The sequence below is a fragment of the Ensifer sesbaniae genome (assembly GCF_013283665.1).
Classification (GTDB): domain Bacteria; phylum Pseudomonadota; class Alphaproteobacteria; order Rhizobiales; family Rhizobiaceae; genus Ensifer; species Ensifer sesbaniae.
The window spans coordinates 2,456,140-2,567,717 of sequence record NZ_JABEKU010000001.1 but is presented as its reverse complement, the minus strand read 5'-3'; the positions used below and the strand labels follow the sequence as shown (position 1 = coordinate 2,567,717).

The 111,578-nt window shown below is 63.7% G+C and carries 106 protein-coding genes, 2 tRNA genes and 5 pseudogenes (1 of these 113 running past the window's edge); 62 read left to right on the top strand and 51 right to left on the bottom strand.

Translation table 11 applies throughout. The features are described 5' to 3' along the window. Positions 1-1,665: 1,665 nt before the first annotated feature. Both BHMPCIPO_RS12520 and BHMPCIPO_RS12515 read left to right on the top strand, forming a co-directional pair. Positions 1,666-1,860 (top strand): annotated as a pseudogene (locus tag BHMPCIPO_RS12520) (plasmid partitioning protein RepA); the annotation flags it as partial. Further along, entirely contained in the window at positions 1,857-2,132 is a 276-nt protein-coding gene (locus tag BHMPCIPO_RS12515; protein ID WP_173517051.1) for a hypothetical protein, read from the top strand. The pseudogene BHMPCIPO_RS12520 and the gene BHMPCIPO_RS12515, both read left to right, overlap by 4 nt. Before the next feature lie 171 nt (positions 2,133-2,303). Here the strand turns inward: BHMPCIPO_RS12515 and BHMPCIPO_RS12510 are convergent, their stop codons facing one another. Further along, positions 2,304-4,130: an autotransporter outer membrane beta-barrel domain-containing protein gene (locus tag BHMPCIPO_RS12510; protein WP_173517050.1), complete on the bottom strand. Its 1,827-nt coding sequence runs from the start codon at positions 4,128-4,130 to the stop codon at positions 2,304-2,306. Positions 4,131-4,385: 255 nt separating this feature from the next. Between BHMPCIPO_RS12510 and BHMPCIPO_RS12505 the strand changes: the two genes are divergently transcribed. The 4 genes from BHMPCIPO_RS12505 to BHMPCIPO_RS12490 all read left to right on the top strand — a co-directional run bounded on the left by BHMPCIPO_RS12505 (position 4,386) and on the right by BHMPCIPO_RS12490 (position 8,278). After that, positions 4,386-5,381, top strand: coding sequence for a threo-3-hydroxy-L-aspartate ammonia-lyase (locus BHMPCIPO_RS12505; protein WP_173517049.1), 996 nt, complete (start codon positions 4,386-4,388; stop codon positions 5,379-5,381). Between the two features lie 457 nt (positions 5,382-5,838). Further along, positions 5,839-6,501 carry a peroxiredoxin gene (locus BHMPCIPO_RS12500; protein WP_173517048.1) on the top strand — a complete coding sequence of 221 codons (663 nt, stop codon included), beginning with the start codon at positions 5,839-5,841 and terminating at the stop codon, positions 6,499-6,501. Positions 6,502-6,923: 422 nt separating this feature from the next. Further along, a complete protein-coding gene (locus tag BHMPCIPO_RS12495) occupies positions 6,924-7,973 on the top strand; it encodes an MBL fold metallo-hydrolase (protein WP_173517047.1) in 1,050 nt (349 codons plus the stop codon). An 89-nt stretch (positions 7,974-8,062) separates the two neighbouring features. Further along, the gene (locus BHMPCIPO_RS12490) at positions 8,063-8,278 is read left to right on the top strand and encodes a hypothetical protein (RefSeq protein WP_173517046.1); all 216 of its coding nucleotides are present in this window, start codon (positions 8,063-8,065) and stop codon (positions 8,276-8,278) included. A gap of 190 nt (positions 8,279-8,468) precedes the next feature. On the opposite strand, the gene BHMPCIPO_RS12485 is transcribed toward BHMPCIPO_RS12490, so the two are convergent. Both BHMPCIPO_RS12485 and BHMPCIPO_RS12480 read right to left on the bottom strand, forming a co-directional pair. Continuing rightward, positions 8,469-10,001, bottom strand: coding sequence for an arylsulfatase B (locus BHMPCIPO_RS12485; RefSeq protein ID WP_173517045.1), 1,533 nt, complete (start codon positions 9,999-10,001; stop codon positions 8,469-8,471). Positions 10,002-10,598: 597 nt separating this feature from the next. After that, positions 10,599-11,201, bottom strand: a complete 603-nt coding sequence (locus BHMPCIPO_RS12480) for a class I SAM-dependent methyltransferase (protein WP_173517044.1) — start codon at positions 11,199-11,201, stop codon at positions 10,599-10,601. Positions 11,202-11,691: 490 nt separating this feature from the next. Here BHMPCIPO_RS12480 and BHMPCIPO_RS12475 point away from each other — a divergent pair, with 490 nt between their 5' ends. After that, the gene (locus BHMPCIPO_RS12475; protein ID WP_173517043.1) at positions 11,692-12,921 is read left to right on the top strand and encodes an aminotransferase-like domain-containing protein; all 1,230 of its coding nucleotides are present in this window, start codon (positions 11,692-11,694) and stop codon (positions 12,919-12,921) included. A gap of 265 nt (positions 12,922-13,186) precedes the next feature. Continuing rightward, entirely contained in the window at positions 13,187-13,747 is a 561-nt protein-coding gene (gene recX / locus BHMPCIPO_RS12470) for a recombination regulator RecX (protein ID WP_282439031.1), read from the top strand. Positions 13,748-13,768: 21 nt separating this feature from the next. Here the strand turns inward: recX and BHMPCIPO_RS12465 are convergent, their stop codons facing one another. After that, positions 13,769-14,236 (bottom strand): group III truncated hemoglobin, encoded by a 468-nt coding sequence (locus BHMPCIPO_RS12465; RefSeq protein ID WP_173517041.1) that lies wholly within the window; start codon positions 14,234-14,236, stop codon positions 13,769-13,771. A 124-nt stretch (positions 14,237-14,360) separates the two neighbouring features. After that, complete coding sequence (locus BHMPCIPO_RS12460) at positions 14,361-14,870, bottom strand: NUDIX hydrolase (protein WP_173517040.1); 510 nt, start codon at positions 14,868-14,870, stop codon at positions 14,361-14,363. Between the two features lie 280 nt (positions 14,871-15,150). On the opposite strand from BHMPCIPO_RS12460, the gene BHMPCIPO_RS12455 reads away from it, so the two are divergent. Both BHMPCIPO_RS12455 and BHMPCIPO_RS12450 read left to right on the top strand, forming a co-directional pair. Continuing rightward, entirely contained in the window at positions 15,151-16,818 is a 1,668-nt protein-coding gene (locus tag BHMPCIPO_RS12455) for an arylsulfatase (RefSeq protein WP_173517039.1), read from the top strand. Between the two features lie 114 nt (positions 16,819-16,932). Continuing rightward, positions 16,933-17,364 (top strand): GNAT family N-acetyltransferase, encoded by a 432-nt coding sequence (locus tag BHMPCIPO_RS12450; protein WP_173517038.1) that lies wholly within the window; start codon positions 16,933-16,935, stop codon positions 17,362-17,364. Positions 17,365-17,402: 38 nt separating this feature from the next. Here BHMPCIPO_RS12450 and BHMPCIPO_RS12445 read toward each other — a convergent pair whose 3' ends face one another. The 5 genes from BHMPCIPO_RS12445 to BHMPCIPO_RS12425 form a co-directional block, all read right to left on the bottom strand. Further along, positions 17,403-17,744, bottom strand: a complete 342-nt coding sequence (locus BHMPCIPO_RS12445) for a DUF6616 family protein (protein WP_173517037.1) — start codon at positions 17,742-17,744, stop codon at positions 17,403-17,405. A gap of 358 nt (positions 17,745-18,102) precedes the next feature. Then, on the bottom strand, positions 18,103-18,894 hold the full coding sequence (locus tag BHMPCIPO_RS12440; RefSeq protein ID WP_173517036.1) for a DUF1194 domain-containing protein: 792 nt from the start codon (positions 18,892-18,894) through the stop codon (positions 18,103-18,105). Between the two features lie 83 nt (positions 18,895-18,977). Then, positions 18,978-19,796, bottom strand: coding sequence for an arginase family protein (locus BHMPCIPO_RS12435; RefSeq protein WP_173517035.1), 819 nt, complete (start codon positions 19,794-19,796; stop codon positions 18,978-18,980). Positions 19,797-19,928: 132 nt separating this feature from the next. Then, a complete protein-coding gene (locus BHMPCIPO_RS12430; RefSeq protein WP_173517034.1) occupies positions 19,929-20,813 on the bottom strand; it encodes an NAD(P)/FAD-dependent oxidoreductase in 885 nt (294 codons plus the stop codon). A 170-nt stretch (positions 20,814-20,983) separates the two neighbouring features. Next, a complete protein-coding gene (locus tag BHMPCIPO_RS12425; protein ID WP_065775396.1) occupies positions 20,984-21,418 on the bottom strand; it encodes an RrF2 family transcriptional regulator in 435 nt (144 codons plus the stop codon). 216 nt (positions 21,419-21,634) lie between these two features. On the opposite strand from BHMPCIPO_RS12425, the gene BHMPCIPO_RS12420 reads away from it, so the two are divergent. The 3 genes from BHMPCIPO_RS12420 to BHMPCIPO_RS12410 all read left to right on the top strand — a co-directional run bounded on the left by BHMPCIPO_RS12420 (position 21,635) and on the right by BHMPCIPO_RS12410 (position 24,616). Then, entirely contained in the window at positions 21,635-22,285 is a 651-nt protein-coding gene (locus BHMPCIPO_RS12420; RefSeq protein WP_173517033.1) for a LysE family translocator, read from the top strand. A gap of 192 nt (positions 22,286-22,477) precedes the next feature. Continuing rightward, complete coding sequence (locus tag BHMPCIPO_RS12415) at positions 22,478-23,881, top strand: DUF1254 domain-containing protein (RefSeq protein WP_173517032.1); 1,404 nt, start codon at positions 22,478-22,480, stop codon at positions 23,879-23,881. A gap of 39 nt (positions 23,882-23,920) precedes the next feature. Beyond that, the gene (locus tag BHMPCIPO_RS12410) at positions 23,921-24,616 is read left to right on the top strand and encodes an SOS response-associated peptidase (protein ID WP_173517031.1); all 696 of its coding nucleotides are present in this window, start codon (positions 23,921-23,923) and stop codon (positions 24,614-24,616) included. Between the two features lie 10 nt (positions 24,617-24,626). Here BHMPCIPO_RS12410 and BHMPCIPO_RS12405 read toward each other — a convergent pair whose 3' ends face one another. From BHMPCIPO_RS12405 to BHMPCIPO_RS12395, 3 genes are all read right to left on the bottom strand, one after another. Next, positions 24,627-25,013: a response regulator gene (locus BHMPCIPO_RS12405; RefSeq protein ID WP_173517030.1), complete on the bottom strand. Its 387-nt coding sequence runs from the start codon at positions 25,011-25,013 to the stop codon at positions 24,627-24,629. Positions 25,014-25,041: 28 nt separating this feature from the next. Further along, complete coding sequence (locus tag BHMPCIPO_RS12400; RefSeq protein ID WP_173517029.1) at positions 25,042-26,025, bottom strand: sensor histidine kinase; 984 nt, start codon at positions 26,023-26,025, stop codon at positions 25,042-25,044. 282 nt (positions 26,026-26,307) lie between these two features. After that, positions 26,308-27,231, bottom strand: coding sequence for a bifunctional helix-turn-helix transcriptional regulator/GNAT family N-acetyltransferase (locus BHMPCIPO_RS12395; RefSeq protein WP_173517028.1), 924 nt, complete (start codon positions 27,229-27,231; stop codon positions 26,308-26,310). Positions 27,232-27,429: 198 nt separating this feature from the next. Between BHMPCIPO_RS12395 and BHMPCIPO_RS12390 the strand changes: the two genes are divergently transcribed. Next, positions 27,430-29,163, top strand: a complete 1,734-nt coding sequence (locus tag BHMPCIPO_RS12390; protein WP_173517027.1) for an adenylate/guanylate cyclase domain-containing protein — start codon at positions 27,430-27,432, stop codon at positions 29,161-29,163. 34 nt (positions 29,164-29,197) lie between these two features. Here the strand turns inward: BHMPCIPO_RS12390 and BHMPCIPO_RS12385 are convergent, their stop codons facing one another. Beyond that, entirely contained in the window at positions 29,198-29,719 is a 522-nt protein-coding gene (locus BHMPCIPO_RS12385) for a DUF6428 family protein (RefSeq protein WP_173517026.1), read from the bottom strand. Between the two features lie 42 nt (positions 29,720-29,761). Between BHMPCIPO_RS12385 and BHMPCIPO_RS12380 the strand changes: the two genes are divergently transcribed. The 3 genes from BHMPCIPO_RS12380 (at position 29,762) to arsB (ending at position 31,795) form a co-directional block, all read left to right on the top strand. Further along, positions 29,762-30,112, top strand: a complete 351-nt coding sequence (locus BHMPCIPO_RS12380) for an ArsR/SmtB family transcription factor (RefSeq protein WP_173517025.1) — start codon at positions 29,762-29,764, stop codon at positions 30,110-30,112. Between the two features lie 103 nt (positions 30,113-30,215). Further along, a complete protein-coding gene (locus BHMPCIPO_RS12375; protein ID WP_173517024.1) occupies positions 30,216-30,737 on the top strand; it encodes an arsenate reductase ArsC in 522 nt (173 codons plus the stop codon). Beyond that, positions 30,737-31,795 carry an ACR3 family arsenite efflux transporter gene (gene arsB / locus BHMPCIPO_RS12370; RefSeq protein ID WP_173517023.1) on the top strand — a complete coding sequence of 353 codons (1,059 nt, stop codon included), beginning with the start codon at positions 30,737-30,739 and terminating at the stop codon, positions 31,793-31,795. The genes BHMPCIPO_RS12375 and arsB overlap by 1 nt, the downstream gene beginning before the upstream one ends. Positions 31,796-31,813: 18 nt before the next feature. Here arsB and BHMPCIPO_RS12365 read toward each other — a convergent pair whose 3' ends face one another. Beyond that, positions 31,814-32,722: a LysR family transcriptional regulator gene (locus tag BHMPCIPO_RS12365; RefSeq protein WP_173517022.1), complete on the bottom strand. Its 909-nt coding sequence runs from the start codon at positions 32,720-32,722 to the stop codon at positions 31,814-31,816. Positions 32,723-33,032: 310 nt separating this feature from the next. Here BHMPCIPO_RS12365 and BHMPCIPO_RS12360 point away from each other — a divergent pair, with 310 nt between their 5' ends. The 11 genes from BHMPCIPO_RS12360 (at position 33,033) to BHMPCIPO_RS12310 (ending at position 44,334) form a co-directional block, all read left to right on the top strand. Beyond that, the gene (locus tag BHMPCIPO_RS12360) at positions 33,033-34,493 is read left to right on the top strand and encodes an MFS transporter (protein WP_173517021.1); all 1,461 of its coding nucleotides are present in this window, start codon (positions 33,033-33,035) and stop codon (positions 34,491-34,493) included. A gap of 519 nt (positions 34,494-35,012) precedes the next feature. Then, the gene (napE, locus tag BHMPCIPO_RS12355) at positions 35,013-35,201 is read left to right on the top strand and encodes a periplasmic nitrate reductase, NapE protein (RefSeq protein WP_173517020.1); all 189 of its coding nucleotides are present in this window, start codon (positions 35,013-35,015) and stop codon (positions 35,199-35,201) included. Between the two features lie 8 nt (positions 35,202-35,209). Next, a complete protein-coding gene (gene napF, locus BHMPCIPO_RS12350; RefSeq protein WP_173517019.1) occupies positions 35,210-35,710 on the top strand; it encodes a ferredoxin-type protein NapF in 501 nt (166 codons plus the stop codon). After that, positions 35,703-35,987, top strand: coding sequence for a chaperone NapD (locus tag BHMPCIPO_RS12345; RefSeq protein ID WP_173517018.1), 285 nt, complete (start codon positions 35,703-35,705; stop codon positions 35,985-35,987). The genes napF and BHMPCIPO_RS12345 overlap by 8 nt, the downstream gene beginning before the upstream one ends. Beyond that, the gene (gene napA, locus BHMPCIPO_RS12340; protein WP_173517017.1) at positions 35,984-38,491 is read left to right on the top strand and encodes a periplasmic nitrate reductase subunit alpha; all 2,508 of its coding nucleotides are present in this window, start codon (positions 35,984-35,986) and stop codon (positions 38,489-38,491) included. Before BHMPCIPO_RS12345 ends, napA begins: the two co-directional genes overlap by 4 nt. A gap of 110 nt (positions 38,492-38,601) precedes the next feature. Next, positions 38,602-39,057 carry a nitrate reductase cytochrome c-type subunit gene (locus tag BHMPCIPO_RS12335; protein WP_173517016.1) on the top strand — a complete coding sequence of 152 codons (456 nt, stop codon included), beginning with the start codon at positions 38,602-38,604 and terminating at the stop codon, positions 39,055-39,057. Between the two features lie 4 nt (positions 39,058-39,061). Beyond that, positions 39,062-39,751: a NapC/NirT family cytochrome c gene (locus BHMPCIPO_RS12330; protein ID WP_173517015.1), complete on the top strand. Its 690-nt coding sequence runs from the start codon at positions 39,062-39,064 to the stop codon at positions 39,749-39,751. Positions 39,752-40,215: 464 nt separating this feature from the next. Then, a complete protein-coding gene (locus tag BHMPCIPO_RS12325; protein WP_173517014.1) occupies positions 40,216-40,638 on the top strand; it encodes a YciI family protein in 423 nt (140 codons plus the stop codon). A 231-nt stretch (positions 40,639-40,869) separates the two neighbouring features. Then, the gene (locus BHMPCIPO_RS12320) at positions 40,870-41,718 is read left to right on the top strand and encodes a hypothetical protein (RefSeq protein WP_173517013.1); all 849 of its coding nucleotides are present in this window, start codon (positions 40,870-40,872) and stop codon (positions 41,716-41,718) included. A 160-nt stretch (positions 41,719-41,878) separates the two neighbouring features. Next, the gene (locus BHMPCIPO_RS12315) at positions 41,879-43,315 is read left to right on the top strand and encodes a DUF1254 domain-containing protein (protein WP_173517012.1); all 1,437 of its coding nucleotides are present in this window, start codon (positions 41,879-41,881) and stop codon (positions 43,313-43,315) included. A 251-nt stretch (positions 43,316-43,566) separates the two neighbouring features. After that, a complete protein-coding gene (locus BHMPCIPO_RS12310) occupies positions 43,567-44,334 on the top strand; it encodes an adenylate/guanylate cyclase domain-containing protein (protein WP_173517011.1) in 768 nt (255 codons plus the stop codon). A gap of 56 nt (positions 44,335-44,390) precedes the next feature. On the opposite strand, the gene BHMPCIPO_RS12305 is transcribed toward BHMPCIPO_RS12310, so the two are convergent. Then, a complete protein-coding gene (locus BHMPCIPO_RS12305; RefSeq protein WP_173517010.1) occupies positions 44,391-44,792 on the bottom strand; it encodes a GFA family protein in 402 nt (133 codons plus the stop codon). Between the two features lie 280 nt (positions 44,793-45,072). Between BHMPCIPO_RS12305 and BHMPCIPO_RS12300 the strand changes: the two genes are divergently transcribed. Together BHMPCIPO_RS12300 and BHMPCIPO_RS12295 are read left to right on the top strand one after the other, a co-directional pair. Beyond that, positions 45,073-46,599: a sensor histidine kinase gene (locus BHMPCIPO_RS12300; protein ID WP_246304303.1), complete on the top strand. Its 1,527-nt coding sequence runs from the start codon at positions 45,073-45,075 to the stop codon at positions 46,597-46,599. A gap of 318 nt (positions 46,600-46,917) precedes the next feature. Then, a complete protein-coding gene (locus tag BHMPCIPO_RS12295) occupies positions 46,918-48,108 on the top strand; it encodes a TCR/Tet family MFS transporter (RefSeq protein WP_173517008.1) in 1,191 nt (396 codons plus the stop codon). A gap of 80 nt (positions 48,109-48,188) precedes the next feature. Here BHMPCIPO_RS12295 and BHMPCIPO_RS12290 read toward each other — a convergent pair whose 3' ends face one another. The 6 genes from BHMPCIPO_RS12290 to BHMPCIPO_RS12265 form a co-directional block, all read right to left on the bottom strand. Continuing rightward, positions 48,189-48,635 carry a GNAT family N-acetyltransferase gene (locus BHMPCIPO_RS12290; RefSeq protein WP_173517007.1) on the bottom strand — a complete coding sequence of 149 codons (447 nt, stop codon included), beginning with the start codon at positions 48,633-48,635 and terminating at the stop codon, positions 48,189-48,191. 496 nt (positions 48,636-49,131) lie between these two features. Beyond that, positions 49,132-49,812 (bottom strand): RES family NAD+ phosphorylase, encoded by a 681-nt coding sequence (locus tag BHMPCIPO_RS12285; protein ID WP_312033024.1) that lies wholly within the window; start codon positions 49,810-49,812, stop codon positions 49,132-49,134. A 5-nt stretch (positions 49,813-49,817) separates the two neighbouring features. Next, positions 49,818-50,222: an antitoxin Xre-like helix-turn-helix domain-containing protein gene (locus tag BHMPCIPO_RS32855; RefSeq protein ID WP_173517005.1), complete on the bottom strand. Its 405-nt coding sequence runs from the start codon at positions 50,220-50,222 to the stop codon at positions 49,818-49,820. Positions 50,223-50,466: 244 nt separating this feature from the next. After that, positions 50,467-52,224, bottom strand: a complete 1,758-nt coding sequence (locus BHMPCIPO_RS12275) for an adenylate/guanylate cyclase domain-containing protein (protein WP_173517004.1) — start codon at positions 52,222-52,224, stop codon at positions 50,467-50,469. Between the two features lie 248 nt (positions 52,225-52,472). Beyond that, on the bottom strand, positions 52,473-53,522 hold the full coding sequence (locus tag BHMPCIPO_RS12270) for an aldo/keto reductase (RefSeq protein ID WP_173517003.1): 1,050 nt from the start codon (positions 53,520-53,522) through the stop codon (positions 52,473-52,475). A gap of 642 nt (positions 53,523-54,164) precedes the next feature. Continuing rightward, a complete protein-coding gene (locus tag BHMPCIPO_RS12265) occupies positions 54,165-54,845 on the bottom strand; it encodes a glutathione S-transferase family protein (protein WP_173517002.1) in 681 nt (226 codons plus the stop codon). A 359-nt stretch (positions 54,846-55,204) separates the two neighbouring features. Here BHMPCIPO_RS12265 and BHMPCIPO_RS12260 point away from each other — a divergent pair, with 359 nt between their 5' ends. Continuing rightward, a complete protein-coding gene (locus BHMPCIPO_RS12260; RefSeq protein WP_173517001.1) occupies positions 55,205-57,163 on the top strand; it encodes an elongation factor G in 1,959 nt (652 codons plus the stop codon). Between the two features lie 212 nt (positions 57,164-57,375). Here BHMPCIPO_RS12260 and BHMPCIPO_RS12255 read toward each other — a convergent pair whose 3' ends face one another. The 8 genes and pseudogenes from BHMPCIPO_RS12255 to BHMPCIPO_RS12220 all read right to left on the bottom strand — a co-directional run bounded on the left by BHMPCIPO_RS12255 (position 57,376) and on the right by BHMPCIPO_RS12220 (position 65,941). Then, positions 57,376-58,986, bottom strand: coding sequence for a calcium-binding protein (locus BHMPCIPO_RS12255; protein ID WP_173517000.1), 1,611 nt, complete (start codon positions 58,984-58,986; stop codon positions 57,376-57,378). A gap of 440 nt (positions 58,987-59,426) precedes the next feature. Then, a pseudogene (locus tag BHMPCIPO_RS32850) lies at positions 59,427-59,573 on the bottom strand (DUF2277 family protein); the annotation flags it as partial. 68 nt (positions 59,574-59,641) lie between these two features. Beyond that, positions 59,642-59,976 (bottom strand): annotated as a pseudogene (locus BHMPCIPO_RS12245) (GYD domain-containing protein). 145 nt (positions 59,977-60,121) lie between these two features. Continuing rightward, complete coding sequence (locus BHMPCIPO_RS12240) at positions 60,122-60,439, bottom strand: hypothetical protein (RefSeq protein WP_246304301.1); 318 nt, start codon at positions 60,437-60,439, stop codon at positions 60,122-60,124. Positions 60,440-60,926: 487 nt separating this feature from the next. Next, complete coding sequence (locus BHMPCIPO_RS12235; RefSeq protein ID WP_173516998.1) at positions 60,927-61,952, bottom strand: IS110 family RNA-guided transposase; 1,026 nt, start codon at positions 61,950-61,952, stop codon at positions 60,927-60,929. Positions 61,953-62,074: 122 nt separating this feature from the next. Continuing rightward, on the bottom strand, positions 62,075-63,070 hold the full coding sequence (locus tag BHMPCIPO_RS12230) for a HupE/UreJ family protein (protein WP_173516997.1): 996 nt from the start codon (positions 63,068-63,070) through the stop codon (positions 62,075-62,077). Continuing rightward, positions 63,067-63,918, bottom strand: a complete 852-nt coding sequence (locus BHMPCIPO_RS12225; RefSeq protein ID WP_173516996.1) for a peptidylprolyl isomerase — start codon at positions 63,916-63,918, stop codon at positions 63,067-63,069. The genes BHMPCIPO_RS12230 and BHMPCIPO_RS12225 overlap by 4 nt, the downstream gene beginning before the upstream one ends. 82 nt (positions 63,919-64,000) lie before the next feature. Beyond that, positions 64,001-65,941 carry a DUF3604 domain-containing protein gene (locus tag BHMPCIPO_RS12220; protein ID WP_173516995.1) on the bottom strand — a complete coding sequence of 647 codons (1,941 nt, stop codon included), beginning with the start codon at positions 65,939-65,941 and terminating at the stop codon, positions 64,001-64,003. 100 nt (positions 65,942-66,041) lie between these two features. Between BHMPCIPO_RS12220 and BHMPCIPO_RS33450 the strand changes: the two genes are divergently transcribed. Further along, complete coding sequence (locus BHMPCIPO_RS33450) at positions 66,042-66,164, top strand: hypothetical protein (RefSeq protein ID WP_282439069.1); 123 nt, start codon at positions 66,042-66,044, stop codon at positions 66,162-66,164. Here BHMPCIPO_RS33450 and BHMPCIPO_RS12215 read toward each other — a convergent pair. From BHMPCIPO_RS12215 to BHMPCIPO_RS12205, 3 genes and pseudogenes are all read right to left on the bottom strand, one after another. Next, positions 66,151-66,381 (bottom strand): hypothetical protein, encoded by a 231-nt coding sequence (locus BHMPCIPO_RS12215; RefSeq protein WP_173514881.1) that lies wholly within the window; start codon positions 66,379-66,381, stop codon positions 66,151-66,153. The two genes, BHMPCIPO_RS33450 and BHMPCIPO_RS12215, sit on opposite strands and share 14 nt — an antisense overlap. After that, positions 66,355-66,473 (bottom strand): annotated as a pseudogene (locus BHMPCIPO_RS12210) (aldo/keto reductase); the annotation flags it as partial. The gene BHMPCIPO_RS12215 and the pseudogene BHMPCIPO_RS12210, both read right to left, overlap by 27 nt. A gap of 64 nt (positions 66,474-66,537) precedes the next feature. Further along, complete coding sequence (locus BHMPCIPO_RS12205; RefSeq protein WP_173516994.1) at positions 66,538-66,915, bottom strand: hypothetical protein; 378 nt, start codon at positions 66,913-66,915, stop codon at positions 66,538-66,540. Positions 66,916-67,142: 227 nt separating this feature from the next. On the opposite strand from BHMPCIPO_RS12205, the gene BHMPCIPO_RS12200 reads away from it, so the two are divergent. The 4 genes from BHMPCIPO_RS12200 to BHMPCIPO_RS12185 all read left to right on the top strand — a co-directional run bounded on the left by BHMPCIPO_RS12200 (position 67,143) and on the right by BHMPCIPO_RS12185 (position 72,641). After that, positions 67,143-67,781 carry a glutathione S-transferase family protein gene (locus tag BHMPCIPO_RS12200; protein ID WP_173516993.1) on the top strand — a complete coding sequence of 213 codons (639 nt, stop codon included), beginning with the start codon at positions 67,143-67,145 and terminating at the stop codon, positions 67,779-67,781. 261 nt (positions 67,782-68,042) lie between these two features. After that, complete coding sequence (locus tag BHMPCIPO_RS12195) at positions 68,043-69,515, top strand: nucleobase:cation symporter-2 family protein (RefSeq protein ID WP_376741638.1); 1,473 nt, start codon at positions 68,043-68,045, stop codon at positions 69,513-69,515. 345 nt (positions 69,516-69,860) lie between these two features. Continuing rightward, positions 69,861-70,466 carry a deaminase gene (locus BHMPCIPO_RS12190; RefSeq protein WP_173516991.1) on the top strand — a complete coding sequence of 202 codons (606 nt, stop codon included), beginning with the start codon at positions 69,861-69,863 and terminating at the stop codon, positions 70,464-70,466. A 270-nt stretch (positions 70,467-70,736) separates the two neighbouring features. Continuing rightward, positions 70,737-72,641, top strand: a complete 1,905-nt coding sequence (locus tag BHMPCIPO_RS12185) for an adenylate/guanylate cyclase domain-containing protein (RefSeq protein WP_173516990.1) — start codon at positions 70,737-70,739, stop codon at positions 72,639-72,641. Positions 72,642-72,740: 99 nt separating this feature from the next. Here BHMPCIPO_RS12185 and BHMPCIPO_RS12180 read toward each other — a convergent pair whose 3' ends face one another. Continuing rightward, entirely contained in the window at positions 72,741-73,391 is a 651-nt protein-coding gene (locus tag BHMPCIPO_RS12180) for a pyridoxamine 5'-phosphate oxidase family protein (protein ID WP_173516989.1), read from the bottom strand. A 311-nt stretch (positions 73,392-73,702) separates the two neighbouring features. Further along, positions 73,703-74,293 (bottom strand): TetR/AcrR family transcriptional regulator, encoded by a 591-nt coding sequence (locus tag BHMPCIPO_RS12175; protein WP_173516988.1) that lies wholly within the window; start codon positions 74,291-74,293, stop codon positions 73,703-73,705. A gap of 170 nt (positions 74,294-74,463) precedes the next feature. On the opposite strand from BHMPCIPO_RS12175, the gene BHMPCIPO_RS12170 reads away from it, so the two are divergent. Beyond that, positions 74,464-74,886, top strand: a complete 423-nt coding sequence (locus tag BHMPCIPO_RS12170; RefSeq protein ID WP_173516987.1) for a RidA family protein — start codon at positions 74,464-74,466, stop codon at positions 74,884-74,886. Positions 74,887-75,185: 299 nt separating this feature from the next. On the opposite strand, the gene BHMPCIPO_RS12165 is transcribed toward BHMPCIPO_RS12170, so the two are convergent. The 3 genes from BHMPCIPO_RS12165 to BHMPCIPO_RS12155 all read right to left on the bottom strand — a co-directional run bounded on the left by BHMPCIPO_RS12165 (position 75,186) and on the right by BHMPCIPO_RS12155 (position 76,878). Then, complete coding sequence (locus BHMPCIPO_RS12165) at positions 75,186-76,043, bottom strand: sigma-70 family RNA polymerase sigma factor (RefSeq protein WP_173516986.1); 858 nt, start codon at positions 76,041-76,043, stop codon at positions 75,186-75,188. Next, positions 76,043-76,510, bottom strand: coding sequence for a carboxymuconolactone decarboxylase family protein (locus tag BHMPCIPO_RS12160; RefSeq protein ID WP_173516985.1), 468 nt, complete (start codon positions 76,508-76,510; stop codon positions 76,043-76,045). Before BHMPCIPO_RS12160 ends, BHMPCIPO_RS12165 begins: the two co-directional genes overlap by 1 nt. Positions 76,511-76,614: 104 nt before the next feature. Continuing rightward, positions 76,615-76,878 (bottom strand): hypothetical protein, encoded by a 264-nt coding sequence (locus BHMPCIPO_RS12155; protein WP_173516984.1) that lies wholly within the window; start codon positions 76,876-76,878, stop codon positions 76,615-76,617. 174 nt (positions 76,879-77,052) lie between these two features. Here BHMPCIPO_RS12155 and BHMPCIPO_RS12150 point away from each other — a divergent pair, with 174 nt between their 5' ends. The 7 genes from BHMPCIPO_RS12150 (at position 77,053) to ftsZ (ending at position 83,895) form a co-directional block, all read left to right on the top strand. Further along, complete coding sequence (locus BHMPCIPO_RS12150) at positions 77,053-78,033, top strand: ABC transporter substrate-binding protein (protein ID WP_173516983.1); 981 nt, start codon at positions 77,053-77,055, stop codon at positions 78,031-78,033. Positions 78,034-78,111: 78 nt separating this feature from the next. Then, a complete protein-coding gene (locus BHMPCIPO_RS12145; RefSeq protein WP_173518157.1) occupies positions 78,112-79,818 on the top strand; it encodes an ABC transporter permease in 1,707 nt (568 codons plus the stop codon). Further along, positions 79,806-80,861 (top strand): ABC transporter ATP-binding protein, encoded by a 1,056-nt coding sequence (locus tag BHMPCIPO_RS12140; protein WP_173516982.1) that lies wholly within the window; start codon positions 79,806-79,808, stop codon positions 80,859-80,861. Before BHMPCIPO_RS12145 ends, BHMPCIPO_RS12140 begins: the two co-directional genes overlap by 13 nt. A 103-nt stretch (positions 80,862-80,964) precedes the next feature. Continuing rightward, on the top strand, positions 80,965-81,216 hold the full coding sequence (locus tag BHMPCIPO_RS12135; protein ID WP_173516981.1) for a hypothetical protein: 252 nt from the start codon (positions 80,965-80,967) through the stop codon (positions 81,214-81,216). A gap of 192 nt (positions 81,217-81,408) precedes the next feature. Beyond that, a complete protein-coding gene (locus BHMPCIPO_RS12130) occupies positions 81,409-81,597 on the top strand; it encodes a hypothetical protein (protein WP_173516980.1) in 189 nt (62 codons plus the stop codon). 191 nt (positions 81,598-81,788) lie between these two features. Further along, positions 81,789-82,397, top strand: a complete 609-nt coding sequence (locus BHMPCIPO_RS12125) for a glutathione S-transferase family protein (RefSeq protein WP_173516979.1) — start codon at positions 81,789-81,791, stop codon at positions 82,395-82,397. Positions 82,398-82,860: 463 nt separating this feature from the next. Next, the gene (gene ftsZ / locus BHMPCIPO_RS12120; RefSeq protein WP_173516978.1) at positions 82,861-83,895 is read left to right on the top strand and encodes a cell division protein FtsZ; all 1,035 of its coding nucleotides are present in this window, start codon (positions 82,861-82,863) and stop codon (positions 83,893-83,895) included. A gap of 388 nt (positions 83,896-84,283) precedes the next feature. Here the strand turns inward: ftsZ and BHMPCIPO_RS12115 are convergent, their stop codons facing one another. From BHMPCIPO_RS12115 to BHMPCIPO_RS12095, 5 genes are all read right to left on the bottom strand, one after another. Then, positions 84,284-85,321, bottom strand: a complete 1,038-nt coding sequence (locus tag BHMPCIPO_RS12115) for a hypothetical protein (protein WP_173516977.1) — start codon at positions 85,319-85,321, stop codon at positions 84,284-84,286. Between the two features lie 61 nt (positions 85,322-85,382). Further along, positions 85,383-85,817, bottom strand: coding sequence for a hypothetical protein (locus BHMPCIPO_RS12110; RefSeq protein WP_173516976.1), 435 nt, complete (start codon positions 85,815-85,817; stop codon positions 85,383-85,385). Between the two features lie 171 nt (positions 85,818-85,988). Beyond that, the gene (locus tag BHMPCIPO_RS12105; RefSeq protein WP_173516975.1) at positions 85,989-86,930 is read right to left on the bottom strand and encodes a mechanosensitive ion channel family protein; all 942 of its coding nucleotides are present in this window, start codon (positions 86,928-86,930) and stop codon (positions 85,989-85,991) included. Positions 86,931-86,968: 38 nt separating this feature from the next. After that, the gene (locus BHMPCIPO_RS12100) at positions 86,969-88,255 is read right to left on the bottom strand and encodes a hypothetical protein (RefSeq protein ID WP_173516974.1); all 1,287 of its coding nucleotides are present in this window, start codon (positions 88,253-88,255) and stop codon (positions 86,969-86,971) included. A 173-nt stretch (positions 88,256-88,428) separates the two neighbouring features. Further along, on the bottom strand, positions 88,429-89,202 hold the full coding sequence (locus BHMPCIPO_RS12095) for an SDR family oxidoreductase (RefSeq protein WP_173516973.1): 774 nt from the start codon (positions 89,200-89,202) through the stop codon (positions 88,429-88,431). Between the two features lie 278 nt (positions 89,203-89,480). On the opposite strand from BHMPCIPO_RS12095, the gene BHMPCIPO_RS12090 reads away from it, so the two are divergent. Both BHMPCIPO_RS12090 and BHMPCIPO_RS12085 read left to right on the top strand, forming a co-directional pair. Then, on the top strand, positions 89,481-90,383 hold the full coding sequence (locus BHMPCIPO_RS12090) for a LysR family transcriptional regulator (protein WP_173516972.1): 903 nt from the start codon (positions 89,481-89,483) through the stop codon (positions 90,381-90,383). Positions 90,384-90,627: 244 nt separating this feature from the next. Then, on the top strand, positions 90,628-91,440 hold the full coding sequence (locus BHMPCIPO_RS12085; RefSeq protein ID WP_210266441.1) for a transporter: 813 nt from the start codon (positions 90,628-90,630) through the stop codon (positions 91,438-91,440). A 76-nt stretch (positions 91,441-91,516) separates the two neighbouring features. Here the strand turns inward: BHMPCIPO_RS12085 and BHMPCIPO_RS12080 are convergent, their stop codons facing one another. After that, positions 91,517-92,224 carry an SDR family oxidoreductase gene (locus tag BHMPCIPO_RS12080; RefSeq protein ID WP_173516971.1) on the bottom strand — a complete coding sequence of 236 codons (708 nt, stop codon included), beginning with the start codon at positions 92,222-92,224 and terminating at the stop codon, positions 91,517-91,519. 125 nt (positions 92,225-92,349) lie between these two features. Between BHMPCIPO_RS12080 and gcvA the strand changes: the two genes are divergently transcribed. The 5 genes from gcvA (at position 92,350) to greA (ending at position 97,537) form a co-directional block, all read left to right on the top strand. After that, positions 92,350-93,258, top strand: coding sequence for a transcriptional regulator GcvA (gene gcvA, locus BHMPCIPO_RS12075; protein ID WP_173516970.1), 909 nt, complete (start codon positions 92,350-92,352; stop codon positions 93,256-93,258). Positions 93,259-93,499: 241 nt separating this feature from the next. After that, positions 93,500-94,735, top strand: coding sequence for an HlyD family secretion protein (locus BHMPCIPO_RS12070; protein ID WP_173516969.1), 1,236 nt, complete (start codon positions 93,500-93,502; stop codon positions 94,733-94,735). Then, positions 94,717-96,711, top strand: coding sequence for a glycosyltransferase (locus BHMPCIPO_RS12065; RefSeq protein WP_173518155.1), 1,995 nt, complete (start codon positions 94,717-94,719; stop codon positions 96,709-96,711). Before BHMPCIPO_RS12070 ends, BHMPCIPO_RS12065 begins: the two co-directional genes overlap by 19 nt. Before the next feature lie 33 nt (positions 96,712-96,744). Further along, complete coding sequence (locus tag BHMPCIPO_RS12060) at positions 96,745-96,903, top strand: hypothetical protein (protein ID WP_173516968.1); 159 nt, start codon at positions 96,745-96,747, stop codon at positions 96,901-96,903. Positions 96,904-97,054: 151 nt separating this feature from the next. Beyond that, positions 97,055-97,537, top strand: a complete 483-nt coding sequence (greA, locus tag BHMPCIPO_RS12055; RefSeq protein ID WP_173516967.1) for a transcription elongation factor GreA — start codon at positions 97,055-97,057, stop codon at positions 97,535-97,537. A 25-nt stretch (positions 97,538-97,562) separates the two neighbouring features. On the opposite strand, the gene BHMPCIPO_RS12050 is transcribed toward greA, so the two are convergent. Next, positions 97,563-98,051, bottom strand: coding sequence for a MarR family winged helix-turn-helix transcriptional regulator (locus BHMPCIPO_RS12050; RefSeq protein WP_173516966.1), 489 nt, complete (start codon positions 98,049-98,051; stop codon positions 97,563-97,565). 155 nt (positions 98,052-98,206) lie between these two features. Between BHMPCIPO_RS12050 and BHMPCIPO_RS12045 the strand changes: the two genes are divergently transcribed. The 5 genes and pseudogenes from BHMPCIPO_RS12045 to BHMPCIPO_RS32845 form a co-directional block, all read left to right on the top strand. Continuing rightward, complete coding sequence (locus BHMPCIPO_RS12045; RefSeq protein WP_173516965.1) at positions 98,207-98,602, top strand: Ohr family peroxiredoxin; 396 nt, start codon at positions 98,207-98,209, stop codon at positions 98,600-98,602. 236 nt (positions 98,603-98,838) lie between these two features. Continuing rightward, positions 98,839-99,294 carry a (2Fe-2S)-binding protein gene (locus BHMPCIPO_RS12040; RefSeq protein WP_173516964.1) on the top strand — a complete coding sequence of 152 codons (456 nt, stop codon included), beginning with the start codon at positions 98,839-98,841 and terminating at the stop codon, positions 99,292-99,294. Between the two features lie 4 nt (positions 99,295-99,298). After that, entirely contained in the window at positions 99,299-101,452 is a 2,154-nt protein-coding gene (locus BHMPCIPO_RS12035; protein WP_173516963.1) for a xanthine dehydrogenase family protein molybdopterin-binding subunit, read from the top strand. A 2-nt stretch (positions 101,453-101,454) separates the two neighbouring features. After that, positions 101,455-102,096: an Isoquinoline 1-oxidoreductase subunit gene (locus tag BHMPCIPO_RS12030; RefSeq protein ID WP_210266439.1), complete on the top strand. Its 642-nt coding sequence runs from the start codon at positions 101,455-101,457 to the stop codon at positions 102,094-102,096. Between the two features lie 59 nt (positions 102,097-102,155). After that, positions 102,156-102,332: pseudogene (locus tag BHMPCIPO_RS32845) on the top strand (4-hydroxy-tetrahydrodipicolinate synthase); the annotation flags it as partial. A 31-nt stretch (positions 102,333-102,363) separates the two neighbouring features. Here the strand turns inward: BHMPCIPO_RS32845 and BHMPCIPO_RS12025 are convergent. After that, the gene (locus BHMPCIPO_RS12025) at positions 102,364-103,815 is read right to left on the bottom strand and encodes a CYTH and CHAD domain-containing protein (RefSeq protein WP_246304300.1); all 1,452 of its coding nucleotides are present in this window, start codon (positions 103,813-103,815) and stop codon (positions 102,364-102,366) included. Positions 103,816-104,187: 372 nt separating this feature from the next. Here BHMPCIPO_RS12025 and BHMPCIPO_RS12020 point away from each other — a divergent pair, with 372 nt between their 5' ends. The 3 genes from BHMPCIPO_RS12020 to BHMPCIPO_RS12010 all read left to right on the top strand — a co-directional run bounded on the left by BHMPCIPO_RS12020 (position 104,188) and on the right by BHMPCIPO_RS12010 (position 107,187). Further along, positions 104,188-105,294, top strand: coding sequence for an endonuclease/exonuclease/phosphatase family protein (locus BHMPCIPO_RS12020; RefSeq protein WP_173516961.1), 1,107 nt, complete (start codon positions 104,188-104,190; stop codon positions 105,292-105,294). 2 nt (positions 105,295-105,296) lie between these two features. Next, positions 105,297-106,037 (top strand): NUDIX hydrolase, encoded by a 741-nt coding sequence (locus BHMPCIPO_RS12015; protein WP_173516960.1) that lies wholly within the window; start codon positions 105,297-105,299, stop codon positions 106,035-106,037. A gap of 232 nt (positions 106,038-106,269) precedes the next feature. Next, on the top strand, positions 106,270-107,187 hold the full coding sequence (locus BHMPCIPO_RS12010) for a PhzF family protein (RefSeq protein WP_173516959.1): 918 nt from the start codon (positions 106,270-106,272) through the stop codon (positions 107,185-107,187). A 78-nt stretch (positions 107,188-107,265) separates the two neighbouring features. Here BHMPCIPO_RS12010 and BHMPCIPO_RS12005 read toward each other — a convergent pair. Next, a tRNA-Lys gene (locus BHMPCIPO_RS12005) sits at positions 107,266-107,341 on the bottom strand. 377 nt (positions 107,342-107,718) lie between these two features. On the opposite strand from BHMPCIPO_RS12005, the gene BHMPCIPO_RS12000 reads away from it, so the two are divergent. Continuing rightward, positions 107,719-107,794 (top strand) — tRNA-Lys (locus BHMPCIPO_RS12000). Positions 107,795-107,842: 48 nt separating this feature from the next. Here the strand turns inward: BHMPCIPO_RS12000 and BHMPCIPO_RS11995 are convergent. After that, positions 107,843-108,100 (bottom strand): hypothetical protein, encoded by a 258-nt coding sequence (locus BHMPCIPO_RS11995; RefSeq protein ID WP_210266438.1) that lies wholly within the window; start codon positions 108,098-108,100, stop codon positions 107,843-107,845. Between the two features lie 623 nt (positions 108,101-108,723). Between BHMPCIPO_RS11995 and BHMPCIPO_RS11990 the strand changes: the two genes are divergently transcribed. Beyond that, the gene (locus BHMPCIPO_RS11990; protein ID WP_173516957.1) at positions 108,724-108,984 is read left to right on the top strand and encodes a DUF1127 domain-containing protein; all 261 of its coding nucleotides are present in this window, start codon (positions 108,724-108,726) and stop codon (positions 108,982-108,984) included. An 8-nt stretch (positions 108,985-108,992) separates the two neighbouring features. On the opposite strand, the gene BHMPCIPO_RS11985 is transcribed toward BHMPCIPO_RS11990, so the two are convergent. The 3 genes from BHMPCIPO_RS11985 to BHMPCIPO_RS11975 form a co-directional block, all read right to left on the bottom strand. Beyond that, the gene (locus tag BHMPCIPO_RS11985) at positions 108,993-109,241 is read right to left on the bottom strand and encodes a hypothetical protein (RefSeq protein WP_173516956.1); all 249 of its coding nucleotides are present in this window, start codon (positions 109,239-109,241) and stop codon (positions 108,993-108,995) included. A 329-nt stretch (positions 109,242-109,570) separates the two neighbouring features. Beyond that, on the bottom strand, positions 109,571-109,822 hold the full coding sequence (locus tag BHMPCIPO_RS11980; RefSeq protein ID WP_173516955.1) for a dynamin: 252 nt from the start codon (positions 109,820-109,822) through the stop codon (positions 109,571-109,573). Positions 109,823-110,103: 281 nt separating this feature from the next. Continuing rightward, positions 110,104-111,081, bottom strand: a complete 978-nt coding sequence (locus BHMPCIPO_RS11975; RefSeq protein WP_173518153.1) for a glycosyltransferase family 2 protein — start codon at positions 111,079-111,081, stop codon at positions 110,104-110,106. A 269-nt stretch (positions 111,082-111,350) separates the two neighbouring features. On the opposite strand from BHMPCIPO_RS11975, the gene BHMPCIPO_RS11970 reads away from it, so the two are divergent. Then, positions 111,351-111,578, top strand: the start of a protein-coding gene (locus BHMPCIPO_RS11970) for an FkbM family methyltransferase (RefSeq protein WP_173516954.1). It continues 480 nt past the right edge of the window; the window shows 228 of its 708 coding nt (coding positions 1-228); it begins with the start codon at positions 111,351-111,353; its stop codon lies off the right edge, out of view.

The window sequence follows — 111,578 nt, the reverse complement described above, 5'->3', positions numbered from 1 at the left end:
CCGGCTCCGCAGCCAGGTTGTTCTTCCGCGCGAGCTTCTACTTCGCCTATCTGAGAAGCACCGCGGGTGGCGGGCCGCCGCCCATCGCCGATGGTGCGGATCAGTTTTTGCCGGTAGCCGAACATTCTCTGACTTAATCGTACTGAGCACGAAGCCATTCGCAAGCCAGTTCGTGATCACGGAGCGCGAATACATGCCTATCGCGCTCCTGAGATCCGATACAGTTGTGACCTTGCCTTCTATCCCCACAAGGACAAAGCGGCAAACCTCAAGCGCGCTTGCTCCTCGGCAATTCCCTTACAGGATCGGATGTCTATGAACGAAGTGGTCGGCCGATGTCAGCACACAGTCGCGAAGGCAACGCCATATCGAAGAGGAATTCCCAACTGGCGCGGTGACCGCCGGCAGTCTCGGGGCGGTTTCGTCCCTTCCGTTGATGATATTCGTCATCACGATCAACATTCGAAACTGTGGCACTCCGGAAACGTTGATCTGCGTTGCCGAACCTCCCCTTTCAAGGACGTTAATACAGGCCGTTGCGCCGAAGGAAATCGGAAATTCAATCGAGGTCCCCTCGCCCCAAGCTTAACGATGCCGCCATGGTTGGATTGAGACCTTGAGATCCGATCTATCGCCAACAAATGCTCAGACTTCGTTCCGCGAGCTAAAGCGCGTAACGTCTACTCAGACGTGTCACTCTCGGTTGGTGGTTGCAATCATTTCCTTGGAGGACAATTGTTCGTTTTGACGAAACGAGACTAATCACGGTCCGCCACAACCAAATACTGCAATCAAGCGAGTGCGGTCTTCGCCTCGCCGAGTTACCGCTTCGAACCGCTACGTGGCTGGATACAGGCGAGTTGTTCCCGCAAAGAATGTCTTAAAATTACCAAATATTGCCGACATAAGCTAACATATTGATATAATGTAATAAACTGCAATTATTGTCAGCTGACAACGGCGCAGCATCCGATGGCCGAGGGCTAGGCATTGGCGCCCTGCACTCGGAGAGATGATCGCTCCCCCAGGACTACCGTCGATCTTCTTGCCCGATGGCGGCCGGCAAGGCCAGATCCATCTGGAATAGCGGTCACGGTGATGGAAATAGCCGGTTCCTCGCTGGCGGTCCAAACTCCGCCGCTTCGGGTCGCGGCACGTGCCGGACGCGATTTCGGCTAAAAGGATTGCATGTTAGTAGACGTCGTGTTGTTCGCCAAGCCTACAGCAGGCGATTTACCAGGACGATTCCCTTCGGGGTTTCGTTCTCTGCGTCGCCGCGCACATGTGGCCCCGAACCTGAGGGGCAACGCACGGGAATCTCGGCGAATGCGGAAGTTATCAATGCGTCGTACACTGGCGAACCGCACCAACCGCATGAGATGGGGAGCTGGTTCGAAAAGCAGTGCCAACCCCAATGGCTCTCGATGATCGGGAGCGGGGCGGAACCGGAAGGCGAAGGGGCTCCAGCGATAGCTGGCACGATCGGTGACAGCGAGAAAACTGGTCGGGAAGCCTCGTCGGACTGACCCGACCGTTTGCCTGATTTTTACCTGCCATCGACCAAAGCCACGAAAGTTCTTGAAAGCGGCAAGGAATTTGAGATTGCCGCTGCTCATCGACAGCGGGCGTCGTTTTCCCCACCTATGGCGGTCCAATGAGCGCGACGGCGAAGATCTCCTGCTGAACTCGGTCATCAAGTCGACCGCGGTTGCGGTTGCGCTCACCTGGAAGAAAAACCTCTATGAGGTGCAGCGGGCGCGCTTATCCGCACCAAAGACCTATGACCGCGCCATTGAATCGATCAATGCGGCCAATGCCGAACTGGAAAGGCTTTTCTGGAAGGCACGGGCGAAAGAATGAGCTGCCAGGAGGGCCTCAGCCAGAATGAAATTCGCAGCGGTGACAGCTATGCCCGTTTCGCCGGTGTTCACGATGCGCCTTCCGGTGAACGGCAGGTAGCAGCTTTGTCCGTTGACGCGACGGAGCTCGTTTCGCCCGGCCTGGAGCTCGGGCAGGTGAGCCATGGGAAATCCGGCTCGAAACTCGCGTTCAATAAGTCGTGCCTAGCGGCTTCGCCAATGGCTTTCTTGCCAACCTTTGGGGAGGAGGCATTGAAAACCGCGGTACGTTGAGATCTGTTCGCGGTATCAAGGTGTTGATCTTGGCCTGTCGGGCCGCTTAAACCTTCATAGGCGCTGAAGCCACATCGGCCTTTCGGAGATCGGAGCAATATTTATGAGCCGCCAACTTTCGCAAATCGCCGATGTGCAAAACAAATCGGCAGAAACTTCTGAATCAGGACACTAGAAACTCCAGGAAACATGCAGTTTGCCTTCCCAGACATCGAGATCATTTTGGCCGAAGCTCAGGTAACCGCCCGTCGCTTCGATCTGAAGGTTGTCGTTCACCAGCATTCTGAAGCCCGAGCGCAGTGAGAACGACCATGGCGAGGGCGTTACTTCCGTGAGGTCGCCGGTCAGGATCTTGCCGTCGTTGGGCCGCTCGAACTGGTATTCGGCGCCGAGCTCGGTGAAGACCAGAAACGGCTGCCCGTCCGGCAGGCGGAAGGTACGGCTGACCTCGGTCGAGAGATCGAGGATGCCGTAGTTGAAGCTGTCGCCGGGCAGGGAAACGCTGACCGGTGTGTTGAGGATGCTGCCCGAGAGATCGTAGGCGTCGCTGTCGATATGGGACCAGCTGACGGACACCTTGGGGCGGATGAGATAGGCATCGACCTTGTATTGGCCGTGCAGCGAGATTTCGCCGGCAAGGCGTTCCGAATCCTGTTGGCCGCTCAGCACGCTGAGGTCGATATCATTGTTGTAGCGCCCATAGGTCAGCGATCCGTCGATCGCCCAGTGTTTCGACAGGCGATAGGCCGCATAGGGGCCGAAGCTGAAACCGTCGGTATCGATGCCCAAAGTGCCATCGAACGCATCGGTCGAACTGTCCTCGAGGGAAACGGTCATGCCGACGACAAGATCGCTGGTGATCCGGCGATCGAGGCCCATCGTCAACGAGCGGGCGAGCGTATCGCTGTCGCGCTCGTAACGTTCGTCGGAGATGTCGGCGAACTGGATATCCGACCAGAAGTTCCAAAGGGAGGGTTGCGGGAGATCGCGGCCGGGCGTCAACGGCACCTGGTTGGATCGGTCGGCGCTTTGGGCCGCGGCCTCCTCGGCGGCGAGATCCCGGCAGATCGGCAGGTCGCGCTGCTGCTGCTTGGAATCGATCGACCGCGGATCGATGCAGGTGTCCGGCGTCCTGGCGGCGACCACGCGCCCGCCCCTGACCGCGGTCGGCGTGCGCGGCTTGAACCCCGGAAAGACCGGCTGAGGTCCGACATCCGGTCGGCCATCGGGTCGGTCGAAATTCGGGAAGACCGGCTGCGGTCCGACATCCGGGCGACCATCGGGGAGGTTGAAATCCGGAAAGACCGGCTGGGGTCCGACATCCGGGCGGCCATCGGGGAGGTTGAAATCCGGGAAGACCGGCTGGGGTCCGACATCCGGGCGGCCATCGGGGAGGTTGAAATCCGGGAAGACCGGCTGCGGTCCGACATCCGGGCGACCATCGGGGAGGTTGAAATCCGGAAAGACCGGCTGGGGTCCGACATCCGGTCGGCCGTCGGGCAGGTTGAAATCCGGGAAGACCGGTTGCGGGCCGACGTCCGGCCGGCCGTCGGGCCAGTCGAAACCTGGGAAGACCGGTTGGGGGCCGACATCCGGTCGGCCGTCCGGCCAGTCGATGTTCGGAAGAATACCGCTGCGCATCTGGTTCTGCGTGTCGAGCAGACAGGGCTTTCCGCTCGACAGGTCATAGAGCTTGTGGGTTCCACCATTGCCGCTTGAAACAACCGGCGAAAGCGAGAGATGGAGGCCGCGTCTGCTCTTGTTCCAGGTGTCGACGGTCTGATTGCCCTGTGCCGCCTCGAGGCCGAAAGAGCCGGCACTCGTTCCCGAAATCCAGACGGAGCCGGTGCCCCCCTTCGTGTTGCCGAGATAGGCGAGGCCACCGCGGGAACTGCAATTGGCCGCCAGTGCCTTGGCTGGCATCGCCAGGCCGCAGAGGCCGGTGAGCAGCCCGACATAGGCCGTAAGCGACAGTGCTCGTCGGCAATGAACATCCATCCTACGCTTGCTCCCCCAAGCTTGCGTCTACCCCGCCAATACGAGGCATGGTCATTTGCGCCAGGCCGATTTCGGCCGGCGCGGCGTCCCCGGTGTCCCACAGAGAAGGCGATCTTTCGAGTCGCAACAACTCCAGTTTGCACATTCCATGAAGGCCGGTGACGATGCTACCTTCAAATTTCAGTGGAAGCTGTCGGATCGGCGCCGGTCGTTTACGATGGCGCCAAAACCGCAGGGCGAGCACCGGAGGGCTACATGGCGACTTCAGCAGCAGGCGAAACGTTACGCATTCCGACCTTCGAGGACGTTCAGAGAGCGCGCAGCCGCATCGCCGGCGTGGCGCATCGGACGCCGGTGCTGACCTCGCGCACGGCCGATGCCGCGACCGGGGCGCGGCTTTTCTTCAAGGCGGAGAATTTCCAGCGCGTCGGCGCCTTCAAATTCCGCGGCGCCTATAATGCGATCGCTGCCTTGCAGGAAAGCGGCCAGAAGCGGGGCGTCGTCGCCTTCTCCTCCGGCAACCATGCGCAGGCGATCGCCTATGCCGCACGGCTGCAGGGTGTGGCCGCGACGATCGTGATGCCGAAGGACGCGCCCGAAATGAAGGTGGCAGCGACCCGCGGCTATGGCGCCGATGTCGTGTTCTACGACCGCTATACCGAGGACCGATCGGCGATCAGCGCGAAGCTGGCGGCCGAGCGCGGCGCCGTCCTCATCCCGCCCTTCGACCATCCCGACGTCATCGCCGGGCAGGGCACGGCGGTCCTGGAACTGATCGAGGAGGTCGGCGAACTCGACTTGATCGTGACGCCGCTCGGCGGCGGTGGCCTGCTGGCGGGCTCGGCGCTCAGCGCCCGGGAACGTTCGCCCGGCGCGGTCGTCATCGGTGTCGAGCCGGAGGCCGGCAATGACGGCCAGCAGTCGCTCAGGAAGGGCGAGATCGTTCGTATCCCGGTGCCGAAATCGATCGCCGACGGGGCGCTGACCAACCATGTCGGCGAGCACAATTTCCCGATCCTCAGGCGCGAGGTCCGCGAGATCGCCACGGTGAGCGACGCCCAGCTCGTCGAGACCATGCGTTTCTTTGCCGAACGCATGAAGATCATCGTCGAACCGACCGGGTGCCTGGCGGCTGCGGCCGTGCTGCAGGGCGTGCTTCCCTCGGCCGGGCAAAGGGTCGGCGTCGTCATCAGCGGCGGCAATGTCGGTCTCGCCACCTTCTGCGCACTGTTCAGCGACATTCGAGACTAGAAAACCGGGCGAAGCTAGAAAGCCGGGCGAATCTAGAAAACTCGGACGCTCGCCGATCCCGAACAGGCGGCTTTGAAAAAGGGGAATCGCATGACTGGCTCGAAGCCCGGATGGCAATGTCGAGCGCGGCCCGCCGTTGCTGCGGCGATGCCTTCTGCTTGTTCGACAAGGCCGCTTGCGACGCCCGTCTTTCCGGTTGCCTTAAGCGGCAAAAGTGGCACACTGGGCATCGCGCTTAGGCGCCGTGCTTCCCCGTGCAAACCAGGGCTGCTGTAATGATATGATTTTCTAAAGGAATTTCTCCTCCGGGCGGTCGTCGCCGGAGTGTAAACAATGGAAGAAAACGGAAGGATTACAGCGGCCTTCTGGCGCCTTGCCGGGCTCGGCGCTGTCAAGAAAATAGAGTGCTTCCATCGCGCCCGGGCGGGCGCAGCGCTCACACACATTGGAGGGTATCGTGACGCTTGCAATCAATGACCTCGCACCGGACTTCGAGGTCGAAACGACCGATGGCACGATCCGGTTTCACGACTGGATCGGCGATTCCTGGGCGGTCCTGTTCTCGCATCCGAAGGATTACACGCCCGTCTGCACCACCGAGCTTGGCTACATGGCGCGCATCAAGCCCGAATTCGACCGGCGCGGCGTCAAGATCATCGGCCTCTCCGTCGACCCGCTCGACCGGCACGCCGGCTGGGCGGCCGATATCGAGGAAACGCAGGGCTATGCGCCGAACTTCCCGATGATCGCCGATGTCGACTACACCGTCTCGAAGCTCTACGGCATGCTGCCGGCGCCGGTCTCCGGCGATCCGACGCTGCGCACGCCCGCCGACAACCAGACGGTGCGCAACGTCTTCGTCATCGGCCCGGACAAGAAGATCAAGCTGATCCTCGTCTATCCGATGACCACCGGCCGCAATTTCGACGAGGTGCTGCGCGTCATCGACTCGCTGCAGCTCACCGCCAAGCACAAGGTGGCGACGCCGGTGAACTGGAAGCAGGGCGACGACGTCATCATCGCCGGTTCGGTCAGCGACGAGGATGCCCGCAAGGTCTACCCGGAGGGCTGGCGCGCGCCGAAGCCCTATATCCGCATCGTGCCGCAGCCGAAGGGCTGAGGCGCAACAACGGCAAGGGGGTGAGGGGGAATGCCCCCTCATCGCACGGTGAGGCGCTCCACATTTGCACGGTGACGAGCCCCTCATCCGCCTGCCGGCACCTTCTCCCCGCCAGCGGGGAGAAGGGACATGCTGCACCGCTCGCCCTCCTCAATGCCTTGGGGTTCTGGTTGGCGGCCGCGGTGCAAGCCTGGTGCATCCTTTCTCTTCGCAAACGGAGAGACAGAAAAACTCGAGCGTGCGGCACCGTCCCTTCGCCCCGCCTGCGGGGAGAAGGTGCCGGCAGGCGGATGAGGGGCAATACCTCACCGCGCGGATGAGGGGCAATACCTCACCGCGCGGATGAGGGGCAATACCTCACCGCGCGGATGAGGGGCGGGCCGCCATTTGTTGCATGACGCCTCGATGCAAGGGAGTCGCCGATGATCTTCCGCCAGTTGTTCGACAGCGTATCCGGCACCTATACCTACCTGATCGCCAGCCGCCAGGGCGGCGAGGCGCTGATCATCGACCCGGTCCTGGAAAAGGTCGAGCGCTACCTGCAGCTCGTCCGCGAGCTCGACCTCAAGCTGGTCAAGGCGGTCGACACCCATCTCCATGCCGATCACATCACCGGTCTCGGGGCACTGCGCGACCAGACGCACTGCATCACCGTCATGGGTGAACAGACCGCGGCCGACGTCGTTTCCATGCGGGTGACGGAGGGCGACCGGGTGTCGATCGAGGGATTGAGCCTCGACGTGCTCTATACGCCCGGCCATACCGACGACTCCTATTCCTTCCTGATGGGCGGCGACATGGGCCGGCGGGTCTTTACCGGCGACACGCTGCTGATCCGCGGCACCGGCCGCACGGATTTCCAGAACGGCGACCCGCGGCAGCAATATGACTCGCTCTTCAACAAGCTGCTGAAGCTGCCCGACGAGACGTTCGTCTACCCGGCGCACGACTACAAGGGCGATACGGTCTCGACCATCGGCGAGGAGAAGCGCTTCAACCCGCGGCTTCGGGTGAGATCCGTCGACGAATATGTCGAGCTGATGAACAATCTCAAGCTGCCGAATCCGAAGATGATGGACGTGGCGGTGCCGGCCAACGTCCATATCGGCCTGCACCAGGACGAGATCGCGCGGCGGGGCTGGGCGCTTTCGGCAAAGGAAGCGCTGGCGCTTTGCGGCCGGGCGAAGGTTGCGCTCGTCGACCTGCGCGAAAAGGCCGAGCGGGAAAAGCACGGGGTCATTCCCGGCTCGCTGCACGCGCCCTATCCGGACCTCGAGCAGAACATCGCCGCCGGCGGCGTGCTGCACGAACTGGCGGCGGCGACCGGCAAGCGCATCGTCTTCTACTGCGCCTTCGGCGAGCGCTCCGCCATGGCCGTTGAGGCTGCCCAGGCGGCCGGCCTCACCACCGCCTGCCATATCGAGGGCGGCATTGCCGCCTGGAAGAAGGCGGATGGGCCGGTGACGCATTGATGCCGACGCATTGACGTCGGCCCCGCGCGCACCATCTCCATCCCGAAGCGTTGCGGTGATCGAAACGCGCAAGGAACAGGTTTGGGGCCATGCACAAGTTCGCTGTCAGCGTCGTCAGGGAATTCGAGGCCGATAGCGCCGAGGAGGCGGCCTTGCTGATGTATCAGTGTCTCACCCGCGAGCCGGCGCCGCTGTCCTATTCCGTCATCGATGAAGCAAAGAACGCGGTGAGCCTGATGCTCGACCGGGAAAAGGCGGACGAATTCGCCAGCATCGATCACACGGCAGACCCCGGCAACTGGTAGGCATTGGCGACCAGCATTTCCTTGCGATCTCGCCCGGGTGCACGGCCTACAGAAGCCCGTGGACAGGGCGCGCACCACGGCGCCGTGCGTCGTATCAGACGGCGCAAAGGTCGGCTCCAGCGCATTGAGTTGCTGCATGTTTTTGGCCATTGACCGGCTACGATCAAGGGAAACCTGCAGTGGCCGCAGGTCAGTCACCGAGGCTGAAGAGCGTCGAGGGATCGGCGGCCACCGGCGGTGCCTGGAAGGTCAGCCGCACCGCGTCCAGGATGAGGAGAGGCGGTGCCATTTCGCCGGCAAGCCGGCTGATCCAGTCCTGCAGATCGCGTGTCTTGTCTGCGTTACCAGCGGCAAGATCGTTCGTTTCGGACGGATCGGCGGAAAGGTCGAAGAGTTCCAGTTTCGGCGGCAGAGATGCCTTCCAGACGAGTTTCCAATTGTCCTTGCGCACGGCACCTGCCAGTGGGTCGACATTGTAGACCATGTCCCGGCGCGGCGACGGCTTTCCTTCCCTCAAGGCGGGCCAGAGGTTGATGCCGTCGAGCGGCTTGGCCTTGCCAAGCGGCGCGCCGGCGATTGCCGCGAGCGTCGGGTACATGTCGACGACATGGACCATGCCCTGGACCGTGCCCGGCTTGATCCGCTCCGGCCAATTGGCAAGGGCCGCGACCCGTGTGCCGCCCTCGTAGAGCGAGCCCTTGCCGTCACGATAGGGGCCGTTGCTGGCCGGCAAACCGCCGCTGATCTTGGAATCCCCGGCAAAGAGCGAACTCTTCACGCCGCCATTGTCGCTGTGGAAGACGATCAGCGTGTTGTCGCGCATGCCGCGTTTCACCAGCGCCGCGACCACCTTGCCGACACCATCGTCGAGCACGGAGATCATCGCCGCGTAGGCCCTACGGTTCTCGTCGGCGATGTGCTTGTAACGGTCGAGATAATCCTCCGGCGCCTGGAATGGCGTGTGCGGGGCGGTGAATGCGAGGTAGAGGAACAGGGGAGCAGCGGGATCGTGCCGTTCGACGACCCGCACCGCCTCGTCGCCGATGAGGCTGTTGTCGAAGCCGGTTTCCTCGAGCGGCGTGTTGTCCCGGTACCAGTCCTTCACGCCATGCGAGGAATGCTTGAAATGGTCGATCTCCCCGACCAGCGCGCCGTAGAAGCTGTCGAAGCCGCGCTGTCTCGGCCAGTATTCCGTCTTGGCATGGCCGAGATGCCATTTGCCGACGAGAGCGGTCTTGTAGCCGGTATCCTTCAATGCCTGCGGCAGCAGATACTCATCGAGCGCAAGTCCATAGGAGCCGGCGGCGGGAATGACGCCGGTCTGCAAGCCGTAGCGCAGGGGATAGCGGCCGGTCATGAAGGCGGCGCGCGACGGCGTGCACATGGGCTGGGTGTAGAACTCCTCGAACCGGGCGCCGGTCTCGGCCAGCCTGTCGAGGTTGGGCGTCTTGATGTCGGAACCGTGGAAGCCGACGTCGGCCCAGCCGAGATCGTCGGCGATGATGTAGACGATATGCGGCGGCGTCGTGCCATTGGCGAAGGCCTGGCCAGGGGCGGAGAGGGCGGCAAGACTCGCCGGCAGTCCCGTGGCCACGGCGATCGCCGCGCCGCTCAGCAACGCCTCGCGCCGCGTCAAGCCCTTGTCGGTCCTGTCGGCATTGGTCGCCGAGGCGGGCTTGCAGGCAGCCGCAGGATCGGCTTGCCCGGCATGGGACGAAGGCATGTGCACCCCCTTGGAAATCGGCCCCTCATCGAGGTGGGCTTCATTTATTCTGTATTGCTAATATCTACACCTCCCGGTAGCGGCGTCAATTGGTGTTGCCGTGGGAAGCAGGCTCGGCCCCGGCACAGAAGGAAGGTGACAGGCATGAAGCGCCGATCGATCCCGCCGGTGCGGCCCTGCGTGCGTCGGGACCAGGGACGGCAGGAAAGTCAGGGCGCCATGATGCGCGAGCGAGGCCGGGCCGAGATGTCGCCAGAAGGTTGTGCCTGTGCGGACGGCGGTTCATTTATTGTGCATTGCCAAAGGAAATATGCTGCAATGCAGGAATATCCCTGAATATTTCCGGGTCTGTCGAAGTATAGATTCGGGGTCCGCCTTACAATTTGCCTGAATCTGTGCTCTCATAGGTTTAGCTGGAAGGAGGAAATGCCGTGTTCTCATTCCTTGAGCACTTCGCACTTTTCGACGCCCTGATCGTTGCTGCGATCTGCACCTTGCTGATCCTGAGTTACTTCAGCCGCGAGGCTTGACGCAAAGCGGATCGAGACTTGTTGCCCGCCCTTCGGGATCGGGCAGTATCGCTCGAACGCGCCGACCTCAGCCCGCGCGGATCGCAGACACATACAGCCAGCGGGTCGGCTCGCCGTCATAGCCGCCGCCATCCGCCTCGCGGATACCAACCTCCGACCAGTCAGCTTGCTCGAAACGGGCGCGCAGCCATGCCGCTGACGGATAGTTGAAATAGCGGCCGAAGCGGTCGCGGCCCTCGGCTTCACCGGCCTTGAAGCTGGCATGGAGAACGCCGCGCGGGCGCAGAGCGTGGCGGAGGCGGGCGAGCACATCGCCGAGTTCCGCGCGCGGCACATGCAAGAGCGACGCTTCGGCCCAGATGCCGTCGAAGCGATCTCGCCAGTCGATCTCCTGAAACCTGACGACGTCGACCTTGCGGCCGATCCGGGCTTCGGCCTCACGCGCCAGCTCCGCCGAGCCGTCACAGGCGGTGACGTCGAGACCTCCTTGCAGCAGCGCCAGGCTGTCGTGGCCACCGCCGCAGCCGAGATCGAGAACGGCGGCGCCGGGTGCGAGCTTGCGCATGAAGGCATCGAGCCGCGCCGCCGGCGGCCGGCGTTCCCGCCCCGCATAGGTGGCGGCGTTGTCGCGGTAGAAGATAAGGGTGTCGTCGATATCGGGTTTTGTCATGGATGCTCTTTAGCTCTCGTCGCGGGAAGGAGTGAAGCGGACTGTTTTCTCCTGCCGAAGTCCGCGATTGCGGAGAGACTAGATCCTTTCACTGTTTCATGGAAACAGTGAAAGGATCTAACCTTTTGAAATTACGCAATTCCGGACGGAAAACCGTTTCACACTTTTCCTGGAATTGCTCTAGTCGAAGATGACGGCGTCTTGGGAAAAAATGTCAGCACGACAGCGGCGCTCCGTTCCCGCGGGCGGCAAGAGCGTAACGCGAGTGGCTTGCATTGCCCGGGGCTGCGTGGCATTCGGCTTGGGCTGACGCGACGTCAGGTCCTGGACGCTAGGTGCAAAGAGCCCGAAAAGTCCGAAAAACGCACGGAATTAGGTCAATAATATTGACATAAATTAGCCGTCGTGGTCCTGTCGCTTCGCCGTCTGCAATGACGCGGGAGGAAGCGGAGAACCGCTTTCCGCACCATAATCTCTGAGGAAACAACCCATGCTGGATTGGGAACACATATTCGCGACGCGCTCGAGCCGGATGCGCGCCTCGGAAATCCGCGAACTGTTGAAGCTGCTCGACCGTCCGGACATCATCTCGTTCGCCGGCGGCATTCCCGATCCGGCGCTGTTTCCGGATGCGGAATTCAAGGACGCCTATGCGGAGATCTTCGCAGGCCCGGCCGTCGGTGCGGCGCTGCAATATTCGGTCAGCGAGGGCTACAAGCCGCTGCGCGAATGGCTCGCCAAGCAGATGGCTGATCTCGGCATTCCCGCCGGTGTCGACAACATCTTCATCACCTCCGGTTCGCAGCAGGGCCTCGATTATCTCGGCAAGCTGTTCCTGTCGCCGAAGGACACCGCACTCGTCACCTGGCCGACCTATCTCGGCGCCCTGCAGGCCTTCAACGCCTATGAGCCGACCTATGACCAGCTGAACCCCAACGGCAACCGTACCCCGGAAGCCTACCGCCAGGCGGCGGGCGAGGCGGGCGGCCGTGTCAAGTTCGCCTATCTCTCGGCCGATTTCGCCAATCCGACCGGCGAGACCGTCGACCGGGCCGGCCGTGAGCGCGTGCTGGCGCTGGCCGAAGAGCTCGACATCGCGGTCATCGAAGACGCGGCCTACCAGTCGCTGCGTTATGACGGCGAGCCGGTTCCGCCGATCCTGGCGCTCGAAATCGCCAAGAAGGGCGATATCAACAACACCCGCACGATCTATTGCGGTTCGTTCTCGAAAACGCTGGCCCCGGGCCTTCGCGTCGGCTGGGTCGTCGCCTCGGACAAGGTGATCCGCAAGCTGGTGCTGATGAAGCAGGCGGCGGATCTTCATTCCTCGACGATCAACCAGATGGCGATCTGCACGGTTGCCGAGCGCGGCTTCGACCAGCAGGTGGCCAAGATCCACCGGGTCTACAAGCAGCGCCGCAACGCCATGCTGGCGGCGCTCGAGAAGTACATGCCCGAGGGTGTTTCCTGGACGAAGCCGGAAGGCGGCATGTTCGTCTGGGTCACGCTGCCGAAGGGCATGGACGGCGCCGCGCTGCTGGCGAAATCGATCGAGACCGCCAAGGTCGCCTTCGTTCCCGGCCGCGCCTTCTTTGCCGACGGCTCGGGCGAAAACACGCTGCGCGTCTCCTTCTCCTGCGCCAACGACCAGATGATCGACGAGGGCATCCGCCGTCTCGGCGACCTGATCCGCGGCGAAGCGGCGGCTCTGGCGGCTTAAGGCTCATAGGGTTCTTGTCTCTGAAAAACGCGTCCGTTCCGGCGGGCGCGTTTTTCTTTTGGCCGGTGCAGCGCGCACAGGGAGAAGACCTCGAAACACTTTGATTTGCTGCATGTCTTCGTCCTTAAATCGAGGTCGATTTCAGGAGACATGCAGTAGGCATTTGCGTTGCCCGCGAGAGTCAGATCATGTCGCAGGCCGACGCGACGATGATCCGCCCGGATCGGAGTTGCCTTGTGGTTTCACTTCGAGGGGTAGGGCAGGCTTGGACCTCAACGACGAGACGGACGTAAGCGATCAGCCGACGCCGCGCATGTATGCCTGGGCGCGCAATTCGGCTGCCTATCGGCTCGCCCGCCAGATGCATACGGAAAAGCAGCTTTTCGACGCAATTGCGCGCAAGGCGCGGGAGAAGTTCGAGGATATCAGCGTCAACCAGGTGGAACTGCTGGCGGCGGCGGCCGTGACCTTCGCCTATGACAATGGCGCGCTAAACGATCAGGCCTATGCCGAGGTCAAGACCCGCTCGGCCATGCGCGGCGGCAAGTCGAAGCGGGCGATCGCGCAGACACTGGCGCAGAAAGGCATTGCCAAGGACGATGTCGCGGCGGCCATCGAGGAGGCCGACGACCTCTATGCCGCCGTCGTCCTTGCCCGCAAACGCGCCTTCGGTCCGTTCCGCAAGAGGGCGCTCGACGAGAAACGCTCGGCAAAGGAGCTTTCCGCCTTTGCGCGCGGCGGCTTCAGTTTCGAGATCGGCAGGCGCGTCTTCGCGATGTCGTTCGAGGAGGCGGAGGAAATCCTGATTGCAGGCCGCTTGCTCTGACGAGCGTGCAACGCCCGTTCTTCACCCGCGTTTCAGCGCGGGGTCGTCGAGGGCGGGGTTGTAGAAGAGCGAGAGCGTCAGGCTTCGGGCGATGCGCTCGGCCGTTGCCATGAACCAGGCCTTGGCCTCCTGGTTCGGGGCGATGTCATCGAGCGTCGCGGAGAAAAGCGCCAGCCATTTCGGGAAGAGATCCGGCGTCATGTTGGCGACGCCGACATGGGCCTGCACCGGCTTGCCGCCATAGGCGCCGTTGCGGAAGGCGACGGCCGACCAGAAGCGCTTCATCTTTTGCATGTGCTCCGGCCAGCGCCCGGAAAGCCTGGCATCGAAGACCGGGCCAAGTTCGGGATGGGCCAGCACGCGCGCATAGAAGGTCTCGACCAGATGGCCGATGAAGGTCTCGTCGATGCCGATCGCCTTCATCTCGGCTTCCGCGCGCTCGGCGATCGCCGCGACATGGGCGGCGCGGCCCTGCAGTTCGTCGTTCATCTCATGCCCTCGGCTTTTGCCGGTCTCATATAGTCGATGCCGACGCCGGCGCCAAAGGCGGAAGCGCCGATTGCGGCAATCTGTCGTCGACGGCGGGCGAGCGCTTGCGGCCTGGACGGCATGTTCAGCGCGGCACGAATTCGACCAGCAGAGATTTCAGCTCGATCTCGCGGACACGGCGCGCGGCCTCGTCCGGGCTGACCCAGTCGAGAATGCGCTCGCCGCGCTCCTTGAAGTCATCGGCGACTTCATTGACCTCGATCTGAAAGATATCGACCACGCAGGGCACGACGTCGCCGTCGTCGAGCGATTTGAGATAGGTGTAGCTGCCGACCGGCTTCTTCCTGACCTTGCCGCGCACGCCCGCTTCCTGCCAGGCCTCGATCGCGGCGGCTTCATACGGCTTCTTGCGCTTCATCGGCCAACCCTTGGGAATGACCCAGCGACCGCTCTCGCGCGAGGTGACCACCAGGATCTGGATGTCACGGCTTTCCTTCACGCGGCGGAAGCACAGGGCGGCGATCTGCTGGCGAAACGACCCGGAGAAAAGCTTCTCGGGCGATCTCGCGAGTTGCTGCAAGATCGTTCCGGCCTTGCCGGTCTTTTGCCCGCTGTCCTTCCTGGTCGGCTTCATGCGTTCCTTTTCTGTCGCGCGCCTTTCCCGGGCGCCTGCGATTGGCGGCGCGATACTAACGGCAACCGCCTGTTACGCGGAAGCGGAGGCCGATGGCAACCGGTAGGTCGGGCGCACTTCATCCACCGAATAGTTGCGCCCGCGACACGGGTAACGCCGTGCGCCAGACGTGCCTCTTCGTAACCGTTACGTACTTGTCCCGTCCTCATTGAGGCGCATCATCCCGCTCAACCGAAAATCGCAGCACTTCACCCCATCGACTTAAGCCAAGGAGAAAGCGATGAGCGCGCATGACGGTAAGGCCAGTTCCGCGACGGCCGAGAATGGTTGCGGGGTAACGGATGTCAGTCGCCGCGACCTGCTCTTGAGCGGAACCATCTTCGCGGCAGCCTCGCTGGTCGCATCTGGCGCTTCGGTGAGCCCGGCAAAGGCACAGCAATCCTCTTCTTCGAGCGGCAAGCCGCCGAACATTCTGGTGATCTTCGGCGACGATATCGGCATTCCGCAGATCAGCGCCTATACGATGGGGCTGATGGGCTATCGCACGCCCAATATCGACCGGATCGCCGCGGAAGGCGCGATCTTCACCGACAGCTACGGTCAGCAGAGCTGCACTGCGGGCCGCGCCTCCTTCATCCTCGGCCAGGAGCCGTTCCGCACCGGGCTGCTGACGATCGGCATGCCGGGCGATCCGCACGGCATCCAGGACTGGATGCCGACGATCGCCGATGTCTTGAAGACCAAGGGCTATTCCACCGGCCAGTTCGGCAAGAACCACCTCGGCGACCGCGACGAGCACCTACCGACCGCGCACGGTTTCGACGAGTTCTTCGGTAACCTCTACCATCTCAATGCCGAGGAGGAGCCGGAGGGTTATTTCTATCCGAAGGATGCGGAGTTCAGGAAGAAGTTTGGTCCCCGCGGCGTGATCAAGTCGAGCGCCGACGGCAAGATCGAGGACACCGGCGCGCTCAACACCAAGCGCATGGAAACCGTCGACGAGGAATTCCTGACGGCCGCCAAGGACTTCATCGACCGGCAGGTGAAGGCCGACAAGCCGTTCTTCTGCTGGTTCAACTCGACGCGCATGCACATCTTCACCCATCTGAAGAAAGAGTCGCTCGGCAAGACCGGCAAGGGCATCCATGCGGACGGCATGGTGGAGCATGACGGCCATGTCGGCCAACTGCTGCAGCAACTCGACGATCTCGGCATCGCCGAAAACACCATCGTGCTCTACACGACCGACAACGGCGCCGAGCTGGCGCTGTGGCCGGATGGCGCCATGACGATGTTCCACGGCGAAAAGGGTACGACCTGGGAAGGCGGCTTCCGCATTCCGATGATGGTGCGCTGGCCGGGCGTGGTGAAGCCGGGCACGCAGATCAACGACCCGGTAACGCTGATGGACTGGATGCCGACCTTTGCGGCCGCTGCCGGCATCGCCGACGTCAAGGAAGAGATGAAGGCAGGCTTCAAGGGCACGTCGAAGACCTTCAAGGTGCATCTCGACGGCTACGACCTGACGCCATTGCTGAAAGGCGAGGCGAAGGAGCCGCCGCGGGAGTCGGTTTATTATTTCGACCAGGGCGGCAACTTGAACGCCATCCGGTGGAACGACTGGAAACTGAGCTTTGCGGTCAACAGCGAGGGCAACATCGCAACGGCGACGCGCGAGGTGCCAAGTTGGGCAAACATTACCAATCTGAGGATGGATCCGTACGAACGGGGCAGCAAGGAGGGCGGCGGAGCAATGGAGTTCATCGGCCGGAACATGTGGCTGCTCGTGCCGATCCAGGCCAAGATCAAGGAGTTTTTCTCCGACTTCGGGCAGTATCCCTACCAAGCCGGCAGCACGCTGAATGCCAGCGGCATCAACTACGGCCTGCTGGCGCAGCAGGCAGCGATGAAGCGGCTGAATGATCTGGAAAGATTGGCGCCGAGATAAGGCGCAGATGCCCCCGCCGCCGGCATGGGCTGGCGGCGGGCCCGCTTCTCCCCGAGGTGGTTGCCTGGCGCAGCGCGTCGTACTAGCTTCTCGCGAAACTGGGGTAGCTGGGCCATGCGAATTCGACCTGCGGTCAAGGACGACCATCCGGCGCTCTGTGCGATCGACAGTGTTGTTGCCGACGATCCGAAGCGCAGCGACGACATCGCCAACTGGATCGAGGCGGGGTGCTGCCACCTGGTCGAAATCGATGGCGCGATTGCGGCCTATGGCGTGCTGACGTACCAGTTCTTTGGCCACGGCTTCATCGAGATCGTGATGGTCGGTTCTGTCTATCGCCGCCGCGGTCTTGGCGCCGCGTTGATTGCCTATTTCCAATCGATATGCGCCGGCTCGAAACTCTTCAGTTCGACGAACATGTCGAACCGCCCCATGCAGGAGCTCTTCATCAGGGCCGGTTTCCAGCCAAGCGGCTATATCGACAACCTCGCCGAGAACGATCCGGAGATCGTCTTCTACAGCCGCCTCAAGCCGATCGAGGCTTGAGGAGACCGGCCGCGACCGCGCGGGGAAACGGTTGAGCCCTATGCGGCTTCGCCGAGCTGCGTGAGGTGGCCGGCCAAATCGGTGCCTTTGCCGCCGGCGTTGATCGTGTCGAAATACTCGTGCCAGCCCGATTGCGCGATGCCGGAAACGAGGGCTTCCAGTGCGGTGGCATCCGGGCAGCGCCACACGGCGAAGAAGGTCTGCGAGGCCGCATGCAGCTTGGACTGGTCGACCTTGCCGAAGGTGATCAGCTCCACGCCGAGCGCGGTCAGCGCGGGCATGGCGGAACCGATCGCGGTGAAGAACTGCTGGCGCCCCTGTCGGGAAAGGGCGAGCCACGCCGGTTTGGCGCTGTAGAGTTCGGTCAGGTAATGCGGCATGGTCTGCTTTCGTATCTGTTTGTCAGTCTGAAGTCGCGAAGTTGCGGACGGTGAACCGTTTCATGCTGCTGGAATTTCAGAGTCAACACGCCGTTTCCTGTTGGCTGTGGATGGAGATCCCGGTCTTTGGCTGGAGCGGCATGCCTGCAACTGTGCTGATCGCACCACGGCGGTGCCTGCCTTGGCTGTGGCTCCTTACCCACCGTCATGCTCGGGCTTGACCCGAGCATCCAGAACTGTGGTCTGAATGTTTCGCCCGGGTGCGCATGGATCCTCGGGTCAAGCCCGAGGATGACGGGTGGGGGATGTGGCGGTCGTGTGAACGCACGAAGGAAGCTGTAGGACAACAGCATCGTGTTTATCGCCCGATCATCCGCTCCTGCATTTCCTCGCCGATGAAGCAATTGTAGTCCTTGCCGTACTGGGCCTGCCGCACCATGGCCGGCGACAGGCGGCTTACCTCCTGGCCAGAGATCTCGATGATGAGCTTGCGCAGGATGGCTTTGGCGAACTCGCCCGTGTTCGACACTTTCACCAGAAAGGCGCCGTCGCCGCCGATGACGCATTCACGGTAATAGGCGTCGAGGTCGGGGATCGAGGCGGTATCCGGCTGCGACTTCAGCATGATCGGCAGGCCATCGATGACGATGCCGCGGGCGACGGTGGAGTTGCGGGCGACCGGCGCCGGGACGCCTGAATTGTTCGGCCCGTCGCCGGAAATATCGATGACACGGCGGCTGCCCTGGAAGGAGCTGACATCGAACAGCCGCCGCGTGAAGGCCAGCGTGTTGGAGATCGAGGTGAAGGCGATCCGCCGGATCGGCTGCCGGCGAAGTGCTTCGGCAAATTGCGCCGCCGTCGCCCGTCCGTCGATCAGCGTCCAGGGCGTGACCTGCACCGCTGCGCCGCCCCATTCGACATAGGTGACGGCGATGCGGCCAAGAGGGCCGTTCTCGATCGCCCGGATCAATTCGGGCTCCCGGAAGGCGGCGACATAGCCCTGCCGCTGCACCTGCTGCTCATCGAGTTCCATCGAATAGGAAACGTCGACGGCCAGCACCAGTTCGAGATCGACGCGAAGCGGCGGCTCGGCGGAGGCGCTGCCGCCGAGCAGGCAGATACAGGCGAAAAGAGCCGATCGCAGTTTCATCGCGGCAGAGACCCGAGCGCAAACAGGGGGACCATGCTACGCCCAAAGCGGCCATTGGCAATGTGAAGCGTCGGCTGCCCGCGTCAGCGGCCAAGCTTTTCCAGAAGCGGTTCCAGGGCCTCGATCAGCGATTCGGGCGACACCGGCTCGCCGCCCTCCGACCAGGCGTTCTGGAACTCGGCGATTTCCAGCCCGACCACTTGGCTCCTCGCAAGGACCGCGCAGGCTGCGCGCAGATCGTCGAGCGACAAGCCGTCGTCATGCTGGTAGTCGGTCGGGACGATGCCGGGGTTCAGCACGTCGCAGTCGAGGTGGATATAGACGGGCCTGCCGTCGACGGCCTCGGCCAGCCTTTGCGCAAGGTCGGCGCCGGCGCGGATATGCGGAATGCCCTTCGCCGCGATGAGGTCGGCTTCAAAGGGATCGAGGTCGCGCTGCCCGACCAGAACGACTTTGCCGATCGAGAGTCCGTCGCCAAGGCCGGATTTCCAGAGGCCGCAAGGCCCCGAAAGCGCGAGCCCGCCGAGATAGCCGGTGCTGCTGGTATCAGGCGTGTTCAGGTCGCCATGCGCGTCGAACCAGACGACGACCGCATCCTCGTGGTATCTGGCGACGGCGGGCAGCGTTGCCAGCGAGACCGCGCAACGGCTCGTTGCCGCCAGCGAGACCGATCCTTCGGCGTAGATCGCATCGAAGCGATCCAGCATGCGGCGGAGCGCCGGCATCGCGGCTTCGAGCTCGACCGTCCAGTGGCCGTTCAGCGCCGGCTCCGGCTCTCCGATCACGACGGCATCGAGACCGAGCCTTCGGGCGAGATGGGAGGCGATGGATTTTGCGCCCGGAATCCCGAGGTCATTGTGGTCGCCGGCGCGACCCTGGAAGCAGGTGAGGGCTATTGGCATCGATCACTCCAACTCACGTTCGGACGGAACGATGGAGAGCACAGGGGCCGCTGATTTGACAAGGCCGGAGGCCGAACGGCGCCGTTCGGTCTTTCCCTCGTGCCGCTACACGGCCGCCCCTGTGCCGGCTCTTTATCCGAACACCAGCGAGCGGTGCAGTTGCGCGCCGGCCCAGGCGCCGTCGCCGACGGCGAGCGAGACGGAGTGGGGGACGCGCGCGGCGTCGCCGCAGGCATAGGCGCCGGGGATGGTGGTTTCCTTCGCGGCCGTGGCCCGGATCTGCAGCCCCATCGGTGTTTCCTCGATCTCGCAGCCGAGCCGTTCGGCGATGTCGCTTGCGGGCGTGGTGCGGGTGGCGACGAAAAGGCCCGAGAAGGGCAGGCGGCGGCCATCGGTCAGCACCACGTCGGCATGGCCTTCGAGCCTCGCGACCGCGGTTTCGTCGATGGCGACGCCGCGTTTGACGAGGTCGGCGCGCGCCTCGGCGTCAAGTGTAATGGCGCCATTGGTGAAGAAGGTGACCTTGCCCCATTCGGGAATGAGCTGCGCCTGGTGGATCGACATGGGGCTTGCCGCAATGACGGCGATCTCGCCCTCGTCCAGCTCGTAGCCGTGGCAATAGGGGCAATGGAAGGCGCTCCTGCCCCAGCGCTCGGCGAGCCCCTCGATCTCGGGCAGGCCGTCCTTGACGCCGGTCGCGAAGAGCAGGCGCCGGCCTTCATGGGAAACGCCATCGCTGGTGGTGACGACGAAGGCGTCCTGCTTGCCCGTGGCTTTCTCGGCGCGGCCATCGATCCAGGTGAGCGTCGGGTACTTGGAAAGCTGCGCCCGCGCGGATGCGGCGATCTCGCCGGGGTCAATGCCGTCCTGGCCGAGGAAGCCGTGGGAGTGGCTGGCGAAACGGTTGCGCCGAATGCCCTCGTCGATGATCAACACGCGCCGGCGGGCGCGCAGGAGCTGGAGGGCGGCGGCCATGCCGGCATAGCTGCCGCCGATGATGATGACGTCCTGTTGCATGGGTCTTCCTTTCGGTTGGGCGCAGGTCGGCCCACCGGCTCTCTGGAACCAGTGTGTCGACCCGAGCTTGGGCAATGGAATTCCGGCCGGAAAACCGCACTCTACGCGGTTTTCCGGGATGGGCGGATCTATCGGGATCGATCACGTCACGACGGATCGATCGGCTGCTTTCATTGCGATCGAAGCCGGTGCCGCCGGGCAAAATCCTCGGCGAGGTCGGCAAGCGTCACATGGGCGAAGCGGTCGAGCAGCAGCGCCTCGGCCTCGGCAAAGGCGGTGTCGAGGGCGGCGTTGACCGCCTGTTCGACCAGGCATTCCGGCATTTCCTGCCGGTTGCCGATGGCAAAGATCGCGGGCTCGCCGAGCGTCTCGTGCAGTTGCCGGAGCGTCACGGTCTTGAGGTCGGCGGTGATCGCCCAGCCGCCGGCATGGCCGCGGGCGGAGGAAACGATGCCGGCATCCCTGAGGAAGCCCATGGTGCGGCGGACGACGACCGGATTGGTGCGCATGCACATGGCAAGCTCGTCCGAGGTCAGCGGCTCGCCGCGCTCGGCCATGTGCAGGAGCGCGTGAAGAACGGAGGAAAGGCGGCTGTCTTTTTTCATGTAACTTCAATTATTACGAATCGTCGCGCGATGCAAGGGCGGTGTGGGAAGCGGGCCAGATGCGCGCCGAAGACGATCTGCGGTTCCGGAGTCAAGGAGCGTCTGGTTTGCGCGGTGGAATTGGGCGGAGCAGGGCCCGGTATCCCGCAGGTTTATCTCGCCTTGGGCGCAGTCCAATGCTATCGCTACTGTAAGAGGAAACGGGGCAAGACAATCATGGATTTGGCGATTTCCAGCGCAACCAATCTCAGCCTGTTCGTCAGCGCCACGCTGGTGCTGCTTCTCGTGCCGGGACCGGCAGTCCTTTACATCTTCGCGCGCTCGGTCGAGCAGGGCCGTTCGGCCGGCCTCGTTTCGATCCTGGGCATCCACACGGCCACGCTTGTTCATGTCGCCGCGGCCGCCGTGGGGCTTTCGGCGCTCCTGGCGTCGTCCGCGCTCGCCTTCAGCGTCGTGAAGTATGCCGGCGCGGCCTACCTGATCTGGCTTGGTCTCAAGAAGATCTTCGGCCCGTCGGACATTCCCGACGTCGAGAGCGGTTTGCCAGCGCGCAGCCGCATGCGCCTCTTTCGTGAGGGCTTCATAGTCAACCTCCTCAATCCGAAGACAGCGCTGTTCTTTCTGGCTTTCCTGCCGCAGTTCGTCGAGGCCGACCGTGGCCATGTGGCAATGCAGATCGCTTTTCTCGGGATTCTCTACACAGCGATTGGCGTCGTGACGGATGGCACCTATGCGCTTGCTGCCGGCACGGCCGGCAATTGGCTGAAGCGCAGTCCCGTCTATCTGAAGGCAGAACGCTGGGTCAGCGGTTTCGTCTATATCGGCCTTGGCTTGACGGCCGCTTTTGCGGGCAATCAGAAGAAATAGACCGGCCTGACGTCTCGGGAAGCGATCTTTGCGCGTCCGATAAGGCGCGCGGCACTGTAATATAGGTAACCGTTACGTAACTTCCGCGCCGAACGGGCGCGGGGTTCTACTTTGCAGCGGACCATCGGCTGGCTGGGCACGTCGCCTTGCGTCTGGCGGTCCAGCGGGCCATTGCCGAAAGTGAGGATCGTGATGCTTCGGGCTGTCTTTACAGCGCTTGCGCTTCTTGCCGTCACGGCGAGCGTATCCGCACAGGACCTTTCGCCGGAAAGCCTCCAGCGCCGCGCCTTCGAGCGCCGGGCGGTGGAAGCGGTCATCTGGGGCATGCCGGCGGTCAACGCCGACCTGATGCTGCAGGAGGCGCTTTCGAAGACCAAGGCCAAGGTCAACGAGATCGTCTACTGGTCGCGGCCGGTCAACTGGAAGAACCAGACGCTGACGCCCAACCCGGACTCGATCTATCTCATGTCCTTCTGGAACGTGAAGGATGGACCCATCGTCATCGAGATCCCGCCGGCCGAAGGCGGATCGATCGCCGGCAACATCGTCAATGCCTGGCAGATGCCGCTGGAGGATGCCGGGCCGGAGGGGGCGGACAAGGGCAAGGGCGGCAAATACCTGATCCTGCCGCCGGACTATATGGGCGAGGTGCCGGAGGGCTTCATCGCGCTCCGCTCGGACACCTTCACCGGCTTTGCCTTGCTGCGCTCCAATCTCAAGAGCCATAGCGATGCCGATATCGAAAAGTCGGTCGCCTACGGCAAGACGACCAAGATCTACCCGATGTCCGCGGACGACAAGCCGCCGGCGACGACCTTCGTCGATGCCTATGACGTGCTGTTCGACAGCACCATCCGCTACGATGCCAGCTTCTTCGACAATCTGAACCGCATCGTGCAGACCGAACCCTGGCTCGAGCGCGACCGGCTGATGATCGATCATCTGAAAACTCTGGGGATCGAGAAAGGCAAGCCCTACCAGCCGAACGCCGAGACGAAGAAACTGCTCGACGCGGCGGCGGCCGAGGCGAGGGCCGAGCTTTCCGCACGCTATGACGCCGGCTTCCCCGTCATCAACGAGGGCATCCGCTGGTTCCCTGCCGGGCTGCCGGAAATGGTGGCTGCGGCCTCGGGCGCCTATTCCGATCCCAATACCTATCCGGTCGACGCCCGCGGCGTGACCTACACGCTCGGCTTTACCGGCATCAAGCGGCTCGGCACGGCGCAATTCTACCTGATGGCCAACAGGGACAAGGACGGCGACGCCTTCGACGGCAGCGCCAATTATCGCCTCGTGGTGCCGAAGGACGCGCCGGTCAAGCAATATTGGTCGGTGACGGCCTATGACCGCGAGACGCATGCGCTGATCCGCAACATGGACAAGGCGAGCGTCGCCTCGACCGGCTCCGGCGTTCAGAAGAACGCCGACGGTTCGGTCGATGTCTATTTCGGGCCAAAGGCGCCTGAGGGCAAGGAGGCCAACTGGGTGCCGGTGGACCCGAGCCGCAAGTTCGAACTGCTCTTCCGGCTCTACGGCCCGGAAAAGCCGCTGTTCGACAAGAGCTGGAAACTGCCTGACGTAGAGAAGGTGAAGTGACGCGCGGAGGGACAGGCGCCGGCGTCGGGAGCAGCGATCATGTGCGGACGCGTCTATCTGAAGACCACTCTCGAGGGATTGCTCAGGGCCTTCGGCTTTGCGGAGCGCGGCGGCGTCGAAGCGCTCGCCAACCAGTTCCCGCGCTATAACGGCGCACCGACGCTGATCTATCCGATCATCATCCGCGATGTGATCCGCGATCCCGATCTCTTCGGCCCGGTCTTCGTTTCGGCGCGCTGGGGGCTGATCCCGAGCTGGACGAAGGATCCGAAGGCGGGACGGCCGCTCGTCAATGTCAGGGGCGACACGATCGCGGCGAAGTTTCGTTCGAGCTATCAGCGCCGCCGCTGCCTGGTGCCGATCGACGGCTTCTTCGAATGGAAGGACATCCACGGCACCGGCAAGGACAAGCAGCCCTACGCCATCGCCATGAAGACGGGCGAGCCCTTCTGCCTTGCCGGCATATGGGAGAGCTGGCGCAACCCGGAGACCGACGAGGACATCCGCACCTTCGCGATCGTCACCACGGATGCCAACGCCATGGTGGCCGACATCCACGACCGCATGCCGGTGATCCTGCACCGGGACGACTACGAGCGCTGGCTTTCGTCGGAGCCGGACGTGCCCGATCTGATGAAGCCGTTTCCGCCTGAGCTGATGACGATGTGGAAGATCGGCAGCAAGGTCGGTTCGCCGAAGAACGATACGCCCGACATTCTCGATCCGATCGACTGAAGCGGCCAAATCACGCTTTCCGCGCGCTCGGGATGCTGCCTCCGGATCCGGTTGCTTCTTCCAGGGCGGCCAGTAAATCCTGCACTTCGGTCGGCTTGCCGACATTGCGGGCCCCAGCCAGGACCTCGCCACCCTGCCTTTCCGGATTGCGGTGGGCGCTGGCGATCACGAAGGGTACGTTCTGCGCCCGAAGCGCCTCCGCGACCCGTGTCACCGCTCCGTCCCGCAGCGTAACATCGAGAACGGCCACGGCCAGCAATTCGTCGTGCAGCAGTCCAAGCGCCTCTTCCACCGTCGCGGCCGGTCCTGTCACGCGCCAGCCACGCTGTTCGAGCAGCAGCTTGAGGTCCATCGCGATCAGGAACTCGTCCTCGACAAGAAGCACGGTCTTGCGCATGAAGCCGGTCTCATTGTTGGAAGACCGGTCACAGGGGTGTGACGATCTCTACAACCAAACCCGTTGGCGCATAGTTCAGTTCCACCCGCCCGCCCAATTCGCACCGGACGGCGAACTCGATAAGCCGCGTGCCGAAGCCGGTCGTGGTCGGCGGTGTGACCGAAGGGCCGCCGCTCTCTCGCCAGGTCAGCCTGAGATGCTTGGCGCTTGCCTCCTCTATCGCCCACCGGACATGAATCGTCCCCGTATCGGTGGACAGCGCGCCATACTTTACGGCATTGGTCGCGAGTTCGTGCAGGATCAGGCTCAGCGACATGGTCCGGTTCGTTTCCAGCGGCACCGGCTGGCTCGGCTCGATCACCACCGCCGTTCCGCCTTCGGAATAGGGCTTCAGCGTTCGCTCCAGCAATTCCTCGAGGTCGATACGCTCTCCCGAATAGGCCGCATCGTGAGCCCGCACCAGCGCGCCAAACCGGCCGAGAAACGCATCCCGATATTCCTCTCCGGAGCGGCCCGCCGCCGTCGTCTGGCGAGCGAGCGCCTGGACCAGCCCGAGCAGGTTCTTCATGCGATGCCGGAGTTCGTCGAGGAGCAGATCCCTTTCTGTCTCGCGCAAGCGCCGCTCGGTCGCGTCCACGATCGAGAGCAGCAGGGACCTGCTGTTGCCATCGGGATGAAACAGCCGATGGGCGCTCACCAGCATTATTCTGTTCCCGATGCTCGGAAATTCGTGCTCGACCTCATAGTCGACCACCGCCTTGCTCTTCGGGATCACCTCTTCAAGCAGGCGGCGCAGCTCGGGAATGTCCCATTGCCCGTTGCCGAGGTCGTAGATGTGCTCACCGATCGTCTCGTCGCGATCGACCTTGAACGTCTTGAAGAAGGCGCGGCTGGCGGTCCGCACGCACAGGTTCTGATCCAGCAAGAGCAAGGGATCGGGGACGGTGTCGATGATGCCCTGCGCTTCAAGATGATCGTTTCGCAGCAGGCGGTAGATGTCTTCCAGGTTCATTATCGTACCCGGGCGCTGATCTTCTTCGTCACAACCAATAACGAGCAAGCAAAGATTCTTGTTCCGGGCAGGAGGTTACGTGCGTGCCTCATTCGCGCGCGTGCGCCTACAGCGCCGCGCGTCTTTTGAGACGCGCAAAGGTCGCCGTGGCCGTTTGAATGGCGGCATGTCTTTGTCCTTGAATCATGGTCGGTTTGAGGGGGCATGCAGCAGGAGCACCCGCGGCCGCCGCATCGCTCTCGAACCGGGATGGCGCCGACGGCGGCAGGCGATATTCGCGCGTCACAGATCCCGCGCGAAGATCTGGCCGGTGAGGTCCTTGCCGAAGCTGTGGTGCCGTTCTTCCTCGATCAGCGCGAAGCCGGCTTTCTCGTAGATGTGGCGGGCGGCGTCGAGGCCCGCATTGGTCCACAGCACCATACGCCTGTAGCCGAGAAGACGCGCGTGGCGCATGCATTCCTCGACCAGGCGGCGGCCGATGCCGAGGCCCCGCGCGCTCGGCTCCACATAGAGAAGCCTGAGCTTTGCCGTCGTCTCGTCGTGCCTTACCAGAAACACCGAGCCGACGATCTTGCCGTCCTTTTCGGCGATCCAGCAACGGTCGGATGCCGGGTCGTAGTCGCGCATGTATTTGACGACGATCTCGGCGACCAGGGCCTCGAATTCGGTGCTCCAGCCATATTCCTCGGCATAGAGCGCGCCCTGGCGATGGATGACCCAGCCCATGTCGCCCGGCTGCGGATCGCGCAGGATGTAGGTTGGCACCCGCTCCTCCTGGAGCAGGCTCTCGATCTCGCCCATCGCTGAAACCAGTTGCCGCTGTTCCGGCACCGAGAGCTTTTCCAGCATGGCGACGACCTCGCGCTGGGAGGCATCCTCCAGGGGCTGGAACGTAGCGCGCCCCGCTTCCGTCAGTTCGAGTTGCGCAACCCGGCCGTCGGCCGGTGAGCGGGTCCTTTCGACCAGCCCCTTCTTCTCGAAGCCGGCGATGACGCGGCTGAGATAACCGGCGTCGAGGCCGAGCTCGCGGCAGAGATCGGATGCGGTGAGCGCCGGCCGGTGCGCCAGCTCATAGAGAATGCGAACTTCCGTCAGCGAGAAGGCGCTGGCGAGCAGGTGCTCGTGCAGCAGGCCCATCAGGCGGGTATAGAAGCGGTTGAAGCGCCGCACCGTCAGGGCGCGGTCGTCGATCTGCTGCGCAGACATGGCGATGCCTTTATGAAATTGCCTTGGGCATATAATTAGTTGCCTTAGGCAAGTAATGTCAAGCGACCTTGCCGTTGGTGCGGTGATCGAAAAGCAGAGCTCTCTAATTTAGGTAGGCGATCCCCTCGGCGTGCGATAGTATTGCACCGGGAACCTCCTGGTCCGGAATCGGCCGCTCTTTTATCGTATGGCAAGCCCATGGAGCAGAGACTCGCCGCAGTGCTGGCGGCCGATATGGCCGGCTATAGTCGGCTGATGGAAGCCGACGAAGCGGGCACGCTTGCGCGGCTGAGAACCCACCGCATCGAGCTCATCGATCCCGCGATCGCCAAGAACAAGGGGCGGCTGATCAAGACCACCGGCGACGGGTTGCTGGTCGAGTTCCAGAGCGTGACCGATGCGGTCAAATGCGCGGTCGAGATCCAGAGCCGCATGAAGCGGCGCAACAGCGACGTGCCGGAGGACCGGCGGATCGAATTCCGCATCGGCATCAATCTCGGCGACATCATCTTCGAGGACGACGACATCTTTGGCGACGGGGTCAATATCGCCGCGCGCGCCGAGCAACTGGCCGAGGTCGGCGGCATCTGCGTCACCGCGGCGGTGGCAACGCAAGTCGCCGACCGGCTGGAACTGCCGATCGACGATCTCGGCGAGAAGATCTTGAAGAACATCAGCCGCCCGGTGCACCTCTATCGCGTCGGGCTCGAAGGGGCAGGTTTGCCGGCTGCAGCGGGTGATACGGCGAAAAAGGGCGTCTGCAAGCCGACGATCGTCGTGCTGCCCTTCGACAATATGAGCGGCGATCCGGACCAGGAGTTTTTCGCCGACGGCCTGACCGAGGATATCATCACCGAGCTGTCGCGCCGGCATGAGCTCTTCGTCATCTCGCGCAACTCCTCCTTTGTCTACAAGAACCAGCCGGTGAACGCGCGCGAGGTGGCAGCCAGCCTCGGGGCGCAATATCTGGTGGAAGGCAGCGTGCGCAAGATCGGCGAGCGGGTGCGCGTCACCGTGCAGCTCATCGACGCGCAGAGCGATGCCCATATCTGGGCCGACAAATACGACCGGCAGCTCGACGACATCTTCGCCATTCAGGACGAGGTGACGGCGGCGATCGCCGCCACCGTGCCCGGGCGCCTGGAGGCCGCCCAGCGCGACCAGCTCTCCCGCACGAAGCCGGCGAACATGGCGGCCTATGAATGCGCGCTTGCCGCCAAGGTGCTGCACCACCGCGGCAGCGCCGCCGATAACGAGCAGGCGCAATCGCTGATCGACCGGGCCGTCTCGCTCGACCCCGGCTATGCCCATGCCCACGCCTGGCGCGCCTGCATCCTCGGCCAGGCCTGGGTCTATGGCTGGTGCGCCGACAAGGAGGCGACCTGGGCCGAGATCAATGACGAGCTCGAACGGGCGCTCGCGCTCGACGATAACGACGCCGACGTGCACCGCATCCTCGCGGCGGTCAACGTCAACAACAATGCGCTGACGACGGCGCGCTACCACCAGGAGCGGGCGCTCTTCCTCAACCCGAATTACGACCTGGTGGTGGTGCAGCAGGGCGAATTGCTGACCTGGCTCGGCCGGCCGGAGGAGGGGGTGGAATGGATCCGCAAGGCGATGCGGCTCAACCCGCACCACCCGGAACGCTTCTGGAGCCATCTCGGCAAGGCCCATTTCGCCGCCCGCCAGTATGGCGAGGCGATAGAAGCCTTCATGCATCTCTCCAGCATGGACGAGACCCAGCACGCCTTCATCGCCGCCTGCTATGGCTGGCTCGGCGACACGATCGCGGCCGGCGCGCACATGGAGAAGGTGCGGGCGCTCAACCCCTCGTTCGAGATCGGGGCTTTTCTCGGCACGCTGCACTACGCGCAGGAGAGCGATGCGCAGCATTTGCGCGAGGGGCTCACCAAGGCGGGGGCGGGGTGAAAAGGCGAGCCTCGATCGACCCCGAAAATTTGCTCTACGGGCAGCAGCCGCCAGCGTTCTCCTTGGGGCCGCAGCAGGCCTGAGCCGGGGCGGCTTCGGCCAACCAGCGGTCGCGCGGCTTGCAGCTTGCCGGTCGCGGCTGCAGGTGGACGTGGATACCGCCATCCTTCAATACGGGGGCACCGGCGCAGTAGAGCTGCATCGGGCGCACGCCGTCGCTGACCTCGAAGGTCAGGCGGGCGGTGACGTCGAGGCGAACGTGTTCGGAGACCTTGCGGACGATGGCCGAGAATTTTCCGGCGGAAAGATGCGTTCGGCCGGCTTCCTCGACGTCCCATAGCTGCACGAAGATCTCGGACCAGGCCTCCGGATTGGCGCCGCAATCGAGGGCCGAGAACTGGCCGGCCTTGACCTCCGTGACGTGGTAGCCGGATCTCACCGCATGGCCGTCGTAGTGAAACACCAGCGGCAGATCCCGGGCGGTCCCGAGCGCGCTGATGAAGTCGGCGAGGCTGAGGTCGTGGTCGCCGATTTTGGACTTGTCGAGAGCATTCATTTGGGCTAATCCTCATTTCAACTATTCAAGGATTATTGAAATATGGATGAGCGTCAAGCCCTCGCTGCCTTCGCAGCGCTTTCCCAGGAGACCCGCCTTCAGATCGTCCGCCTGCTCGTCGTCGCCGGCGCGGACGGGATGGCGGCGGGGGCGCTGGCGGAAAGGGTGGAGGTATCGCCCTCGAATATCTCCTTTCATCTCAAGGAACTGGAGAGAGCGGGGCTGATCACGCAGCAACGCGAATCCCGCTCGATCATCTACCGGGCCGGCTATGACGCGCTTGGCGGGCTGGTCCGCTTCCTGATGGAGGACTGCTGCGGCGGCCATCCCGAGATCTGCGCCCCCGCCGTCGCTGCGGCGTCGTGCTGCGCACCGGCGGGAGCGAAGGCATGACCGATCGGCGAAAGCAGGCAGCCGTCCGGTCGTTCTTTCGCCCGCCGTCCGCACCCGATGAACTCCTTCTCCTGGACCCCTCGCATTAACGGGACAAACCGCCATGTCTGACCGCATCTACAACGTGCTCTTCCTGTGCACGGGCAATTCCGCCCGCTCCATTCTCGGCGAAGCCATCCTCAACAAGGAGGGGAAGGGTCGCTTTCGCGCCTATTCTGCCGGCAGCCAGCCGAAGGGGCAGGTGAACCCGCACGCGATCCGGGAGCTCGAAGCGCTCGGCTATCCGACGGACGGATTGTCCTCGAAGAGCTGGGACGTGTTCTCCGGCGCCGGCGCCCCGCAGATGGATTTCATCTTCACGGTCTGCGACAGCGCTGCCGGGGAGGCCTGTCCGGTGTGGATCGGTCATCCGATGACGGCCCATTGGGGCATCGAGGATCCGGCCGCCGTCGAAGGAAGCGAGGGCGAGATCCAGCGGGCCTTTGCCGAGGCCGCGAAGTTCCTGAAGAACCGCATCACGGCCTTCGTCAACCTGCCGCTGGCATCGATCGACCGCATGGTGCTGGAGCGCCATCTGCGCGAGATCGGCGGCATGGAAGGCGCGACCGAGCGGAGGGCTTCGTGATGTCGGCGTTCGAGCGATACCTGACCCTCTGGGTCACGATCTGCATCGTGGCGGGCATAGCGCTCGGCCACCTCATGCCTGGTGTGTTTCAGGCGATTGGCGCTGCCGAGATCGCCAAGGTCAACATACCGGTCGCCATCCTCATCTGGCTGATGATCATTCCCATGCTGGTGAAGATCGACTTCCGGTCGCTTTCCAATGTCGGAAGCCATTGGCGCGGCATCGGCGTGACGCTTCTCATCAACTGGGCGGTCAAGCCGTTTTCGATGGCGCTGCTCGGCTGGCTGTTCGTCGGCTGGCTCTTCCGGCCGCTGCTGCCGGCCGATCAGATCGATTCCTACATAGCCGGCCTCATCATCCTCGCCGCAGCGCCCTGTACGGCGATGGTATTCGTGTGGTCGAACCTGACGAAGGGCGAACCGCTGTTCACGCTCTCCCAGGTGGCGCTCAACGACGCGATCATGATCGTCGCCTTCGCGCCCATCGTCGGGCTTCTGCTCGGGCTCTCCGCGATCACCGTGCCATGGGCAACTTTGGTGCTGTCGGTCGCCCTCTACATTGTCGTTCCCGTCATCATCGCGCAGGTGCTTCGCAAGCGTCTCCTGGCGAACGCTTCGTCCGCGGCGCTCGATCGCTTCCTGGCGAAGGTTCAGCCGGCCTCATTGGTCGCCCTGCTGGCAACGCTGGTGCTGCTGTTCGGGTTTCAGGGCGAACAGATCATCGCGCAGCCGACGATCATTGCTCTTCTGGCGGCGCCGATCCTCGTGCAGGTCTATTTCAACGCCGGGCTCGCCTATCTGCTCAATCGCCTGTCGGGCGAGAAACATTGCGTCGCCGGTCCCTCGGCTCTCATCGGCGCCTCGAACTTCTTCGAGCTTGCCGTTGCCGCCGCCATCAGTCTTTTCGGCTTCCAGTCGGGCGCAGCGCTCGCCACCGTCGTCGGAGTGTTGATCGAGGTGCCGGTGATGCTGTCGGTCGTCTGGATCGTGAACAGATCCAAGGGCTGGTACGAGGCAGCGCCAGCCGTCGCCAGGAATGCCGTTTCGGAGCGCGCGTGAGGTAATGGGGGGCCTAATTTAAGACGCCGAACGCGCGCCGCTCCCACACACCTCCCTCACACAGCCGCGCAACCACCGATGCGCCGGATCCGCATCCAGGCGGGGGTGCCAGAGCAGCGAGATGGTGATTTCGGGCAGAGAGACCGGCAGCGGGAAGGTGAAGAGGTTTGCGCGGAGCGTTCCGGTGTAGCGTTCGGGCACGCTGGCGATCAGATCCGTGGCGCGGGCAAGCGCCAGGGCTTCGGAGAAGCTGCCGACGGATGCGGCGATGTCGCGCTCGAGCCCGAGGGCGTGAAGGGCCGCGTCGACCGGGCCGGTGTCGTTGCCGCGGCGGGAGACGTGGATGTGGCGGGCTCCAGCGTAGCGGGCGGGCGTGATCTCGCCATTGGCCAGCGGATGGCCGGAGCGGACGACGCCGACGAAGCGGTCGTGGAAGAGGGCCTGGGCGCGAAGCTCCGGGCCGGTCGCTTCGCCGACGACGCCGGTTTCGAGGTCGACGCCGCCTTCGCGCAGAGGGCTGCTTTCCCGGTCGAGCTTCTGCACGAAGCGAAGGCGCACGCCGGGCGCTTCCGCATTGACGCGGGCAATCAGATCAGGGCCGAAATTCTCGACGAAGCCCTCGCGGTTCCTCAGCGTAAAGGTGCGGGTGAGCGTCTTCAGGTTGAGGCTTTCGGCCGGGCGGAGGCAGGCTTCGGCCGCGTCAACCAGCGGGCCGACACGGCCGCGAAGCTCCAGCGCGCGCGGCGTGGGCACGAGGCCGCGGCCGGCGCGCACGAGCAAGGGATCGCCGGTCGCCTCGCGCAGCCGCGCCAGCGCCCGGCTCATGGCGGAGGGGCTGAGTTGCAGGCGCCTCGCGGCGCGGGCGACGCTGCCTTCCGAAAGCAGCACATCGAGGGTCACGAGCAGGTTGAGGTCGGGTCTGGTCATCGCCTCTCATAACACGAGTTCGATCGTGATGTGGCGTCAAACGCACGAATGAAGTGCAAATGCTGCGTCTTCCGCCCCATACGTCGAGACACTAGGTTCGCGGGAAACCGATTTTGGAGGGTTTCCCGATGCTCATACGCCGGCTGGCGCTCGTGCCCCTTGGCCGTTTTTCGATGTCCCTGATCTCCCGGTCCGATGGCAGGAGATTGCCGCACAAACAGAGTCACGAAGTCGCTCTATCCGTTTGTTTTTCCGTGATTTCCTGTGCGGGATTTGCGCGTCGCGACGCCTTGCGCGCGGGAGGTGGCCGATGACCGCGACAGACACGGCGATGGCCCCGGCCGCTCCGGCGCCCTCCCTTCGCTGGGTGCTCGCCAGCCTCTCGCTTTCCATGCTGCTTTCCTCGCTCGGCACCAGCAGCGCCAATGTCGCGCTGCCGGCGCTGGCCGACGCCTTCGGTGCGTCCTTTCAGGCGGTGCAGTGGGTGGTGCTTGCCTATCTGCTGGCGATCACCACGTTGATCGTCAGCGTCGGGCGGCTCGGCGACATCGTCGGCCGCCGGCGGCTGCTCGTTGCCGGCATTGCGCTCTTCACCGCCGCCTCGGTCATCTGCGGCCTCACGCCGGGCTTTGCGCTGCTGATCGCGGCGCGGGCGGTGCAGGGCATTGGCGCGGCAATCATGATGGCGCTGACCATGGCCTTTGTCGGCGAGGCGGTGCCGAAGGCGAGGACCGGCAGCGCCATGGGGCTACTCGGCACCATGTCGGCGGTCGGCACCGCGCTCGGGCCTTCGCTCGGCGGCGCGCTGATTGCCGGCCCGGGCTGGCGGGCGATCTTTCTCGTCAACGTGCCGCTCGGGCTTGCGGTGCTCTTTCTCGCCCATCGGCACCTGCCTGCGGACCGGAAGGCCGAGGGCAGGGCGCCCGCCCGGTTCGATGTGCCGGGCACGCTGTTGCTGGCGCTTTCGCTCGGCGCCTATGCGCTGGCGATGACCATGGGGCGCGGCAGTTTCGGCATGCTCAACATCGCGCTGCTTGCGGCCGCCGCTCTCGGGCTTGGGCTCTTCCTGCTGGTCGAGGCAAGGGTAACCTCGCCCCTGATCCGGCTTTCGATGTTTCGCGATCCGGGCTTGAACGCCGGCCTTGCGACCAACGCGCTGGTCTCGACGGTCATGATGGCGACGCTGGTGGTCGGGCCCTTCTATCTCTCCCGCGGGCTCGGGCTCGATGCGGCGCTGGTCGGGCTGGTCATGTCGATAGGCCCGGTCATCTCGGCCTTCGGCGGCGTGGTCGCCGGCCGGATCGTCGATCGGCTGGGGGCGGCCGCAATTGTCGTTGCGGGTCTCGTGGCAATGACGGCTGGCTGCCTTGCGCTGGCCGTTCTGCCTGGCTTGGCCGGCGTCGCGGGCTATATCGCGGCGATCGCGCTGCTGACGCCCGGCTATCAGCTCTTCCAGGCGGCCAACAACACGGCCGTCATGACCGATGTCGCAGCCGACCGGCGCGGCGTCGTTTCGGGCCTGCTGAACCTTTCGCGCAACCTCGGTCTCGTCACCGGCGCCTCGGTGATGGGGGCGGTTTTTGCCTCGGCGACGGCTGCCGCCGATATCGCCACGGCCGCGCCCGCGGCGGTCGCGACGGGCATGCAGGTCACCTTCGCGGTCGCGGGTGTGCTGACCGTCGTCGCGCTTGCGATTGGCGTGGCAGGCGGCAAGCTGGCAAAACGACGAGAGGGCCCCAAGATGGGACGTGATGGCTCATCGCGAGCTTAAATCGGACCAGGCAGGCATCAGTCGACAAACCTGATGCGACGCTGGACCCGTCCCCGAGCTTTGTCGTCTTGCGCCGTTCAGCAGCGTTCCTGCGCTGACGCACCTCAGCGCGTGCGATTTCGCGGCTGATCCATGGAGAGATGTAAAGCCATAGGTTGCAGGTGAGCAGGGTCTGGTGGTGGCTGGCGGCAAGCGTTGCGGCGCGTCGAAGCCCGCGTTCGGCGATGACTCCCGAGCCTTCGCCGAAATCGCAATCGAGCCCGGATCGCCGGATTTTTGAGCGGAAATTGAACTGGGATCGTAAACTCGACCGATTCTAGCGAGTAAAAAAGGAGCCTGATCCGTAAATCGCCGTCGTTTTTCTTGTTTTTGCGTCTTGTCAATTTGACACAGATCAATGTCCCCGCCTGCCCGGCATTTACGTTGCGGGAAGACGCAGATGTGTCATCCGGAAGTCATGGGATTGATTTTTATTTCGGGTGACGCATCTTACCGCAGATTGTGTTGGGGGACGCTGGAATGTCAGAGATCGTTCAGCAGCAGCCGATTGAAAACCGGCCACGGTCGCGGCGCGCGGAGCTCATCACCTTCCTGGTGCTCGCCTTCGGCATCTGGCCGATCGTCGCCGTCGGCGTGGTCGGCGGCTACGGCTTCCTGGTCTGGATGCTGCAGATCGTCTTCGGCCCGCCGGGCCCGCCCGGGCATTGAGGCGAGCCATGGGCGCCGAACCTCTTTCCCGCCGTGAACTCTTTACCGGCCGCGCTGCGCCGAAGCCGGTCCGCATCCGGCCGCCGGGGGTTTCGGAGCTGAGCCTTCGTGCCTGCACCGGCTGCGGCGCCTGCACTGAACGATGTCCCACCGGCATAATCCGTCTTGCCGACGGCCTTCCTTTCATCGATTTCGCGCGCGGCGAATGCACCTTCTGCGGCGCCTGCGCGGACGCCTGTCCGGAGCCGGTGTTCGCCGAGAAGGACGTGCGGCGCTTCCCCCATGTGGCCGCCATCACCGACACGTGCCTGGCACGCCGCAACGTCGCCTGCCAGTCCTGCGGCGAAAGCTGTCCCGAGCAGGCCATCCGCTTTCGCCCTGTCATCGGCGGGCCGTTCCTGCCCGAGATCGACGAGGCCAAATGCACCGGCTGCGGCGCCTGCCTCGGCGGCTGTCCGGTCAGCGCGATCGCGGTCAAGGCACCGGAAGCGGAGGTGGCTCATGTCTGAGGCCCCGACGGCACGGGCGGGCACGCCCTACCACATATCGAGCGTCGTCGTCGCCACGATGCCTGACAGCACCGAGGCGGTGATCGCGACGCTTCAGGGAATGGAAAACGTCGAAATCCATGGCCATGGCGGCGGCAAGATCGTCGTCGTCATCGAAGGCGGAAGTACGGGCGCGCTCGGCGAATGCCTGTCGAGGATCTCGCTGCTTGATGGCGTGATCTCGGCCAACATGGTTTTCGAGCATGTCGAAATGGAAGAGGAAGGGCAGGAGCCATGAGCGGAGAACTGACGCGGCGTGACATTCTGAAGGCCCATGCGGCCGGCATCGCCGCCGCTACGGCCGGCATTGCCCTGCCTGCGGCCGCCCAGCCGGTGCCGGGCGGTGTTGGCGCGCTGGAGATCAAATGGTCCAAGGCGCCGTGCCGCTTCTGCGGCACGGGCTGCGGCGTGATGGTGGGCGTGAAGGAGGGCCAGGTAGTCGCCACCCATGGCGACATGCAGGCGGAGGTCAACCGCGGCCTCAACTGCATCAAGGGCTATTTCCTCTCCAAGATCATGTATGGCAAGGACCGGCTGACGACGCCGCTTTTGCGCAAGCGCGGAGGCGTCTACGCCAAGGACGGCGAGTTCGAGCCGGTGAGTTGGGACGAGGCCTTCACCGTGATGGCCGAGCAGGCGAAGAAGGTCCTGAAGGAGAAGGGGCCGACGGCTCTCGGCATGTTTGGCTCCGGCCAATGGACGATCTTCGAGGGCTATGCTGCGACGAAGCTGATGCGGGCGGGCTTCCGCTCCAACAACCTCGACCCCAACGCCCGCCACTGCATGGCGTCCGCCGCCGTCGCCTTCATGCGCACCTTCGGCATGGACGAGCCGATGGGCTGCTACGACGACTTCGAGAACGCCGATGCCTTCGTGCTCTGGGGCTCGAACATGGCGGAGATGCACCCGATCCTGTGGACGCGGGTCGCCGACCGGCGCCTCGGCCAGCCGCATGTGCGCGTCGCGGTGCTTTCGACCTTCACCCATCGCAGCATGGATCTCGCCGATATCCCCATCGTCTTCAAGCCGGGCACGGATCTGGCGATCCTCAACTATATTGCCAACCACATCATCGAGAGCGGCAAGGTCAACGAGGACTTCGTCAACAAGCACACCAAGTTTGCCCGCGGCGTGACCGATATCGGCTATGGCCTGAGGCCCGACAATCCGGTCGAGGTCAACGCCGCCAATTCCAAGGATCCGGGCAAGACCGAGCCGATCGACTTCGAGGCGTTCAAGGAATTCGTTTCGGAATACACGCTGGAAAAGACCGTCGAGCTGACCGGCGTCGATCCGGAATTCCTGAAGCAGCTCGCCGAGCTCTATGCCGACCCCAACCGCAAGGTCATGTCGCTCTGGACCATGGGCTTCAACCAGCATGTGCGCGGCGTCTGGGCCAACCAGATGGTCTATAACCTGCATCTGCTGACCGGCAAGATCTCCGAGCCCGGCAACAGCCCGTTCTCGCTGACCGGCCAGCCGTCTGCCTGCGGCACCGCGCGCGAGGTCGGCACCTTCGCGCACCGCCTGCCGGCCGACATGGTGGTCACCAACCCCGAGCACCGCAAGCATGCGGAGGAGATCTGGCGCATTCCGCACGGCATCATCCCGGAAAAGCCCGGCTATCACGCCGTGCAGCAGGACCGGATGCTGAAGGACGGCAAGCTCAATTTCTATTGGGTGCAGGTCAACAACAACGTCCAGGCGGGACCGAACACCTCGAACGAGACCTGGCAGGGCTATCGCAACCCGGACAATTTCATTGTCGTTTCGGATGCCTATCCGACGATCACCGCGATGAGCGCCGACCTGATCCTGCCCGCGGCCATGTGGGTGGAAAAGGAGGGGGCCTACGGCAATGCCGAGCGGCGCACCCATGTCTGGCACCAGCTCGTCCAGGCGCGCGGCGAGGCGCGCTCGGATCTCTGGCAGATGGTGGAGTTCTCCAAACGCTTCGTAACCGACGAGGTGTGGCCGAAGGAAATCCTCGACGCCAATCCTGACTATCGCGGCAAGACGCTGTTCGAGGTTCTGTTCAAGAACGGCGAGGTCGACCGCTTCCCGCTGACCGAGGTCAGCGCCGAATACGACAACAACGAGGCCAAGGAATTCGGCTTCTACATCCAGAAGGGCCTGTTCGAGGAATATGCCACCTTCGGCCGCGGCCACGGCCATGACCTGGCGCCCTACGACACCTATCACGAGGTGCGCGGCCTGCGCTGGCCCGTCGTCAACGGCCAGGAGACGAAGTGGCGCTACCGCGAAGGCTTCGACCCCTATGTGAAGGCGGGCGACGGCGTGAAGTTCTACGGCAACAAGGACGGCAAGGCGGTCATCCTCGCCGTGCCCTACGAGCCGCCGGCCGAGTCCCCGGACGAGGAATACGACACCTGGCTGGTCACCGGCCGCGTGCTCGAACATTGGCATTCGGGCTCGATGACCATGCGGGTGCCGGAGCTCTACAAGGCGTTTCCCGGCGCCCGCGTCTTCATGAATGCGGAGGACGCCCGCAAGCGCGGCATCAACCAGGGCATGGAAGTGCGCATCGTCTCGCGGCGCGGCGAAATTCGCTCGCGCGTCGATATCCGCGGCCGCAACCGCATGCCGCCCGGCGTCGTCTTCGTTCCCTGGTTCGATGCCAGCCAGTTGATCAACAAGGTTACCCTCGACGCCACCGATCCCATCTCCAAACAGACGGATTTCAAAAAATGCGCGGTCAAGATTCTTCCCGTCACCCTCTAGGGTTTTCTCGGCTGAAGCGGATTTGCGGAAACGTCCTGTCTCGTCGTTTCGGGGCCGTTCCAAAACCGCTTCTGACCTCTGCCGGCACCGGCCCGACGCGATCCGTCTGGATGGCGATCGCCGCCGGACTGATGGTGTTCGTCACGACCGCCGCCGTGGCTCAGGTGGCGGAAAAGCTGGTGCCGCAGCTCGAAGGGCCGACGCCGCAGATGGCGACGGAGGCGGCAGCACCGCTGCCGAAATGGGTGGTCGACGACAAGCGCAAGATGCGCGCCTATCCCGACCAGCCGCCGGTCATTCCGCATTCGATCGAGGGCTACGAGCTTTCGGTCAATGCCAACCGCTGCCTTTCCTGCCACAAGCGCGAGTTCACCCAGGACTCCGGCGCGCCGATGATCAGCGTCACCCATTACATGACGCGCGACGGACAGATGATCGCCGACGTTTCGCCGCGGCGCTATTTCTGCACCGCCTGCCACGTGCCGCAGGCGGACACCAGCCCGCTGGTGCCGAGCAACTTCAAGGACATGAGCGAGTTGGGCTTCAAGCCGGCCGGAAGCGAGTGACGACATGATCGCATGGATCAGGAAAGCTATCCTCTGGGCCTGGCGGATCATGGCGACGCCGGCCGGCACGCTGGGCCTCGGCTTCCTCACGCTCGGCGGCTTCATCGGCGGCGTGATGTTCTGGGGCGCGTTCAACACGGCGCTGGAACTCACCAACACCGAGAAGTTCTGCACCTCCTGCCACGAGATGCATGACAACGTCTACCAGGAGTTGACGCGCACCATCCACTTCTCCAACCGCTCCGGCGTGCGCGCCACCTGTCCGGATTGCCACGTGCCGCACCAGTGGACCGACAAGATCGCCCGCAAGATGCAGGCGTCGAAGGAGGTCTGGGGCAAGATCTTCGGCACGATCAACACCAGGCCGAAATTCCTCGAGAAGCGGCTGGAACTGGCGCAGCACGAATGGGCGCGCATGAAGGCCAACGACAGCCTGGAATGCCGCAACTGCCACTCCTCCGTCGCCATGGACCTGCAGAAGCAGACGCAGCGGGCGGCCGAGATCCATACCCGCTACCTGCTTTCCGGCAAGGCCACCTGCATCGACTGCCACAAGGGCATCGCGCACGAGCTGCCCAACATGGAAGGCATCGATCCCGGCTGGAAGATGCCGCCGGAGCTGGAAGGCAAGAAGATGGCGGGCCAGACGCCGATCGACGATCTCCGGCAGGCGCTGGCGGAGCTGCATCGCTGAGCGCTGCCCTACGGTGTTTCGGGGCGGAGGTCGAGCGCCCATGATCTTGCGCGAGCAGCGGGGACTGGATTAAGTGGTTGCGCTCTCAGTCAAGCCGGGAGGACAGGCTTGGCGAGGGGATCAACTGGGGCTTCGAGAGGAGCAGCGGGGTTTCTCCCGCCCTCCCAGTACCAAACCCGCACCGATCCGCGAATGCGTTCGCGCTCCTGCTTATGCTGCCTCATCCTGCTGCTTGCCCAACTTCGTCAACGTTCGCAAAAAATCTTCCTACCCCTGTCGGACCCATCGCCACCCGTTCGTCATTTAGCCAGGGAGGCCAATTTGGCTTCCTTCACCGGAGCGGGATAGGAAAAAGGTCCGCGCAGGTCTTTCGCCTGCATCCCGCTCGCACTAGTTGGGTTTCACCGCGCCGACACCCCAGAGGTCGCAACGACCCGGACCGGCGTGACAAAGGAGAATGGACGATGCGTGTAGTGGTTTTTGTAAAGGCGACCGAGGACAGCGAAGCGGGCAAGATGCCGACGACCGAGCTTCTCGAAGCCATGGGCAAATACAACGAGGAACTGGTGAATGCCGGCATCATGCAGGCGGGCGAGGGGCTGCAGCCTTCGTCGAAGGGCGCCCGCGTCGCCTTCGACGGGCCGAACCGCGTTGTCATCGACGGTCCCTTCGCCGAGACCAAGGAACTGGTCGCCGGCTTCTGGATCTGGACGGTCAAGGACATGGACGAGGCGATCGCCTGGGTGAAGCGCTGCCCGAACCCGATGCCCGGCCCGAGCGAGATCGAAATCCGTCCGATCTTCGAGGCGGAGGATTTCGGCGAGGCGCTGACGCCGGAACTCGCCGAGCAGGAGGAGCGCCTGCGCGAGAAGATCGCCAAGCAGTGAAAGGCGCCCTTGTTGCGCCGGATTTCGGGTGGGTGGAGCTTGCCCCTCTCCTCAGGTTAAACCCGAGGACTTTGCCCTCTCCCTGCCAAGCGGGGAGAGGGGACTTGTCCGGGCCAGAGGTAACGGAGCAGGCGGATGGCGGTTATCCGCCTGCGCCCTTCAGTCTTCCCGTAGAGATTGTATTAACCATGTTCGCTTACCTATCTCTGGGGTTTCAACCGGAGTGGGGCAATGGTCAGGGCTAGCGGTTTCGTCATTTTTCTTTTTTCGAGTGTTTCGATCGCGGCTGCTGCCGATATCGACGGTCCGCTCGTCGGGACGCAGGACGCCTATGAAGTGCCGGTGGAGCAATCGCTCGGGGGCATTGCCGGCTATATCGAGGGCTCTTATGCGGGCGGCGTCGACACGCCCGGCGACATTGATACCAGCGCCTGGGATTTGCGCGGTGCCGTGAACTTCGACTCCGGCGCCGGCATGAACCTGCAGGTCGATCTCGGCTACACGCGCGCTTCTTATGAGGATGTCGATACGAACAGCTATGACGGCGCGCTGCACGGCTACTACCGCACCGAACTCTATGCGGCCGGCATCTTCGTTCAGGGCGCGCGCCTCGATCCGGGCATCGGTGTCGACCTCAACGATTACATGGGTGGCGTCGAAGGGGCCTATTTCCTCGATACCTGGACGCTGCATGGCGCGTTCGGCTATGGCCAAGCGAGCGTGGAAGACTTCGACGACATCGACGCCGACCACTATATGGGCTCGCTCGGCGCCCGCATTTACGCGACCGACAATCTGCGCTTCGACGTCGACGGCTCGCTCCATCGCCTCAGCGAGGACGACATCGATTACGATCTGCGCAGCCTGAAGCTGACGGCAAACTACCGGCTGGACACCGTCCCGGTCACGCTCTTTGCCGGCTACAAATATACCAACGAGGAGCTTTCGGGCCTGAACGCATCGGTGTCCGGCGACACCAGCACCATCTTCGGCGGCCTGCGCTTCTCCTACGGTTCCGCCACGCTCAAGGAAGAAGAGCGCCTCGGCCCCGTCTGGTCCAGCAACCGCCTGTCGTTCTGACTGGCTGCCACGCAGTCCAAGGCATCCCGGGCTGCCCCGCCATGCGGGGCAGCCGCGCTCGTTCGAAGTTCACGCGAAAGCTGAATCGTACACAATGTCTAGTAGTGTTCACCGGGCCATGCTAACCTCCCTCCGTCATGAGGGTTAAAAGGAGGCAAACATGGATTTGACACGTCGTGCCGTCGCTTTGGGAGGCGCTGGCCTGCTCGCAACGGTTTCACATTTACCCGCAAATGCTCTGGATGCTCCGCTGTTCGATCCGGTCGAAGCGGCCGACGATTTCTGGTTGGCGGTGGACGCCTATATCTACGGCTATCCGCTCGTCACGATGGAAATCACGCGCCGTGTCATCACGAATGTGGAACGGCCCGAAGGCAGCAAGGGGCCGATGGGCCACATCATCAAGCTGCGGGAATATCCCAACGCATCCTTCAAGGACGTGACGGCGCCGAACGCCGATACGCTCTACACGACCGCCTTCGTCGACGTCGGCAAGGAACCCTGGGTGCTGTCGATCCCGGACATGAAGGATCGCTACTTCCTGTTTCCGATGCTCGACGGCTGGACGACGGTGTTCCAGGTGCCGGGCAGGCGGACGACAGGGGATGGCGCGCAGTCCTATGCGATCACCGGACCCGGCTGGCAGGGCACCATTCCCGAGGGCGTGACCGAGTACAAGTCGCCGACGAGCATCGTCTGGATCCTCGGGCGCATCTATTGCGACGGGACGCCCGAGGACTATGCGGCAGTCCATGCGCTGCAGGACCAGTGCAAGCTGGTGCCACTCAGCGCCTACGGCAAGGACTGGACGCCGCCGCCCGGCAAGGTCGATCCGGATATCGACATGAAGACGGCGGTGCGCGAACAGGTCAACCGGATGGACGCGGTCGAATATTTCACGCTGCTCTGCGAACTGATGAAGACCAATCCGCCGACGGCTGCGGATGCGGAGGCGGTCGCCAAGTTCGCCGGGATCGGCATCGTGCCCGGCCAGGATTTCGACAAGAGCAAGCTCGATGCCGCTTTCGTCTCGCGCATTCCCGGCATCGCCTTCCATCGCATCATGCTGCATTTCAAGTTCAGCGACGGCGACGTCCAGGATATCAACGGCTGGGGCTTTACCACCAAGACCGGCATCTACGGGACGGGCTATCTCCAGCGCGCGCTGGTCACGGCGATCGGCCTCGGCGCCAATCGCCCCCACGATGCGATCTATCCGACCTCGCTCAAATCGAAAGACGGCCTGTTTGCGCGCGCCTATCACGGGGCGAACAAATACGTCGTCACCTTCCCGAAGGGGCAATTGCCGCCGGTGCGCGGGTTCTGGTCGATCACCATGTATGACGACAAATATTTCTTCGTCGACAATCCGCTCAATCGCTACTCGATCAGCGCCCGGCAGGACCTCAAGACAAACCCGGACGGATCGACGGATATCTACATCCAGAACGAGTCCCCCGGAGCAGACAAGGAGAGCAACTGGCTGCCTGCGCCGAAGGACAAGTTCATCCTGATGATGCGGCTCTATTGGCCCGACGACAGCCCGCCGTCCATCCTCGACGGCTCCTGGGTCATCCCGCCGGTCAAGAAGGCGTGATGACATCCGCGCGCTGCCCGTCGCCTTCGAAGGAAGGCGCCGGGATTACAGCGCCGCGTCTTATCGGACGCGCAAAGGTCGCTGTAACTCGCTGCGGGAGACCTCATCGATGGCCGCGAACCTGTTTTCCGAGTGACGGCGGCGTCCCACGGCCGGTGCCTCGTATTATTCCAGCCGTTGCTAAAGCGCGGCAAATGGCAGAAGCTTCGCCCACGCCCCTCGGGCCATGTGAGCCGGAGCAGATGCAGACCATGACCGAAGCCTCTACCATCCAGCCGGCCCAGCGCGGCGACGCCAGGATCTGCCGGGGATGCTGGGATCAGATGCATGTGCCGATCCCCATTCGCGGGCCGCTGGCGCTGCCGTTTCGCGCCTTCGGCATTACCCGCAGCAAGATGAACCCGAACATCTGTACGATCTGCGAGCGCTCCTTCCGCTACGTCAAGAAGCAGAGCCATGTGGCGGCGAACGCGACAATCCTGTTTGCCGACATCCGCGGCTTCACCCATCTTTCGGGGCAGATCGAGCGGGCCAGGCTGAGCGAGATCGTCAGCCTGTTCCAGGATCGCTGCGCGGAGGCCATCTGGGCGCATGACGGCATCGTCAACAAGCAGATGGGCGATGGCCTGATGGCGATCTTCAACTTTCCGATCGTCAGGAAGGACCACGCGCAAGCCGCGATCCTGGCGGCACGGGAGATCCAGCGTCTGTGCGCGGCAGCACTGGGCAGCCTGCAGCTCGACGCGCTCCAAGGCCAGCCGCTCGGCGTCGGGGTCGGCATCCACAGCGGCGATGTCGAGATCGGCGAATTTTCGAGCTTCCGCAGCGACTTCACCGCAATCGGCGGCACGGTCAACCTGGCCTCCCGGCTCGAATCCCAGGCCGAGGCCGGCGAGATCCTGATTTCGCCCGAGACCGCCGCCGAGGCAGGGGCGCTGACCACGGGCGCGACGACGCGCTTGCTCGTGCTCAAGGGCATCGACCAGCCGGTCGAGGCGAGGGTGCTCGCGACGCATTGATCGGCTGCGCAGTTGGAATCTGGAGTGAGCCTGCTGCCATGGCCGTCGATGGCTCGCTACGCCCAGAGGTCGCGCACGCAGCGGCCGTCGGATGGCAGGTCCTCGAAGGTGTCGAGACCGTCGAAATGGTCGATGGGCAGGTCGGCGACCAGTTCCGGCGGCGCCAGCCTGAGGTTGACGGCCATGCGCCGGCGGCCGCGGTCGTCGAGATGCAGGCTGCGCCAGGCGACGACGCCGGCGCAGGTCGGGCAGAACAGGATTTCCAGCGACGGGTTCTTCGCGTCGGCGCGGACGTAGGAGGTGGTCTTCCCGGCAAGGGTGATCCGTTCGCCTTCGTAGTCATAGGCCCAGAGCGTGCCGTAGCGGCGGCAGAGCGTGCAATTGCAGGCGGTGATCGAGCCGGGGTCGCCTTCCAGTGTCCATTTCGCATTGCCGCAATGACATGTGCCCTCGATCATGGCTGCATCGATCCCGCAATTGACGTGCCGGGATACTGCGCCGATCGGACGGCGCCTGCAATGGTGGCCGGCGCCCGCCGAACAGGGCTTGCCCCTGCACTGACGGCGATCTCCAGGGGGGCGGTCATCCGCGGAGATTCAGGGCGCAACGCTGGAACGATGGCGGCGACAGGACGTTCTCGGTAAGCTGAAACGTCCCGGCACGGCTATCGCCCCGCTCGGGGTGTCGTCGAGAAGGGAGCGCCCGATGACCAGCGCGCACCGTCAAAGCCGGAAACAGATGAAGGCCGAGCTGAAAGACAGCAAACGGCTGCAGGCCATCAGCCTCGAACTGATCAAGGACGGACGACCGCAGGCCATCTACGACACGATATTGGATGGTGCGGCCGCCATCATGCGTTCGCAATTCGCCAGCCTGCAGATGCTGCATGCCGATCGGGGGGACGGCGGAGAGCTGTGCCTGCTTTCCTATCGCGGCTTCAGCGACGAGGCAGCGCAATTCTGGCATTGGGTCAGCGTGGACCAAGCCTCCACCTGTGCGCTCGCCCTTCGTACCGGGCGGCGGGTCGTCGTTTCGGACATCGAGACGGCCGAGTTCCTGCAGGATACGGCGGACCTGGCCTACTACCGGCAGACCGGAATCCGCGCGGTGCAGACCACGCCGCTCCACTCGCGGGTCGGAGCGCTGATCGGAATGTTGTCGACCCATTGGCGACATGTGCACGCCCCGACGCAGCGGGAACTGCGGCTGCTCGACGTGCTGGCACGCCAGGCGGCCGACCTGATCGAGCGCGAGCGGGTGGAGACGGCGCTTCGGACGAGCGAAGAACGGCTGCGGACGGCGGTGGAGGTCGGCGGCCTGGGGCTCTGGGACTGGAACGTTTTGACCGGAGACGTGCATTGGAGCGACGCGCACTTCCGCATGCTGGGTTACGGCGCCGACGAGGTGACGCCCAGCTATGAACGCTGGTCCGCGCGCATTCATCCGGATGACCGCCTGGAGGCGGAGGCCGTGCTGCAGCGCGCGCGGGAGACGCACAGCGAGTTCGTCACGGAGTTTCGCACCCTGCATCCGAACGGAACCGTTCGCTGGCTGCATGGCCGCGGCCGCTTCTTCTACGACGAACAGGGGCAGACGGTGCGAATGGTGGGCGCGATAACCGACACCACCGAGCGGCGGCAATGGGAAGACCGGCAGAAGGTGCTGATCGCCGAACTGCAGCACCGCACGAGAAACCTGATGGCCGTGGTGCGCGCCGTTGCCGAAACCACCGCCCGCAGGAGCAAGGACCTGATGGATTTCAATACGCATTTCGGCAGTCGCCTGTCCGCGCTCGGCAGGGTCCAGGGCCTGTTGTCGCGCCTCACCGACCAGCAGAGGGTCGCCTTCGACGATCTGGTCCGGGCGGAGCTGGCGGCGGTGGATGCGGATATGGGCCGCGTGCGGCTCGACGGCCCCGCCGGCGTGAAGCTGCGTTCGTCGACCGTTCAAACGCTGACGATGGCCCTGCACGAACTGGCGACAAATGCCGTCGAATACGGAGCCTTGGGACAGGCCGGCGCCGCGCTTTCCGTTCGCTGGCATATCGAATCCGGAAAGGATCAGAAACTCTGGCTTCACATCGACTGGCACGAAAACGGAGTGCGCATGCCGCCGTCAGCCGCCGAGAGCGCCGGACATGGGCGCGAACTGATCGAACGGGCGCTGCCCTACCAGCTCGAGGCGAAAACCACGTTCGCCCTCGGGCCGGATGGCCTGCGCTGCACCATCGCCATGCCGGTCTCCGAGCTCAACATGGCACGATGAGGATTGCCTTCCGGGATTGCCGCGGGGACGCGTCCTGACGAACAGCCGTGCAGGCCAGGCAAGGGCAGGTAAGGGCATGGGGCTTGCCGCACCGTGCCGCCTGGTGTTAAGTGCCTGCCATCGCGAAAAGCGACTGCTTGCCTTGATCCGCTGAGTGGCGGACATGCAGTAGGCAGTCAAGCACACGCCATCCCTGCCTCGTTGAGCACGGATCGGCCAGCGTTTCCAGAAAACTCGTCGCCTGCATCGTCAGGTCACCCAATCGCAAGGCATCGGCGCCTGTCGGCGTGCGCGGGCTTGCGTCGATCGGAACGCCTCATGAAGAAATCCCTCATCGTCATTTTCACTGCCATCGTGCTCGATGCCGTGGGCATCGGCCTCATCTTTCCCATCCTGCCTTCGCTGCTGAAGGAGGTGACCCAGGCCGACAACGTGGCGCCCTATATCGGCACGATGACCGCGCTCTACGCGGTCATGCAGTTCCTCTTCGCGCCGGTGCTGGGGGCGCTCAGCGATCGGCTGGGGCGCCGGCCGGTGCTCCTGATTTCGCTGGCAGGTGCGGCCGTCAACTATCTGTTCCTCGCCTTTGCGCCCAATCTCTGGATGCTCTTTGCCGGTCGCGCGATCGCCGGGCTGACGAGCGCCAACATGTCGGTCGCAACCGCCTACATCACCGACATCACGCCCGAGGACAGGCGCGCCCGGCGCTTCGGCCTGTTCAATGCGATGTTCGGCATCGGCTTCATCATCGGTCCCGTTCTCGGCGGCGTCGCCGGCGACCACTCTCTGCGGCTGCCCTTTGTCGCCGCGGCGGTGCTGAACGGCTGCAACTTGGCTCTGGCCTATTTCGTGCTGCCGGAGTCGCGCAGGCCGAGCGGCGGAAAGATCGATCTCGCCGCGCTCAACCCGCTCCGGCCGCTGCACTGGGCGTTCTCGGTGAAGCGCGTGCTGCCGATCGTCTTTCTGTTCCTGATCTTCAGCGCCACGGGCGAGGCCTACGGCACCTGCTGGGCGCTCTGGGGCAGCGAGACCTTCCAGTGGAACGGCTTCTGGATCGGCCTTTCGCTCGGCGCCTTCGGCGTCTGCCAGGCACTGGCCCAGGCGCTTCTTCCGGGACCGGCCGTCAGAGTCTTTGGCGAGCGCGGCGCCATCCTGGCAGGTGTCGTCGGGCTGTGCCTTGCCCTGACGGTCATGGCCTTTGCGACCGAGGGCTGGATGATCTTTGCGGTCATGCCGGTCTTCGCGCTCGGCGGCATCGGCGTGCCGGCGCTGCAATCGCTCGCGACCCGGCAGGTCGACGAGAGCCAGCAGGGCCAGTTCCAGGGCGTGCTGGCCTCGGCGGTGAGTCTCGCGTCGATCATCAGCCCGCTCGCCTTTTCGAGCATCTATTTCGCCGTCCGCGAGCAATGGCCGGGCGCGATCTGGCTTTCGGTCGTCGCCGTTCATCTGCTGGGCGGGCTGCTGGTTCTGCGCCTGACGAAGCCGGTGGCGGCCTCCGTCGCGTCGTAGTGCTGCGCGGGGTGGTCACGTGGATGCGGATGGAACCGCAATGGTCCCATCCGCTCCTGAGCGGAACGATGTCCCGCGGGCTATTTCGACGTGCGATCCAGCCGCATCACCTTTTCCTCGCCGAGGATCATGCCGGTCTCGCGGAAGCCGAAGCGGTGATAAAGGGTGTAAGCGCGGGTGTTTTCCGGGTAGACACCGAGATAGATGTCGCCGCATTCGGGGATCGTGGCCATGTGGTCGATGAGGGCCGAAAGCGCCTTGGCGCCATAGCCCTTGCCCTGGTGCCGGGCGTCGATCATCAGGCGGTAGATCCAATGGTTGCCGTCATCCGGATCGAGCGCATACATGGCGAAGCCGACCGGCGCGCCCTCGGCCATCACGGCGAAACCGACGCATTCGGGGCGCTCGGCGAGCTCTTCCAGCGACTCCTCGTTGCTGGCGATGAAATCCATCTGGTTTTCATGCACGTCGAGCTGTCGGATGACATCGGCATCGACGGCGTCGACGGGTAGAAGTGTAATCGTCATTCGTTTCCTCATGTTCGACGTCCGGTGCCCTTGGCGCGGCGCTTGCAGCGCGCCCCGTCATCCACGCGGTGAGGGATTGCCCCTCATCCACGCGGTGAGGGATTGCCCCTCATCCGCCTGCCGGCACCTTCTCCCCGCCTGCGGGGAGAAGGGACACTGTGGCGCTCGCCCGCATTCATTACCCCAGTTCTCAAGATCCGGCCGTTCGCATCGCAGCCTATGCGGAACGGGCGGTCGTCAAATGGAACGAGATGCGTGCCGCTCTCCTCTCCTCGCAGCCTAGGAGAGGTGAGGGGCGGCTTTAAGCGCTGGCGCATGTCCAGCCGGGCAAAGGCGTCAATAACAATCTGATTTATAAGTGTTTTATGTTTCGGCCGAATCCGACCTCGGCAAGTCTAGCGCGGGAATCCGGAAAGGCGAGCCCTTGTCGGTGGAATGTATTGCCGCAACATTGCGGCCCGCTCGTGGGGCGGCATTTCCGCCTGCCCCTGCCGGATCAGGCCTCGTCCAGGATGCGCGGCTCGGGCTTGCCGGTCCACTCGAAGGTGATGGTGCGGCCCTGGCGGATGTTCTGGATGACCGAGGGGCGGAAGACGGCGAGGCATTCGCCCTCGGGGTCGCGGGCGGAGGGATAGATCAGGCCATTGCCGCCTTCGGCGAGAATGGTGGCGGCGAGCGCCTGGCCGGCGGGGTAGGCGACCGCCGTATCGGCATCGAGATAGGCGGCGCCCTTTTCTCCGCGCGCGTCATGAAAGCGGCAGGTGAAGCCGGCGATCAGCTCGCGGTAGCGGCCGATGTCGTGAAAGCTGCCGGCCTCGCGAAGCGCCCGGGTACGGTGGTAGACGATCTCCGCCTGGCAGGTTTGAAGCGCCCGCGGGCCGAAGGCGCAGTACCAGGCGCCGCGCTCCTCGCCGTTGAAGCGGTTGCCCGGCGGGCGGGCATGGCAGAAGGCGGCATTGATCAGCGACCAGCCATAGCCGAAGGTCTCGTTGAGGAGCTCGGCCGGGTCGACGCCGACGGGAAGCGCAAGCGGGCTCAAGCGTGCCGAGGTCATCGCCTCCAGCCGGTTGAGGATCTCGATCTCGTCGTCATCGTCGGCCAGCGGCTTGACGGCGGGCTCGTCGATATAGGCGGTCGAGATCAGCCGGACGGTCGCCGGCTCGTTGAAATCGATCACGGCTATCATAGGCCGCCGCGCAGGCCGTCGAGATAGCGCCGCACCTTCAGCATCACGGGAATGCCGCCCTCGATCATCAGATCGACGGGCGAGTGGCCATTGAAGAGCGGGCCGGTATTGACCGCCTTCGGCCATTGATAGGTGAGCGGGCCATTGAAATAGAGCCGCAAGCCCTTGAAGATGCCGACGATCAGGCTGGCGCGCATGCGCTTGTCCTGGTCGAGCCTGCCCTTGAAGTCACCGGCCTTCATACGGTTCCAGGTGGCGATCGGCACATCGAAGAGCTGGGCCGCCTCCTTGTTGGTGAGGTTCCAGAGGTCGCAGGCTTTGACCACGGCCTTGACGATCACCGCCTCTTCGTGCCGGGCGGCTTGTCTATCGGGCGCGAATGCCGGTTGCGCGCTGGCCATGGTTATCTCCTATGGAGTACAAATGCGTATCATATGATATGAAATGGCGATGTTGGGCGGGAAGTCAAGGGGCCTTGCTGGCCGTTGTCCATCCACCATGCCCCTCATCCGCCTGCGGCAAGATGCGAAACCACAGGTGCCATCTGCGCTGGCGGGGAGGTGAAACACGGACGGGCGCGGCGGGTTTCTTTCTCACCGAAGGCGCGGCGAAGGTGGCCGGCAGGCCGGATGAGGGCGGAACCCGTCAATTCAGGCCGGCACGGGCAAGTCCCTCGATCAGGCGCGCCCGATCCTCGGCGCGGACGAAAGAAGATGTTGCTCCGATCGCGTCCCGCGAGATGTCGGGAACGAGCGACTTGAGGCGTCCGAGCAAGTCCGTGGCGGCCTCCCGGTTGTCCAGAAGTCCGGCACAGGCCGTGCCGATGATCAGCGGAACCGCGTGGCCGGACCGCAAACGATGCGCCTCCCGTGCGTACTTCAATCCAAGTTCGTAATCCGCGCCCTGGAAATAGGCCATGGCGTAGTAGAACTGAAAGTCGCCAAGAAAAGCCTCGCGCGGGCTCAGTCTGAGGGCGTAGTCGATGCAAGGAATGGCGTCCGCCGCGCGGCCCCCGTTGGCATGCGCAAGTCCCAACTGGCCGTGCGCAAACGCGGAGTTGGGGTTGATCGCGACCGCCTGGCGGATCGCTGCCATCGCCAGGACATTGTCACGCGTCGCAAAGGCGATCATCGCCTGCGCAAGGTAAGTCCACGGTTCCTTATCGTCGGCGGTAATGGCTTGCTGGACGAGATCCCTGGCAAGGATCAGGGCAGATCCCATGTCCTCCCACCCCTGGAACGCGCGCCACATGGTAATCCAACCTTTCATGGCGAGCGCCTGGGCATAACCGGGAGCCAGTTCGATTGCCCGATCGAGCAGCGGGAGCATCTTCCCACTGCTCTCCTCAGACAGTTGGGAACACAGGAACACCGACCGCACGACACATTCCCAGGCATCAAGGCCCTGATGCGGCTTGGGGCTTTCGCGGGCATGCTCCGCCGCCAGGAGTTCCGGCCCGATGCGGCCGACGACGCTTGCGGTGATTTCGTCCTGAATGCTGAAGATGTCGCCGAGTTCGCCGTCGTACCTTTCGGCCCAGAGATGGACGTCGGAGGCCGCATCGATGAGCTGCGCGGTGACCCTCATGCGATTGCCGGACTTGCGGACACTCCCCTCGAGAACATAGCGGACCCCGAGTTCGTGCCCGATGGCGCGCACATCCACGGGCTTTCCCTTGTAGGTAAACATCGTGTTGCGGGCGATCACGAAGAAGCCCTTGAGCTTGGATAGCGCGGTGGTGATGTCCTCGGTGAGTCCATCGCTGAAGAAGTCCTGCTCCGGGTCGGCGCTCATGGCGCTGAACGGCAGCACGGCAATGGATGGTCGGTCCGGAAGTGCGGGCCTGGGCGATTCCGACCGTGCGGTCGTCCCTTCCAGAAGGGCGCGGTACAGTCGCACCGGCCTCTCCATGTTCTTGAGCGCGCGTTCGCCGAGGTACTCGTAGTCGCAGTCAAGCTTGCCCTGGAGATGGTCGTATGCCGTGCCGGAAATACAAATGCCGCCTGGGTCCGCCAAGGTCTGGAGGCGGGCGGCGATGTTGACGCCATCGCCGTAGAGATCCCCATCAGCTTCGTGGATCACATCACCGAGATTGACGCCGATCCGGAAGATGATGCGCCGCTCCGTCGGGATATCGGCCTGGTTCCCGGCAACCCCCTTCTGGATGGCGACCGCGCATGCGACGGCATCGACGACCGAGCCGAACTCCACGAGCGCACCGTCGCCCATCAGCTTGACAATACGGCCCTGATGCTCGGCCAGCAGCGGATCGATCACCTCCCGGCGCAGAACCTTGAGGGCCGACAACGTCCCAGTCTCGTCATGTTCGACGAGGCGGGAATAGCCGACGACGTCAGCGGCCAGGATCGCGGCCAGCCGCCGCTCTGCTCTTGCAGTTGCCATGGCTGTCTCCCCCTCAGGAGATCCGCCGTATGAAGCCCAGGCGATTGACGCGAGATGCACCATCCGGCTGCCCGACACCGCGATCGTGCGGGTTCATGATACCACTGCGACGGTCACATGGCGACGCTTCACGAGGGGCCGCCACTCTCGATGCACCCTCAGGAGATGGCATCAGCCTTCATCGGAATCGTGTGGCACTTGCTCCATAGGCCGAAGAGGCGTTGGCGCGGCGGATGGGGCACCGTCCTCTACAAATGCGGCCCCAGCAGCGACAGGTCGGCCTCGCCGAGCCGGTCCTTGGCGGTCCAGAGCTGGTGCCAATAGGGGTAGATCACCGGCGGCAGGCTGACGGCGTCGAGCAATTCGCGATCCTCGTCGGAGAGCTTCAGTTTGGCGGCGGCGAGGTTATCGCTGAACTGGGCCTCGGTGCGGCCGCCGATGATGACTGAGGTGACGCCCTTGCGGCCGATCAGCCAGGCGAGCGCGACCTGCGCCGGGGAGACGCCGCGTTCGCCTGCAATCGCCACCAGCATGTCGACGATCTTCCACAGCCGCTCCTCGTCGCGGATCGGCGGCTCGTTCCAGCCGGCAAGCTGGCGCGTTCCCTCCGGCGTCTCGTTTCGCCGGTGCTTGCCGGAGAGCAGGCCGCCGGCGAGCGGGCTCCAGACGAGCACGCCGAGCCCCTGGTCGATCGAGATCGGCATCAGTTCGTATTCGGCCTCGCGGGCTTCGAGCGTGTAGTGGATCTGCTGGCTGACGAAGCGCTGCCGGCCTTCGAGCGCGCTGATGCCAAGCGCCTTCATGATGTGCCAGCCGGAATAGTTGGAGCAGCCGATGTAGCGGACCTTGCCGCTGCGAACCAGGCTGTCGAGCGCTTCCATCGTCTCTTCGAGCGGCGTCTCGCCGTCCCATTCGTGCACCTGGTAGAGATCGATGACGTCGGTCTTCAGCCGCTTGAGGCTTGCCTCGCAGGCGGCGATCAGGTGCTGGCGCGAGAGGCCGCCGTCATTCGGTCCCGGGCCCATGGAAAAGCGCGCCTTGGTGGCGATGAGCACGCCGTTCTTGCGCTTGCCGCCGAGGACCTCGCCGATGATCTCCTCGCAATGACCGGTCGAATAGATATCGGCGGTGTCGATCAGGTTGACGCCGGCGTCGAGGCAGAGATCGACATAGCGGCTCGCCTCCTTGAGGCCGACATTGCCGACCTCGGCAAACTTGCCGCGGCCGCCGATCGTCATCGTGCCCATGGTGATAACAGAGATTTTCAGGCCGGAACGGCCGAGCAGCCGGTATTCCATGGTCTCGGGTCCTTTGCTGGTTCGGGCGGAGCGAACGGGGACACAGGCCTCCGTCGTGGATCGAGCCGAAGATGACAGAGCCCGTAAGGTAGCAGCCTGTGGCGGACGGGCAAGGTGTGCAGGGGCCGTCGTGCCTTGCCATCGGGTGTTGCGGCTCTTGAGGCTAATTCGGCGCCAAGAACCGGCGGAGGGTACGGCTGGCCTCGTCTCCGTCGCCTTCCCGATCGGCACGCCGCCGGCGCAGGTGAAGTAGGGCAGGGTCAATTGCTTTGAGGTGGCGCGGCCCCTCATCCGCGCGGTGAGGGGCATGCCTCTCATCCGCGCGGTGAGGATGCCCCTCATCCGCCTGCCGGCACCTTCTCCCCGCAGGCGGGGAGAAGGGAGGCGCGGCGCGCGCTCGCTTCAATAGGAGGCGACCGTCATTTTTCTCCGGCGGCGGCTTCGTTCGACAACGCGGCGGTAGGGTCCGTTCCCTCGCCCCGCCTGCGGGGAGAGGGTTAGTCCTCGGGTTGAACCCGAGGAGAGGGGCAGACGCCACCTGGAGCAAGCGTAATCGACAGCGAACGGAAGGCGGCCGCGTCTTGTCTTTCCGATTCACCAAGGCGATCCATTTCCTTGTAATCGCTTACCTTCCCGCCGTGCCTACATCTCGAAAAACCGTGCCGGCATCAGGTTCTTGTAGGGGAACATGTGGAAATACGGCCGGGCTTCGGCGAGCACGCGGCGCACGGAGGCGCGCTCGAGCAGGCGTTCGAAATAGGCTGCGAGATGCGGATGTTTCTCGTCGAAGGGCTCGACGATGCCGCCGTAGAAGAGCGCAGGCGTGGCGGCGCAATCGGCAAGGCTGAAGGCATCGCCGGCGGCGAAGGTGTTCTCAGTGAAATGCTTGTCGGCCATGCCATAGGCAACGGCAAGGGAGGCGCGGGCGTCGCTGACGCCGCGATGGTCGTTTTCACCGGACGCACGCAGCGTATCGGTGACGATCTTCTGCATCGGCACGTGGATATAGAGATCGAAGAAGCGATCCCAGAGGCGCACCTTCAGCGCCGCGTCGCGATCGTCGGGGATCAGCCGCTTGCGGCCGGGATAGTGGCGATCGAGATACTCGATGATGATGGAGGTCTCGGGCATCACGACGTCACGCGCGCTGTCGGTCAGAACCGGCATCTTGCCGACCGGCCAGAGTGCGGCAAAGCGGGCCGCCTCCTCGGGATCGAGCAGATCGACCAGGCTGCTCGTGAAGGGGGTCTCGTTCTCGTAGAGCGCAATCAGCACCTTGTGGCAGAAGGACGCGAGCGGATGCTGGTAAAGCGTGAGGGACATGCGGACGGTCTCCGGTTCGGACGATTGCAATGGGGCGCTTCGAGAGAACTAGCGCCACGCTATCGGTTGTCTATATACTGATATGAATATTTAACTGGTATAATATTGCAAGCAGAATATGGCGACTGACGGCGTCGCTTGTCAACGCGGTGGGGACAGGAACTGTGCCGAATTTGCGCAGGGCCATTTGAAAGCGCGAAAGCTGCCCTAGAATTAGTAGAGTAAGGGCGTCGCAACGCTCGGCGCCGCTACAGCACCGCGCGTCTTCATCGGACGTGCAAAGGTCGCTGCATGTCTCCTTAAATCGACGTCGATTTAAGGAGACATGCATTGGCAATCGCGACAGGGGAGGATCGCCGATGCGCTGCTTCACGGTACTTGGGCCCTCACAGACCGGAAAAACCACGCTGGTCGAAAAGCTGGCCGGTCTGGAGGGGGCCTCCAGAAAAGCTGTTTCACCCTATGGACTGAATATCACGGAATTCGAGTTTGGCGGCGAACCCTGGTGTGCGCTCGATGCACCCGGCGGAACCGAGGCGCTCGGCCACGCGCAGCATGCGTTGGTCGCCAGCGATGCGTGTGTGCTCTGCGTCTCGCCGGCGCCGGACGAGGCGGTGCTGGCCGCGCCTTATCTCAAGGTGATCGAGGCCTCCAACACGCCCTGCATTCTCTTCATCAACCGCATGGACGAGCCGCGGGCGCGGCTGCGCGATGTGATCGCGGCCCTCCAGGACTATTCCGGCCACATGCTGCTCCTGCGCCAGGTGCCGATCCGCGAGGGCGACAGGATCGTCGGCACCTGCGACCTGATCTCCGAGCGCGCCTGGCGCTACCGCGAAGGGCAGACCTCGGCGCTGATCGAGATCCCCGATACGGTGATGGAGCGCGAGAAGGAGGCGCGCGCCGAACTGCTGGAACATTTCTCCGAATTCGACGACTGGCTGCTCGAAGAGCTGATCGAGGATCGGGCGCCGGCGAACGACACGATCTACGCGATCTCCACGCGGCTCCTGAAGGAAAACCGGATCATCCCGGTGCTGGTGGGTTCCGCGAGCCATGCCAACGGCATCATGCGGCTGATGAAGGCACTGCGCCACGAGGCGCCTCAGGTCGATGCGCTGCGCGACCGTCTGGCGGCTGCCGGCTCCATCGCCGAGGGCGCGCTTTCGGCCGTCAGCTTCCATGCCTACCACCGCGCCAATGTCGGCAAGACCGTGCTGGTGCGGGCACTGACCTCAGGGATCAAGCAGGGCTCGACGCTCGGCGGCGGCAGCCTCGGCTCGTTGCAGGACCCGGCGACCGGCAAGCCGCTGCCAAACGCCACGCCGGAGGAGGGCGCGATTTTCGCCGCGGTCAAATCCGAGCACCTGCCGGTGCCGGCGCTGCTTGCCGGCAACAGCACGGCCGAGGCCCCGGATTGGACCGTGCCGCCGACGCCGATGCTGGAGCGTATCCTCGTGCCCGACAGCGAGCGCGACGAGACCAAGCTTTCCGGCACGCTCGCAAAACTCGCCGAGACGGACCGCGGGCTCGTGGTCATGCAGGAGGAGGGAACCGGCGCGCAACTGGTCTGCGTGCAGGGGCCGATGCATCTGCGCGATATCTGCAGGACGCTGGCCGAGGTCTTCCATGTCGGCGTCACCGACAGGCCGCCGAGCCCGACCTACCGCGAGACGGTGCTGAAACCTTCCGACGTGCATTACCGCCACCGCAAGCAGACGGGCGGCGCCGGGCAATTTGCCGACGTCAAGCTCAGCGTGCATCCGAACGAGCGCGGGGCCGGCTTCTCCTTCGCCGAGACGGTGAAGGGCGGGGCGGTGCCGCGCAACTTCATCCCGGCGATCGAGGCCGGTGCGCGCGAAGCGATGGAGAAGGGCCCGCTCGGCTTTCAAGTGATCGATGTCGGCGTGACGCTGACCGACGGCCAGCACCATTCCGTCGACAGCAACGACTTCGCCTTCCGCGCGGCGGCGAAGATGGGCGTGCGCCAGGCGCTGTCGCAGGCGTCCGCCGTGCTGATGCAGCCGGTCATCCGTATCGAGATTCACATCCCCTCGATCTATTCCGGCAGCCTGGTGCCGATCGTCTCCACCTACAAGGGCCAGGTGCTCGGCTTTGACCGGGACGAGACCGCCAAGGGCTGGGACATCTTCCGCGCGCTGGTGCCGGGATCGGCGCTCGACGAGCTGGCCCGGGCGCTCAGGGCGGCGACCCAAGGGATCGGCTATTTCTCCAAGAGCTTCGACCATTTCGAGGAGCTCTACGGCAAGGAGGCCGATGCGGTGATCCACGCGCACGGGGCGCAGCACGCGGGGTGAGGGGCGGTTAACGCAGGCGGGTTGCGTGGCAATTGCCGGGCGGCCCCCGTCTGCAGGGGCAGCTTCTGCGTCGCCACCGGCATCAAGTGGAAATGTCGCCAGCCATCGTGCCAACGGCAGCATTGCGCCGGGTAGATCGCGGACCCGCCTATCAGTTCGCATGACAGGGCTACCCGCGGCCTGACGTGACCAGATACCCCCCGCCCAGCGGGTCAGAACAAAAGGACGTCGTCGGAGCTGAGACTGGAGAGATCCACCCCCTCGAGCAGGATGCCGTCGCGGCTCCCGAAGCCGTAGGAGACGAAGACGCCATCCTCCGTGTCCGAGGCCAGCGAGAGAAAGCCGTCGAAGTCGTGGATGCCCATCGCCCGCGCGGCGCTTCGGTCGAACCGCAGCACATCGCCGCCCTCCGGATCGAAATCGACCACGTGGTCGATGCCGTTGCCGCTCAAGTCGCCGCGGTTCCAGATGAAGGTATCGGCGTCCACCCCGCCGATCAAATAGTCAGCGCCGCGCCCGCCCCAGATTTGGTCGTTGCCCGCCCCGCCGATCAAGCGGTCTGCGCCGCCGCCGCCCCGGATTTCGTCGTCACCAGCCCGACCGTCGATGAGATCGTCGCCGTAATTGCTGGTGAGGACGTCGTTACCGGCGCCGCCGCGCAGCGTGTCGTCACTCTGTTCGTACAAATTCGTGACCACCCGGAAGCTTTCGATCCCGCGGAACACCAGGCTCGGCCCCATCATGCCGGCCATCGCGTCGAAGTCGATGGCGCCCATCACATGGTCTGCCGCGATATGCAGCGTGTCGTCGCCGGCGCCGCCTTCGATGACGCCTTCGGGGCGGAAGAGCCGGATCAGATCATTGCCCTCGCCACCGTCGATGAGATCGGCACCGCCGCGGCCAATGAGCGTGTCGTCGCCACCATTGCCGAGCATCACGTCGTCGCCGGAACCGGCGTCGAAATGATCCCTGCCGCTGCCGCCGATGAGAACATTGTCACCTTCGCCGGCAAAGACCGAGGCCATCATATTTGACGAGCCGAAGACCACGTCGTCGCCGCTGCCGAGCGTGATGTCGACCTTCTCGAAGCCGCGGAAGACGAGGCCGGTCGAGGCCGTGCCCCGTTCGAGGTCGACGGTGATGTCCTGAGGCTCGCCGTGATGCTGCAAGGAGAGCGTATCGTTGCCGGCGCCGCCGTCGGCCTCCGCTGTGCTGAATGTCGTGATGACGACATCGTTGCCGGTCCCGCCATAGAGGCGGTTGGCGCCGACGCCGTCGCTGATCATGTCGTCGCCGTCGCCGGCATAGACGACGTCGTCACCGAAAGCGATCGGGCCCAAGTCGAGCGCCCATGCCGTCCCGATCACATCGTTGCCGGCGCCGGTCGAGATCCAATCGTCGCCCAATGTGCCGGAGACGAAGTCGGCGGCTCTCCCGGTCGTCAGCACCAACCGCTCGATGTTGCTGAAGAAGATATGATCGGTGAACTGAGGCGTGAAGCCGATCATGGCGTGGCCGGAAACACCATTAAACCGCACCGGCTCGGTTCTCGTCGACAGGTCGACGACGAAAGTATCGAAGCCCGCGCCGCCCGTCACGGCTCCGCCGACTCCGCGCAGCACGATCGTGTCGTCTCCCTCTCCGCCATCGAGCCTGTCATAGCCGCTTGCACTCGTCAGGAGGTCGTCGCCGGCGCCGGCATCGAGGAGGTCGTTGCCTTCACCGCCATCGAGATCGTCATTGCCGACAAGCCCCCACAGCCGGTCGATGTCCGGTCCGCCGCGCAGCCTGTCGTCACCTTTCGTTCCAATGATGTTCGTCATGAACGGCTCCCTCCAATGTCTTGGAGAGAACTTATAGCGTAGTGGGGCCGCTGCAGAACAATTAGCCAAGAGAAAAATCTGATTAATATTATTAATCGGTAACAGTGCAAAAATATATATTTCAAAATTACGTCTATAATACAGTAGATATAATTGAATACTCGAATCGCCCCTCCATTCACCCGAGCGTCGAATAGCCTCGACACTGCGCTGATAGACCCGGCTGGCTCGGCTCTCAGCCTTTTTTCGGTGATGTCATCAGGAGGTCAGCTATCGCCGCGCGGTCAGTCTTGCGCTGAGCTTCCGCCATGGGCAGAGCCTTGCCGTCCAAGCGTTGTAAAGGAAGGGCAAAATCGGGCCGACTGCAGACAATGGCCCAAGGCTGAAATGCGCCAAATTGAGACCTGACTGAGATCTCCTGCGCGTGACGGGCGCTCTTGCGCAAACCGGATCGCCGTTCTCACGCGCGCCTTTGCCGCAACCTCCTCGCGATCACGAGGAGGTTGAGAGGTCTCCAGCCAATCGAGCAGCTCGCGGACGCATGCCGCGATCGAACCGACGGCGCGCGCGATCACGGCCTCATCGCGCGCCAACACATCGTTTCTGGCAGCGGAGGTTCGATCCGCTGCCAGCCATGTTTCAACCGGTGGCCTGCTTATTTTACCGGTGGCTTGTAGGAAGATGCGATTTTGCCCGCCTTCTCCTGAGCAGCCTTGAATTCCGCGCCCGTGAAGGCTCGCACGGTTTTGACATTCGATACGGCTCCCGATGCGCCAACGACGAGAAGTGCGGGGATCAGGTCAGCACCATCGTCGAATTCCGTGATAGCCATCCAGTCGGTTTCGCCGGTCGTGACGTAGAAAGAATGCAGTTTGCCGCCCGCTGCTTCCATGATGTCACGGGCCGCCTTTTCTCGGTTCGATGGATGGTCAACCATTCCCTTCGCTGACGTGGCTGTATAGAGCACCCTGTGGTTACGAACAGTGGCATAGCACATCCTCCCTCGATGATTGGGCAGATCAGGTGATCTGCCCAATACTCACTATCTCAAAAAACATGGCGTTAGACGAGCGTCGGACCGCAGAGCGCTGGATTCGGCATCAAGGTCGATAGTATCTGTCGCGCCGGTAATAGATCACTCGCTGCGCGATCGACGGCCCTTCAATATCAGGACCAGGAAGGCGGCAACACCCAAGGCGGTAACGAAGGCAGCCCCCGAGCCAACAATGAGCGTCATGGTGTAGAATTTGAAAGGTTCTTCTTTTGCGGTTGCAATGACCGCCCCGCGATTGCGGACTTCGCCGGCAATGATTGCCTCGATAACCGTGTATAAGACTCCTGGACCAGACACCGCTAGACCGATTGCAGCAATGATTTTACTGAGGCGGGGAAACGGCCCCACGGAGAGATGGTACGCGAGAATACGGACATAATCCCGCAGAAAGGCCACCATACCCTCTCCGAATCTTGACAGCATCCCCCGAGGTGGTGAGCGACCGTCACCTCGGAGCGCTTCGACCTCTCGGAGTTTATCCAGTAGCCGTTTCGTTGTTCTGGGCATTCGCGGGTGTTGGCTGTTTTGACGCGATCAAACTACAAGTTATCGCACGAGCCGTTTCGGTAAAGTAAAGGCGAGCCGTCAGCGCGAAGCTGCCTCACCGGACGTGTGTGGACGCTCCCTAGAATGCAAGCAAAATCTTCACTCAGTCTTGAACGGTGGTCGGGTGCTGACGTGTGTCCGGCCTCTAGTTGCGACCTTAATACGTCGCGGGCCCATATGGGAGTTCGCAGATCAGGTCCAAAACGCTCACGCGCACTCGAGGTGCCGTCCGGCAGAACTGGTTTTCCTAATCCCGTCTCGTGACCGTTTGTCCATATCCTTCGTTCGACCTGCTTACACTCGCAATGGCGGTTAGAAATCCTCTCCGCCAGAGCTGATCTTATCCTGCTAGCCGTTGTTCCTCGTAACGACCTCCGCTTGTCATAAGCGCCCAAGCAATCCGCCCCATCCTATTGGCGAGTGCAACAGTGATCAGCATCGGCGGCTTTTTGCCGATCATTCGCGATAGCCAGGATCCATCTAACGCTCCGCGCCTCGATGCCCAGCGAACAACCGCTGATGCCCCAATTATCAACAATCGACGAAGATCACGCTGCCCCATCTTCGAGGTCTTGCCGAGTCGGGGTTTGCCGCCAGAAGAATGCTGCCGCGGTGTCAAACCCATCCAAGCGGAGAAATCTCGACCTCGTGTAAACGTCTCTGCAGGCGGCGCTAAAGCTTCGAGCGCCGTCGCGATGACAGGCCCAATTCCTGGAATGCTCATGAGCCGCTTGGCAACGTCATCCTGCCGCGCCCTCCGACCAATTTCCAGGTCAAGTTCCCGAACCTTATCAACGAGTGCCCGCAATGTTAAAACCAATGCTAAGCAGGGTGCGCGTGCCGCCTCGGTCAAGCTGGAGCCATCGTCTTCAACGTGACTGATCAGAATACCGACATGCGAAGGGCCTTGGGGAACGGTAATTCCAAACTCTGCCATTAGACCACGCAAAGCATTGATGATTTGGGTCTTTTGTCGAACGAGAAGGTCACGTACCTTGAATACCGTCGCCGCAGCCTGCTTTTCCTCGCTTTTAACTGCTACGAAACGCATAGTTGGTCGCATAGCCGCCTCGCAGATGGCTTCCGCATCGGCCGCATCGTTCTTCTGGCGCTTTACGAACGGCTTGACGTAAATTGGCGCGATCAACTTCACTCGATGCCCAAGCTTGGCAATCTCGCGGCCCCAATGGTGGCTTCCGGCACACGCCTCCATTGCTACAATGCACGGATCAAGCCCCGACAGGAAGGCAAGCAACTTCTTGCTTGAAATCTTCCGCCGAAAAAGCACCGATCCATCTACGCTGGCCGCGTGAACTTGAATTATGCTCTTGGCCAAATCCAAGCCGATTATGCTAACCTTTTCCATGGACGCTCTCCCTTGTAATGGTTCCAACACAACCATTCTGGCACGAAGATGCCGTTGAGTGGGAGCGTCCACCCCATCGCTCACTTTGGCGCGCGAGGTCTCACTCGTGCGCTGACCCCGCATCACGCCGCCAGGCTGGCGATCCTGGGAATGAGCCAGAGCATCGCGCTGGTGCCGATCCCGTAGGCGATTACCCGGCGCGCAAGGGCAGGGCGGAAACTGACCACCGCGCGCGCCGCCCCGGCAATTGCCAGAGCCGCGGCAACGAAGATGAGCTGCCCTGCCTCGACGCCGAGGTTGAAGGTCAAGAGGCTGAGTGGCACGTCCGATTGCGGCAATCCGATCTCCTTGAGCGCGCCGGAGAAGCCGAAGCCGTGCAGCAGGCCGAAGGCGAAAGCAACGAGCCAGGGATAGGCCTCGGAGAGGCGCAGTTCGTTCGGTCTGGCCTTGAGCAGTTCGCTTGCGACGAAGGCGATGCTGAGGGCGATCGTCGCTTCGACCGGTTTCTGGGGCAGGCTGAAGTAGCCGAGCGATGCGCCGGCGAGCGTGATGCTGTGGGCGATGGTGAAGGCGGTGATCGTCTTGAACAGCGTAAAGCGGTCGCGGATGAGCAGCATCAGCGCAAGCACGAAGATCAGGTGATCGAAGCCGAGCAGGATGTGCTCGACGCCGAGCAGGAAATAGGTCCGGGCGACTTCGAGGCTGGTCTGCGCGCCGGCCGCCGTGAAGGAGGGCGCCTCGGGCAGGAGGCGGCCGACCTCCGTGCCGCCATTCTCGTATTCGATGCGCACCAGCGCTTCCGTCAGTGTCGCCTCGAGCCCATCGATGACGATCGCGCCCTCCCGCAATCCCCCCGCGCAGTCGACGGTCCAGCGCTCCAGATAGGCACTGCCTTCGAAGGACCGTATCGGCGTGGCCCTTTCGACGCATTGTTTCGGCAGATGCGCGTCGAGTGCCAGCCGCATCCGGCCCTGTGCCGGCACCTTCCAGAGAACGGCGAAGGCGTCGGGCTCCGTTTCGCGCATGTCGAGATAGGCCGGGCGAACCTCATGGGCCATGGCAGGGACGCCGACGAGCAGGAGGAGAGGCAGGGCGAGAAGGGCACCAAGCGTTCTCAAGGCTTGCCTCCCGCGACCGTGGGGGCTTCGACGCTGACCTCATAGCGCGCCAGCAACTCGCCGAAGCGTTGCTGCTCGAGTTCGCTGCGTCTCGCGTTTTCCCACTCCCTTACGACCTCGTCGCGGATATCCGCGAGTTGCGGCACCCGGCCCGGCCTGTGCTCCGTCACCCGGACCAGATGGAGGCCGAAGCTGCTGGCGAGCGGCCCCGTCCACTGGCCGAGCGGCGCCTTTTCGAGCCCGTCGGCGAGCGCGCCGCCAAACATCTGGTCGATCGCCGCCTTGCTCGTGAGCTGGACTGCCGCGGGAAGCAGGGAAACATCGCCAAGCGAAGCGGGGTCGGCCATGTCGTTGCTGCGGAGTTCCGCGAGCAAGGCGGCGGCGTCCTTGGCCATCATGTCGCCGTGCCGGGCCGGATTGAGGAAGAGCTGCTCGAATGCCAGCGTCGCATCGGTGGCGAAGGCCGCCGGATTGGCCGCGAGATAAGCTTCCAATTCCGGATCGGTGACCGCTACCGGGACGGCGTCGGCGGCATTCAGGAACTCGATCTTCTGGCGCAGGCGGCGGCGCACGACCGTGTCGTCCCGGTCGAGCCCGAGTTCCAGCGCCTGGCGCACCAGAACTTCCTCCTTCACATAGTCGTCGATCATGCCCTTCAGCTCGTCCGCCGTCGGCGAGCGCTGCCAGGTCTTGGTGAAGACCGTGGCCATCTGCTCGATCTTCGAGGCGCTGACGACGATTTTATCCGGGTGATCCGCGTCACCGCGCAGAAGCCCGTGCACGGCGAAAATCAAAAGCGCAAGGGCCAGGAAATGGACCAGCGGCTCTCGTAACAGGCGTTTCAGCATGGCCGTGCTCGCTCGTTTGACGGAAAGGGGCGGGCGCACGGTTCTTGTGCGTCCGCTTGCATGCCGTCATCCATCTCCCGGATTATGGCGTGTACCAGATGGGCGAGGTGTAGGCGCGCTCGATCACGGTCATGCGCGTGCCTTCCAGCGGCTTCGTTCCGAAACGCTTGGCGTCATAGGCCGTCCACCGCGGCGTCGGGATTTCAAGAACGCGGCCGTAATAGAATGCCTTCTGCTTCGGGTCGAACTGCGGATCCTTCCAGACCGCGATCAGCTCCGGAGCGCCGATGGTGTTGGTCCATGTGGCATTCGCGACATCGACGGTATCGCCGACGGAAGGCACCTTGCCGTCCGGCCCCGGCTTGCGGTCGCCACCCCAGGCGACATCATAGACCTGTTCGTGCGTTTCGCCCTTGTCGTCGAGCCAGCCCTTGACGATCTGGTAGCGGTCGAGATTGGCGCCGATCGGGTCGCGGAGCGCGGCGACGAGAAATGTCGGGGTCTTGCCCTCGGGTGCCGCCGTCAGGTCGCCGCCCATCGGCACGCCCTTGGCATAGCCGATGACGCCGGGATTGCGGCCTTCGGCATCGGCCGGTTCGAAGTCCCAGCCGCCGAAGAAGCGCACGAGCATGCGCGGGCCCGTCGTCGCATAGGTCTCCTTGCGCTGCATGGCGTCCCAGATGGATTCGCGGGTATTCTCTTCGGCCCAGACGGCCGCGTAGCCGGAGGCGCCGACTTCCCAGTCCATCACGGTGATATTGGTCTTGGCGTCCTTGACGAAGGTCGCCGTCATTCGTTCCGGGCTCGGTTCCTGCGGCGTCGTCTTGCCGAAGAAGTTCTCTTCCTCCATGGCCGTCAGGCCGGTATGGGAGTCCGAGCTGCCCACCAGCCCGAACTTGTAAGGATTGGTGCCGAGCTGAGCTTCGAGCTTGAGGCCGTTCTTGAAGGCCGAGCGGGCATATTCGAATTCGAGCATGTCAGGCGTCTTGCGCTCGCTGCCATCGAGATTGCCGAAGTCCCAGATCTCGAAGTTCGCGAACTCGTCATTGGGCGAGAGCGCCGGGTGAGCCTCGCCGGTGCCCTTGGTCTGGGTTGTCTCATAGAGCCTTTCCCAGCGGGCGCGTTGCTCGACATAGTCCTTGTCCACCGGCTTGCCGGTGAAGGATTCGATCATCGGGAACATGCGCCCGTTGGACAGGTTGCCGTTGTGGGCGATCGCCAGCACATTGCCGCCGGTCTTGTCCTCGTAGGCCTGCATCCACTTCCACAGGTCGCGCGGATTGTCGCTGCCGAGCGGCTTCAGCGTCGTATAGGGCACCACTTCGCTCGCCTTGTCGCCATTGTCGCGGAAGATGACGTTGCGGTGCAGGTTGTTGCCCGCCGTGTTCGATGTCCATTCATAGCCGATGAACGCCGTGAAGCGGCCGGGCTCGTTATATTCCTCGGCCGCCTTGATCGTGTCCTGCCAGGCGTTCTTGTAGGGGCGCGTGTCGGGCCCGTAGATCATCGATTTCGGCAAGGTGCCCTTGCCGAAGCTGAAGATGATTTCCAGCGCGGCCTTTCCGCCCTGGCCGGATTTGATCATCTCATACCAGGTCTTGGCCTGCGGGTCGGAGATCACGTCCGGCTTGCCGGCGAAGAGGTCCGGGAACATGCCCATGTTGTCGGAATGGTCGGCGACCACCAGGAAGTCGAGCGGGCGCGACAGCTTGGCGGGCTGGCCGCTCGACGCCATGACCTCTTCGCCGCGGGCAAAGCGATAGGCATCGCGTGGCGTCAGCCGCGCCCCAAAGGCTCCGGCGTCGAACGAGGCTCCGGTATGAAGATGCGTGTCGCCGAACAGCGGACGGGTCGGAAAATTGCGACCCGCATAGGGCGAATAGAGCGGCTTGGCAGCAAAGGCCTTTTCGGCCTTGGCCGCGTCCAACGTGCCGGTATCGCCGTGGTCCTGCGCGGCTGCCGAAAGCGCCGGACCGAGGCTCAGAATGCTTGCAAGAAGGAATTTCGCAGACTTGTTTCTCATCGCATTCCCCTCCGTGCGGCACGGCCGCTTCGCGAAAGACTGAGCTGCTGCGCGAAGACAATCGCACATTGTAGTCGGGGCATCCTTGACTTAAGTCAAAATGACCAAAGTGATTAGGGCAGCGCAGCCAGCCATCTTCACCGACCGGGTGAAGGCGGCGCATGTGATCCGCCGGGTGCTTCTGCGCCAGATCGCCATCACCAACTATGTCAATCCGTTCTGAACGGGCGAAGCTGCGCAGGTCCCGTCCGCAGGATGACGGACGAGGGGAAGCCGAATGCCTTGCAGCAATGCAATTCCGGGCGGAAAACCGCTTCGCACTTTTCCTGGAATTGCCTGGCTATATGACGCAATTCCGGACGGAAAACCGCTTCACACTTTTCCTGGAATTGCTTAGCCGCCAATCGGTAGGGCGGGCGTCCGGCGAGCGCCTCGCCCATGCGGATCTCGGCAAGGCCGGCGCCGTAAAAGGGGCGTTGTCGAAATAGCGGATACCGTCGTTCCAGGCGGCTTCGACGGTCGCGAGCGCTTCCGGGGGCCGCCGGGGCGGGAGCGAAGGTCGCCCCAACCGTCGACGGCAAGCCCCCGAATGCATTTTACCAGTTGTTGTAACCGCGAATCGGGCAACTGGGGTGAAGACCGAAGATGATCGTGCGACGGTGCGACCCTCTAATTTCGATCCATTGATTGGTGGTTCGACCGACTCTGGCGCCGTCCAGGCCCTCGGCCCGCGCTATCGCCAAGGCCCGTTGCCGGGTGCAAATGCGGCGCTGCGCGCGGCGATCGCGATAGTAGCGGTCACGATAGTAACGGTCACGATAGTAGCCGTCGCCGCCATAATCCTCGTCGTAATAGCGTCGGCCATCGTCATATCTCGGCCCATCGCCATCGATATAGAACTCGACGCCCTGAGCCAGTGCTGCGCCCGGTATCAGCGACGCGAGCAGCAGGCTGATCGAAATGATCTTCTTCATGTATGTCACTCCTAAACGGCGGTGCCATTTAGCGCTCGTATTTATGAACGCAGCCAGAACGGAATTGTTCATGCAGCGAAAAATCCGTGCCGATCGCCGGCGTGCTTGCATCGCTATCCGTGAGTCCAACTCAAATGCGCATGTTTTTTGAGTGATTCACATTTGCCTGTGTCGGCCTCAGCCGCCTTCCTTCGTCCTTGGAACACACGAACAGAGGACCAGGCCGCATGAAGCTCTATTTCAGCCGCAACCCCAATCCTCGGCTCGCAGTCGCCACTGCCCGCTTTCTAAAGGCGGAGGTCGAGCTTGCATTTGCCACGCCGCAGGCTGCGGGTGAGCGGGCGCGCTACGAGGCGCTCAATCCCAATCTGCTGCTGCCGATTCTGGCGCGCCCCGGCCGGGCGCTTTGGGAGGCGGATGCGATCGCCTGTTACCTTTCCCGCCAGGCCAGCTCCAGCTTCTGGCGCAGGGATGACGACGAGCCAGAGATGATCCGTTGGGTGAGCTGGGGCAAGGAGAACTTCGTCAGAGCATGCGACATGGTGCATTGGGAGCGGGGCACCAAGCTGCGCTACGGCATCGGCCCGTGCGACGAAGCGATGGTGGAGGAGGGGCTGAAGGCCTTTCACAAGGCGGCCGGGATCCTCGAGGCGGAACTCTCCGGCCGCGCCTGGCTGGTGGGCGACACGGTCTCCTTTGCCGATTTCCGCATGGCGACGTTCCTGCCTTACAATGATGCCGCGCGGCTGCCGATCGCGGACTATCCGGCGCTCACGCGCTGGGCCGGGCAACTGGACGAGATCGAGGCCTGGCGCGATCCGTTCCGCGGGCTGGTGGCGCCGGAACTGCCGCCGATACCGGGCTGAACGGGCAGTTTGTACATCTTCGAGCCCTGTTGCATGATGGCGCCTACCGGGCTCCTGCGGCGCCCCGCCAAGCGCTGCAATCGGCGGTCCGGCTGGCGTTTGCGGAGGGGCCGAGGGGCCAGATGGCGGCCGCGCCCATTCCCGGTCGAATCCCGAAAGGTGTTTCGCTTTTTTTAGGAAAGCGGGATTTGCCGTCCTTCAGTACCTTTTTGGTTGTCCCGCGGGAGACGGGGCAATCACAAAGGTATGGAGGAGATACCCTTGGCAAGCATTGCAGAGGAAAACGCACTACCGGAGAATCCCGAAGACGAACGGCTGAGCATCGGCGCCAATCTGGCCTACGGCCTGCAGCACGTCTTGACCATGTATGGCGGCATCGTCGCCGTTCCCCTGATCCTCGGCCAGGCGGCCGGGCTTAATTCCAGCGATGTCGGCCTGCTCGTCACCGCCTCGCTCTTTGCCGGCGGTCTTGCGACCATCCTGCAGACGATCGGCCTGCCGTTCTTCGGCAGCCGCCTGCCGCTGGTGCAGGGCGTTTCGTTCTCGGGTGTGGCGACGATGATTGCGATATCCGGCAATGGCGGCATTCCGGCGGTCCTCGGCGCCGTCATCGCGGCCTCGCTGATCGGCCTCCTGATCACGCCGGTATTTTCGCGCGTCACGCGCTTCTTTCCGCCGCTGGTGACCGGTATCGTCATCACCACCATCGGCCTCACCCTGATGCCGGTGGCGGCACTCTGGGCCATGGGCGGCAACAAGGCGGCGCCGGACTTCGGCAGCACCGCCAATATCCAGCTTGCGGCGGTAACGCTGATCATCGTGCTGCTCTTGAGCAAGCTCGGCAATGCTGCGATCTCCAGGCTTTCGATCCTGCTGTCGATCGTGATCGGCACCGGCATCGCCTATGTGGCCGGCATGACCGATTTTTCGCAGGTCGCAAACGGCCCGGTCTTCGCGCTGCCGAAGATCTTCCATTTCGGCTACCCGACCTTCGAGCTTGCCGCGATCATCTCCATGCTGATCGTCATCATGGTGACGCTCGTCGAAACCTCGGCCGACATTCTTGCCGTCGGTGAGATCGTCGAGACCAAGGTGGATTCGCGCCGGCTCGGCGACGGGCTTCGCGCCGACATGCTGTCGAGCATCCTGGCGCCGATCGTCGGCTCCTTCACCCAGAGCGCCTTTGCCCAGAATGTCGGCCTGGTGGCGGTCACCGGCGTCAAGAGCCGCTATGTGGTGGCAACGGGCGGCCTGTTCCTGGTGACGCTCGGCCTGCTGCCGATCATGGGGCGCGTCGTTGCTTCCGTTCCGACCTCCGTCCTCGGCGGCGCCGGCCTCGTGCTCTTCGGCACGGTTGCGGCCAGCGGCATCCGCACGTTGTCCAAGGTCGAGTATAACAACAACATGAACCTGGTGATCGTCGCCACCTCGATCGGCTTCGGCATGATCCCGATCGCAGCGCCCGGCTTCTACGAGCATTTCCCGGCCTGGGTCGCGACGATTTTCCATTCGGGCATCTCGTCGGCCGCCGTGATGGCGATCCTGCTCAACCTCCTGTTCAACCACCTTACGGCAGGCAATTCCGACCAGCAGTCGGTCTTCGTCGCGGCAACGGAGCGGACGATCCGCTACCAGGACATCGCCCGCCTGCACGACGGCGACTACTTCCTCAACGGCAAGCTCTACGATGTCAAAGGCATCGAGGTGCCGCTGGTTGCCGCGGAGGCGCATTGAACCGGCTCGATCTCTGGAACCCGCAATCCCGGACCGCAAAGCCGGGATTGTTTTTGAATACGCAATCCCCAGGAAAACCGCTTCGCACTTTTCCTGGGATTGCTTTGAGACCCGCAATCCCGGACGGAAAACCGCTTCGCACTTTTCCTGGGATTGCTCTGAGACCCGCAATCCCCAGGAAAACCGCTTCGCACTTTTCCTGGGATTGCTTTGAGACCCGCAATCCCGGACGGAAAACCGCTTCGCACTTTTCCTGGGATTGCTTTGAAACCCGCCATTCCGGGCAGGAAGCCGCTTCCTGTTTTTCCTGGCGTTGATTGAAAACCCAACAAAAGGACATTGGGAATGACACAAGGAACCGACAACTACCAACTCCTCGACGCGCTGCTCGGCGCCATGGAGCGCGGCATCATCCCGGCAACGGAAGCGGGCGTTGCCGCCGGCAACAAGATCTTCGGCGCGGCACTCATGTGCAAGTCCGATCTTTCGACCGTGCTCGTCGAGACCAACAACGAGACGGAAAACCCGCTCTGGCACGGCGAAGTGCACACGCTGAAGCGCTTCTACGAGATCGAAGGCAGCGCGCGGCCGGATAGCCGCGACCTCATCTTCCTCTCCACGCACGAGCCCTGCTCGATGTGCCTGTCGGCGATCACCTGGGCGGGCTTCGACAATTTCTATTACTTCTTCAGCCATGAGGATTCCCGCGACTCCTTCTCCATCCCTCACGATCTCAAGATCCTGAAGGAGGTCTTCACGCTGGAGCCCGGCGGCTACAACCGGACGAATGCGTTCTGGAAGGGCCAGTCGATCCACGCCCTGATCGATGGCCTGCCCGAGCCGCAGCGCAACGAACTGAAGTCCCGCGCCGATGCGATCCGCGCCAAATATGACGAACTCTCGGCCGCCTATCAGGCAAGCAAGGACGGCAATGCCATCCCGTTGAACTAGAGCGCCGTGCGTTCTTATGAACGCACTAAGGTCGCTCTAGCACTTTGTTTCTAGAGCATCTTTCCGCTTCCAGTGGTTCCACTTGAGAGCGGATGCTCTAGACCTGAACGGGCGGCGTTTTCCGCTGCGGGTCACCTGCCGAATGCCGGGCCATTTCATTGTCCATGCTATTCGATGAAATGGCCTATTTCTTTGAAAGATTGCGCATTCCTGCCGACGCGGGCAGGTGCTAGGTTCCCCGAAACTCAGTCGCGTTTTTGGGGGAATCGCGTGAACTGGTCCAAACCTCTCAGAGTGCATCTCAGCGTGCTCGTCGTCGCGCTGTTGCTTCTAACGGCGACGCCGATCATCTGGATGGCGTTCAGCCAAGGGCGGCAGGCGGCGATCCTCGCCGGCGAGAAGCACATGCGGGAGATGAGCCTGCGGCTGATCGAAGGATACCGGAATGCGCTAGAGGGCGGCCAGGAGGCGGTTGCGCTTGCCTCCACGGTGCCGCAGCTTGCCGTCGCGCCGCCCGGAGACCTGGAGCCGAAGACACAGTTCTTCCTGGAAGTGCTCAGAAGCGTTTCCAACGCGACGAGCATCTATGCGGGCTATCCCGACGGCTCCTACCTGCAGGTGATCAACACGGAGAGGGACTATGTCCGCCAGAGCCTCCGCGCGCCGGCGGGCACCGCGTTTGCCGTGCGGGTGCTTGCCCATGGGCAGAGCGTTGGCCTCGTGTCGACGCTCCGGTTTCTCGATGGCGAAGCGCGTCCGATCGGCGAGCGCCCGTTCGAGCGGACGAATTTCGATCCGCGGCAGAGCCCCTGGTACCAGGCGGCGCTGCGAAGCGGCGAGCCGGTTTCCGTCGGACCCTATGTCACCGGAACCCTCAAGGTGCCGACCCTGGCTTTGGCAACCCCCTTGAAGGGGGCCAGCAGCATCGTTGTCGGCACCAACATTCACCTGCAGACGGTCAGCCGCCTGCTCGATGCGCGGCAGATTTCGCCGCGGGCGAGGTCCTATGTCATCGGCAGCGATGACAGGCTCGTGGCCCATTCCGACCCGGCGCTCATGAGCACGATTCTCGGCGCGTGGTCGGGCGGCGGCGGGGCCAACATGCTAAGCCTCGATCCGAGCCTCGACGTCGTCGCCCGGCTGCGCAAGAAGGCAGCCTATGCGGGCGGAGGGCTTGCCGAAACCGATCTCGCCGGGGAGCGCTATCTGATCCAGATGGCGCCGGTCAGCGTTTCCGGCCTGTTCAAAGGCAGCTCGGTCGCAATCGTCGTGCCGCTGCAGGACCTTGTGGCCCAGGCGAACCGGCTGCTCATCCGCAACCTCCTGATTGCTGCCAGCCTGCTGGTGGCTGGCGTCGTCGGGTCGGTCCTGCTGTCGCGCGTGATCAGCCGCACGCTCTACCGGCTGGCGGACGAGGCGCGGCGGATCGGCGATCTGAACTTTGCCGGGAAGGGGACGCCGCATTCCTTTATCACCGAGATCAACACGCTGGCCGGCGCACTGGCCGCCAGCCGCCATGCCATCCGCCAGTTTGCGCTCTACGTGCCGCGCGAAGTGGTGCGGCGGATCGTCAATCCACGCGGGGAGGCGGTCGCCAAGGCGGCGCGGCAGGAGGTGACGGTGCTTTTCACCGACATCCGCGACTTTACCACCATATCCGAGCGGCATTCGCCCGAGGACGTGGTGGACATCCTCTCCGCCTATTTCGAGGAGCTGAACGGGATTGCCGAAGCGCATGCCGGCACGGTGGTGCAATATCTCGGCGACTCCCTGTTCGCCATGTGGAACGCACCCGTTGCGGATCCGCGGCATGCGGAAAACGGCTGTCGCTCAGCGCTCGCGATGAAGGCGGCGGTCGACCGTCTGAACGAGGCCAACCGCCGGAGCGGGCGACCGGAATTGTTCACCCGCTTCGGCCTGCATACCGGCCCGGCCGTCGTCGGCAGCTTCGGCGCGATCTCGCGCCAGCAATACACCGCCATGGGCGACACGATCAACGTCGCCTCGAGGCTCGAAGGATTGAACAAGGAGTTCGGCACAACGATCCTCGTCAGCGGCGCCGTGCGCGACGCCGTTGGCGATGCCTTTGCCTTCCGGGCGATCGGGCTCATACCGGTGAAGGGGCGCCACGAGAAGGTCGACCTCTGGGAGCTCGTGGGTGAGAGGGCCAGCTAGAGCGCGGTGCGTTCATATGAACGCTTTGAGGACACTCTAGAACATTGATTCTAGAGCATCTTTCCGCCTTCAAGTGATTCCACTTGAAAGCAGGACGCTCTAGTAAAGCGTTCTGCGATAATCCTCTTCCAGATCGTCGTCCATTTTGCGCATCTCTTCCTTATCCGTGGGTGCGCCAGTTGTTTCGTCCAGAATGATTTTTACGAGCGACGGCATCTCGGCCCGATCTTGGAAATGATCCGGGCTCCACAAATGAGAGCGCCGGAAGGCCTTGGCGCAGTGCATGAAAACCTCACTCACCCTAACCACGATCGCGAGTTTAGGCGCGCGATCGTTGACAACCATGGTCTTCAGAAGTTCGGGGTCATTTACCAGAGTGGCCTGCCCATTCACGCGTAACGTATCGTCAAACCCCGGGATGATGAACAGCAGCCCGACGCTCGGATTGGCGATGATATTGACCAGGCTGTCGAGGCGGTTGTTGCCCGGACGGTCGGGTATCGCCAGCGTATGCTCATCCAGGATTTTGACAAAACCGACAGGGTCGCCGCGGGGACTGACGTCTGCTTTTCCATCCAGATTTTGTGTGCCGATGCACAAGAAGGGCGAGCGCCTAATAAACTCTTGCGCGTGTTCCCCGAGAGTGTCCTGACATTTCAGTATTGCCAGACCATGTGTCGCATCAAAAAGACTTCTGAGAGATTGTTCATCCGTTATCGTGAATTCTTCATTGAGCTTGAGCCCCTTCATTGTCCTGCCTTTCGAAATTGGCTTGATCAGTCAGTTCCTCGGGATTCCCTAGCCAGCGCCCCAGTTTCTCAACGTTTCCGATGCGCGCTTCATCAATGAGGTACGTACCTCACGAGCAGCAGTATCGTCAAATCTCGATGCGGTCAAGAAGGCCAAGTTTGACCGATTACTGAAGTTGCAGAGCCGATATGGACCGCATTTGTGCAAGCGTCATTCCGGCGCAACGCCGAAAGCCTGTTACGGCTTTCTCGATGAAGGGAGGTCGTGGGGGCGCTGGGTCGAGCGCATCCTGTGCGAGACGCGCGGACGCTTCAGCGTTCGGCCAGAAAGCCGGAAACCATCGACCGGAAGGCGTCGATCGCCTTCGGCAGCACCGCCTTCGGATCGTCGCTGGCAGCCACCCAGAGAGCGGCGTTGAGAGCGGCGCCGCTCAAGAGCCTTGCCGCGGCTTCCGGGTCGACGGGTTTCAGGATGCCCTTTTCGAGCAGGCGCTCGACGGTCTGCCGCGTCGCCAGCAGGCAACTGTTCTGGCTCGGCCATTTCGAGGGGTCGCCGAGCACGGCGGGCCCGTCGAGCAGCACGATCCGCTGCACCTCCGGATCGAGCGCCATCTCGATATAGGCGGTGCCTTCGGCGAGCATCGCCTGCCAGCCGTCTTCGCTGCCGCTGCCGATCTCCTTGGCGCGCGCGGCCATTTCGCTGTCGATCTGGTTGACCACGGCGGCGAGCAGCCCGCGCTTGTCGCCGAAATTGTGGTAGAGCGCGCCACGCGTCAGGCCGACATCGGCAGTGAGTTCATCCATCGAGGCGGCGGCATAGCCCTTTTTCGCGAAGGCTTTGCGGCCCGCCGCGATCAGCTTGGTGCGGTTCTCTTCCATCGTCTCTTGGCGGCGTCTGGCCATGCGGTCCTCAATCTCATATACGGCACGTATATGAATTTGACATACGCGTCGTATTTGGTTAGTTCATATACGCGGCGTATATCAAATGGAGCGGGTGTTGTGAAGCTCTGCCTGATCGGGCAGCGCTCGCCCGTTTCTGCGCCCTGGATTTCAAGAAAAGGACCAGACCGATGACTTCACGCGACGCAATCTTTCCCGCCAACCGCCACGCGCTCTACGAGGCACACGGCTATTCCGCCGCGATCCGCTCCGAGGACCTGCTGTTCGTCTCCGGCCAGGTCGGCAGCCGCGAGGACGGCACGCCCGAGCCGGATTTCGCCCGCCAGGTCGAGCGTGCCTTCGACAATCTCGGGGCAACGCTGCAGGCGGCCGGCTGCAGTTTCGACGACATTGTCGACGTCACGACCTTCCACACCGACCCGGAAAACCAGTTCGAGACGATCATGGCCGTCAAGAACCGGATCTTCTCCGAAAAGCCCTATCCGAACTGGACCGCCATCGGCGTCAACTGGCTCGCCGGCTTCGATTTCGAGATCAAGGTGATCGCGCGGATTCCGGCGAGCGCGGGAATTGAGCGCGAGCGGGCGGCCTAGTTCGCGCGGGATCGCTGGCAGCCTGCTGAGCCGAAGATGCCTTCTGGCGAGCGGGAATCCCAATCTCCCTCATCCTCGTCCCTGTGGCGGGGATGTGAGCGACCCGACGTCCGTCGGGTCAAAAGAACCTTTCAGCCCAAAGACTTGGGCTGGTCCGCAGTTCCATCGGAACTGCTAGGGATTCGTGTGACAAGCACAGGAATGATGGAGATCTTGGCTGACGCACCAGCTTCCCTTGCGGGCCTACAAACAATGCTCGCCAGTCTGTCGGCGGCTCAATGCGCCGGCCAATCCCGGACCTAATGCAGATGCGCAAGCTTGTCCGGATTGCGCACCACGTAGATCGCCACGACCTTGCCGTCCGCGATCTCCAGCGCGGTCGACTGCAGCTCGCCATCGGCTTCCCGAGTGACGAAGCCGGGCAGGCCGTTGATGAAGCCGGCGCGCACCAGAGTCGAGCCATGTTTGGCGAAGAGGGCGGCGAGTTGTTCGTGCACCTTCATCACGGCGTCGAAGCCGAGGATCGGCCGCATCGCCGCCGGGCGCTTGCCGCCGCCATCGGAATGGATGCTGACATCGGCCGCCAGCATGGCGCCGAGGGTCTTCATGTCGCCGCTGCGGGATGCCGCGAAGAAGGCATTGGCGATTTCGAGGCCGCGCTGCTGCTCGATCCGGAAGCGCGGCCGTTCCTCGCGCACATGGGTGCGGGCCCGGGCCGCAAGCTGGCGGCAGGCGGCCGCGTCGCGCTCGATCGTGGTGGCCACTTCGTCGAAGCTCAAGCCGAAGACGTCGTGCAGCAGGAAGGCGGCGCGCTCCAGCGGCGAAAGCCGCTCGAGCGCCAGCATCAGGGGGAGCGTGACGTCATCCTCCGGCTCCTCCTCGACGACGGGATCGGGAAGCCAGGGGCCGACATAGGTCTCGCGCTTCAGGCGGGCGGATTTCAACTGATCGAGGCAGAGCCTGGTCACCGTGCGGCGCAGGAACGCTTCGGGCTCGCGCACTGCCGTGCGGTCGGCCCCCATCCAGCGGATGAAGGCCTCCTGCACCATGTCCTCCGCATCGGCGACCGAGCCGAGCATGCGGTAGGCGACGCGAATGAGCTTCGGACGCAGCGGGTCGAAAGCCGCCGCTGCGTCCTCGTTGGAGCTCGTCGCCATCAGGCAGCGGCCTGCGCGGCCTTGGCTTCCGCCGGCTCGACCCAGAGGCCGAAGCCGACCGCAAGACGGTTCCAGCCATTGATGACGTTGATCATCAGCGTGAGCTTCACCTGTTCCTCCTCGGTGAAATGTTGCTTCAGCGCTTCGTAGGCCTTTTCGTGGGCGTGGCCTTCCGAAAGCCTGGTCAGCGCCTCGGTCCAGCCTAGCGCGGCGCGTTCGCGATCGGAATAGCAGGGGGCCTCGCGCCAGGCCGAAAGCAGATAGAGGCGCTGCTCGGTTTCGCCCTTCTCGCGGGCTTCCTGCGTGTGCATGTTGATGCAGTTGGCGCAGCCGTTGATCTGCGAGGCGCGGATCTTCACGAGCTCGATGATGGTCTGGTCGAGGCTCGCGGCAACGGCGACGGATGTGCCCATCCAGTTCTTCATCAGTGCGGGGGCAGCGGCGAAAAGGTCGATCTTGGCAGTCATGGTTCCGTTTCCTTTCGTTGGTTCCGATACCATGACGAGCGAGCTATGGCCGGTGTGACATCGGCGCGAAATTTTTTACGGAAACCTTTGCGACGGGCTCGCGCCTATTCGGCGGAAGGCTGGCTGCGGTGTTCCAAGATGGACTGAAACAGATCGGCCTGGCGCTCGGTGGCGAGGCGGATTTTCTTGAGCTGTCCGAGCAACGAGCCGAAGGCCGCAAGCGCGATGCCTGCGCCGATGCCAGGCGATGCCGACTGCAGGGCAAGGAGAACGCCCATCCAGCCGAAATACGGCACGGTTGCCTGCAGCGCGAAGGCCAGCGATACGACGACGACCACTGCTCCGGCAATTTTCAGAAAAGTGTCCACGGCAGTCCCTCCACACGCATGCCGTGCAAGCTTTCTCGGCCTGCAAGTTTTGTCAAGGTAGCTTGCGTTTTCCCGGTGAGGGAGCAAGACGGGCCGCATGCGGTTCGGCCTGTCACACCCCTGTAAAAAGGCGGCTCTATCCCTCGGCGCCAGTTTCAACACGAGGGTATATTCATGAAATCGCTCGTTTCCGTCCTTGCCGGCGCGCTTGCCGCAGGTTTGCTTTCGACCGCCGCTTACGCCGAAAACCTGGTGCTCTATACCAGCCAGCCGAACGAGGATGCGCAGGCGACCGTCGACGCATTCCAGGCGGCCAATCCGGGCATCGAGGTGGAATGGGTGCGCGAGGGGACGACGAAGATCATGGCCAAGCTGATGGCCGAGATCGAGGCCGGCAATCCGGTTGCCGACGTGCTCTTGATCGCCGACACGGTGACGATGCAGCGGCTGAAGGAAGCCGGGCATCTGGAAAACTACAAGTCGCCGGAAGCGGCGAGCTACGACGCCTCGCTCTATGATGCCGACGGCGCCTACTACTCCACCAAGATGATCACCACCGGCATCGTCTACAATACGTCCGCCGCGATGAAGCCCGCGGGCTGGCAGGATCTCGCAAAGCCGGAAGCCAAGGGCCTCGTCAGCATGCCGAGCCCGCTGACCTCGGGTGCGGCGCTGATCCATGCGCAGACGCTGACCGGCATCGACGGCCTCGGTTGGGATTACTACAAGGCGCTTGCGGCAAACGGCGCGACGGCCGCCGGCGGCAATGGCGGCGTGCTGAAGGCGGTGGCGACCGGCGAGAAGGCCTATGGCATGCTCGTCGACTTCATGGCGATCCGCGAGAAAGCCAAGGGCGCGCCGGTGGAATTCGTCTTCCCGGCCGAGGGCGTTTCGGCCGTGACCGAGCCGGTCGGCATCCTGAAGACCGCCAAGAATGCCGACGCCGCGAAGAAGTTCGTCGACTTCCTGCTGTCCGAGGAGGGCCAGAAGACGGCGGCGAAGATGGGCTATATTCCGGCCCGCAACGGCGTGGCGCTGCCGGAAGGCTATCCGGCGCGCGAGACGATCAAGGTGCTGCCGGTGAACGCCGCTGAAGCGGTGAAGAATTCCGACGCGGACCTCAAAACCTTCTCCGGCATCTTCGGCACGAACTGATCGGGAATGCTCGAACGCAAAAACCTGCGCAGCCGGTCCCGCTGGCTGCGCTTTCCCTTTCAAGGCCGGGCGACACGCATGCCGCAGGTGCGGGCGAGGGCAGGCGTCAGCCCCGCCGACGAGCCGCGCTGGCTGGCGCCCTTCGTTATCGCCTGCCTGTTTCTGCTCTGCCTGCTGCCGCTGATCAGCCTGGCGAAGGCCGGCTTTGCGGGGCTCGTCTCGGGTCGGTCGATCGGCGTGCTCACCGAGCCTGCAACCTTCGCGGCGATCCGCAATACGCTGATAACGGCGACCGGCGGCATGGTCGTCTCCGTCGTCATCGGCGCGCTCTTTGCCTTCTCGGTGGCGCTGACGGATGTGCGCGGCAAGCTGGCCTTGAGCTTCGCCTTCATGCTGCCGATGATGATCCCGCCGCAGGTGACGGCACTTGCCTGGGTGGAGATGACCGGGCCGGCAAGCCCGCTCTTAAAGACGCTCGGGCTCGCGCCGCCGCTCGGCAGCCCGCAGCCGCTCTATTCGCTGTCAGGTATTTCGTTGCTGCTCGGCGTCCAGCATGCGCCGCTCGTTTTCCTGGCGCTCAAAGCCGGGCTCTCTGCTTCCCCGCGTGACGGGGTGGAGGCGGCGCGGCTTGCGGGCGCCACGCCGTTTCGCGTCTTCCGTGACATCGTTGCGCCGCTCTCGCTGCCGGGGTTGATTGCTGGTGCTGCGATCGCCTTCGTTTCCGGCGTCGGCAATTTCGGCATACCCGCGATCCTCGGCATTCCCGCCGGGATCGAGGTGCTGCCGACCCTGATCTATACGCGGCTTGCGAGCTTCGGCGCCGGCACTTTCGGCGAGATCGCGGTTTTATCCAGCCTGATCGCCGTGATTGCCGCGGCCGGGCTGATCCTGCAGCAGCGGGCGCTTTCCGGCCGGGACTATCGCATCATCGGCCTCTCGGGCGCGAATGCCGCCTTCTCGCTCGGCCGCTTCCGCTCGATCGTCGAGCTGGCGCTGGTGGCGATCCTGTTCTTCGTGCTGGTGGCGCCGCTCGCGGCGCTTGTCGCGAGCTCGCTGGTGCCGGCCTATGGCGTGCCGCTCAATCTTCAGACGGTCTCGCTCAGGGCTTACGAAGAAATCCTCTTCCGCCAGTCGATGACGCTGAAAGCATTCGCCAATTCGATGTTCCTCGCCACCGCTTCGGCGTTCGGCCTGCTCGCCGTTTCGGTGCCTGCGGCCTATCTGATGACCCGGCGCAAGGGGTGGCTTGCCGATGCGCTCGGCATCCTGATCGAAATCCCCTATGCGCTGCCGGGTATCGTGCTGGCCGTCGCCTTCATCCTCACTTTTGCCGCGCCGCTGCCTCTCCTCGACGTCTCGCTCTACGGCACGATCTGGATCATCCTGGTCGCCTATTTCTCCTCGTTCCTGGCCGTCAGCCTCAAGCCCGTGATGAGCGCCTTCCTGCAGATGGACCCTTCGCTCGAAGAGGCCGCACGGCTCTCGGGCGCCGGGTTCCTCAGGCGCATGGGCGACGTGATCCTGCCCCTGGTGGCGCCGGCGGCGGGGGCTGCGATCATCCTCGTCTTCCTGATTGCCGCCAACGAACTGACGGTCTCGGCGCTGCTCTGGTCGGCCGGGACGCAGACGCTCGGTGTCGCCATCTTCAATCTCGACGACAGCGGCTCGTCGGACCTTGCCGCAGCGCTCTCGGTGCTCGTCGTGGTGATGGTCGTTCTCCTGATGGCCGCGCTCGAGGCGCTCGCGAAATATCTTCCGGAGGGCGTGCTGCCGTGGCGCAACTGATCCTCAACCACCTCACCAAGCATTTCGGCGGCGGCCGGCCGGCGGTTTCCGATGTGTCGCTGACGGTGCGGGAAGGCGGCTTCCTGGCGCTGCTCGGGCCATCCGGCTGCGGCAAGACGACGGTGCTCAGGATGATCGCCGGCTTCGAGCGCCCAAGCGACGGCTCGATCGATTTCGGCGAAAGGCGGCTCTCCGACGCGTCGCGGTCGCTTCCGCCGGAGCGGCGCAACATGGCGATGGTGTTCCAGTCCTATGCGCTCTGGCCGCATATGACGGTGGCGGAGAATGTCGGCTATCCCCTGAAGGTGCGCGGTATTTCCGGCGAGACTTGGCGAAAGCGCGTCCGCGAGGCGCTGGCACTGGTGAAACTCACCGATTATGCCGAACGCCGGCCGGCAGCCCTTTCCGGCGGGCAACGGCAGCGCGTGGCGCTCGCCCGCTGCCTGGTGACCTCGCCGGACGTGGTGCTGCTCGACGAGCCGCTCGCCAATCTCGACCAGCATCTGCGCAAGTCGATGGAGGAAACCTTCCGCATCTTCCACGAGCGCTCCGGCGCGACGATGATCTATGTGACGCACGACCAGGCGGAGGCGATGGCGCTCGCGACCGACGTCGCGGTCATGCACGAGGGGCGGCTGATGCAGATGGCGCCACCCGCCGAAATCTACGCAAGGCCCGAAGGCGCCGTCGTCGGCCGCCTGATCGGCCGCGGCTCGGTCCTCAAGCTGGCCGTGCCGGAGGGGGCGCCGAGAGCGCTGGAGTGGTCGATGCTGCGGGCCGCCCTCGGCGGCATCGGCGAGGCGGGTGGGGGCAATGGGGCGCTTCGCGACGTGCCAGTTCGCGACGTGCTCGTGCGGCCGGAACATGTGCGCCGCGACGGCGAGGGGATGGCGTTTCGGGTCATCTCCTGTGTGTTCGAGGGCGAGCGCTTTGCGCTGACGCTGGCGCTGCCCGACGGGCAGGTGCTGAAAGCTTATGGCGACGTGGCGATGAAGCCGGGGGAGACGGCGCGCTTCGTGCTGAGCCGGGGCTGGCGGTTATAGAGGGCGATGGTTGCGCCTCCTTGGAAACGCCACTTCCAAATGCTATATCGTAGCTATGGTCAAGAATGTCAGGAAGACAACGGGAAGAGTTGCTGATGCCGCGATGAAGCGTGAGCTTTACCGCGACAAGGACGGCATTTTTCACGAACGACTAAAGTACAATAGCGAAGTTATTTCTCAATCCGTAGTCGGATCTTCGCGGCCCGCCTCGAACTTGCGGCCACAAACGGTCGTCGTCAAACAGGAACAACCGCGTGTGGCAACGAGCGATGATGAAACCTACGACATCTCGCTGAAAGCGGCCGAAGACGTGTTCGCCCGCTTTGATTGGACGCTCGCCGAACTCGCCGAATGAGGCCAATATCCTTTGATGCCTTGGTGCAGGCGCATGACCTGACCATCAAGCGGCACGGCGGCGTGTCCGGCATCCGAGATGAGGGGGCAATTCGGGGCGCCATCGCTCGTCCGGTCAACATTGCACACTATGAGGACGGGGTCACGGCCGGGAGGCTGGCGGCTGCGGTGTGCGTTGGCATTGCCAAGGCGCATGGCTTTCGACGGCAACAAGCGCGCGGCCCTCTTCGCGCTCGCGATGCAGCTGCTTATTCTTGGCTACAGGCTCGATGCCAGCCAGAAGGACATGCGCGACGTCATTTGGGCCGTCGCCGATGGTCAGATGGGGGAGGCGGAGCTTGCCGATTGGGTGGACGCCCACCTCTTGCCGGCCGGCGACTGATCCCGAACTCTTGAAGCGTTTCGCTTCTACTTTGCCCGCAGCAATGGGAAACTCGACCACAATCAAGATTTCGGCTGTAGCGAAATAAACCATTGAGTTAAATGAAACCGGTTGCTATAAACAATCAGTATTCCGCTTGAAGTGCGGTTGAGGAGAAACGAGGCGGGTGGCCTCATCGACAGGAGGATCAGATGAAGCTCTATCAAGGCATAGGACCGAATTCGTATCGCGTGCGCATCTTCATGGCGGAGAAGGGGATCTCGCTGCCGATGGTGAATGTCGACTTCGCCAAGGGTGAGCACCGGGCGCCGGAGTTCCTGGCGGTCAATTCGCTCGGGCAGATCCCGGTGCTGGAGCTCGACGACGGCACGATCATCACCGAGAGCGTTGCGATCTGCCGCTATCTCGAGGAGACGAAGCGCGAGCCGCAGCTCTTCGGCCATGATGCCGTCAGCCGCGCCAAGGTGGAGATGTGGAACCGGCGCGCCGAGCTGGTGATCCTCGGCACCGTCGGCAATGTGGCGCTGCATTCGGATGCCTTCTTTGCCGAGCGGCTGACGCAGTTTCCGGCCTTTGCCGAGACCGAGCGGCTGGCGGTGCCGAAGAAATGGGGCTGGCTCGACGACGAGCTTTCGGACGGACGGCCGTATCTCGCCGGCGACGACTTCTCGATCGCCGACATCACCGCCGGCGTCACCGCCTGGCTCTGCGATGTCTTCGGCATGGAGATCCCGGCCTCGGCGAAGAATGTCCAGCGCTGGCTGGAGCGGGTGCGCTCGCGACCGAGTTTTGAGGCGTAGATCGCGGCTTGCGGGTGAGGCGGCGCTTTTCGATGTTTGCCATGTCGAGATCCGCCCCTCATCCGGCCTGCCGGCCACCTTCTCCCCGCAGGCGGGGAGAAGGAGATTCGCGGCACCCGCTCGTTCCACGTCGACCGTTCGCAGTCGCTGCGCCTTTGACAAAAGACCGCAGGTCGCGAGACAGCCGTCGTCCTCGTCCCCTCTCCCCGCCTGCGGGGAGAGGGTTAGGGTGAGGGGCAGACGCGGAGACTAAAGCTTTGATTGCTCGGCGGATTTATTCACTCTGCCGCCGAAGTCCGGAGCCTGATTTACCGCCTTTGCGGCCCCGCTAAAATACTTATGTGGATAGGTGTTCCGACCTTTTTTCTTGCCTTCTCCATGGCTTTTTTCAATTCCTAAAATAATAGCTGCCCGATTCGCCCGCCGTCGGCGCCTGCAGGGCGTCGGCTCTAGGAGACAAGCCATGAACGATTTCAAGAAGCCCACGATCACCGAAATGCGCCCGAAGATCACCGTCATCGGGGTCGGCGGCGGTGGCGGCAACGCCATCAACAACATGATCAACGAAGGGCTTCAGGGCGTCGATTTCGTGGTGGCCAACACGGACGCGCAGGCGCTCGCCATGTCGAAGTCGTCGCGCATCATCCAGCTCGGTGCCGCCGTCACCGAGGGCCTCGGCGCCGGTTCGCTGCCGGATGTCGGCCGGGCGGCGGCGGAAGAATCGATCGACGAGATCATGGATCACCTCGGCGGCACGCATATGTGCTTCGTCACCGCCGGCATGGGCGGCGGCACGGGCACGGGTGCGGCCCCGGTGATCGCGGCAGCGGCGCGCAAGGCCGGCATCCTCACCGTCGGCGTCGTCACCAAGCCCTTCAGCTTCGAGGGCAAGCGCCGCATGGAAACGGCCGAGCAGGGCATCGAGCGGCTGCGTGAGGCGGCCGACACCGTGATCGTCATTCCCAACCAGAACCTCTTCCGCATTGCCGACGCCAAGACCACCTTTGCCGATGCCTTCGTGATCGCCGACCGGGTGCTCTATTCCGGCGTCGGCTGCATCACCGACCTGATCGTCAAGGAAGGCCTGATCAACCTCGACTTCGCCGACGTGAAATCGGTGATGAAGGGCATGGGCCGGGCGATGATGGGCACCGGCGAGGCAACCGGCGAGGGCCGGGCGCTGAAGGCGGCGGAAGCGGCGATCGCCAATCCGCTGCTCGACGAAGTGTCGATGCGCGGCGCCAAGGGTGTCTTGATCTCGATCTCCGGCGGCATGGACATGACGCTGTTCGAGGTGGACGAGGCTGCGACCCGCATCCGCGAAGAGGTCTATGACGAGGCCGACATCGTCGTCGGCTCGATCTTCGACCGCACGCTCGACGGCACCTTCCGCGTCTCCGTCGTCGCGACCGGCCTCGACTCCGCCCGTTCGGCCAACAACGCCGCGGGTGCAGCCGCCGGCCAGCCCGCACCGGCCCCGATCCGGACGCTGCAGTAAGGTTCATCGCCTCGAGGGGCGTTGCTTCCAGAACAGGACGCCATGCGCTCATCCGGGTGCATGGCGTTTTTGTTGGGCCCCTCATCCGGCCTGCCGGCCACCTTCTCCCCGTCGTCACGGGGAGAAGGTACACTGTGGCACGCTCACCGGTTCCTTTGCTCGCTTGCAGCCGCAGGATACTTTGAGGGAGCACGCTCGGCGTCTTGTTACCGTTTGCAAGAGGCCGTGGAAAGGAGAGGTGGGAGCTGCGCGCGCCATTCCCTCTCCCCGCAGGCGGGGAGAGGGTCAGGGTGAGGGGCCGCGTTAACCGGGAGCTACCCATCATGGCAGATGCGATATGCCGCGCCGTGCACCAATGCGGGCGGCGGCCGCTCCGCAGTCGGGTCCCTCAATTCGACGCTGCATTCACCCGCGGCGTCAGCCGGTAGATCAGCAGCGTGTCGTCGTCGACGACGCGCTCGGCCGTCCGGTCGAGATGGGCGATCAGGCCCCTGTTGTATTCCAGGAACTTGCGCCGCTGCATGTCGCGGGCGTTTTTGGTGATGCCGAACCAGGTGGCGTTGCGGGCGCGCAGGTCCTCCAGCGCCGCGATCGCCGCGTCGTCCTCCAGCAGCATCGACCATTCGGTCTCGCCGCCGCCGGGCGGGAAGACCCAGCCGCGGTGGCGGCTGTAATAGATCGCGACGGGATCGCCGATCGTCGGCGTTGCGGTGATGACGAGCTCGCCGGGGTGGCTGAGTTCGCTGAGCTTCATGCCGAGCTCTTCGCCGTGGTCGGCATAGGGCGTCTTCATCAGCGTGAGGCCGGGGATGCTGCCGCCGAAGACGACGACGGCGGCGATCGCCGTAAGCCGCAGCGCACGCGTGAGGAACCCGCGTTCGCGGCCAATGCTGACCAGCAGGACCAGCCCGCTGCCGGCAAGGGCCGCGACGGCCACGTTGAAGATATGGAAGTTCCAGGGGTTGGTCTTGATCTCGCGAGCGGCAAGCACATAGACGATGGCCGCACCCAGGAGCCAGACATGGAAGAACCAGGGTGCACGACGGGGCCCCGCCTTCGTCTCCGCATCGCTTGCCGCCGGCGGTGCGGTCAAGAGCGCGATACCTGTCAGCACCACCACCGGCAGGGTGAAGAGCCAGTTGCTGGCGATCTTCCAGGTGGCGGGGATGTAGAAGGCTTCGTCGAGGAACCTCGAAAGCCCGTCGCGCCAGAGGTAGCCGCTGCCGGCGACATGGTAAGGCGGATAGTTGGTGCCGAGATAGTGCGCCCACCAGTAATAGCCGAGGATGAGCGCCCCGGCGGCAAGGGCGACCGGCAGGCTTGCTAGGAGGCGGCCAAGGCCGAGCCTGCCGCGCCGCTGCAGGATGGCGAAGGTCGCGTAGGTCATCGGCACGACAACCGCGATGCCCGGCAGCTTCGCAAGCACGCCTGTCGTGGTGAGGAGCCCGGCCGCGATGAGAAGCGTCAGGCGATCGTTCTGCAGGTCGTTACTGTGTCTGGTAGCGCAACAGCAGCGTGCCGAGCCGCGGGTAGCTGCGCAGCACCAACTCGATTGCGACGCCGCCATAGTCGCGACCCTCGAAGATGTCGACTTCCTCGCAGGGGCCGCAATATGTTCGGCGTTCGCCATAGCCAAGCGAGCAGTCACGCTCGGGGCAGGTGATCTCAATTTCGTTTCTCCGCCTGCTCAGCTTGAAGGTCATCTTGCTTTCGGGGGACGGCGTGAACTCGCACGGTTCCCCGACGACACAGGCGACCTCGCCTGCCACGGGATCCTCACCGTCCAGCATCAGCGCATAGTGCAGCGCGTAGGTGGGCGGTTCGGCGTGGACGGTGGCCAAGGGCAGAAGCGAAAGGGCAAGCGCAGACAGGGCAAAAGCAGATGGGGCAAGAGCAGACGGGGCGAGGCGCATGGATTGCATCAGGCAACATCCTCGGTGGCAGCGGCAACATGGCAGCGTCGGCAGCGTGCTGCAGCGTGCTGCAGCGCCTGAGCCTCGTCTGTGCGCTTGAGGTAATCCAACAATGATGTCAAAACTGTAGCGGGTGTTGGCCGTCTGCTGCTCTTTTTACTTGTCGCGCCGGATTGATCGTTACCCTTCCGCGTCTGCTGCTTCCGGTGCCACCGGCTTCTTCGCCAGCGCCAGATTTGCCGCCGCAGCCTCGGCTTCCGCCGCTCCTGCAGCACCGGAGCGCACGGTGACGGCGTTGGAGGCGAGGTCGAGGCCGGCTTCGCGCAACGCCGGGAGCAGTCGCTTCATTGACTCGCGCTGGAGGATGCTGGGGTTGCCGGGGCGCGCGGTGAATTTCAGCCGCACGACGAGTGAGTTTTCGGTGACGTCCTGAATGCCCTGCATCTTCAAGGGCACGAGGAATTCGCCGCCGATCTCCGGATCCTCCAGCATGGCGAGGCCGACCTTCTTGATGGTCTTGCGGATCTTTTCGAGATCGGCGTCGCGCTCGAATTTCAGCTCGAACTTCACCGTGCTCCAGTCGCGGCTGTAATTGGTCACCGCCTGGAGCTGGCCGTAGGGAACCGTATGGATCTGGCCGTTCTGGTGGCGCAGCCGCAGCGAACGCAGCGAGATGCGCTCGACCGTACCCTTGAGCTTGCCGGTATCGACATATTCGCCGACGCGGAAGGCGTCATCGGCGATGAAGAAGATGCCGGAGACGACGTCCTTCACCAGCGTCTGCGAGCCGAAGGAAAGGGCAAGACCAAGCACGCCGAAACCGGCCAGCAGCGGCGCGATATTGATGCCGAGTGCGGAGAGGATGATGAGGCTGGTGACGGCGAAGATGCCACCGAAGATCAGGTTGCGGATCAGCGGCAGGATGGTCGAGAGCCGGCTTGCCTGATGGATCACCGTCTCGTCCTCGCTGTCGCCGGGCAACGCCACGCGGGCTGACGGAGCGAAGGCTTCGAAGCTCCGCCAGAGGAAGCTGCAGATCACCCAGGCAGCCACGACCGCAAGGCTGATGCGCTCGAGAATGACGATCCATCCGACGGCGGCGGCGGTGTCGTCCTGGACCATCACCGGGCGCCAGAGCGCGACGATGATGTGCAGGCCGATCAGCCAGGTCGCGCCGGCGAGCGCCGTCTGGATACTGCCTGAGATCGCCGCAGCCTGGAGGAGGCGGGCGTGCGGCGGCGCTCGGCGGCGGCACCGGCGAGCGAATGGATGCCGAAGGCAAGGATCGGCAGCGCAAGCAGGATGATCTGCGTGGTGCCGCCGGCAAAGCTCCAGGCCGCGCTGTTCGGGCTGCCGGCGACGATGACGGTCATCAGCCAGAGCACGATCGCGCTCAGGGCATAAAACTCCGGCACGCCGAAGGCGATGGCGCGGCGCACCGGGCCAGGGTTCTCGCCGGCAAAGAGCGCGCGGATATCACCCGCGCCGCCGATGAACCAGTAGAGCTTGATGAGCGTCAGGATGGTGATGCCGATCAGCAGCCAGCCGTCGGTGGCGGCAAGCTCCAGCCCGCGCTGATGGGCAAAGCGCAGGCTGGCGCCGACGACGGCGCCGAGCGCGCCATAGGCGGCGAGCATCGTGGCGTGGAAGCGTGGATGGGCGATGTCGAGCAGGCGGATCTCGGGTCGCGTCGGCGCAAAGAGGAAGCGGGCGCCGACGGCATAGACGGCCGAGACGACGGCGATGGTGATCAGGGCATGGGCAAGCTCGGCAGAGGCCGTGCCCGGCGTCAGGAACAGGCGAGCAAGGGTATGGGCGACCGTGGCGATGATCACGAGATAGGCGATATCGAAGCCGAGCCGGATCAAGGAGGCGCGCATGCGATGCAGCAGGTCGACGCATTCGAAAGAGGCGCCGAACAGCCGATGGATGAGAAAGCGGCCGGCGAAGGCGGTGGCAAGCCCGGCGGCGACCGCGAGCACGGCGATAGAAGCAACCGAGACGACCGACCAGCCTTCGGAACGAATGCCTGCCGCAACGTCAGCCATTACGCCGGCGATGCCGGATATGCCCGCAAGGCCCATCTGCAAGCCATTGAGAAACCGGGCGGAAAGGGTGTCGAAGGAATCCTCCGCGTCTGGAGCGGCCCGCTCCGGCGTGCCGGCTGCCGGCGTCGCGGCGACAGCCGGTTTCGAGCTGTGGCTGCTGTCAGCGGCGCTGCCCGGCGTTGCGGCCTCATTTGCCGCGTCGCGCCATTCGACCGTGACCGGCCCACCGGCCTTTGCAGCGGCGCGCAGGGTTTCCTCGATCTCGGCGGCGCTTTGGCCGGGCGTGAGAATGACGGTGATCGGCGGTGGCGTCGTCTGGGCAAAAGCGGGCAGGGCGACCGCCAGAAGCAGCGCCAGGCCAATGAGCAGGTGACGGCAGAAAAAGCGGTTATGCGCCATGAACTTCACCCATCGAGACCGTTTACGCGCCATGCGCACATCGGCATCACATTACACAACGGTCTAAAATTCCAATGGTATTTTGAAGGGCGAAGTGGATGAGGCGCGAGCCTCGTTTCCGAAGGCGCGCAGCCTCGGTACCACGTGGACGAGGGGGAAGCGCGCGAGCGGTCCTACTTCGTCGTGTAGCCGCCATTGACCAGGATCGTCTGGCCGGTCATCCACCAGCCGTCGGAGACGAGGAAGCGGATATAGGGGACGATGTCCTCGATGTCGGTAAGGCCGGTCTTGGAGAAGGCCGAGAGGGCAGAAGCGGTCTTGTGGTAGGCGACGGCGTCGGCTCCTTCGGCCGGGTAGAAGAAGGGCGTATCCATCGGGCCGGGGCCGATGGCGGTAACGGAGATGCCGCGTTCGCCGAATTCCTTGGCGGCCGCCCGGGTAAAGTGCTCGACCGGCGCCTTGGTGCCGGCATAGGCCGCGTAGAAGGGCGTGAAGGCGCCGAGCAGCGAGGTGACGAGCGTGCAGATCTTGCCGTTGTCGCTGACGTGCCTGCCGGCCTCGCGCAGGAAGAAGAAGGCGGACTTGGAGTTGACCGCGCTCATCTCGTCGTATTCGGCCTCGGTGATCTCGACGAAGGGCTTCTTCAAGACCTTGCCGACGGTGTTGACGGCGATGTCGATGCCGCCGAGTGCCGCCTTGGCATCGGCGAAGAGCTTTTCGACATTGGCCGCGCTGGTGAGATCGCCCGAGAAGGCGTGGGCTGCGGCCCCGGCCGCCTTGATCGCCGCGACGGTCTCGTCCGCGGAAGATTTGGTGGCGGCGCTGTTGTAATGGATCGCGACGCCGCGCGCGCCGTGTTCGGCGAGATCGCGCGCCAAGAGGCCGCCGAGGTTCTTCGCGCCGCCGGCGATGAGAACGGATTTACCATTGATGCTGTGGTCTGCCATTGGGTTTCTCCTGTTGTCGGCCGCCTGCGGGGCCGGTCTTTGAAGGGGCGGGATCAGAACCGAACGTGGCACACGCTCACCCTGCCTCTGGCGCCGGCGGCCCATCGCGATGAGGCCGCCCGTGTTTCAGATAGCGCGCGCCTTGCCGCTGCCCATGCGAGAGGGACCGGGGCCGCGACAGGCATCGCAGGGTTGAGAATATCGTCCGTGTCGCTGGTATAAAGGCTCCGTTCGTGACATGACTTGTCAGGACAGGCGAACAATGGGCATGAGCCGGCATGGACAGGATCGAGCTTTTCCGCATCTTCACCCGCGTCGTCGAAAGCGCGAGCTTTACCCGTGCGGCCGACACACTCGGGCTGCCGCGCTCCTCCGTCTCGGCGGCGGTGCAGGCGCTCGAAACCCGGCTCGGCACGAGGCTCCTGCACCGCACGACCCGCAAGGTGGCGCCGACGCAGGATGGTGCCGCCTTCTACGAGCGCTGCCTGCGGCTGATCCAGGACGTGGAGGAGGCGGAGAACCTGTTTCGCCGCGGGACGACCGGTCCGGCCGGGCGGCTGCGCGTCGACCTGCCGAGCCGCATCGGCCGGCTGATCGTGGCGCCGGCTCTGCCGGACTTCCTGGCGCGCTACCCCGGCATCGACATCGACCTCGGCATGACCGACCGGGCGGTGCACCTGATCGAGGAGAGCGTCGACTGTGCGCTGCGCGTCGGGCCGCTCGAGAATTCCAGCCTGATCGCCCGGCCGTTCGGCACGCTGCGGCTGATCAATGTCGCAAGCCCGGACTATCTCGCGCGCTATGGCACGCCCAGGACGCCCGCCGATCTCGCCGGTCATTTCGCCGTCAATTATGCCTCGCCCTCAAGCGGCCGGGTGGAGGACTGGGAGTGGATCGAAGGCGGCGCGGCGCGCACGGTGAGCGTTGCCGGCCGGGTCAGCGTCAACAGCGCCGAAGGCAGCATCGCCTGCTGCCTCGCCGGCCTCGGCCTGATCCAGATCCCCGCCTTCGACGTGAGCGACCACCTGAGGGAAGGGCGGCTCGTGGAGGTGATGCCCGACCACACCGCCGCGCCGATGCCGATGGCGCTGCTCTACCCGCACCGCCAGCATTTGTCGCGCCGACTGCAGGTGTTCGCCGACTGGCTGGAGGGGCTGATGCGGCGGGTGATTGCGGCGTGAGCGGTCGCAGCTGTCGACATGACCGGCTTGTGGCTCAACGCAGACCGGAGGCTCGCAAGTCTCTGTGGAATCGAAGTTGGACCGGCAGGCGCTATGCGCTGTTCCAGGTTGGGCCGACGGCTGCCTTAGAGCAAATGCATATTCCCGAATCGGCATTGGTGACGTAGCCTGCGGCCATTCTGCTAAGGCGCTGTCCGATGCAACTCGGACTGGCGGCGGCCGCAGAGGACGTTGCAAGGGGGAATTGCGCGTGGGGCAGGTAGGAGCCAGTATTTGGGTGGCGGTGCTTGTCGCTGCCGCCATCCAGGGGCAGCAGGCGGCGGCCCAGGATGCGGACGAACTCGCAAAGAAGCTCTCGAACCCGGTCGCCGACCTGATCAGCGTGCCGTTCCAGAGCAATTTCGATCTTCGCGCCGGCGCGGAGGAGGATGGCTTCTCCTATACGCTCAACGTCCAGCCGGTCATTCCCATCTCGCTGAACGCGGACTGGAACCTGATCTCGCGCACGATCCTGCCGATCTCCTATCGCGACTACCTGCCGCCGCCCGACGGCAATACGTTTGGGCTCGGCGACATCACCCAGAGCCTTTTCCTGTCGCCGACCAATCCCGGCCCTTCGGGTATCGTCTGGGGTGTCGGTCCGGCCTTTTTGATCCCGACCGCCACCGACGATTTCCTCGGCACCGGCAAGTTCGGCATTGGCCCGACGGCGGTCGTGCTGAAGCAGGAGGGACTGTGGACCGTCGGCGTGCTTGGAAACCACATCTGGAGCGTTGCCGGCGAGGGTGACCGGGCGGATGTGAGTCAGACCTTCCTGCAACCCTTCCTGTCCTACGGCTTCGGCCATGGTGCGACCGTGACACTCAACACGGAGTCGACCTACGACTGGGAGACCGATCAATGGACGGTGCCGATCAACCTCGGCGTCTCGCAGGTCTTCAAGGTGGGCGACCAGATGCTGAGCGCCCAGATCGGCGGGAAATATTATGCCGAGGCGCCGGAGGGCGCGCCGAGCTGGGGCGTGCGCGCGACGCTGACCTTCCTGTTTCCGAAGTAAGCCGCTCGCACCGGCCCTATGTTTCAGTGGCGCCGCGGGCTCACCCACAGCGCCGCCCTGCGACCTCACCAGCCGCTCACACCGAACGCATCAGCCCGCCGTCCACCTTGATGTTCTGGCCGGTGATGTAGCCGGCGCCGTCCGAGGCGAGGAAGGCGATCGTTGCGGCGATTTCGGCGCTGGTGCCGTAGCGCTTCATCGGCACGGCGTCGCGGCGCTCCTCGGTTGCCGGCAGGCTGTCGATCCAGCCGGGCAGCACGTTGTTCATGCGCACGTTGTCGGCGGCGTAGGTGTCGGCGAAGATCTTGGTGTAGGCGGCGAGGCCGGCGCGGAAGACGGCGGAGGTCGGGAACATCGGCGACGGCTCGAAGGCCCAGGCCGTGGAGATGTTGACGATCGAGCCCGCCTTCTGCTTCTGCATGATCGGCGCGACGAGGCGGACCGGGCGGATGACGTTCATCAGGTAGACGTCGAGGCCGGTGTGCCACTGTTCGTCGGTGATTTCGAGGATCTGGGCGCGCGGGCCGTGGCCGGCGCTGTTGACCAGCACGTCGATCCGGCCCCACTTTTCCATGGCCGCGTCAACGAGGCGCTTGAGGTCGTCATTTACCTGGTTGGAGCCGGTAACGCCGATGCCGCCGAGCTCGGCGGCGAGCGCCTCGCCCTTGCCGGAGGACGACAGGATCGCGACCTTGAAGCCGTCGGCGGCCAGGCGCTTCGCGCTTTCGGCGCCCATGCCGCTGCCGCCAGCGGTGATGACTGCCACTTTTTCTACTACTGCCATGGTTCCATCCTCTCTCGTCGCATTCGGCCTGGTGCCGATTGTGCTGGTATTGCAATTGAAATACCATCTCTGGGACGTAACGACGAAGCAGTTTCGCTTTCCTATGCCAGTAGAAAAACTATCGGATGAGTGACGCGCCCGGAAAGCTCCCTTCGCTGAATGGACTGAAAGTGTTCGAGGTGGCCGCGCGCCACCTGAACTTTCGGCTGGCGGCCGAGGAGCTTGGCGTCACGCAAGGGGCGGTCGCGCAGCAGATCCGGGGGCTCGAAGCCGAGCTTGGGGTGAAACTCTTCGAACGGCTGCCGCGCATGCTGGCGCTGACGGGCGAGGGGCGCGGCTATATCGCCGATATCAGGCGCGCGCTCGAGATCATCGCCCGGGCGACGGACGGGCTGAAGCCGCAGCCGGTGCGGCTGACGATCAGCACCACGCCATCCTTCGCCTCGAAATGGCTGATCCCGCGCCTGCCGGATTTCACCGCGCGCCACCCGGATCTCGACCTGCACATTCTCGCGACCGACCGCATGTCGAACTTCCAGGCCGATGGCGTGGACCTGGCGGTGCGTTACGGGCGGCCGCCCTTCGGGCCGGGGCTGGCGGTGGAACTCCTGTTCGAACAGGAGATCGTCGCGGTCTGCAGTCCGATGCTGATGGCCGGGCGGGCGGTGCCGGAGACTGCGGACGAGCTTGCCGGCTACACGCTGCTGCACGACGCGCACAACTTCTGGCCGGAATTCATCGAGCGGCATTTCGGCGGGAGCCGGCAGGCCTCGTTCAAGGGCATCAGCTTCAACCAGACCTCGCACGCCATCGAGGCGGCGATCGCCGGCCAGGGGATCGTGCTCGCCAATGGCGATTTCGTGGCGCAGGACATTGCCGAAGGCCGCCTCGTCCGCATTTTCGCGGGGTCGATGTCCGGGCCCTCGGATTTCTATCTCGTCTGGCCGCGTTATCGCAAATCGCCGGCACTCCAGACGGTGATCGCCTGGCTCAGCGAGGAAGCGGGCAAGGGGCGCGAGCCGGTATCGGTGTAATTTCCCGTTCCGTGCCCATCATCTGATGGATTGTGACACCAACGTTGACCTCGAAGGGCGTTGCGCGGAAATCACCTGTTGCCCGTCACCCAGAGATCCAAGTCTTACACCGCTCGGCGCTGAAGCAGGCTTTCGGAACGATCAACCCTTAAATTTTGCCGGTGGTCTGGTGCACTCCGGCAAGTAACATCTGTCGGACTGTAAGAGAAGACAAGATGTTTCGAGCTCTGTGGCGGTCGCAATGAGACTTCTGAACCATCGCATAACGCGTATCGCCGTCGGCATTCTGCTGCTGCTGCTTGCCGCCGCGGTCCTGTTGCCTGGGGTTACTGGTTTCACCAGCCTGGACGGAACAGTCAATGCGCGGTTCGCGATCATCAACGCGCCGATAGACGGCGAGATTGCCGCCCCACCGCCACGGATCGGCACTCCGGTGGCCGAGGGCGAGGCAATCGCGACTATCCGTAACGTTCGGGTCAATCGAGCAATCCTCGCGTCGCTCCGCGCTGAACACCGGACTGCTGTCGACCGCGTCGCGGCACTCGAGCAAGAGCGGGACGAACTGATCCGATTGCGCGACGAGCTTGCCGGGCGACTCGACGTTTTCAAGAGCAAGACCATCGCCAGCCTGGAGCGCGAACTTAAAGTCCTGCAGAAGCGGGTCGAAGTCTCGCGTGCCCAGGATATCGTGGCCAGGGTGGAGCTCGACCGCCGGTCGGACCTGGAATCGAAGGGTATCTTCACCCGCAAGATGGTGGAGTCGGCCGAGGCCGCCGGCGCCGCGGCCGGCGGTGAGCTCGAGATCAGTAACCTGTCGGTCGAGTTGCTGCAGCAGCGGCTCGACGCCGTGCGGCAGGGTATATTCATTGGCGGTGACGGCCAGAACGATGTCCCCTATTCCCGCCAACGCCAGGATGAGGTGCTTGTTCGCATCAACGACCTCAACACGCGGATCGCAGAGAACAGAACGCGGGCGAGCCAGGCCGAACAGCAGATGAGGGAAGAGGAAAGGCGTGTTCGTGATCTCGAATCGGCAACGATCCCATCGCCGTTCGACGGCGTGGTCTGGAGCAGAAATATCGTCGGCGGCTCCAACGTTATCCTGAACAGCGAAATGATGCGCATTCTCGACTGCCGGGACCTGTTCGTCGATATCCTCGTGCCCGAAGTCGACTACGACGAGATCTATGCCGGCCGCGAGGCGGAGATTCGGCTCTTCGGGCGGGCCGATGTCTTCAAAGGCAAGGTGCAGTCGGTCAAGGGCTCCTCGGCCGTCGTCGAAAAGGACTCGCTGGCTGCCAAAGAGCCGGAAACGGAGGATCGCAATGCCCGCATCCGCATCCTGCTCGCGCCCTCGGCACTGAATTCCGACTTCGCCAATTTCTGTCAGGTCGGCCGATCAGTGCAGGTGCGGATTCCCAAACGCGCCATTCGGCTGTCGCAATGGATCGAAAGCCTGTGGTTCAGTCTCTTCTAGCGCTCACGCCGACCTTGGTGGTCATTGCCTTCTTTCTTATCGGGCCGTCCAACTGGTCGCGCCGTCGAACCTGGACTCGCGCGGTCACCTGCGCATTTGTTGCCGCGGTGGCGTTGCGCTATATCGTCTGGCGCCTGACCGAAACGGTTCTTCCCTATCCCAATGACGGCATTAACTTCTATTGGGTCTGGTTTATCTTCGTCGTCGAGCTTCTGGCCTTCTCGGAAGTCGTCCTCTTTCTCATCCTGATGAGCCGCTACGTCGATCGCAGCGCCGAGGCGGATCGGCTTGGCCGGCCGTTCTTCCAGCGGCGGCACAGCGACCTGCCCACGGTCGACGTCTTCATCCCGACCTACAACGAACCGCTCGATGTCTTGGAAAGGACGATCGTCGGGACGCTGGCGCTCGACTATCCCCGGGACAAGCTGAAGGTCTATGTGCTCGACGACGGCCGTCGTGACTGGCTCAAGACTTTTTGCGAAGCCCACGGGGCGGTTCATGTCACGCGAAGCGACAATGCGCACGCCAAGGCTGGCAATATGAACAACGGCTTGCGTGTCAGCTCCGGCGACTTCATCGCGATCTTCGATGCGGACTTCGTGCCCTATCGCAACTTCCTGAGGCGGACCCTGCCTTTCTTCTCCGACGAGACCGTCGGCATCGTCCAGACACCGCAGCATTTCTTCAACGTCGATCCGGTGCAGTCCAATCTCGGGCTCGAGAACATATGGCCGGACGAGCAGCGCCTGTTCTTCGACGAGATTGCGCCGAGCCGCGACGGCTGGGACGTGAGCTTCTGCTGCGGCTCCTGCTCGATCGCTCGCCGCAAGGCGATCGATGCGATCGGCGGCTTTCCGACGGAATCGATCACCGAGGACCTGCTGACCACACTGTCCATGCTCAACAAGGGCTACAAGACCCGCTACCTGAACGAACGGCTGTCGATGGGGCTGGCGGCCGAGAACCTGACCGGTTATTTCGTCCAGCGCGAGCGCTGGTGCCAGGGCGGCATCCAGACGCTCTACCTGCACAACGGGCCCTTGCGCGGGCCGGGGCTTTCCCTCTTCCAGCGGATCATGTTCCTGCCGATGTCGTGGCTGGTGCAATACCTGGTCCGCTTCGCCGTGCTCCTCGTCCCCATCGTCTATCTCTGGCTCGGGGCGCTGCCGCTCTACTTTACCGATGTCGCCGACTACGTCTCGAACCAGGTGCCGGTGCTTGCCGCCTATTTCCTGCTGATGCTCTGGATCACGCCGACCCGCTATCTGCCAGTGGTCTCCAGCGCCATTGGCACCTTCGCCGCCTTCCGCATGTTGCCGACGGTGATCTCCAGCCTGGTGCGGCCGTTCGGCAAGCCCTTCAAGGTAACACCCAAGGGGAGCGGCAACGAGGAGAGCTCCTTCGACGCCTATACCTTCACTTGGATTGCCGGCTTTATCGCCGTCACCGCCACCGGTCTCGTCATCAACATCGTTCCGGAAACGGCGCGGATACAGGGGGCGTTTTCGGCGATCGCGGCACTCTGGTCGGGGATCAACGTCGTCGTGCTCGTCATCGCCTCGCTGATTTGTTTCGAAAAGCCGCGGCGCCTCTTTCAGGCGTTCAAGCTCGACGAGCCCGTAAGGGTCGACGGGACCACCGGCCGCGTGGTGAGCCTCTCGCTCGAAAAGGCGGTGGTCGCGGTTCCGACGGAAACACGGTTCCGATCCCCGCAGGTGAAATTGAACCTGGACGGCTTTGAGCCGATCGATGCGGAGCTAAGGCAGGCGACGCAGCGCCGTGGCGACATCAGCCGCTCCGGCGACAAGCGGCGCTATTACCTCCATCTCCATTTCGACCTGCGCGGATCGGAGCGCGACAAGATGATCGTCAAGCTCTATACCGGGCGCTATTCGCGGGACGTCCCGGACATCGACAAGGTCGCCGTTTCGGTGAACCTGTTGCTGCGGGCGTTCGGACGGACGCGCGGGGTGTGACCAGCACGACGTCGAGCAAGATGCCGCGACGATTTGTATTTCCTTGCGGTGATCACCGTCTTCCGCGCCGAGCGAAAGTGCCTGGACGGCAAGGGCGGCGGGGCCGAGGACGTGATTGATCCGATGCGACGTTTCGATCGGGTGGGTGTAGATCTCAGCTTTGGCGATACAATCAAGGGCCTGGGTGCCTAGGGAACCTGTCTGCAAACCCCGGCTGCAGGAATTGGGGACGAGCGACGGGCAGGCACCGCGGGCGAAAATGCGATAGAGTTGATTGCCCGGCGACGGACCGATATTGGAGCCGGCGCCGAAAGCCGATTGCAGTCAGACGGAGTTCTTGAGATTGAGCGTTGCCTTCACCAAGGAAGAAAGTGCCGAAACCGCCGCGGAAACGCTGTTGCCGGATCGCCCGATTTCGCCGCATCCGAACCTGGTGACGGAAGCCGGGCTGAAGGCCCTGGAGGCGCAGCTTCGGGAGGCACGCGTGGCCTATGAGGCGGCGGCCGCGGTCGACGACGTCAACGAGAAACGCCGCCAGCAGGCGGGGCCCTTGCGCGATCTGCGCTACCTGAACGAGCGGCTGCGCACCGCCCAGCTCATGCCGGAGCCCAGCTCGGCCGAGATCGTCGCCTTTGGCAGCACGGTTACGTTCAGCCGCGACGATGGCCGGGTGCAGACGTACCGCATCGTCGGCGAGGACGAGGCGGACCCCAAGGCGGGATCGATCTCCTATGTCTCGCCGGTGGCAAGACTCCTCATGGGCAAGGCGGTCGGCGACGTCATGAGCGTCGGCGACCAGGAACTCGAGATCGTCGCGATCGCGTGAACGGAGCCCCGGAATTGGGGCTCGGCTATTCCTTGCGGGGTGCAGGCTGGCCCGAGCGCAGCAGGTTGTCGCGCAGCCTTGCCACCGATTGCTGCACCGTTTCAAACTCGTCTCCGAGGCCGATGGCGTCGATGAGTGCGGAGCCGGGATCCGCATCCACCAGGTCGCGGCCGGCCGGCGTGAGCGTGAGGCGCACCTGCCGCTCGTCGGCGGGATCGCGCCGGCGCTGCAGGTAGCCGTCCGCCTCGAGCTTCTTGAGGATCGGCGTCAGCGTGTTCGATTCCAGGAAGAGCTTTTCGCCGAGCATGCTGACCGTCTGGCCGTCTTCCTCCGAGAGGGCCACCAGGGTCACGTATTGCGTATAGGTCAGGCCCAGCTTGTCGAGCAGAGGCTTGTAGGCACGGCCGAAGGCGAGGTTTGCCGAATAGATCGCAAAGCACAGGAAGGTGGAGAGCTTCTTGCCGCCCTTTGCCGGCGTGGTCTCTGGGGCTTTCGCTGTCTTGGACATAGGCATGGGGTGTCCTCTTTTTTTCTCTTTCCGTCTCTGCACTTAATATAAATCGCATCCGATTAAATCGCAATGGTATTGACGCCGTTTCCGGCTTCATCTATATACATCGCATCCGATTGAAACGGATACGATTAAAAACGAACAGAGAGGAAAACGACATGACCGAGAAGCTCCTTTTCACCGGCACGACCCACAATACCGGCGGCCGCAACGGCGGCACCGTGAGCCGCGACGGCACGCTGGAACTGAAGCTGTCGCAGCCGCATCCGGCCGCGGAAAACCTGTTCGGCGCCGCCTGGTCGGCCTGTTACATCGGCGCGATCGAGCTGGCTGCGCTGCAGCGCAAGGTCAAGCTTCCCGCCGGCCCCGAGGTCGATACCGAGATCGACCTGAACGTCGACGACGGCTCCTACTTCCTGCGCGCCCGGATGAACGTTCGCCTGGAAGGCCTCGACCGCGACGTCGCCCAGGAAATCATCCACGCCGCCCACGAGATCTGCCCTTACTCCAAGGCGACGCGCGGTAACATCGATGTCGAGACCCATCTCGTCTGAGATCGCCTGAAAAATTCTCCTTGATTATCATCGGGATGTGCCGGAGCTGGACCACCAGCCGCGGCGCATCCCGATACCGTTTCAGGGCTCTCGTCCCATGAAACGCGCGACGCGCCGCCGACCGCGGCGGCGGCTTCCCCCCTCGACCTCACAAGAATGTAATTTGGGCGATCGCTGCCCCTGCTGGTACTTTCGCGCCTTCGCATGTACAGGGGACGGCTCCGGCCGATGGACACATGCCTTACAATCTCACGGTCAATGGAAAGAACTATGCCGTCGATGTGGACGGCGACATCCCGCTGCTTTGGGTCCTGCGCGACACGATCGGGCTTACCGGAACCAAGTTCGGCTGCGGCATCGCCATGTGCGGCGCCTGCACGGTGCATGTCGACGGCCAGGCCGTGCGCTCCTGCGTGACGCCGGTTGTCGACGCCGCCGCAAAACAGATCACCACGATCGAGGCCATCGGCGACACGCCCGAGGGCAAGCGGGTGCAGCAGGCCTGGCTCGATATCGACGTGGTCCAGTGCGGTTACTGTCAATCCGGGCAGATCATGTCCGCGGCCGCGCTGCTGGCCGCCAATCCGAAGCCCAGCGACGACGACATCGACGCGGTCATGGCCGGGAACATCTGTCGATGCGGCACCTATCCGCGCATTCGCGCCGCCATCAAGCTGGCAGCACAGGGGTGATGAGATGTCCATTTTCGACAGGGCCAACCTTGCCTTATCGCGCCGCCAGCTTCTGATCGGCGCATCCTTGACGGGGGCCGGACTGGTGATCGGCCTCAGGCCGCAGCCGTCGGCCGCAGCCACGGAACCATTCGCGCCGAACGCCTTCATCCGCATCCCGCTGGAAGGCAAGATCGCCTTCATCATGCCGTCGGTGGAAATGGGGCAGGGCATCTATACCGCTGTCGCCATGATGCTGGCCGAAGAGCTGGAGGTCGGCCTCGACCAGGTGGTGCTGGAGCATGCGCCCGCCGATCCCAAGCAATATGCCAATCCGCTGCTCGGTGACCAGATCACAGGCGGCTCGCTCGCCATTCGCGGCATCTACGAACAGATGCGCAAGGCCGGTGCCACGGCCCGTATCATGCTGGTGAGTGCTGCGGCCACCGACTGGGGGATTTCGCCCGACGCCTGCAAGGCCGAGGCCGGACACGTGATCGAGACCGGCGGCAGCCGGCGGGCCGCCTATGGCAGCCTGATCGCGGCGGCGGCGTCCCAGGCCGTTCCGCAGGAGGTGCCGCTGAAAGCGGCATCGAGCTACCGGGTGATCGGAAAGCCCGTGCGCCGCCTCGACAGCCCGGAAAAGGTCAACGGCACCGCGAAGTTCGGCATCGACGCCCGGCCGCAGGGTGTGTCCTATGCGGCGATCGCGATCTGTCCGCATTTCAACGGCAAGCTGCGCGCGGTCGACGAGGCTCCGGCCATGGCGGTCAAGGGCGTCGCCCAGGTGGTTCGCATCGACGAGGCCCTCGCGGTCGTCGCCAACAATACCGGTGCGGCGCGAAAAGGGCTTGCGGCGCTTTCGATCGAATGGGATCCGGGGCCGAGCGCCACGGTCTCGCAGGCCGAGCTCGAGCGCCGCATGGACGCGGCGATCGACGGCGAGGCCTTGCGGCACATCAACGAGGGCGACGTGGCGAAGGCTGAGGCGGAGCACGGGCCGGTACATGAATTCATCTACCGCATGCCGATCCTCACCCATTCCACCATGGAGCCGATGAACTGTACGGTGCATGTCAGGCCCGATAGTTGCGAGGTCTGGGTGGGAACCCAGGTCATGGGGCGGGCGAGGCAGGTTGCCGCCGACGTCACCGGCCTGCCGGTCGAAAAGGTCGTCGTCCACAACCATCTGCTCGGCGGCGGCTTCGGCCGGCGGCTCGATGTCGATGGCGTCATCCTGGCGACCAAGATCGCCAAGCAGGTCGCCGGCCCGGTGAAGGTGACCTGGAGCCGCGAGGAAGATATCCGCCACGACTGTTATCGCTACCTCAACTACAGCAAGGTGACGGCGACGCTCGGTCCCGACGGCATGCCCGTTTCGTGGCGCCACCGGGTCATCGGGCCCTCGGTCATGGCGCGCTGGCTGCCGGCCTTCACCAAGGACGGGATCGACCTCGACCAGATGGCGGGGGCGGAATCGCCCTATCAGATCCCCAACCGCTACACGGACTTCGCCCGCCACGAGGCGCCGGACGGCATGCTGACCGGCAACTGGCGCGGGGTCGGGGCGACGCGCAACATCCCGCCGATCGAAGGCGCCATCGATGAGCTGGCCAATGCTGCGGGCATCGATCCGCTCGACTATCGAAGGCGGCTGCTGCAGCACAAGCCCCGGCTTCTCGCCGTGCTGAACCTCGTCGCCGAAAAGGCCTCCTGGTCGACGGCGCTTCCAGAAGGCAAGGGAAGGGGCATCGCGCTGACGGAGGACTTCGGCAGCTTCGCCGCGACGATCGCCGAGGTCAGCATCGGCGAGGACGGCCGGTTCCGGACGGAGCGGATCGTCTGCGCCATCGATTGCGGCCAGGTGATCAATCCGGACACGGTGGAGGCACAGATCCAGAGCGGCGTCGTCTATGGCCTGAGCGCCGCACTCTACGGCCGCATCACCGTCGAAAACGGCGCGGTGGTCGAGGGCAATTTCGACGATTCCCCCGTCCTGCGCATCCATGAGACGCCGCCGATCGAGGTGCACATCGTGCCGAGCACCGAGGCGCCCGGCGGCATCGGCGAGCTGGGCACGCCGGGTGTGGCGCCGGCGCTCCTCAATGCGATCCATGCCGCGACCGGCAAGCGGCTCCGGACTTTGCCGATCGACCAGACCGATCTCAGGAGGGTGTGACCGTGACCAAGCGAACGCTTACTCTCTCGCTTGTCGCCGCCCTCGCTGCGGCCGGTCTCGTTGCCGCCCTTGCGCCCATCACCGGCTATGCCGAAACATCCGGTGGCGGCGCGTTGAAGGCGGTCTCCGAGTTCTCGTCGATCGCCGATGCCAAGGAACGCTCGAAGGCGATCTTTGCTGAAGCAAGCCGTGTGCTGACTCATCCGCGCTGCATCAACTGCCATCCGGCGACACGCAGCCCGACGCAGGGCGAGGACATGCACCCGCATGTGCCGCTGATGATCGCCGCCGACAGTTCGATGGGACCGGCCGGCCTTGCCTGCAGCAGCTGCCACGGTGCGGAGAACCGCGGGATCGTCGGCAGCCGGCTCAAATCCATTCCCGGCAACGCCCATTGGCAACTGGCGCCCGAAAGCATGGCCTGGCAGGGCCTCACCGTCGGCGAGATCTGCCGGCAGGTGAAGGACACGGAACGCAACGGCAACCGCTCCCATGCCGATCTCGTCAAGCACATGGGCGAGGACCATCTCGTCGGCTGGGCCTGGCATCCGGGCGAGGGCCGCAGCGCGCCGCCCGGGTCTCAGCCGGAGCTGGCCGCGCTGATCGCCGCCTGGGTGCACACGGGCGCGGAATGCCCGGACTGAGCGGCAGCTCATGCCCGGACTGAGCGGCAGCTCATGCCCGGACGCTTTCCGACTGGCAGCGTCTTGCCGATCTGCCCAGGCTGCTGTTTGCCGAGCCGAGCCCGGGGCCGATCAAGCACTGGCTCTGGCGTTCAGGACTGATCGACAGCCCGGAAATGCGCCTGCCGATGGTGCCGGTAAGCGACGTGCTGGCAGCACGGCTCGACCAGGCGATGGCAGCGCACCGGCAGGGATAGCCCACGCCATCGGCCGCGCGCGGGCCGTTCGTTACCGCCAGAAGCGCTTGGCGTCGATCACGTCGTCGAGCGCGTTCTGCGCCTGGTCGATCAGCCTGTCCTTGTCGGCGTGCACGACCAGCGTTTCGGCGTCCGGGTGATCCTCGAGGCCGATCTCGCCGAGCACCAGCGGCCCGGAGACGAGATCGTTCAGCGTGCCGAGCCGGTCCTGCAATCCGGTCATGGCTTCGATGAAGCGCTTGTGGCGCCTCGTGCCCCGCTTGTCGTCAAAGAGCGCGGCAAAGAACTCGGCGGCATAGCGCAGCTTCTTCGCATCCTTGCGGGCCTCGTGCCGCTGCTCGTCGCTGACCTTGGCCAGCGCGCGGCCATGCTTCTTCAGCTTGCGGCGCGCCCGGTCGAGAGCGGCTTCGGCAAAATCGGCCACCGGCCGGTCGCGAAGCTCGGCGGGCGGCGTCGACAGGTAGTCGCCGCAGTGCAGCCATTGCTGGAGATCGAAGAGAAGGGCGCGGCCGCGTGCGCCGTCGAGCGCCTCGAAGACTTCGGCGTAGCGGGCGGCGCGCGCCGTCTTCAAGTGGTCGCGCAATTCCGGCTCCGGGTCACGCGTCAGGAGGACGTCGACGTCGCGGGTCTTGCCGAACACGGCGGTCAGCCATCTCAGCTCGCCCTTGATGCGCTGGCTCTCCTCGTCGCCAAGCAAATCCCTGTAGAGCGAGATGGCCGAGCGCAGGCGGCGAAGGGCGACGCGGGCCTGGTGCAGCGCCTCCGGGTTCCGGCGTTCACGCAGCACGTCCTCGTTCAGGCGGTAATGCCTAAGACAGGCAAGCGCGATGGTGCGGAAGCTCTTCGTCACCCGCATCTCGCGGTCGAGCTCGACCGGTTCCGCCTTGAAGACGACCGGTTGGGCGTCGATCAGGCGGAAGCCACGCTCGGCCTTGGAGAGAACGCCGAAGCGTATGGGAACGATCGCCTCGATGCGGCGGGCGAGGGTGAAAAGCGCCTTCGGGTCGCCGTCCTTCAGCTCGAGTTCGATCTCGCCGACGGCGGTCTGGCGGCTGCCGGCGGTGACCATGCCGCGGTCGAGCACCACTTCGATCCTCGCGCCGTCCTGCTCGACCTCCCAGGTGCTGCGCTCGACCTCGACGGCAAAGTGCGGCTCCAGGTCATCGGGCTCCAGGCCGAACTCGGCGGCAAGCGGGGTGGTGTGATCGACGACCGGCTCGTCGGCGGAAAGCGGCTGCTCCCATTCCGGACGGGCAAAGACCGAGGCGCCGGGGCCGGTCGCCTTGATCGTCTGGATGCGCGCCGTGCCGACCGTGCGGATGCGCAGCGTGAAGCCCGACTGGTAGAGATCGCGGCCGCGGGTATCGAAATAGACGGACCGTTGCTGCTCTATGCGCGCCGGCTCACCGAGGAAGTGGGACTCGGCGAAGCGGGCAAGATCTTCGGCAGAGAGCTCGAGCTTGAGTTCGATTTCCGTTTTCAAACCATCCTCCATGAGCGCAAGGGTATCCAACCCCATTGGAGCACAATGGTTCATGGTTTGAATGACATGGATCATATGGCGCGAATTTTCGGGTCGCCGGGAAATCTCGCTTGCGGAGCCGTGAGCGCGCGGCGAGGGAGTTCGGGCCCACATTTGCGGCCCGACAACTGATTGGAGTGCCGCAATTCCGGACGGAAAACCGCTTCGCACTTTTCCTGAATTTGCTCTGTAAAGCCGCAATTCCGGACGGAAAACCGCTTCACACTTTTCCTGAATTTGCTCTGTAAAGCCGCAATTCCTAACGGAAAACCGCTTCGCACTTTTCCTGAATTTGCTCTAAGCTCCCGGCACTTCATGCCACGGAATCGATAAATGTCGCTTCGCCTTGCCACCTTCAACATCGAAAACCTGTTGAGCCGCTTCGATTTTTCCGGTTTTCGCAACCAGCTCAAGCAGGACCGGGTGCTGAGGCTCTTCGACGTGAAGAGCGAGGCGGAATACCAGCGGCTGGAGGAAGCGCGCACCATCGCGCATACGGATGATACGCGGCAGATGTCGGCCTTGGCGATTGCCGATTGCGATGCGGATATCCTCTGCCTGCAGGAAGCCGACAACATGGCCTCGCTGCAGGCCTTCGAATACAACTATCTGTTCCGCATGGTCGGCAACGGCTACCGGCAGAAATACCTGATCGAGGGCAATGATTCGCGCGGGATCGACGTCGCGGTGCTGATGCGCGAGGAGACGCGCGACGGCCAGCCGATCGAGTGCCTGGACGTGAAGAGCCATGCGGGGCTGACCTATGAGGATCTCGACCTCTTCAACGACCAGATCGCGCTGACCAATCGGCCGGCCGACCGGATCTTCAAGCGCGATTGCCTGGAATTGGATCTCACGATCGGCGGGCGGCCGCTGACGCTCTATGTCGTGCATTTCAAATCGATGGGGCCGGCGCGGGAGGGGCTCGATGGCCGGCAGGCGACGATGCCGCTGCGCGTGGCCGAGGCCAAGGCCGTGCGCCACATCATCGAAAACCGCTTCGGCCGCGGACGCACCGCCGACAAGATGTTCGCGATTTGCGGCGACATGAACGACTACCAGGAGAAGGTCAACATTCTCGGCGACCGGCGCAACGGCTACGAGTTCGTGCCGCACGAGGAGGAGACGAGCGCGCTCGACATCTTCAGCCATGACGGCTTCGTGGAAAACCCGATGCTGCGCCGGCCGGTGCTCGACCGCTGGACGCTGTTTCACAGCCGCGGGCCGCAGGAGCGCCATCTCTGCCAGCTCGACTATATCTGGCTTTCGCCGGCGCTGGCCAAGCGCAACCACGCCCAGGTGCCCGAGGTCATCCGCGGCGGCCAGCCCTTCCGCACGATCTTTCCGCCCGGGCAGGAAGTGGAGCGCTACCCGCGCACCGGCTGGGACCGGCCGAAGGCGTCGGACCATTGCCCCGTGGCCATGACGCTGGATGTGTGACCATGGGCGCTCTTGAAAGCAATACGGCTCACTGGCCGGCCGAAGGCGTCATCATCCCGATCGACGACGTCGAGATCCGCGTCAACGGCGCGGCGCATCCGTTTCATCTCGGCGAGGCCGAGCGCGCGCAGCAGAACTGGCAACGCGAAATCGCGGCCAACCCGCATCTCTTCGATGGCCGCATGGTGCTGCAGCGGGCGCTGAGGATCGAGGACGGGCGCATCCGCGGCGAGGGGCATGTCGTGCCCTATTCGACCTTTCTCTGGTGGCGGAAGACGCGGGCCGAGGGCGCCTTCCATCTCTTCGCCATGCCGGCGATCCTGTCTTCCGACGGTGCCTTGATCCTGGTGCGCATGGGCCCGCACACGGCCAATCCGGCCCGCGTCTACAGCCCTTCCGGTTCGCTGGAGCCCGAGGATATCGTCGAGGGGCGCTGCGACATCGCCGGCAACATCCGCCGCGAGGCGCTGGAAGAAACGGGCATCGATCTCTCGCTTGCGACAGCCGAGCCCGGCTATCACCTCCTGCACATGGACCGCGCCGTAACCGTCATCCGCGTTTACCGCTACCCGGAAACGGCCGCGGCGCTGGTTGCGCGCGTGGCGGCGCACATTGCCGCCGATCCCGAGCCGGAGATCGACGAGGCGATCGCGATTTTCGGTCCGGACCCGGGCGCCTACAACTATCCGCCGTTCATTCCACCCATTCTGGAGTGGCTGTTCGGGCGAGAAGCGTCGCTCTGATTTTGAGTCAACGGGGCGTGATATCCCTTTGTATGTGCGAGCCTTTAGCCTGCGCCGCCTGATAGGCCCTGTTGGCGGGTGCGCGCCGGCCGGAAGCAGCCAAGGCAAGAGGCGGCGCATCCGGGGTTAAAGAAATCGTGAATCGCGCCGAACTGTGTACCGGTGCTCTTAAGCCTTGCCGCACGCGTCACGACGTTGCAAAGTTTCGAGGTATATTCACAAGGGGACATGAATGGCGCTGAGCTACGCGATCTACGACGTCTTCACCGACAGGCGACTCGAAGGCAATCCACTGGCTGTGGTCTTCGGTACCGACCGGCTGGACGACGAGGCGATGCAGGCGATCGCGCAGGAATTCAACCTGTCGGAGACGGTGTTCATCCGCAGGCCCGGCGGCGCGGCGCACACGGCGAAGCTCAGGATCTTTACCCCCGGCCAGGAACTGCCCTTCGCCGGACATCCGACGGTTGGCGCGGCGATCGCCATTGCCGAGGCGCAGCACGGCACGATCGAGGAGGGGATCGACCTCGTGCAGGTGCTGGAGGAGAAGGTGGGTCCGGTGCGCTGCGCCGTTCGCCTCAAGCCCGGAGTTGCGAGCTTTGCCGAGTTCGACCTGCCGCGCAAATCGATGCGGCTCGATGCCCGCTTCGACCGGCAGTCGATCGCCGATGCACTGAGCCTGAAACTCTCGCAGATCGGCTTCGAGAACCACGTACCTTCATTCTGGAGTGCCGGCGCCCCCTTCGTGATGGTGCCGGTGCACGATGTTGCAACGGTTTCCTCGATCGAGTTCGATTCGCTGCGCTGGGAACAACTGACGCCGATGGCCGAGGGGCGCTTGGCATCGGCTTACGTCTATTGCCGCGGCGGCGTGAACCACATGGCGCGCTTCCACGCCCGCAAGTTCGGGCCCGGCGCCGGCAGCCTCGAGGACCCGGCGACCGGATCGGCCGTGGCCGCTCTCTCCGGCGCCATCCATTATTTCGACCAGTTCGTTGACGGCCATCATCCCGTGCTGGTCGAGCAGGGGGTGGAAATGGGACGGCCGTCCTTCATCCACCTGCATCTCGACATCACCGGCGGGGAGATCACCAACGCCCGCATCGGCGGCCAGGCGGTGAAGATCGCCGCGGGCGAACTCTACGTCTGAGGCGTGGAATCGCGCCATCTGAGGCGTGAAGTCGTTCGTACAGGAAATTTCAGCTTAATCAGCGCTTTAGGAGAAATCTGGTGGGTGATCACGGGCTCGAACCGTGGACCCGCTGATTAAGAGTCAGCTGCTCTACCAACTGAGCTAATCACCCATCCGTGACCGCTTCGGTCAAGTCCCGTCGCTGTCGTGAGGGGGCGTATAAAGGCGTTCGATTGGCTTGTCCAGCGCCTTTGTGAAAATCTTTTGAAAAAATTTCGCCGGGCTGACGTGGCTCTGTGGAGAAGCTGTTATCCACCATCAGCGCGCGCATTCCCTTGGGGACCGGCACCTCTTCTGCCGCTCACGGAGGGAAGACGCAATGCACTGGGACACGCTCCGGAAACCGGGAGCTCAAAGCGCGAGCACTCAAAGAGGGCCGCCGATTTCGACCGCTCCGGGAGTTTTGGAAACGCGCTGTAATTTAAATGGCGACAGACAAGATTACCCCTTGAGAGTCATCGGGCCGTGCGCTAAAGCGACGCCACGGATGGGTGATTAGCTCAGTTGGTAGAGCAGCTGACTCTTAATCAGCGGGTCCACGGTTCGAGCCCGTGATCACCCACCAAAAACTTCTCCTAAAGCGCTGATTAAATTGCCTTCGTTGCGAAGTTCGTCAATTGACGAAGCGCGGGCTGATATTGCTGAGAAGCATCACCACCTTGTCTTCTATCGCCTGGCAGTTGCTTTCATAGACGGCTGTCAAAGGCTCATCCGACATCGCGTGCTCTCTCAGTTCGTCGCGCGTGATCACGGCGACGCCATAGGCCGCCATCAGGCTGTTGAGCGCCAGGAACCTCAGCTCTGAAATCTGTTTCCGATGCCTTGGTAGTCGTACCATGAGCCGTGCCCGGCCTATCTTCTCGAAGTCCATCATTCCACCTCGAATGTCCCGTGAGGTGCAGTGTCCTCCACAATCAGGCAGGTGGCAACAAACTGCGGCCATGTTTCTTCTGCGCTGGGCACGATGCCCTTTGGTGGCGAGGCTCGTTGCGAACCAGGCTGGGAAGCCGAGGCGCCAGGGCCGCCGAAGCCGTTGCCGGTGGATCTGACGATCTCGAAGATCAAAGCCCGGGTCGAGGTTCGGAGGAGCGGAAGCCCGGATGGTCCTGATTTCGGCGCGTGACGCATGGATGGACCGGCAAGCACCGCCTGTTGCCTCCGTGCAACAGGCGTTTTGTCATTCCTGCAGTCTGCGATTGTCCTCTTGCCCGGAAAGTAAGCTTGTGTAATTATTCGCCAAATCGGAGCTCAAACCAGAGGAGGCATACGATGATTCATAATTTTGTGCAGATGCTCGCCTCTGGTGGAATGGTCTGCTCGTCACGACGAGTGCGCCATAATTCTACGAGTTACTTCGGCGCTTAAGCGCAACGCGAGCTCCGCCTTTCGTATATTCCATTTTGACTTGATGTGACCGGTTCCCGGAACGCGATTCCGTGTCCGCGTGCATCCATAATCTAGAGGACCCGGCCGCTCGCGGCGGCGGGATCGATCATGCACGAATTGCAACTTACCTCCGCCGGCGCCTTGCCGGCGATCATGGACGACCTGTTCCGGACCTTCGGCTTCCGGCGGACGGTCGGGGCTTTCCTTGGTGCTGCCTGGAGGCGTCGCCGGACGCTCAACCAGCTCAGCCATCTCTCCGATCGCATGCTCCGCGATATCGGCGCGGAGGAAGCGGTGAAGAAGCCCGAGATCGCCGACATTTCGCTTTGGCAAATGCCGGTCGGCTATCCGGTTACCAGGCACAACTGAGACCCGCCCTACAGCGCCGTGCGTCTCGCAAGACGCGCGGCGTCCGGCAGGGCCATCGCCGGTTGCCGTTCGGCGGCAAGCTTGGCGGCGCAGTCATGCCTTATCATCGCCGCGGCGAGGTTCGCCCGGCCGGTGCCGGTCGCTTTGGCCTTCGCTGCCGCCATGTCCCTGCACCAATTTGCGTCGAGAACCTCCTGCGGGATGCGCGGCATGCAGGACGACAGAAGCAGCAGCGAACAGAGGAAGACGACGCGCATTCGGGGGCTCCATTGGCGGGAGCCGGATTCATAACATCGGCAAGCCGGAAGGGAACAGGGCGGTGACGCTGTCGGATATTTTTCGAGCGGCGGGCTCTGTTTCAGCCTGCCAGCGCGACATCTGGGAAGAAAGCCTGAAAGAATTGCGCAAGCGCTTTTTTGGGGAGTACGGACCCCGTCGATCCGATGAGGCACGGAACCTTTGGTGGCTAACATGCGGCCGGCACATGGCTGCCCGGCCGCGATAACGTCGCAGCGTCTGGCCTGTCTTGTCTGATGCGACCACCCGGTGTCCGCCCGTGCGACAGGGGTGGTCGCGTTTTAGGCCGTTACTGGCTCGTAGACGGTTGCGTTGTTGACGGCTGGGTCGTCGACGGCTGAGTGGTCGAGGGCTGAGTCGTCGACTGGTCAGGCGTTGCCGGCTGTTGCGTCGCTGGCTGCTGCTCGGTCGTCGAGGGCTGTGTCGTCGTCGTTGCCGGCGGGGTCTCGGTCGCTTGCTCGCCCCCCGGTCTCAGGTACACGACGCCAAGAATGATGAGCACGATCACAACCACGATGCCGATGACTGTGTTTCGATTCATGCAGGCTTCTCCTCAGGTTAAGTGCCTCAGAGCTGTAAATGGAGCGGTCGGTCGAATTATCAACGGCCAAGCTCGCGGGTCGGTTGAAAATCCGACGATGCGGTTGCGCGGCGACCGGGGCGCGCCGTTTATCGCGCGGGCAGAGGCATTGCCGGATGCGGCGCGGGCCTCAGCGCTTGCCGCCGGCGGCGCGCTACAGCGCCGCGCGTCTTATGAGACGCGCAAAGGTCGCTGTAGCACTTTGATTTGCTGCATGTCCTCGTCCTGAAATCGAGGTCGATTTAAGGAGACATGCAGTAGGGCACGGGGGTGATGAAACCGAGCCGCAGCAACTGCTTCGAGCCGTCGAACTTCACCGAGGATTGGGAAAAGAGCTGCAGCGCGCCGGTGTCGGCGAGCGCTTGCGTCATCTTTGCGTAAGCCGCCGAGCCATCGAAATATTGTCCGTCGGCAACCGCGTCCTCGAAGACCTTCTCGTAGTCGGCGAAGAACTTGAAATGCAGGAGAGCGCCGAGCACCGAGGCGAAATTGCGCTCATAGGGCAGCGGCTGATGGATGCTGGCGCCGAAGCAACAGTCCTCGTCCCAGAAGATCAGCGGATACTTGATCAGTTCCAGGTCCGCCTCGAACTCGCGGTGGCGCGCGCCGCCCTTGACGGTGATGGCGCGCCGGGTCGTCGCCAGCGAATAGCCGCCGCTGTCGAAATGGTCGGCGATTTCCCAGGGCGCGCGGGTCTGGAGCTGACTGACGTCCGCGGCGTCGAGATCGACCGGATACATGTCCAGCATCGGCGCCGGCAGCCGCGAAATCTGCAGATCCTCCAGCGCATGGATGACCGACCACAGGGTGCGGTTCTCGCAATCGTCGTAGACCAGGAATTCATCGGAATCGACGTTCACATACCAGCGGTCGCCGCCATAGAGGGCAAACAGCGCCTCCCGCCAGAGGCGGCCGCGCCGGGCCTCCTTGTAGCGCAGCGCCGACGCCCACAGGTCGACGTCCGGCTGGTCCAGCAGATATTCGCGCGTGCCGTCGGTCGAGGCATCGTCGACGCCGATGAAGCGGGTAACGCCCAACGACCGGTAATGCGCGAGAAAGCCGGGCATCAATTTGGCGTCATTGCGCGTGAGGAAAACCAGTGGAAGATCATCGGGATAGAGCGACGTCTGCCCGAGCGGGCTGACGCAGCGCAGCTCCACGTCGCGGCCCGCCGACCGTTCGCGACGCTCCACCTTGGCCGATTCATACCAGGTGATCAGACGATCGAAGAGGTTTCGGTCCGCGATCATCTCGGCGTCGGATTGATCCCTGAAAGGATAGGTAATGGCTTTCATTCCGATTCCGATATGTATTCTTCATACATAATATAGCGGGGGCTTAGATCAAAAACGCCGGTGAAGCAAATGCGGAATGCGATCGTTCCGGATGTGGCGGCCGGCGGTGCATCAGATGTCGAGACTATGCAAACCCTCTTACGCAGGGCGCAAAATCGTACTAACTGGCGGGGAGAAAATCCTTGGGACAGAGCATGAAACGCCTTCTTCGTTCGATTCGGAAGAAATTTCGCTATCTCACCAATGCACGCACGGTGACGATCGACGGCATCCGGCTGGTGTCCGACGAGGCGCGTGTTCCGGCCGTCGTGCGCGACCTGATGTACCGCGAGGTCTACGAGGACACGGAGCGCAACATCCTGCTTCGGCTGCTGAAGCCCGGCTCGAAGGTGCTGGAGGTCGGAACCGGCGTCGGCTTCATC

Coding starts and splice junctions, on each gene's coding strand:
- BHMPCIPO_RS12235 (WP_173516998.1), bottom strand. CDS start 61,952: ATGGAAAAGGTTAGCATAATCGGCTTGGATTTGGCCAAGAGCATAATT.
- BHMPCIPO_RS12050 (WP_173516966.1), bottom strand. CDS start 98,051: ATGCCTATGTCCAAGACAGCGAAAGCCCCAGAGACCACGCCGGCAAAG.
- BHMPCIPO_RS12420 (WP_173517033.1), top strand. CDS start 21,635: ATGGATTTGGCGATTTCCAGCGCAACCAATCTCAGCCTGTTCGTCAGC.
- BHMPCIPO_RS12105 (WP_173516975.1), bottom strand. CDS start 86,930: ATGGTCCAGGACGACACCGCCGCCGCCGTCGGATGGATCGTCATTCTC.
- BHMPCIPO_RS12200 (WP_173516993.1), top strand. CDS start 67,143: ATGAAGCTCTATTTCAGCCGCAACCCCAATCCTCGGCTCGCAGTCGCC.
- BHMPCIPO_RS12070 (WP_173516969.1), top strand. CDS start 93,500: ATGAGACTTCTGAACCATCGCATAACGCGTATCGCCGTCGGCATTCTG.
- gcvA (WP_173516970.1), top strand. CDS start 92,350: ATGAGTGACGCGCCCGGAAAGCTCCCTTCGCTGAATGGACTGAAAGTG.
- BHMPCIPO_RS12380 (WP_173517025.1), top strand. CDS start 29,762: ATGGATGAGCGTCAAGCCCTCGCTGCCTTCGCAGCGCTTTCCCAGGAG.
- BHMPCIPO_RS12455 (WP_173517039.1), top strand. CDS start 15,151: ATGAGCGCGCATGACGGTAAGGCCAGTTCCGCGACGGCCGAGAATGGT.
- BHMPCIPO_RS12220 (WP_173516995.1), bottom strand. CDS start 65,941: ATGAGAAACAAGTCTGCGAAATTCCTTCTTGCAAGCATTCTGAGCCTC.
- BHMPCIPO_RS12165 (WP_173516986.1), bottom strand. CDS start 76,043: ATGGCGACGAGCTCCAACGAGGACGCAGCGGCGGCTTTCGACCCGCTG.
- BHMPCIPO_RS12335 (WP_173517016.1), top strand. CDS start 38,602: ATGGCGATCGCCGCCGGACTGATGGTGTTCGTCACGACCGCCGCCGTG.
- BHMPCIPO_RS12190 (WP_173516991.1), top strand. CDS start 69,861: ATGACACAAGGAACCGACAACTACCAACTCCTCGACGCGCTGCTCGGC.
- BHMPCIPO_RS12135 (WP_173516981.1), top strand. CDS start 80,965: ATGAAGCGTGAGCTTTACCGCGACAAGGACGGCATTTTTCACGAACGA.
- BHMPCIPO_RS12020 (WP_173516961.1), top strand. CDS start 104,188: ATGTCGCTTCGCCTTGCCACCTTCAACATCGAAAACCTGTTGAGCCGC.
- BHMPCIPO_RS12430 (WP_173517034.1), bottom strand. CDS start 20,813: ATGCAACAGGACGTCATCATCATCGGCGGCAGCTATGCCGGCATGGCC.
- BHMPCIPO_RS12440 (WP_173517036.1), bottom strand. CDS start 18,894: ATGAAACTGCGATCGGCTCTTTTCGCCTGTATCTGCCTGCTCGGCGGC.
- BHMPCIPO_RS12295 (WP_173517008.1), top strand. CDS start 46,918: ATGAAGAAATCCCTCATCGTCATTTTCACTGCCATCGTGCTCGATGCC.
- BHMPCIPO_RS12435 (WP_173517035.1), bottom strand. CDS start 19,796: ATGCCAATAGCCCTCACCTGCTTCCAGGGTCGCGCCGGCGACCACAAT.
- BHMPCIPO_RS33450 (WP_282439069.1), top strand. CDS start 66,042: ATGACCAAAGTGATTAGGGCAGCGCAGCCAGCCATCTTCACCGACCGG.
- BHMPCIPO_RS12275 (WP_173517004.1), bottom strand. CDS start 52,224: ATGGCAACTGCAAGAGCAGAGCGGCGGCTGGCCGCGATCCTGGCCGCT.
- BHMPCIPO_RS12385 (WP_173517026.1), bottom strand. CDS start 29,719: ATGAATGCTCTCGACAAGTCCAAAATCGGCGACCACGACCTCAGCCTC.
- BHMPCIPO_RS12090 (WP_173516972.1), top strand. CDS start 89,481: ATGGACAGGATCGAGCTTTTCCGCATCTTCACCCGCGTCGTCGAAAGC.
- BHMPCIPO_RS12405 (WP_173517030.1), bottom strand. CDS start 25,013: ATGCGCAAGACCGTGCTTCTTGTCGAGGACGAGTTCCTGATCGCGATG.
- BHMPCIPO_RS12145 (WP_173518157.1), top strand. CDS start 78,112: ATGCCGCAGGTGCGGGCGAGGGCAGGCGTCAGCCCCGCCGACGAGCCG.
- BHMPCIPO_RS12015 (WP_173516960.1), top strand. CDS start 105,297: ATGGGCGCTCTTGAAAGCAATACGGCTCACTGGCCGGCCGAAGGCGTC.
- BHMPCIPO_RS12010 (WP_173516959.1), top strand. CDS start 106,270: ATGGCGCTGAGCTACGCGATCTACGACGTCTTCACCGACAGGCGACTC.
- BHMPCIPO_RS12080 (WP_173516971.1), bottom strand. CDS start 92,224: ATGGCAGTAGTAGAAAAAGTGGCAGTCATCACCGCTGGCGGCAGCGGC.
- napF (WP_173517019.1), top strand. CDS start 35,210: ATGGGCGCCGAACCTCTTTCCCGCCGTGAACTCTTTACCGGCCGCGCT.
- BHMPCIPO_RS11980 (WP_173516955.1), bottom strand. CDS start 109,822: ATGAATCGAAACACAGTCATCGGCATCGTGGTTGTGATCGTGCTCATC.
- BHMPCIPO_RS12130 (WP_173516980.1), top strand. CDS start 81,409: ATGGCTTTCGACGGCAACAAGCGCGCGGCCCTCTTCGCGCTCGCGATG.
- BHMPCIPO_RS12270 (WP_173517003.1), bottom strand. CDS start 53,522: ATGGAATACCGGCTGCTCGGCCGTTCCGGCCTGAAAATCTCTGTTATC.
- BHMPCIPO_RS12290 (WP_173517007.1), bottom strand. CDS start 48,635: ATGACGATTACACTTCTACCCGTCGACGCCGTCGATGCCGATGTCATC.
- BHMPCIPO_RS12325 (WP_173517014.1), top strand. CDS start 40,216: ATGCGTGTAGTGGTTTTTGTAAAGGCGACCGAGGACAGCGAAGCGGGC.
- BHMPCIPO_RS12300 (WP_246304303.1), top strand. CDS start 45,073: ATGAAGGCCGAGCTGAAAGACAGCAAACGGCTGCAGGCCATCAGCCTC.
- BHMPCIPO_RS12040 (WP_173516964.1), top strand. CDS start 98,839: ATGCCTTACAATCTCACGGTCAATGGAAAGAACTATGCCGTCGATGTG.
- BHMPCIPO_RS12330 (WP_173517015.1), top strand. CDS start 39,062: ATGATCGCATGGATCAGGAAAGCTATCCTCTGGGCCTGGCGGATCATG.
- ftsZ (WP_173516978.1), top strand. CDS start 82,861: ATGAACGATTTCAAGAAGCCCACGATCACCGAAATGCGCCCGAAGATC.
- BHMPCIPO_RS12485 (WP_173517045.1), bottom strand. CDS start 10,001: ATGCCTTCGTCCCATGCCGGGCAAGCCGATCCTGCGGCTGCCTGCAAG.
- BHMPCIPO_RS12450 (WP_173517038.1), top strand. CDS start 16,933: ATGCGAATTCGACCTGCGGTCAAGGACGACCATCCGGCGCTCTGTGCG.
- BHMPCIPO_RS12180 (WP_173516989.1), bottom strand. CDS start 73,391: ATGAAGGGGCTCAAGCTCAATGAAGAATTCACGATAACGGATGAACAA.
- BHMPCIPO_RS12035 (WP_173516963.1), top strand. CDS start 99,299: ATGTCCATTTTCGACAGGGCCAACCTTGCCTTATCGCGCCGCCAGCTT.
- BHMPCIPO_RS12490 (WP_173517046.1), top strand. CDS start 8,063: ATGCACAAGTTCGCTGTCAGCGTCGTCAGGGAATTCGAGGCCGATAGC.
- BHMPCIPO_RS12345 (WP_173517018.1), top strand. CDS start 35,703: ATGTCTGAGGCCCCGACGGCACGGGCGGGCACGCCCTACCACATATCG.
- BHMPCIPO_RS12505 (WP_173517049.1), top strand. CDS start 4,386: ATGGCGACTTCAGCAGCAGGCGAAACGTTACGCATTCCGACCTTCGAG.
- BHMPCIPO_RS12415 (WP_173517032.1), top strand. CDS start 22,478: ATGCTTCGGGCTGTCTTTACAGCGCTTGCGCTTCTTGCCGTCACGGCG.
- BHMPCIPO_RS12360 (WP_173517021.1), top strand. CDS start 33,033: ATGACCGCGACAGACACGGCGATGGCCCCGGCCGCTCCGGCGCCCTCC.
- BHMPCIPO_RS12265 (WP_173517002.1), bottom strand. CDS start 54,845: ATGTCCCTCACGCTTTACCAGCATCCGCTCGCGTCCTTCTGCCACAAG.
- BHMPCIPO_RS12170 (WP_173516987.1), top strand. CDS start 74,464: ATGACTTCACGCGACGCAATCTTTCCCGCCAACCGCCACGCGCTCTAC.
- BHMPCIPO_RS12365 (WP_173517022.1), bottom strand. CDS start 32,722: ATGACCAGACCCGACCTCAACCTGCTCGTGACCCTCGATGTGCTGCTT.
- arsB (WP_173517023.1), top strand. CDS start 30,737: ATGTCGGCGTTCGAGCGATACCTGACCCTCTGGGTCACGATCTGCATC.
- BHMPCIPO_RS12445 (WP_173517037.1), bottom strand. CDS start 17,744: ATGCCGCATTACCTGACCGAACTCTACAGCGCCAAACCGGCGTGGCTC.
- BHMPCIPO_RS11995 (WP_210266438.1), bottom strand. CDS start 108,100: ATGGACTTCGAGAAGATAGGCCGGGCACGGCTCATGGTACGACTACCA.
- BHMPCIPO_RS12465 (WP_173517041.1), bottom strand. CDS start 14,236: ATGAACGACGAACTGCAGGGCCGCGCCGCCCATGTCGCGGCGATCGCC.
- BHMPCIPO_RS12390 (WP_173517027.1), top strand. CDS start 27,430: ATGGAGCAGAGACTCGCCGCAGTGCTGGCGGCCGATATGGCCGGCTAT.
- BHMPCIPO_RS12260 (WP_173517001.1), top strand. CDS start 55,205: ATGCGCTGCTTCACGGTACTTGGGCCCTCACAGACCGGAAAAACCACG.
- BHMPCIPO_RS11990 (WP_173516957.1), top strand. CDS start 108,724: ATGCACGAATTGCAACTTACCTCCGCCGGCGCCTTGCCGGCGATCATG.
- BHMPCIPO_RS12475 (WP_173517043.1), top strand. CDS start 11,692: ATGCTGGATTGGGAACACATATTCGCGACGCGCTCGAGCCGGATGCGC.
- BHMPCIPO_RS12205 (WP_173516994.1), bottom strand. CDS start 66,915: ATGAAGAAGATCATTTCGATCAGCCTGCTGCTCGCGTCGCTGATACCG.
- BHMPCIPO_RS12045 (WP_173516965.1), top strand. CDS start 98,207: ATGACCGAGAAGCTCCTTTTCACCGGCACGACCCACAATACCGGCGGC.
- BHMPCIPO_RS12160 (WP_173516985.1), bottom strand. CDS start 76,510: ATGACTGCCAAGATCGACCTTTTCGCCGCTGCCCCCGCACTGATGAAG.
- BHMPCIPO_RS12125 (WP_173516979.1), top strand. CDS start 81,789: ATGAAGCTCTATCAAGGCATAGGACCGAATTCGTATCGCGTGCGCATC.
- BHMPCIPO_RS12460 (WP_173517040.1), bottom strand. CDS start 14,870: ATGAAGCCGACCAGGAAGGACAGCGGGCAAAAGACCGGCAAGGCCGGA.
- BHMPCIPO_RS12225 (WP_173516996.1), bottom strand. CDS start 63,918: ATGCTGAAACGCCTGTTACGAGAGCCGCTGGTCCATTTCCTGGCCCTT.
- BHMPCIPO_RS12150 (WP_173516983.1), top strand. CDS start 77,053: ATGAAATCGCTCGTTTCCGTCCTTGCCGGCGCGCTTGCCGCAGGTTTG.
- BHMPCIPO_RS12310 (WP_173517011.1), top strand. CDS start 43,567: ATGACCGAAGCCTCTACCATCCAGCCGGCCCAGCGCGGCGACGCCAGG.
- BHMPCIPO_RS12315 (WP_173517012.1), top strand. CDS start 41,879: ATGGATTTGACACGTCGTGCCGTCGCTTTGGGAGGCGCTGGCCTGCTC.
- BHMPCIPO_RS12375 (WP_173517024.1), top strand. CDS start 30,216: ATGTCTGACCGCATCTACAACGTGCTCTTCCTGTGCACGGGCAATTCC.
- BHMPCIPO_RS12305 (WP_173517010.1), bottom strand. CDS start 44,792: ATGATCGAGGGCACATGTCATTGCGGCAATGCGAAATGGACACTGGAA.
- napE (WP_173517020.1), top strand. CDS start 35,013: ATGTCAGAGATCGTTCAGCAGCAGCCGATTGAAAACCGGCCACGGTCG.
- BHMPCIPO_RS12400 (WP_173517029.1), bottom strand. CDS start 26,025: ATGAACCTGGAAGACATCTACCGCCTGCTGCGAAACGATCATCTTGAA.
- BHMPCIPO_RS12495 (WP_173517047.1), top strand. CDS start 6,924: ATGATCTTCCGCCAGTTGTTCGACAGCGTATCCGGCACCTATACCTAC.
- BHMPCIPO_RS12100 (WP_173516974.1), bottom strand. CDS start 88,255: ATGGCGCATAACCGCTTTTTCTGCCGTCACCTGCTCATTGGCCTGGCG.
- napA (WP_173517017.1), top strand. CDS start 35,984: ATGAGCGGAGAACTGACGCGGCGTGACATTCTGAAGGCCCATGCGGCC.
- BHMPCIPO_RS11985 (WP_173516956.1), bottom strand. CDS start 109,241: ATGCGCGTCGTCTTCCTCTGTTCGCTGCTGCTTCTGTCGTCCTGCATG.
- BHMPCIPO_RS12410 (WP_173517031.1), top strand. CDS start 23,921: ATGTGCGGACGCGTCTATCTGAAGACCACTCTCGAGGGATTGCTCAGG.
- BHMPCIPO_RS12110 (WP_173516976.1), bottom strand. CDS start 85,817: ATGCAATCCATGCGCCTCGCCCCGTCTGCTCTTGCCCCATCTGCTTTT.
- BHMPCIPO_RS12425 (WP_065775396.1), bottom strand. CDS start 21,418: ATGAAAAAAGACAGCCGCCTTTCCTCCGTTCTTCACGCGCTCCTGCAC.
- BHMPCIPO_RS12255 (WP_173517000.1), bottom strand. CDS start 58,986: ATGACGAACATCATTGGAACGAAAGGTGACGACAGGCTGCGCGGCGGA.
- BHMPCIPO_RS32855 (WP_173517005.1), bottom strand. CDS start 50,222: ATGGCCAGCGCGCAACCGGCATTCGCGCCCGATAGACAAGCCGCCCGG.
- BHMPCIPO_RS12215 (WP_173514881.1), bottom strand. CDS start 66,381: ATGGGCGAGGCGCTCGCCGGACGCCCGCCCTACCGATTGGCGGCTAAG.
- BHMPCIPO_RS12510 (WP_173517050.1), bottom strand. CDS start 4,130: ATGGATGTTCATTGCCGACGAGCACTGTCGCTTACGGCCTATGTCGGG.
- BHMPCIPO_RS12175 (WP_173516988.1), bottom strand. CDS start 74,293: ATGGCCAGACGCCGCCAAGAGACGATGGAAGAGAACCGCACCAAGCTG.
- BHMPCIPO_RS12095 (WP_173516973.1), bottom strand. CDS start 89,202: ATGGCAGACCACAGCATCAATGGTAAATCCGTTCTCATCGCCGGCGGC.
- BHMPCIPO_RS12480 (WP_173517044.1), bottom strand. CDS start 11,201: ATGACAAAACCCGATATCGACGACACCCTTATCTTCTACCGCGACAAC.
- BHMPCIPO_RS12240 (WP_246304301.1), bottom strand. CDS start 60,439: ATGGTGGCCTTTCTGCGGGATTATGTCCGTATTCTCGCGTACCATCTC.
- BHMPCIPO_RS12395 (WP_173517028.1), bottom strand. CDS start 27,231: ATGTCTGCGCAGCAGATCGACGACCGCGCCCTGACGGTGCGGCGCTTC.
- BHMPCIPO_RS12320 (WP_173517013.1), top strand. CDS start 40,870: ATGGTCAGGGCTAGCGGTTTCGTCATTTTTCTTTTTTCGAGTGTTTCG.
- BHMPCIPO_RS12515 (WP_173517051.1), top strand. CDS start 1,857: ATGAGCTGCCAGGAGGGCCTCAGCCAGAATGAAATTCGCAGCGGTGAC.